This is a genomic window from Pseudomonas sp. 8(2025) (assembly GCF_052665325.1).
This window is the reverse complement of the sequence record NZ_JBQOIE010000004.1, coordinates 1-112714: the sequence shown is the minus strand read 5'-3', so window position 1 is coordinate 112714 and position 112714 is coordinate 1. Positions and strand designations below refer to the sequence as shown.

The window sequence follows — 112714 nt, the reverse complement described above, 5'->3', positions numbered from 1 at the left end:
CGGCTTGCCGTTTTCGTCCTGCAGGTCGCCGTCGATGAACACCCCGGGGCGCTGCAACTGATAGTCCTGGTGCTTGAGGGCCACCCGCAGGACCTGCTCCGCCTGTTCGCGGGTCAGGCCGCTGTCCTTGATCCGGGCCGGCTGCAGGCTATCGGTGGCGCAGGCCACCAGTGTGGTGCAGGCCAGGGACAGGCCAAGCACCCAGGAAGGGCTCTTGAGTTTCAGCACGCCATGCGCCCTCTGACCGCGATGATGATGTCCGCCAGATAGCGGGCGAAGCCATCCCGGCCGCCGGTCTTGGCGTTGCCGGTGTTGTAGCCGCTGCGTACCAGCGCCTGGGCGAATGCCATGGGGTCACGCTGGCCACGTACTGCCGTGCCAAAGCTCGAAGCAAAGGACTGGGCGGACTTCTGGAAGGAGTCGAACTTGGCCACCTTGATGCTGGCGTTGCCCAGGGGCGCCTCGGCGCCGATCTGCAGGGGGGCCGGTGCGTGCATGGAAAAGTAGTTGTTCAGTTCCCGGGCAATGCGCCCGGTGCCGTACTGGCTTTCCTGGGCGGCCAGGCCCAGCAGGTTTTCCACCGGCAGGTCCAGCTGGTCGGCAATCGGCTGGCACACCGCCTTGTACTTGCTGGCAAAGGTCACGGCACTGATGTTGTTGCAGAGTCTGGCGCTCACGTTTGTTCCCTCGGTTGACCGGTCAATTCCATTTACTGCGGTTTTCGCCGCGTGATTATAAAGCAACCCGGGGCCCACGCTGTCGAGTGCGTCACAGCCTCAAGGCAGACGCGTGACCGGCTACCGCGAGAACCTCCGGGCATCACGGGAATTCACCATAAATTTGACGATTTTTTCTTGTTTGCCGCTCTACATTGCGCGCAGTTTTCATTTGCAAATGATTCCTATTGTTTGAGCTGCCCGACGGCTCGATTCTTCCGGCTTGATGCATCCAAAAACCACCGCAGGAGCTGCCTTCTCCATGACCCCACGTATCCCCTCACGCTTGAAAACCGGCCTGCTGGTCGGTGCCTTGCTGACTGCCGGCCATGCCTATGCGGCCGATGCCGACGGCCTGCTGGTGTACAACGCCCAGCACGAAGGCCTGACCAAGGCCTGGGTCGAAGGCTTCACCCGGGACACCGGGATCAAGGTCACCCTGCGTAACGGTGATGACAGCGAAATGGGCAACCAGCTGGTGCAGGAAGGCCAGGCTTCGCCGGCGGACGTGTTCCTCACCGAGAACTCACCGGCCATGGCCCTGGTGGACAACGCCGGGCTGTTCGCCAAAGTGGCTCCGACCACCCTGGAGCAAGTGGCGGCTGCCTATCGTCCAACCCACGGCAACTGGGTGGGCATCGCCGCGCGCTCCACGGTGTTCGTCTACAACCCGGCCAAGCTGCAGCAGGCCGACCTGCCCAAGTCCCTGCTCGACCTGGCGAACCCAGCCTGGAAAGGCCGCTGGGCCGCATCCCCTGCCGGAGCCGACTTCCAGGCCATTGTCAGCGCGGTGCTGGAACTCAAGGGCGAAGCCGCCACCCTGGTATGGCTCAAGGGGATGAAGAGCAATGCCAGCCTCTACCGGGGCAACAGCGCGGTGCTCAAGGCGGTCAACGCCGGCCAGGTGGACAGTGGTGTGATCTATCACTACTACAGCTTCGTCGACCAGGCCAAGACGGGGGAAAACAGCAAGAACACCGCCCTGCACTACTTCAAGCACCAGGATCCAGGGGCGTTTGTCAGCCTTTCCGGCGGTGCGGTTCTGGCTTCCAGCAAGCACCAGGAGCAGGCCCAGGCTTTCCTCAAGTGGATCACCAGCGCCAAGGGCCAGGCAGTGCTCGGCAGCGGCAAGTCGTTCGAATACGCGGTGGGCCTGGGCGCGCAGTCCAATCCCAAGCTGGTGCCCCTGGCCGAGCTGGACGCGCCCAAGGTTGACGCCGCCAGGCTCAACAGCAAGAAAGCCGTGGACCTGATGACCCAGGCCGGCCTCCTGTAAACCCATGGCCGACGACCTCTCACGCTTGCCCGCCGGGGATACGACCCGGGTCGCTGCCGCGACCCACACTGGCTATCGCCGCCACGGGCCGGGACGGCGGGCCGCTCCCTGGCTGTTGGGCGCGGCGCTGCTGGTGTCGCTGGGGGCGCTGCTGCCCCTGGGATTTGTCGTCGGCATCTCGATCCAGACCGGTTGGGCGACCATCGCCGAGCTGGTGCTGCGCCCGCGAGTCGCGCAGCTGCTGGGCAATACCCTGTTGCTGCTGGTGCTGACCCTGCCGCTGTGCGTGCTGCTGGGGATTGCGCTGGCCTGGCTGACCGAACGCAGCGACCTGCCCGGGCGGCGCATCTGGTCGCTGCTGGCCGTGGCGCCCCTGGCCGTGCCGGCGTTCGTCCACAGCTATGCCTGGGTCAGCCTGGCGCCCGCGCTGCACGGCTTGCCAGCGGCGGTGCTGGTGTCGGTGATTGCTTACTTCCCCTTTGTCTACCTGCCGGCGGCGGCCACCCTGCGCCGGCTGGATCCGGCCCTGGAAGACGTGGCCGAGGCCCTGGGGCTCGAACCCTGGGCCCTGTTCCTGCGGGTGGTACTGCCACAGTTGCGCCTGGCCGTGGGCGGCGGCGCATTACTGGTAGGCCTGCATTTGCTGGCCGAGTACGGCCTGTACGCAATGATCCGCTTCGACACCTTCACCACCGCCATCTACGACCAGTTCCAATCCACCTACAACGGCCCGGCGGCGAACATGCTGGCGGGCATCCTGGTGCTGTGCTGCCTGGTGCTGCTGGGGGTGGAGTCCGCCAGCCGTGGCCAGGCGCGCTATGCCCGGGTCGGCTCGGGCAGCCCGCGGCCCCAGCGCATCCAGGCCTTGCGCGGCGTGGCCCGGGCCGCGGGGCTGTTGCTGGCGGCGCTGACCAGTGCTCTGGCCCTGGGCGTGCCCCTGCTGACCCTGGGCAACTGGCTGCTGGCCGGCGGCCTTGAGGTCTGGCAGGTGCCGGAGCTGCTGCCCAGCCTGCGCCAGACCCTGATGCTGGCCAGCCTGGGGGCGCTGTTGACCACCTGTGCAGCGATCCCCGTGGCCTGGCTGTCGATCCGTGCCCCGGGGCGCCTGCTGCGGCTACTGGAAAGCTGCAACTACCTCACCAGTTCCCTGCCCGGCATCGTGGTGGCCCTGGCCCTGGTGACGGTCACGGTGAAATTCGCCAGGCCGATCTACCAGACCAGCTTCACCGTGCTCCTGGCCTACCTGCTGATGTTCCTGCCCCGGGCCCTGGTCAGCCTGCGGGCGGGTATCGCCCAGGCACCGGTGGAGCTGGAAAACATCGCCCGCAGCCTGGGCCGCTCGCCGCTCCAGGCGCTGTGGCGGGTCACCCTGCGCCTGGCGGCACCGGGAGCGGCAGCCGGCGCGGCGCTGGTATTCCTGGCCATCAGCAATGAACTGACCGCGACCCTGCTGCTGGCGCCCAACGGCACCCGCACCCTGGCCACCGGCTTCTGGGCCAGGACCAGCGAGATCGACTACGCCGCCGCGGCACCCTATGCCCTGATCATGATCCTGCTGTCCCTGCCGTTGACCGGCCTCCTCTACCATCAATCCAGACGTACGGCGGGCCGATGAACGCTCTCGAACTCCACGCAGTGCACAAATCCTTCGGCGGCGTGCCGGCGGTGCAGGACATCAGCCTCGGCATGCCCGCCGGCAGCCGCACGGCTATCGTCGGCCCTTCGGGCTCGGGCAAGACCACCTTGCTGCGAATGATCGCCGGCTTCGAGTTTCCCGATCGCGGGCGCATCAGCCTCAATGGCCAGGTGCTGGCGGACGCTCAGGGCGCGGTGCCGGCCCATCAGCGCCTGATCGGCTATGTACCCCAGGATGGCGCGCTGTTTCCGCACCTCAACGTGGCGGCCAATATCGGCTTCGGCCTGACGGGCAAGAACCCGCACAGGCAGCAGCGCATTGCCGAGCTGCTGGACATGGTGGCTCTGGATAGCAGCCTGGCCGCCCGTTGGCCCCACGAGCTTTCCGGCGGCCAGCAGCAGCGGGTTGCCCTGGCCCGGGCCCTGGCGCAGCGCCCGCGGCTGATGCTCCTGGACGAACCCTTTTCCGCCCTCGATACCGGCCTGCGGGCCTCGATGCGCAAGGCCGTGGCACGGCTCCTGGCTGAGGCCGGGGTGACCACCATTCTGGTCACCCATGACCAGGCCGAGGCCTTGTCCTTTGCCGACCAGTTGGCGGTGATGCGCCAGGGCCGGCTGGTGCAGGCCGGTGCGCCGCTGGAGCTGTACCAGCACCCGCGGGATGCCCAGACTGCGCTGTTTCTCGGCGAGGCGGTGCTGCTGCCGGCGCAGCTGGACCAGGGGCTGGCCCAATGTGACCTGGGGCAGGTGCCGATCCGCGAGCGCTCGCTCAAGGGCCCGGCGCGGATCATGCTGCGCCCCGAGCAACTGCAGGTGCTGGCGGACGACGGCGATGGCGCCGGCAGTTGCCCGGGAGTGGTCAGGGACTGCGACTTTGCCGGCAACACCTGCACCCTGAGCATCGGCGTGGCCGGTGCCGGGGGCCATGAACAACTGGTGCCGGTCCGCAGTTCCGGCCTGCATGCGCTACCGGTCGGCAGCCGGGTGCGCATCCGCACCCTGGGGCATGCCCATGTGCTGGGGGCGGCCCCCGGTGCTTGAGTGAAGGATGCTGCCCTTGATCATGGTCACGCGCGGCAATCGCTCCGATACTTCAGCCATGCCGCTGTACAGCGTGGCTACCGGCTCCACCTTGAACAAGGAATGAACCATGACTGATTCTGCCAGCCAAGCAGAGGAATACCTGATGATGCAGGCCGCGCACTGGTGCATACGCCTGCGCGAGGCCGATTGCAGCCTGGCCGAGCGCCGGGCATTCGAGGACTGGCTGCAGAGCGACCCGAGCCATGCCTTCGAGTACGCGAAGATGCTGGAAGCCTGGGACCTCACCGGGCAGTTGTCGCCCACCCTGCCCTCGCTCTGACCCTGCCACGACCTACAGATCGAAGCGGTCGATGGCCCGGCGCCGTTCGTTGTCATCGCGCAGGTCATAGCTGGCCGTGGTCTGGATGTTGCTGTGGTGAGCCAGTTTCTGCGCCAGCGACAGGTCGTGTTCCTCGATCACCCGGGTGATGAACGAGCGCCGGAAATCATGGGGCATGATCCGCACGCCCACCTCCGCCCCGCGTTGCCGGGCAATGTAGTAGATGGCGTGCTTGGTGATGCGCTCGCGAGTGATGTGCCCGCCCCGGCGGATGCGGTTGAACAGGAACGGGTCGTCTACCAGGCCCGCGGGCAGATGCCGGCGGCGCAGGTCCAGCCAGGCCTGCAGCTTGTCGAAAGCCCAGGTGGGTGCGTACTTGATTAACTGACGATTGCCCTTGGCCAGCACCTGCAGGCTGCGCTCGCTGAAATCCACCTGGGCCAGGTCCAGGTTGACCGACTCGGACTTGCGCATGCCCGAGCCATAGAGCAGCGCAATCAGCGCTGCATCGCGCACGCCCTGGGGGCGCGGGTCGGAAGCGCACACAGCCATCAGTTCATGGATCAGGCCGCGCTTGAGGTTGCGCCCACGGGCCAGGCGCGTGCCGCTGATGGCCTTGACCGAACGCATCTTCAGCAGGTGGTCCTGGCTGATCAGGCTGGCCCGCCACGCCTCGTTCATCACCCCGCGCAGGGCGTTGACGTACAGCGATGAGGTATTGGGCGCATAGCCGTCTTCGCGCAAGGTGGCCACCAGGGCCGTGACATGCTCGGGTTGCAGCAGGTGCCAGGGGATTTCTTCCAGGTTCTGTTCGGCGTAGCCCAGGCGGTCGGCGGCGTCCTGCAGCACATAACGCAGGGTCGACTGGCTGGAGGGGGCCAGGCGCCTCAGGTACAGGTTCAAGGGGTTGGGCGCGTCAAGGCCGGCGGCGCGGTCATGGCCCGGCAGGTTCATGGATGCTCCGCTGGGCAAGGTTGTACCGGGTAGCACCTTGGCGAGGTGAAAAAAATACTCCCGGTGGCCCCTTCAATACCCATTGAAAACTGGTTACAAAAGCCGCCAGGCCTGCGCACTTCGATAACTTTGGAAACAAACTGAACACTAGCTGTCTGGCTCGCAGAAAAACGGACTTTTACCTTATTTTTCATATTCGTTTCACAATTTTCGGCTTAATCTCAGCCCCCGACAGACAACCGTCCGAGTGCAGTTTGTTCTCAGGTTGTAAAGATAACACCTTGATCCACCTTTACTTTTCACAAACCTAGTCTTTACTGATTCGCTGCATGGAATGCCCTGTTGGCTCAATAACTGGATGCGCCTTGATGACTGCAAGACCTCCCCGCTTTCCATGAACTGTCCGTTCACCCGCAGCAACCCGTATTCCAGTAATTCGCATTGTGTAAACCCGAGGTAACCATGAACCAGGCTTTCCTTCCTTTCTCGCGCCCGAGTATTGGCGAAGAAGAGATTGCTGCAGTGGAGCAGGTTCTGCGCTCCGGCTGGATCACCACCGGCCCGAAAAACCAGGAACTGGAACAGCAGTTCGCCGAACGCGTCGGCGCCCGCCACGCCGTGGCACTGTCCTCCGCCACCGGCGCCATGCACATCACCCTGCTGGCCCTGGGCATCGGCCCCGGGGATGAAGTGATCACCCCGTCGCAGACCTGGGTCTCCACCGCCAACATGATCTGCCTGCTGGGCGCCACCCCGGTGTTCGTCGATGTCGACCCCGACACCCTGATGAGCGACGCCGCCACCATCGAAGCCGCCATCACCCCGCGGACCAAGGCGATCATCCCGGTGCACTACGCCGGCGCAGCCTTCGACCTCGACCCGCTCTATGCCCTGGCCGACAAGCACGGCATCGCGGTGATCGAAGACGCCGCCCACGCCGCCGGTACCACCTACCGTGGCCGCGCCATCGGCGCCCGGGGCACGGCGATCTTTTCCTTCCACGCGATCAAGAACATGACGTGCGCCGAAGGCGCGATGTTCGTCAGCGATGACGAAGCCCTGGCCAACCGCGTGCGCATGCTCAAGTTCCACGGCCTGGGAGTGGACGCCTACGACCGCCTGACCCATGGCCGCAAGCCACAGGCCCAGGTCATCGAGCCCGGCTTCAAGTACAACCTGGCGGACATGAACGCGGCCATTGCCCTGGTGCAACTGCAACGCCTGGACGAGATCAACGCCAAGCGTGAAGTGCTGGCCAAGGCCTACCTGCAGCGCCTGGAAGGCTTGCCGGTACAGCCCCTGCTCCTGCCCCAGTACCCGCAGCAGCATGCCTGGCACCTGTTCATCCTGCGCATCGACGCCGAACGCTGCGGCCTGGACCGCGAAGCCTTCATGAAAGGCCTGCAGGAACAGAACATCGGCACCGGTATCCACTTCATTGCGACGCACCTGCATACCTATTACCGACAGCGCTTCCCTGAAGTGCAGCTGCCCCATACCGAATGGAATTCGGCGCGGCTATGCTCGATTCCACTGTTTCCGGACATGACCCTCGACGATGTCGAGCGGGTGACCGGTGCCATTGCAAACCTTTTGGACTGAAGCCTTTGAAACCTTATCCGATTCAGTTCGTGTCGATCGTGATCCCGGTCTACAACGAAGAACAGAGCCTCCCCGAGCTGTTGCGGCGTACCGAAGCGGCCTGCCGCCAGCTCAAGCACGAGTTTGAAATCGTCCTGGTGGACGACGGCAGCCGCGACGAGTCGGCGAACATCCTGCAAGCTGCCGCCGAGCGCGAAGGCAGCCCGGTAGTGGCGGTGATCCTCAACCGCAACTACGGCCAGCATGCGGCGATCATGGCCGGCTTCGAGCAGTGTCGGGGCGATGTGGTGATCACCCTCGACGCCGACCTGCAGAACCCGCCGGAGGAAATCCCGCGCCTGGTGGCTCAGGCCGAACTGGGCTACGACGTGGTCGGCACCGTGCGCAACAACCGGCAGGACTCGGCGTTCCGCCGCTGGCCCTCGAAGCTGATCAACCTGGCCGTGCAGCGTTCCACCGGTGTGGCCATGAGCGACTACGGCTGCATGCTGCGGGCCTATCGCCGCACCATCATCGACGCGATGCTGGCCTGCACCGAGCGCAGCACCTTTATCCCGATCCTGGCCAACAGCTTTGCCCGGCACACCACCGAGGTGCTGGTGGAGCACGCCGAGCGCGAGCACGGCGACTCCAAGTACAGCCCGATGCGCCTGATCAACCTGATGTTCGACTTGATCACCTGCATGACCACCACGCCCCTGCGGCTGTTGAGCATCATCGGTTTCGGCATGGCCGGCCTCGGCGCGCTGTTTGCCCTGATGCTGATCGTGCTGCGCCTGATCTTCGGCGCCACCTGGGCCGGCGACGGCACCTTCGTGCTGTTCGCGGTGCTGTTCGTGTTCACCGGTGGCCAGTTCATCGGCATGGGTCTTTTGGGTGAATACCTGGGACGCATGTACAGCGACGTGCGGGCCCGCCCGCGTTTCTTCATCGAAAAAGTCTTGCGCAGCCAGCCTGCGGCCCCGGCCCCTGCTGTGACTGTCGACGGTTTAACTTCCACTCATACTGATCAGGTTTCGCCATGAGCAATAAAGCTGTTGTCTTCGCCTACCACGATATTGGCTGTGCTGGCATCGAAGCCCTGCTCAACGCAGGTTACGAGATCGCCGCCGTGTTCACCCACGCCGATGACCCCAAGGAAAACACCTTCTACGGCTCGGTGGCCCAGCTCTGCGCCCGCAAGGGCATTGCCGTGCATGCCCCGGAAGATGCCAACCACCCGCTGTGGATCGAGCGCATCGCCAAGCTCAACCCCGACTACCTGTTCTCCTTCTATTACCGCAACCTGCTGAGCGAGCCGCTGCTGGCCACTGCCAGCAAAGGCGCGTTCAACCTGCACGGCTCGCTGCTGCCGCGCTACCGTGGCCGCGCACCGGCCAACTGGGTGCTGGTCAAGGGCGAAACCGAAACCGGCGTGACCCTGCACCGCATGGTCAAGCGTGCCGATGCCGGTGCCATCATTGCCCAGGAGCGTGTGGCCATCGAGCGCAGCGACACCGCGCTGAGCCTGCACCACAAACTGCGTGACGCCGCCGCCAGCCTGCTGCGCGACACCCTGCCGGCACTGGCCCAGGGCAAGATCACCGAAACCGCCCAGGACGAGTCCAAGGCCAGCTACTTCGGTCGTCGCACCGCGGCGGACGGCAAGATCGACTGGCAGCGTCCGGCCGAAGAGCTGTTCAACCTGGTGCGCGCCGTGACTCAACCCTACCCGGGCGCCTTCTGCGCCGTGGGCGAGCACAAGCTGATCGTCTGGAGCGCCGAAGTCGCCAAGGGCAACGAAGGCCAGGCCCCGGGCCGGGTCATCAGCGTCGACCCGCTGCGCATCGCCTGTGGCCAGGACTCCCTGGTGATCACCTCCGGCCAGCGCAACGCCAACGGCCTGTTCCTGGGTGGCCCGCAACTGGCCAACGAACTGGGCCTGGTGGACGGTTCCCTGCTGCGCGGCGCCGAATCGGGGCGCAAGCCACGTCGCACCCGCGTACTGATCCTGGGCGTCAACGGCTTTATCGGTAACCACCTGTCCGAGCGCCTGTTGCGTGACGACAAGTACGACGTCTATGGCCTGGACATCGGCTCCGACGCCATCGAGCGCCTGCGCAGCCATCCGAACTTCCACTTCGTCGAAGGCGATATCAGCATTCACTCCGAGTGGATCGAATATCACATCAAGAAGTGCGACGTGGTCCTGCCACTGGTGGCCATCGCCACCCCGATCGAGTACACCCGCAACCCGCTGCGCGTGTTCGAGCTGGACTTCGAAGAGAACCTCAAGCTGGTTCGCTACTGCGTCAAGTACAACAAGCGCGTGATCTTCCCGTCGACTTCGGAAGTCTATGGCATGTGCCAGGACAAGAACTTCGACGAAGACACCTCCAACCTGATCGTCGGCCCGATCAACAAGCAGCGCTGGATCTACTCGGTCTCCAAGCAACTGCTGGACCGGGTGATCTGGGCCTACGGCGCCAAGGGCCTGAACTTCACCCTGTTCCGTCCCTTCAACTGGATGGGCCCGCGCCTGGACCGCCTGGACTCGGCACGCATCGGCAGCTCCCGGGCCATCACCCAGTTGATCCTCAACCTGGTGGAAGGCACCCCGATCCGTCTGTTCGACGGTGGCGAGCAGAAGCGCTGCTTCACCGACATCGCCGACGGCATCGAAGCCCTGGCACGCATCGTCGACAACGAAAACGACTGCTGCAACGGCCAGATCATCAACATCGGCAACCCGGACAACGAAGCCAGCATCCGTCAGCTGGGCGAAGAGCTGCTGCGCCAGTTCGAAGCTCACCCGCTGCGCGGCAACTTCCCGCCGTTCGCCGGTTTCCGCGATGTGGAGAGCAAGGCGTTCTACGGTGCCGGCTACCAGGACGTGGAACACCGCAAGCCAAGCATCGACAACGCCAAGCGCCTGCTGAACTGGGAGCCGACCGTGGAAATGAGCGAAACCATCGGCAATACCCTGGACTTCTTCCTGCGTGAAGCGATGCTGGAAATCGCCGACCGCGCCAAGCAAGAAGCACGCTGATGCAGGCAGGTCTGCGCATTGATGTCGATACCTACCGCGGCACCCGGGAGGGGGTGCCACGGCTGCTCGAATCGCTGGATGAAGCCGGGATCAAGGCCACCTTCTTCTTCAGCGTCGGGCCGGACAACATGGGGCGCCACCTGTGGCGCCTGATCCGTCCGCAGTTCCTCTGGAAAATGCTGCGGTCCAATGCCGCGGGCCTGTACGGCTGGGACATTCTCCTGGCCGGCACTGCCTGGCCGGGTAAACCCATTGGCCGGGACCTGGGGCACTTGATGCGCCAGACCCTGGCCGCCGGCCACGAAGTCGGCCTGCACGCCTGGGATCACCACGGCTGGCAGGCCAATACCGGGCGCTGGAGCCAGGCACAGCTGGTCGAACAGATCCGCCGTGGCGTCGACAGCCTCAACGATATTCTCGGGCAAGCGGTGAGCTGCTCGGCGTCCGCCGGTTGGCGCGCCGACGAACGCGTCATCGAAGCCAAACAGCAATTCGGCTTTCGCTACAACAGCGACTGCCGCGGCCAGAGCCTGTTCCTGCCACGCCTGGCGGACGGCAGCCTGGGCGCACCACAGATTCCGGTGGACCTGCCGACCTTCGACGAAGTGGTCGGGCCGGTGGTGGCCGCCAAGGATTTCAACAGTTACATCCTCGACCGGTTCAGCCCGGACAAACTCAACGTCTATACCGTGCATGCAGAAGTAGAAGGGATTCTCATGGCCAATGATTTTCGCCAGCTGCTGGCCAGCGCCAGGCAGCGCGACATCCACTTCCAACCCCTGGGCGACATGCTCCCGGCGGATCTGGCCAGCCTGCCCGCGGGCAAGGTGGTGCGCGGTGCGCTGGAAGGCCGTGAAGGCTGGCTGGGAGTGCAAGGCGCATGACCAGACGTTGGGCTCTGCCGCTGCTGCTGATCGCGTTCGGCCTGTTCTACCTGCTGCCCCTGGCCACCCACGGTCTGTGGATTCCCGATGAAACCCGCTACGCGCAGATCAGCCAGGAAATGCTCCTGACCGGCAAATGGGCGTCGCCGCACTTCATGGGCATCCGCTATTTTGAGAAACCGGTGGCCGGCTACTGGATGATCGCCATCGGCCAGGCGCTGTTTGGCGACAACCTGTTCGGCGTGCGCGTGGCCTCGGCCTTGAGCACCGGCCTGAGCGTGGTCCTGGCCTACCTGCTGGCCCGGCGCCTGTGGAACGATCCGCGCAAGAGCCTGGCCAGCGCCCTGCTCTACATGAGCTTTACCGTGGTCGCGCTGCAGGCCGGCTACGCCAACCTCGATCCGCAATTCACCTTCTGGGTCAACCTGAGCCTGGTGGCGCTGTGGTTCACCTTCGACTGCCGGACAACCCGCGGCCAGGTGCTGGCCTGGGTGGCGCTGGGCCTGGCCTGCGGCATGGGCTTCATGACCAAGGGCTTTCTGGCCTGGCTGCTGCCGGTGCTGGTGGCCCTGCCCTACGCCATCTGGCAGAAGCGCCTGCGCTCGCTGCTGATTTACGGCGGCCTCGGCGTGCTGGTGGCGATTCTGGTCAGCCTGCCATGGGCCCTGGCGGTGCACTCCCAGGAACCGGACTACTGGCGTTTCTTCTTCTGGCACGAGCACATCCGCCGTTTTGCCGGTGATGATGCCCAGCACGCCTCGCCGTGGTGGTACTACCTGCCGTTGCTGGTGGGGTTCAGCGTGCCCTGGGTGCTGCTGCTGCCGGCCGGCCTGAAGCAGGCCTGGCAACAGCGGCGCCAGAACAGCAGCGGCTTCCTGCTGCTGTGGCTGGTGCTGCCCCTGGCCTTCTTCAGCCTGAGCAAGGGCAAGCTGCCGGCCTATATCCTGCCGTGCCTGTTGCCCCTGGCGCTGTTGATGGGCAACACCCTGGTGGACCGCCTGGCTGCCGGCAAGACCCGGCTGCTGGCATTCAACGGCGTGCTCAACCTGGTGGCCGGCCTGCTGGGGCTGCTGGCCCTGGTGTACTTCCAGATGAAAAAGCCGGTGTATGTGGACGAGCCGCAGCACCTGGTGCTGGTGTATGTGTTGCTGCTGGGCTGGATCCTCAGCAACCTGCTGCAAGCCATGCGCCCCCTGACCCTGTGGGCGGCGCCGGCCCTGGGCAGCTTCCTGCTGGTGGCCCTGGCCCCGGCAGCGCTGCCCAACTCGGTGGTCTACAACAAGATCCCCGACCAGTTCATCATCGATCACGTGGCCGAGCTGGGCCAGGCCAAGGCCCTGCTGAGCAACGACCTGGGAGCTGCCTCCGCCCTGGCCTGGCGCCTGCGTCGCCCCGACGTGACCCTGTACAACACCGAAGGCGAAGTGAAATACGGCCTGGGCTACGAAGACACTGCCGCGCGCAAGGTCGACCTCAATCAGGTCCAGCCGTGGATCGCCGAGGCCCGCAAGCAGGGCTCGATCGGCGTGGTGATGCGGGTCAAGAGCAGCGACGAGGAACATGAAGTCGAGCTGCTGCCCAAGGATGCCAAGCGCTACGAGCAAGGCAATATCGTGATCTTCATCATTCCCCAGGGCCAGCCATGAGCCTGCTGCTTTTGTTGCTGGCCTGCGGGCTGACCTGCCTGGGCCAGGTGGCGCAGAAGTTCGCCGTGGAAAGCTGGCGCGGCCAGCCTTCCAGCGCCCTGCAGAAACTGCGCTCGGGCTGGCTGTGGCTGGCTCTGTTCAGCCTCGGCCTGGGCCTGCTGGTGTGGCTCCTGGTGCTGCAACGCATGGAGGTGGGCGTGGCCTACCCGATGCTCAGCCTGAACTTCGTCTTCATCACCCTGATTGCCCACTTCGTATTCCGTGAGCACATCGACCGGCGCCACTGGTTCGGCGTGGCCCTGGTGATCGGCGGCGTGCTGCTGTTGAGTCGCCACGCATGAGCCGGGCCAAGGGGTTTGCCTTCGCCCTGGGCAGCGTGGCCCTGGTCAGCGGCGCCCAGCTGGGCATGCGCTGGAGCATGACCCGCCTGCCCGCTCCGGATCAGTGGTTGCCGGCGTTGAGTGCCGGCAGCGTCGACCTGGCCGCCCTGGCGGTGGTGGCCGCGGCCATCGCCGCCTATGCGCTGTCGATGCTCTGCTGGCTGCTGGCCTTGCGCGACCTGCCGCTGGGCCGGGCCTATTCGCTGCTCAGCATCAGCTACGCCCTGGTCTACCTGCTGGCCGCCAGCCTGCCGTTGTTCAACGAACCTTTCACGCTTTCCAAAACCCTCGGGGTGGCCCTGGTCATCCTCGGGGTCATCACCATTAACTCTCGATCTGCACCCGCGACAAGTCCCAGGAATACCCCATGAAAATCAGTGTATTTGGAAGTGGTTACGTCGGCCTCGTACAGGCTGCCGTGTTGGCTGAAGTCGGCCACGATGTCATCTGCATGGACATCGACGAGCAAAAGGTCAAACAGCTGCAACAGGGACACGTGAGCATCTTCGAGCCGGGGCTGGCCAGCCTGGTCAAGGAAAACCTCGAAGCCAAGCGCCTGCACTTCACCCACGATGAAAAACTCGCGGTGCAGCATGGCCAGGTGCTGTTCATCGCCGTGGGCACGCCCTCCAGCGAAGACGGTTCGGCGGACCTGCGCTACGTGCTGTCAGTGGGCGACGCGGTGGCCCGCCACCGTGAGCAGCCGGTAATCCTGGTGGAAAAATCCACCGTACCGGTGGGCACGGGCGACACCTTGAAGGCCCACATCGAGAAGGTCCTGGATGGCCGTGCGCTGCAATTCGATATCGTCTCCAACCCGGAATTCCTCAAGGAAGGCTCGGCGGTCACCGACTGCCGCCGGCCGGACCGGATCATCATCGGCTGCGAGCGCGAAGAAGTGCGCGATGTGATGCGCGACCTGTACGCACCGTTCAACCGCAACCATGACCGCATCATGTTCATGGACCTGCGCAGCGCCGAGCTGACCAAGTACGCCGCCAACTGCATGCTGGCGACCAAGATCAGCTTCATCAATCAGATCGCCGAACTGGCCGAGCACCTGGGGGCCGACATCGAAGCGGTGCGCCTGGGCATCGGCGCCGACACCCGCATTGGCTACCACTTCATCTACCCGGGCTGCGGCTACGGCGGTTCGTGCTTCCCCAAGGACATGCGTGCGCTGATCCACAGTGCCCAGCAAGCCCACTGCTCCAGCGACCTGTTGCAAGCCGTGGAAGCCATCAACGAGCGGCAGAAGCACAAGCTGTTCGAACGCATCAAGGCGTTCTACAAGGGCGACCTCAAAGGCAAGACCTTTGCCCTGTGGGGCCTGGCATTTAAGCCCAACACCGACGACATGCGCGACGCCCCGAGCCGGGTACTGCTCGATGCGCTGTTCGCCGCCGGTGCCCAGGTGCGGGCCTTCGACCCGGAAGCCATGCAGGAAACCCAGCGCCTGTACCCGGACGAGTCGCGCCTGATGCTCATGGGCACCCCGGAATCGGTACTGGTGGGCGCCGACGCCCTGGTCATCTGCACCGAGTGGCAGCAGTTCAAGGCACCGGATTTCGACCTGATCCAGCAGCGTCTCAAGGCGCCGGTGATCTTCGACGGGCGCAACCTGTACGACGCCGAGCGCCTGGCGCGCAACGGCTTCACCTACTTCCCGATTGGCCGCGGTGAATCGCGCAACCTGCCGATCCCCCACCAGCAGTGGTCTGCTGAGGCCTGAATGAACACCAGTCACTCCTCCCCTTCGAACACTCTTCTTTGGCAATCGTTGGGGCTGGGGTTGCTGGCCCTGCTGTTGTTCTGCGTCGGCGCCGACCACCAGTCGGCGATCGGCTTCGATTCGCGCTTCGTGCTGTTTGCCAAGGAAATGCTGCGCCACGGGCCGGGGTTCTTCCCCACCACCTACGGCCAGCCCTACGCCGACTACTCCAGCGCCTCGACCCTGCTGGTCTGGCTGTTCTCCCTGCCAGGGGGGCAAGTCACCAGCCTTACCGCCTGGTTGCCCACGGCCATCGCCTCGGCCTTGATCGTCAGCCTGATCTATCGCCTGTTGGCGCCCTATTCGCGCACCTGGGCCCTGCTCAGCGTTGCCCTGCTGTTGCTCAGCAACACCTTTATCAGTGAAACCCGCGCCGTGTCCCTGGACCAGATGCTGGCTGCGGTGTCCCTGGCCGTGTTCTACCTGGGCTACGCCCATGACCATTTCGGTACCCACCGGCGCCTGGGCTGGATCTTCCTCCTGCTGGTGCTGGGCTTTGCCATTCGCGGGCCCATCGGCCTGGTGATTCCCACCGGCATGCTGTGCAGCTACTACCTGCTCAATGGCCAGTGGCGGCGGCTGTTCAGCGTCGGTTTCAGCGCCCTGGCGCTGCTGGTGGCCTGCGTCGGCCTGCTGCTGTGGCTGGCCAAGCTCAGTGGCGGCCAGGCCTTCGTCGACGATGTGATCCGCATGCAGTTCATGGGGCGCATGGACGGCAGCGAAGGCTCCAGCGATGTCTTCTATTACTTCACCAGTTCCCTGGGCAACTACGCCCTGGCCTACCCCCTGGCGATCCTGGCGTGGCTGGCCGTGCTGCTGACCCGCGCCACGGAACAGGGCCCGGGCCTGAAACTGTTGCGCCTGTGCACCGCGGCCGGGTTGATCGTGATGATCGGCCTGTCGATTCCCCAGGCGAAAAAGGCTCGCTACCTGCTGCCGATGCTGCCCATGGCGGCGATCATTGCCGCCTATCCGTTCCAGGCCGGCCGCGGACGGCTGCTGGCCTGGCTGCGCGGGGCGATCCAGGGCCTGTGGCTGCTGCTGCCGGGGTTGCTGATCATCGGCTTGCTGGTGCTACGGCGCAAATTCCCCGAGCAGCTCGACTCGTTGATGCCGATGCTGCTGGTGCTCGGCCTGTTGCAGCTGTTGTCCCTGGGGCTGCTGTTCAAGCGCCAGTGGCGCGCCGTGGGCCTGGCCTACAGCGCAGTGCTGGCAGTCTGGGCCTGCTACATCGGAGTCTTCGAACCGGTGGAGCACCGTCTCTATGACACGCGCACCTTCAGCCACAGCGCCATGCAACTGATCGAGGCCGACCCGGCACCGGTGGTCCTGCACCGCATGGGCAAGGACGCCAAGGCCATCAAGTTCATGGTCAACCTGGACCGGGATCTGCAACCGCAGTTCACCGAAAGCCCAGACGCCCTGGCTCAGGTACCCGGCCCGGCCTGGGTCATCCTCGATCAGAGCGACCTGGCCAGCCTGCAGAATACGCCGCTGGCCGACCTGAAGCCGGTGTTGAGCGGGCGTTTCGACAAGAACGACTTCGTCCTCCTGCACCTGCCCGGGCCAACCGCCGCGCAACCCTGAAAGCGTTGCACGGCCCCTGCCCGCTGCCTACACTCGCGCCCATGACTATTGAGATCCGCCGGGCGCGGGTGACCGACGCCGACTTTCTTCCCGCCATTGAAACCTGCGCTGCCGAACTGTTTCGCTCCGATGCGCAACTGGCCTGGCTGGCAGACGCCGCAGTGGCCGACGCACCGAGCCACCGCGCCAATATCCAGCGCCACCCGGTCTGGGTGGCGGTGACGGCGGATGACACCCCTTGCGCCTTTCTCAACGCCGAAGCCTGCGACCGGGAACTGCATGTGTGGGAGATTTCCGTCGCCCGCGCTCACCAGGGCCAGGGCATCGGCAAGCGCCTGCTGCAGGCGGCGCGGCAATACGCTCTGGAGCAGCAGCTTGAAGCCCTGACCCTGAGCACCTTCCGCGAACTGCCCTGGAACGAACCCTTCTACCAGCGCCAGGGCTTTGTCACCCTCGAACAGGCGCAACTGGGCCCACGGCTATGCCAGGTGCTGGCCGATGAAGCCCGGTACGGCCTGCCCGCGGCGCGCCGCTGCGCCATGCGCCTTACGCTGTAGAAACCGGTGAGAAATTGGCTGTCTTCGCGGGCTTCCCAGCGAAGGCGTCCGCCAGGGCTACACCACACTCAAAGGCCTCTTCGCCGGCAAGCCGGCTCCTACAGGGGCTGTCGTATTTAAGTGCAAAATAAATGCACTGAAGCAGCATTATTATGAATTTGTCAGGCGCAAGATTCCTCGGCACACTGTGCCGGTTCCTCCCCCAAATGTTGGAACGTTCAAGGGCTTTCTGGTCATCCAGGCAAGCCCTTCTTTTTGCCTGTCGTTCTGGATTGGAAAGCGTTTACCGATGTTCGCCCGCTGGAAACCCGCCGCCATCAATACCCGCCCCCTGGAATGGAGCCGCGCCGCCATCGGCATGGCCCTGGGCACCCTGTTCAGTGTCTGGCTCTGTGCCCAGGTCTTCGGCATGCCGGTGGCCCTGCACCTGATCGGCCCTCTGGGCGCGTCGGCGGTGCTGCTGTTCGCGGTGTCTTCAGGCGCCCTGGCCCAGCCCTGGTCGATTCTTGGCGGCTACCTCTGTGCCGCCGTCATGGCCTTGGCGGTGGCCCATGTACTGGGCCGTACCTTGGGCAGTGCCTGCCTGGCGGCGGGCATGGCCCTGGTGCTGATGTGCTGGTTGCGTTGCCTGCACCCGCCGGCCGGCGCCCTGGCCCTGACCCTGGTACTGGCGGACCCGGCCAGCGTGGCCCTGGACTGGTACGAGCTGGGGCCGGTGATGCTGGCCGCCGCCAGCCTGTTGCTCAGCGCCCTGGCCTACAACAACCTGACGCGCACCCGTTACCCCAAGGGCCCCAGCGAAGCTCCGGCGCTCCTGCCAGCAACCGCTGCCAGCGACAGCCTGGCGATCACGGCCCAGGACCTGAAACTGGCCCTGGCGGAGATGGAGGAGTTCTTCGACGTCACCCCCGAAGACCTCGAACAGCTGATTCATGCCAGCGAAGCCCACGCCCGGCGCCGCAGCATCGGCCAGGTGCTCGCCTCACGCCGCTGACAGCCAGCGCCAGGAGCCGGCTTGCCCGCCAAGGCGCCCTCAAGGACAGCCCATCACTCAAGGGCCTCCTCGCCTGCCAGGTTGCCGGGTTTCAGACCATCGGCGACCAGCGCTGGGACCAGTCGGTGTCGCTTTCGATCACTTCCCGCAGTACCGCGAACGCCTGTTGCAGCTCTGGGGTATCGCGCTCGCGGGCGTACAGCAGGTAGGTGGGAAAGTTGAACTCCGGGGCTTTTTCCACCCGCTCCAGCACACCGCTGTCCAGGTAGCTCTGCACCACCCGTGTGCGGAAATAGCCGCTGCCACCGGCATCGAGGATGAACTGCAGGGCCAGCGGCCCGAGGTTGAAGCCCACTGCCGCCTTGGCCTGCGCAGGTAGCGCGGCGTCGTGCTGGCGGCGAAAGTCCTCGCCCCAATCGATGTACACATAGGGCTCGGGGCGCCCCGCCAAGCGCACCTGGATCAGTTTTTCCTCCAGTAACTGCTCCACCTGCAAGCCCGGCGAGTACAGCGGCTGGAACACCAGCGCGGCGTCCAGCACGCCCAGCTCCAGTTGCCGCTGCAAGCTGGCGCCTTCGCCGATCTGAGTGCGCACGGCGTGGTTGGGCAACGCCTGGCGCAGGCGCCGCACCCAGTTGAGCATCAGCGGGTTGCACAGGCTCAGCTCGCCGCCGATGTGCAGCACATTGCGGTAGCCGGCCAGCAGCGGCAGGTCGCGCTGGGCTGCCTCCCAGGTCTGCACCAGTTGGTTGGCGTAGCTGATGAAGGCCTCGCCGTCGGCGGTGGGCCGGGCGCCGGCGCGGTTGCGCACCAGCAGCTTGCAGTTGAGCTGGCCTTCCAGGTTCTGCACCCTGGCGCTGATGGCGGTCTGGGTCAGGTGCAGGCGCTCGGCAGCAGCGATCAGGCTGCCGCTGCGGACGATTTCCAGGAAGGTGCGGGCCAGATCGATGTCCATGGTGCCTCGCCGGCAGAAAATTCGAGCGCCATTGTAGCGGCGCTCGCGCCACGACGCTTCTAGGCTGCGGACATTTGCCGCGCCGGCACCGCCAGGCTCACCGCCCGCACCGAGGCCCCGGCCGGCAACCCCAGGGCCCGGGCGCTGTCACGGCTGACAATCAGGGTGCCGGCGGCGACCCGCGCCGCCGCCACGCTGATCCGGCAGTCGGCGAACTGGCGGTTGTGGACCAGGTAGGGCTGAGCCTGCTCCCCCGGGGTGCCGATGCTCAGTTGCAGCACCTGGCTGTCGCGCACTGCGCGGATGTCGCCGGTGGCGCATTCGATCAGGGGCCCGCCGTCGAAGATGTCGATGTAGTCCTTGAAGGCAAAACCTTCGGCCTTGAGCATGCCCAGGGCCGGTTCGGTATTGGGGTGCACCCGGCCGATCACTGCCCGTGCCGGCTCCGGCAGCAGGCAGGTGGGCAAGGGAAACTTGGGCATCAGCTCGGCGATGAAGGTCTTGTTGCCAAGGCCGGTGAGGTAGTCGGCGTCGGCGAAATCCATCTTGAAAAAGTGCCGGCCCAGGCCTTCCCAGAACGGCGACACACCCTGCTCGTCGGAATAGCCACGCATCTCGGCGATCACCTTGTCGCCGAAAAGCTCGCGGAACTCGGCCAGGAACAGGAAGCGCGCCTTGGACAGCAGGCGCCCGTTGAGCCCCTGGCGGTGGTCGGCATGCAGGAACAGCGAGCACAGTTCCGAATGGCCGGTCATGTCGTTGCCCAGGAACAGGGTCGGCAGTTGCTGGTTGATCCCCAGGTTTTTCGAGGCCGCGACAAACAGCCCGACCCGATAGTTGTACCAGGGCTCGCGCAAGCCCACGGCGCCGGCCAGGGCACAGATGCCGACCACCTCGCCCTGCGCGCTTTGCAGCACGAACAGGTAGTCGGCATCGGCCCGCGAGGCCTGGCCGGCGAAGGTTTGCTCGGCCCATTGCAGGCGTGACCGCAGGCGCCCGGCGTCGGCGGGCAAGGTGGTCAGGCCGGCACCGGCACTGTGGGCCAGGGCCAGCAGCGCCGGCAAATCGGCCAGGGTGGCGGGACGGACGATCATCGCGAGAGCTCCAGCTGAGGTTGACGTTCGGGCAGGTAGATTTCCGCCAGCATGCAGCGGGCGCTGCCGCCGCCGATGCGTTCAATGGTGTCGATGTTCACCGGCACCGGCTGCACATGGCGCTCGATCAGCCGGCGCTGCTCGGCATCCAGGGAGCGCCAGGCACTGCGGGACATCACCAGCAGCGGCTCGCCGGCACTGTTGTGGACTTCCAGCATATTGCCGGCGAAGGACTCCAGCTGGGCCCAGGTCAAGGGCAGCAGCTGTTTGCCGCTGCTTTCCAGGCGCTGGCGCAGGGCCGCCCGCTCCTGTGCATCGTCCAGGGCCAGCAGGCAGGCCACCGCCAGCTGGCTGCCGACGCTCATCATCACGTTGGTGTGATAGATCGGCTCACCCTGGCGGTCCCGGGCATGAAAGGCACATAGCTCATAACCCAGGTGCGCCACCAGCTGGTCCAGGGCCCGGGCGTGGGTGCGGGTCGAGTAGCCGGCGTAGCAGATGCGCTGCTGGCGATCCAGGACCATGCTGCCGGTGCCTTCGAGGAACAGTTCCTCCTGCTCCAGGGAGGTGAGATCCAGGGTGCGGTTCACCTGGTACTGCTCGTGCAGGTGCGCCAGTACCCCCTTGTAGCGCTCCAGGCGGCGGTTGCGGCCCTGCATCGGGTACAGCACCAGGGTGCCGTCGGGGTGGCTGCTCCAGCAGTTGTTGGGAAAGATCGAATCCGGGGTATGGGGTGCGGCGCCGTCTTCATGGACCAGCACCCGGACCCCATGCTCGCGCAGCGTCGCGACGTAGCCGTCGAACTCCTGCAGAGCCTTGGCCTGCACGTCTTCGGCGGCACCGGGCGGGCGCTGGAAATGGTTGTTGCCGGCAGTGTCCTGGTTGAACGAAAAACGCGTGGGGCGAATCATCAAAACGCTATGGGTAGTCTGCATGGGGCACGCAATCAATGAGGTTTCAGAGGGGCCCATTGTGTTTTTTTGTCGGGACAAAACCCGGCTGAACGGCGGGCCTGCACGGCAGGAAATGGCTGAAAGCACGGGTTGCCCCAGCCGATTTCGCACCTCCTGAAAACATCGACATGCGACCTGCAGGAGCAGGCTTGCCAGCGAAGGCGATCTTGCGAGCGGTGCAAGGCTTGCGGGCCTGTTCGCCGGCAAGCCGGCTCCTGCGGCGGGGGGCGTACAGGGGGTTATTCCATGCCGGTCTTGACCATCGCCAGCTCAGGGTGGCTGACCAGTTTGTCGATGTGCAGATCCGGGTCGTCGAACCAGACTTCGGTCAGCACCCGGTAGTGCTCCATGTCCCGGCAGCGCATGCGCAGGCTGTAGTCGAAGGCGCCGCTGATCAGCCGGCATTCCAGCACCTGGGGGCAGGCCCGGACCTTGGCCTCGAAGGCTTTCTGCGCCGCCCGCCCGCTCTGGTTGGACAAGGCCACCAGCACCAGCAGCGACAGCCCCGGGGTGAGTTTCTTTTCGTCGAGGATGGCCCCGTAGCCACGGATGACCCCGAGCTGCTCCAGCTTGCGCACCCGTTCCAGGCACGGCCTGGGGGTCAGGTGCACGCGCTCGGAGAGTTTCTGGTAGGTGATGCGCCCTTCGTGGCGCAGAACCTCGATGATCGCCTGGTCGATTCGATCAAGCACGATCGACAGGTCGCGGATGTCCGCCATGGATGTCTTCCCTCACTTCAAACGGCCGGATAGAAACTGCTGCAAACGTTCACTCTGCGGCTGGTCGAGAATCGCCGGGCTACCCTGCTCCTCGACCCGCCCTTGATGCAAGAACAACACCTGGCTCGACACTTGTCGGGCAAAGCTCATTTCATGGGTGACCATGAGCATGGTCCGCCCCTCTTCGGCCAGGGCCTGGATCACCTTCAGCACCTCCCCCACCAGTTCCGGGTCCAGCGCCGAGGTCGGCTCGTCGAACAGCAGGATCTGCGGCTCCACCGCCAGGGCCCGGGCGATCGCCACCCGCTGTTGCTGGCCACCGGACAGGAACGCCGGGTACTGCCCGGCCACCCGTTGCGCCAAGCCCACCTTGTCCAGGTAGGCCCGGGCACTGGCTTCGGCCTCCTTGCGGCCAATGCCCAGCACCCGGCACGGCGCCAGCATGATGTTCTCCAGCACGCTGAGGTGGCTCCACAGGTTGAAGTGCTGGAACACCATGGCCAGGCGCGTGCGCAGGCGCTGCAACTGAGCCGGGCTGGCCACCTGCATGCCGCCAGGGGCCTCGCGGGTGACAATCGCCTCGCCGTCCAGGGCAATGGCACCGGCATCGGCCCGCTCCAGGAAGTTGATGCAGCGCAGCATGGTGCTCTTGCCCGAGCCACTGGCGCCGATCATGCTCACCACGTCTCCCGCCCGGGCCTTCAACGAGACGCCCTTGAGCACCTCGTTGTCACCAAAACGCTTGTAGAGATTTTCAACGGTCAATTTGTACATCGCAGACTCCTGGAACCCCGCCGCTGGCAGCAAGGTTCTGGATAGGAAAAAGAGGAAAGGAGCGTCAGTGAGCCGGGCCGAGGAAGCTCAGCCAGCGCCGCTCCGCCAGGCGGAAGGCCGCCACCAGGCCGAAGGACAGCCCCAGGTACAACAGGCCGGCGATGCCGAAGGCCTGGAAGGTCATGAAGGTGGCGGCATTGGCGTCCCGGGCCACCTTGAGGATGTCCGGGATGGTGGCGGTGAAGGCCACCGAGGTGGCGTGCAGCATGAGGATCACCTCGTTGCTGTAGTACGGCAGCGCCCGGCGCAGGGCCGAAGGCAGGATCAGCCGCCAGTACAGGCGCCAGCCGCTCAGGCCATAGGCGTGGGCTGCCTCGATCTCGCCATAGGGAATGCTGCGGATGGCCCCGGCGAAGATCTCCACGGTGTAGGCGCAGGTGTTCAGGGTGAAGGCCAGCAAGGTGCAGTTCATGGCATCGCGGAAGAAGGCTTCGAGAAACGGCTGCTGGCGTATCGCGGCAATGCCGTACAGGCCGCTGTAGCAGATCAGCAGCTGGATGTACAAAGGCGTGCCGCGAAACACATAGGTGAACAGCTGCACCGGCCAGCGCAGCAGCGCCCAGTGCGAGGTGCGCAGAATGGCCAGGGGCAGCGACAGGACAAAACCCATGGCCAGGCTGGCCACCAGCAGCCACAGGGTCATGGCCAGCCCGGTAAGGCTCTCGCCGTCAGTGAACAGAAACGGCCGCCAGTATTCCTGGATCAGTTCGATCATCGAGACAGCCCTCGCACGCCCTGGTTGTAGTGCCGTTCCAGGCGCCGCAGCAGCTGGTTTGAAGCGCTGGTGATCAGCAGGTACAGGGCCGCCGCCAGGAGCAGGAAATCCAGCATATTGAAGGTGCTCTTGCCGGCTTCCTGGGCCACCTTGACCAGGTCGGTGAGGCCGATGATCGACACCAGCGCCGTAGCCTTGAGCAGCACCAGCCAGTTATTGCCCAGGCTCGGTAAGGCGAAGCGCATCATCTGCGGGAACACCACGTGGCGAAAGCGCTGCATGCGGCTCAGGCCGAAGGCCGCCGCGGCTTCCTGCTGGCCCCGGGGCACGCTGAGGATTGCCCCGCGAAAGGTCTCGGTGAAATAGGCGCCGTAGATGAAGCCCAGGGTCACGATCCCGGCCACGAAGGGGTCGATCTCCATATAGGGCCAGTCCAGCAGTTCGGTCAGGGCCGTGAGCCAGCCCTGCAGGCTGTAGAAGATCAGCAGCATCAGCACCAGGTCCGGTACGCCGCGGATCAAGGTGGTGTAGCAGGTCGCCGGGATCTGCAGCAGGCGCAGCGGCGAAAGCTTGGCCGCCGCCCCCAGCAACCCCAGGAGCATGCTCACCAGCAGCGCCAGGGCGGAGAGTTTCAGGGTCATCCAGGCGCCGTGCAGCAACAGCGGCCCATAGCCTTGCAGGACCTCGAGGTCCAGGCCCAACAGAGTCAGAAAGGTATTCACGCCAATCACCATGCTCGGGCCACGGCCGGGCCCGGGATACTGGGTAACAGTCCCGGGGCCCGCCGTGGGCGATCAGTTGTTGTAGAGGTCGAGGTCGCCGAAGTACTTGCGCTGGATCTGGGCGTAGATGCCCTTCTCATGCAGCGCCTGGATGGCGCCATTGAGCATGGCCTTGAGCTCGTCCTGGTCCTTGCGCAGGCCAATGGCGATCTCCGACGGCACCAGAGGGTCGCTGATGCCGACGCTGTTCTCGAAGTCGGCGCCCTGGGGGGATGCGAGGAAACTCATCTGCGCTTGCAGCTTGTCCTGGATCGAGGCGTCCAGCCGGCCGTAGACCAGGTCGGCATAGACCTGGTCCTGGTTCTGGTAGGCCCGCAGCTTGACCCCCGCCGGGCCCAGCTTGGCCCTGGCGTAGGTTTCCTGGACGGTGCCCTGCATGTAGCCCAGGGTCTTGCCCTTCAGCGATTCACCGGTGGGTTCGAGGCCCGAGCCCTTGCGCGTGACGATGGCCGTGGGGCCGGCGTACAGCCGGTCGCTGAAGTCGATCTGCTTGCGCCGCGCATCGGTAACGGTCATGGAGGACTCGATGGCGTCGAACTTGCCGGCCTTGAGTGCCGGGATCAGGCCGTCGAAGTCGTTGCTGACCCACACGCACTTGAGCTTGAGCTCGGCGCAGATGGCGTTGCCCAGGTCGACACCGAAGCCCTGCACGCCGCCGCCTGCCGTGGTGGATTCAAAGGGCGGATAGCTCGGGTTGACGCCAAAGCGCAGTTCTTTCCATTCCTTGGCGCTGGCGCCCATGGAAACGCACGCAATTGCCAGTAACGGCACAGCCAGCCAGTGTTTAGTCATCTTCAGAGTCCCGGATTATTTGGATTTATAGCGGCCCGGCAGCAATGCCAGGCCCCACTTGTGACAGGGGCAGAGAGTGGATGCGGGGTCGCCGCAGTCGGGTTCTTGTTGTTATTGGCCGGGTTTGGCGCGCAGAGCCGAACCCGTTCCTGGTTGCCGCGGTCTACGCTGCAACGGAGCGCCAGAATGCCAACTGCCGAAGTGGCCCAGGTGTCGTAAGGGGCGCCTGAAACAGCCGGGATCGGCTGATCACGGCTATTTCACAGCCGATTCTGTCGTCAAGGCTCTACACCTTGGTCCAGAGCGGTTGCGCAAGGCCAGGGCGTGTTTTTTTGTCATGCAAAAATGCACAGTCGACCTGCAGCTTTCCGGGTTGTAATTGGCAAATTTGCACTGCTACGATCCGCCGATGCTCGCGCGCGAGCCTCATATAAAAAACAATAAAAGCAGGGAGTTAGTGATGACTGCTCAGGTTTCATCCCAGGCGAGCCAGGCCCCCGACGCCACCCCGGACGAAGTGTTGGTCGAGGTGCGCAACCACATCGGCTACCTGACCCTAAACCGCCCCGCCGGCCTCAACGCCATCACCCTGTCGATGGTCCGCACCTTGCAGCAGCACCTGGACCACTGGGCCCAGGATCCGTTGATCCACGCCGTCGTCCTGCGTGGCGCGGGGGACAAGGCTTTCTGCGCCGGCGGCGATATCCGCTCGCTGTACGACAGCTACCACAGCGGCGACAGCCTGCACCAAGACTTCTTCGTCGAGGAATATGCCCTTGACCTGACCATCCACCACTACCGCAAGCCGGTGCTGGCGCTGATGGACGGTTTTGTCCTGGGTGGCGGCATGGGCCTGGTGCAAGGCGCCGACCTGCGGGTAGTCACCGAGCGCAGCCGCCTGGCGATGCCGGAGGTGGCCATCGGTTACTTCCCGGATGTTGGCGGCAGTTACTTCCTGTCGCGCATACCCGGTGAGCTGGGGATCTATCTCGGAGTCAGCGGCGTGCAGATCCGCGCCGCCGATGCCCTGTACTGCGGCCTGGCCGACTGGCACCTGGACAGCAGCAAGCTGGACCTGCTGAACCAGCGCCTGGACCGCCTGCACTGGAGCGACTCGCCCCTCAAGGACCTGCAAGGCCTGCTGGCCAGGCTCGCGGTGCAGGCCCTGCCCGATGCGCCCCTGCAAGCCTTGCGCCCGGTCATCGACCACTTCTTCGCCCAGGCGGACGTACCCAGCATCGTCGAGCAACTGCGTACCGTCACCATTGCCGACAGCCATGAATGGGCGCGCAGCACCGCCGACCTGCTGGAAACCCGCTCTCCCCTGGCCATGGCCGTGACCCTGGAAATGCTGCGCCACGGCCGCCAGTTGAGCCTGGAACAATGCTTCGCCCTGGAACTGCACCTGGACCGGCAGTGGTTCGAGCGTGGCGACCTGATGGAAGGCGTACGCGCCCTGATCATCGACAAAGACAAGACTCCGCACTGGAATCCGCCCACCCTGGCGGCCCTCGACGCCGATCGGGTGGCGAGCTTCTTCAGCGGTTTTGACGGCAGCGGGAGCTGAACTCATGCACGACATTGAACTGACCGAAGAGCAAGTGATGATCCGCGACATGGCCCGGGACTTCGCCCGAGGCGAGATCGCCCCCCATGCCCAGGCCTGGGAAAAGGCCGGCTGGATCGACGATGGCCTGGTGCGCAAGATGGGCGAACTGGGCCTGCTGGGCATGGTGGTTCCCGAGGAATGGGGCGGCAGCTACCTGGACTACGTGGCCTATGCCCTGGCAGTGGAAGAAATCGCCGCCGGCGACGGCGCCACCGGTGCCCTGATGAGCATCCACAACTCGGTGGGCTGCGGGCCGATCCTCAACTACGGCAGCCAGGAACAAAAGCAGCAATGGCTGCCGCGCCTGGCCGCTGGCGAAGCCATCGGCTGCTTCTGCCTGACCGAACCCCAGGCCGGCTCCGAAGCCCACAACCTGCGCACCCGCGCCGAACTGCGGGACGGCCAGTGGGTAATCAACGGCGCCAAGCAGTTCGTCAGCAACGGCAAGCGCGCCCAGCTAGCCATCGTTTTTGCAGTGACCGACCCGGAACTGGGCAAGAAAGGCCTGTCGGCGTTCCTGGTGCCCACCGACACCCCGGGCTTCATCGTCGACCGCACCGAACACAAGATGGGCATCCGCGCCTCCGACACCTGCGCCGTGACCCTCAACCAATGCACCATCCCCGAGGCCAACCTGCTGGGTGAACGGGGCAAGGGCCTGGCCATCGCCCTGTCCAACCTCGAAGGCGGGCGCATCGGCATCGCCGCCCAGGCCCTGGGCATCGCCCGCGCCGCCTTTGAAGCCGCCCTGGCCTACGCCCGGGAGCGGGTGCAGTTCGACAAGCCGATCATCGAACACCAGAGCATCGCCAACCTGCTGGCCGACATGCACACCCGCCTGAATGCCGCCCGTCTGCTGATCCTCCACGCCGCGCGCCTGCGCAGCGCGGGCCAGCCGTGCCTGTCGGAGGCTTCCCAGGCCAAGCTGTTCGCCTCGGAAATGGCCGAGAAGGTCTGCTCCTCGGCCATGCAGATCCATGGTGGTTATGGGTATCTGGAGGACTATCCGGTGGAGCGCTACTACCGTGACGCACGGATTACCCAGATCTACGAAGGCTCCAGCGAGATCCAGCGCCTGCTGATCGCTCGCGAGTTGAAGCATTACCAGCTGTAGGCATTGACGCCGAAAACAAAAAATCGCAGCCGGGGCTGCGATTTTTTTTGGCTGTTCCCTCGTAGGAGCCGGCTTGCCGGCGAGCAGGCCCCTGAGTCATGCGCTGCCCTCGGGGACGCCTTCGCTGGCAAGCCAGCTCCTACGTGGCTAGGACGCTGCGGTTACTGGTCCTTGAACTGCGGGTCACGCTTGGCGATGAAGGCGGCCATGCCTTCTTTCTGGTCCTGGGTGGCGAAGGCGGCGTGGAATACCCGGCGCTCGAAGCGCACGCCCTCGGACAGGCTGACTTCAAAGGCGCGGTTCACGCTTTCCTTGATCATCATGCTCACCGGGATCGATTTGCCGGCAATCACCGCTGCCACTTTCAGGGCTTCTTCCACCAGTTCATCGGCCGGCACGATGCGTGCGACGATGCCGCAACGCTCAGCTTCCACGGCGTCGATAAAACGCCCGGTCAGGCACATTTCCATGGCCTTGGCCTTGCCGACCGCGCGGGTCAGGCGCTGGGTGCCGCCCATGCCCGGCAGCACGCCGAGGTTGATTTCCGGTTGGCCGAACTTGGCGTTGTCGCCAGCCAGGATGAAGTCGCACATCAGCGCCAGTTCGCAACCGCCGCCCAGGGCGAAGCCGTTGACCGCGGCGATGATCGGCTTGCGCCGGTTGGCCACGCGGTCGCTGTCGCTGAACAGGTCGTCGAGGTAGATCTGCGGGTAGCTCAGCTCGGCCATTTCCTTGATGTCGGCACCGGCGGCGAAGGCTTTCTTGGAACCGGTGATGACGATGCAGCCGATCTGCGGGTCGGCTTCCAGGCGATCCAGGGCCTGGTTCACCTCGCCGACGATCTGTGCATTGAGGGCGTTCAGCGCCTGGGGGCGGTTGAGAGTGATCAGGCCGACCCGACCCTTGATGTCCAACAGAATGGTTTCGTAGCTCATGAATCAGCTCCTGCTAAAAGTCAGAGATTGCGCGAAATGACCATGCGCTGAATGTCGCTGGTGCCTTCGTAGATCTGGCAGATGCGCACATCGCGGTAGATCCGCTCCACCGGGAAGTCGCTCAAATAGCCATAGCCGCCCAGGGTTTGCAAGGCCGCGGAACAGACCTTCTCGGCCATTTCCGAGGCGAACAGCTTGGCCATCGAGGCCTCCACCAGCGCCGGCTTGCCGCTGTCGCGCAGGGCCGCGGCGTAGTGCACCATCTGCCGCGCCACGGCGATCTGGGTGGCCATGTCCGCCAGGCGGAAGGCCACGGCCTGGTGCTCGACGATCGGCTTGCCGAAGGTTTCGCGCTCGCGGGCGTAATCTCGTGCCGCTTCGAATGCGGCCCGGGCCATGCCCACCGATTGCGAGGCAATGCCCACGCGCCCGCCTTCAAGGTTGGCCAAGGCGATCTTGTAGCCCTCGCCCTCCTCGCCCAGGCGGTTGGCCAGCGGCACCTTCACATCCTCGAAGAGGATCTGGCAGGTGTCGGAGGCGTGCTGGCCGAGCTTGTCCTCGATGCGCGCGACCTTATAGCCCGGCGAGTCGGTGGGCACGATAAAGGCGCTGATGCCGCGCTTGCCGGCCGCCGGGTCGGTGACAGCGAACACGATCACCACCCCGGCGTTCTGCCCGGAGGTGATGAACTGCTTGCAGCCGTTGAGCACATAGTGGTCGCCGTCGCGGCGGGCCCGGGTTTTCAGGCTGCTGGCATCGGAGCCGGCCTGGGGTTCGGTCAGGGCGAAGGCGCCGAGCATGGCGCCACTGGCCAGGGGCTTGAGGAAGCGTTCCTTCTGGTCATCGTTGCCGAACTTGAGGATCGGCACGCAGCCCACCGAGTTGTGCACGCTCATGATGGTGGAACAGGCGCCATCACCGGCGGCGACTTCCTCCAGGGCCATGACATAGGCCAGGTAGCCGGTGTCGCACCCGCCCCACTGCTCGGGCACCAGCATGCCGAAGAAACCCAGCTCGGCCATCTCGGCAATGGCTTCCTTGGGAAAGCGGTGCTCGCGGTCCCAGTCGGCGGCGAAAGGCTTGAGGCGCTCCTGGGCGAATTGCCGGGCCGCGTCGCTGATCTGCAGTTGTTCGTCATTGGGCAACATCGGGATTCCTCGTTACAGGCATTCAACGGCCATGGCCGTGGCTTCACCACCGCCGATGCAGATCGCGGCCACGCCACGCTTGAGGCCTTTCTGGCGCAGGGCCGACAGCAGGGTCACCAGGATCCGCGCACCGGAAGCGCCGATCGGGTGGCCCAGGGCGCAAGCGCCGCCGTGCACGTTGACCTTGGCGTGGGGGATTTCCAGCTTGCTCATGGTGACCAGGCTGACCACGGCGAAGGCTTCGTTGATCTCGAACAGGTCGACCTCGTTCAACGACCAGCCGGTCTTCTTCATCAGCCGCTCGATGGCACCCACCGGGGCCACCGGGAACAGCCCGGGGGTATCGGCGAAGGCCGCGTGGCCGTGGATCACTGCCAGGGGCTTGAGGCCGCGCTTGTCAGCTTCGGAGCGGCGCATCAGCACCAGGGCCGCGGCGCCGTCGGAGATCGAGCTGGAGTTGGCCGCAGTCACGGTGCCACCGTCGCGGAACGCCGGTTTCAAGGTGGGGATCTTGTCCAGCTTGGCCTTGGGCGGCTGCTCGTCGTCGCTGATCAGCTTCGACTCCTTGCCGACCATCACCTGCAGGGGAACGATCTCGTCCTTGAACAGGCCGTCCTTGATCGCCTGCTGGGCACGGGTCAGGGAAGCCACGGCGAAATCGTCCTGGGCCTGGCGGGTAAAGCCGTTGGCCTCGGCGCAATCCTCGGCGAAGGTGCCCATCAGGCGGCCCTTGTCGTAGGCGTCTTCCAGGCCGTCGAGGAACATGTGGTCCAGCACCTTGCCGTGGCCCATGCGGTAGCCGCTGCGAGCGCGGTCCAGCAGGTACGGGGCGTTGGACATGCTTTCCATGCCACCGGCGATCACCACCTCGGCACTGCCGGCCAACAGCATGTCGTGGGCCAGGATGGTGGCCTCCATGCCGGAACCGCACATCTTGTTCAGGGTGGTGCAGCGGGTGCCCTTGTCCAGGCCGGCGCCCAGGGCGGCCTGACGGGCCGGGGCCTGGCCGAGGCCGGCGGACAGCACGCAGCCGAACAGCACTTCTTCGACCGCCTGCGGTGCAATGCCGGCGCGCTGGACTGCGGCGCGAATGGCTTCGCTCCCCAGTTGCGGCGCGCTGAGGCCTTTGAGGTCCCCCTGGAAACCGCCCATGGGGGTACGGACGGCGCTGACGATGACAATCGGATCTTGGGCAATGGACATGATGAATCCTCCTTACTTGGCGGCCATGCGCAAGGCGCCGTCGAGACGGATCACCTCGCCGTTGAGCATGCTGTTTTCAATGATGTGCCGCACCAGCGCGGCGTACTCGGCGGGCTTGCCCAGGCGTGGCGGGAATGGCACGCCGGCGGCCAGGCCGGCCCGCACTTCGTCGCTCATGCCGGCCATCATCGGGGTTTCGAAAATACCCGGGGCGATGGTCATCACCCGGATGCCGAAGCGTGCCAGCTCCCGGGCCACCGGCAGGGTCAGGCTGGCGATGGCGCCCTTGGAGGCAGCGTAGGCCGCCTGGCCGATCTGCCCGTCGAAGGCGGCGATGGACGCCGTGTTGATGATCACCCCGCGCTCGCCGTCGGCATTGGCCGGGCTTTCGGCAATGGCTGCTGCTGCCAGGCGCAGCAGGTTGAAGCTGCCGATCAGGTTGACGTTGATCACCTGGCTGAAGCTGGCCAGGGCGTGGGGACCGTTCTTGCCGAGGATTTTCTCGCCACGCACGATGCCGGCGCAGTTGACCAGGCCGTTGAGCCCGCCAAAGGCCTTGACCGTGGCCTGCACCGCCGCTTCGGCCGCGGCTTCCTGGCTGATGTCGGCCACCACGCTCTGGCAGCCCAGCTGCTGGGCCTTGGCCGCCACGGCCTCGGCATTGAGGTCCACCAGCATCACCCTGGCGCCGGCGGCGACCAGCATTTCGGCGCTGGCGGCTCCCAGGCCGGAAGCGCCGCCACTGACGAGAAACACCTGGTTTGCAATGTCCATCATTCAAATCCTGTTCATGCGGTAGCTGTTGACGCCGCGGCCTCTTGAGCCTTGGCGATTTCCTGGTTGCGCAAGATAAAGCGCTGCAATTTGCCGCTTGGGGTCTTCGGCAATTCGCTGACAAATTCGATTTCACGGGGGTAGGAATGAGCCGCCAGGCGCTTGCGCACGTGCTGGCGCAACTCCTCTGCCAGCTCATCGGTGGCGCGGTACTGCTCGCTGAGCACCACGAAGGCCTTGACCAGTTCGGTGCGCTCCGGATCGGGCTTGCCCACCACCGCCGCTTCCACCACGGCCGGGTGTTCGATCAGTGCGCTTTCCACGTCGAACGGGCCGACCCGGTAGCCGGAGGTGGTGATGACATCGTCGCTGCGGCCCACGAAGCTGATGCTGCCGTCCTGGTTCAGCTCCACGGTGTCGCCGCTTAAGTAGTAGTTGCCGACAAAGGCCTTGGTCGGCACCCCGGCGTAACCGGCGAACCAGCACATGGGTGACTGGCTGCGGTCGATGGCCAGAATCCCCGGCTGGCCGACGCCCAGTTCCTGGTAGTGCTCATCCAGCACCACGATGCGGTGGCCCGGCGAGGCGAAACCGGCGGCGCCGACATGCACCGGGTGCTCCAGGCCGTGGTGGTTGCACAGCACCATGCCCAGCTCGGTCTGGCCGTAGTGGTCGTGGATCACCACGCCCAGCTGTTCGGCGAACCAGCGGATGACTTCAGGGTTGAGCGGCTCGCCGGCGCTGCTGACGATACGCAGGCGGCCCTTGATCGAACGGGCGAACTGGTCGCCGCCAGCGATCAGCAGGCGGTAGGCAGTGGGCGAACCGGTGAGGTTGGTGATGCCGTACTTGTTGATCACCCGGCAGGTGCTTTCCAGGGTGAAGGGGCCATCGTAGAAGGTGATCGGGTGGCCCAGGCCCAAGGGCCCGGTGACGCCGAAGTAGATGCCGTAGGCCCAGCCCGGGTCGGCGACGTTCCAGAAGGCGTCTTCCGGGCGCAGGTCCACGGCGTCGCGGGTGTAGGCCTGGAACGCGACAATCGCTTTGAGCGGTACTTCCAGGGCTTTCGAGGGGCCGGTGGTGCCCGAGGTGAACATCAGCAGGAATGGGTCTTCGCCGGTCAGCAGCACGGGCTCGCACTGGGCCGGGTACTGTTCCAGCTCGGCCCAGAAGCTGAAATCGCCACGCACGATGCCCTGGCCCTTGGCGCCTGCGACCGTGACGATGGTCGGGCACTCGGCGACTTCCGCCAGCTTGGGCCGGTTCACCGCGTCGCTGACCACCAGCTTGGCCTTGGAGCTGTTGAGGCGGTGCTCGATGGCCTTGGGGCCGAAGGCGGTGAACAGCGGCTGGTACACCGCGCCAATGCGCCAGGTGGCCAGCACCGTGATCAAGAGTTCGACATTGCGTGGCAGCAGCCCGGCGACCTTGTCGCCCTTGCCGACCCCCTGGGCCAGGAAGAAGTTGGCCAGGCGCCCGGCCTTGTCCTGCAGTTCAGTGAAGGTGTAGCTGGCGCTGCTGCCGTCCCGGCCTTCCCAGAACAGCGCGATGCGCCCGGGCAAGGCATGCCGGTCGCAGCACTCGACACAGGCATTGAGGGCTGAGAGCGAGCCCGCCAGGGCCGACTCCATGGTGTGCTGATAATCGAATTCCTTGATAGCAGACAGGTAGTTGCGCATTGCCAGAATCCCTCACTGTTCTTATTAGGATGGGAACCTCATGAAAATCAGGGAAATACTGGCGCCAGAGCCCTCGCGGAACAATGGTCAAAGCTATCAAGTTGCGTGACCGGTTTGGCCAAGAGCACGCCCCGCCACGGTTGGCGGCGGCACCTGAAATTGCCGTAGAAGCTGGCTTGCCAGCGAAGGCATCGGCGCGAGCGGTGCAAGGCTTGCGGGCCCTTTCGCCGGCAAGCCGGCTCCTACGAGAGGTGCGGGTCGTTGAGGATCAGGCTGCGGTAATGCCCGGGGTTGGAACCGGACCATTTGCGAAAGGCCTTGTAGAACGAGCTGGTGTCGGCAAACCCCAGGCGCCCGGCAATCTCGGCAAAGCTGATCTGCGGCTCGGCCAGCCAGACAATCGCCAGTTCCTTGCGCACGCTGTCCTTGAGGGCCTGGTAGCTCTGGCCCTCTTCCGCCAGGCGCCGGCGCAGGGTCGAGGCGGACATGCACAGGCTCTGGGCCAGGCTTTCGCTCTCGGGCCACTGCTCCCCTGGCAGTTGCCGCAACTGCTGCTTGATGCGGCTGGCCAGGCTCTCGGGGTCGCGGTACTTGACCAGGATGTTGGCCGGGGCATGGGCCAGGAAACGCTTGAGCTCTTCCTCGCTGCGCTTGATCGGCAGGTCCAGGCAGTCGGCGGCGATGATCATCCGCGTGCGCGGCCGCTCGAAACGCAGGTTGTCGGAGAACATCACCCGGTAGTCGTCGCAGAAATCCGGCTGCGGGCCGCGCAGCTCGATGGCCAGGATCGGAATGCGCCGGCCCGCCAACCAGCAGGCCACGCCGTGGACAATCATCCAGTAGGTGAAGTAGGTAAAGGCCCGCCTAGGCTCGTGTTCATCCTCCAGCAGGACGATTTCCGCCAGGCTCTGCTGGTGCACCAGCTGCGCCGGCATGCGCTCGAACATCAGCGTCAGAAAGCCCAGCACCGAGTCCAGCCCGCTGGCCAGGGTCGGCTGGGCCATGGCCGAGCGGCAGAGAAAGGCCAGGCTGCCGGACTTCAGGCGGCGCGGGTCCATGCCGAAGAACTCATCGTCCAGGCGCCGCGCCAGCAGGCGCCAGAGCCGTGCATAGGCACTGGCCGGCACCCGCGCCGTGCCCTGCTGCAGGCCCGCCGGGTCGATGCCGACCTTGTGCAGCACTTCATCGGTGGCGGCGCCCGGGGCGCAGCTTTGCAGCAGTGCCTCGCGCACCAGTTGCATGGAAATGGTGTCTTTTTCCGACATCGCGGCCAACGGTTTACTCAATCCTGGGATGGCCATCTTAGGCAGTGACCGGGAAAAAGCCAGTGGGCTTTGGGCTAAGTGGCAACCCCTCCTGCCAGGCAAAACCAATACGCATCTGCAAGGCCGCGAACAGACCCAAGCGCCAGCGAGTCCCGCAGAACGTCTGCCCAAGCCAAGGGCCCTTTGGCGAGCCAGTGCAAAAAAGTATCAATTCAAGTGTCAGGGATGATTTGTCAGCACCGCGTTTGAGGGCTGTAATCAGCCCACCTTCTTCCTCGGCAGAGGAAGACATAACAACAATAACCGTCCTTCTGCAGCCCTCACCGGCGCAGGACAGGAGTGAACGATGAAACCCTGCAGCAAAGCCCTGCTCCTCACCACCTGCATGACCCTCAGCAGCGTCACCCTTGGCGCCCAGACCCTGACCATCGCCACCGTCAACAACAGCGACATGATCCGCATGCAACGCCTGTCCAAGACCTTCGAGGCCGAGCACCCGGACATCAAGCTGAACTGGGTGGTGCTGGAAGAGAACGTGCTGCGCCAGCGCCTGACCACCGACATCGCCACCCAGGGCGGGCAATTCGACGTGCTCACCATCGGCATGTACGAAGCCGCACTCTGGGGCGCCAAGGGCTGGCTGCAACCGATGCAGGACCTGCCGGCCAACTATGAGCTGGACGATGTCTTCCCTTCGGTGCGCGAGGGCCTGTCGGTCAAGGGCACTCTCTATGCCCTGCCGTTCTACGCCGAAAGCTCCATGACCTACTACCGCACCGACCTGTTCAAGGAGGCCGGCCTGAGCATGCCCGAGCGGCCGACCTGGGAGCAGATCGGCGAATTCGCCGCCAAGCTCAACAAGCCCGACCAGGAGCAATACGGTCTGTGCCTGCGGGGCAAGGCCGGCTGGGGCGAAAACATGGCGCTGATCACCACCCTGGCCAACAGCTACGGGGCGCGCTGGTTCGATGAGAAGTGGCAGCCGGAGTTCACCGGGCCGGAATGGAAGAACGCCCTGACCTTCTATGTCGACAACATGAAGAAGTCCGGCCCACCGGGGGCTTCGAGCAACGGTTTCAACGAAAACCTGGCGCTGTTCAACAGCGGCAAGTGCGCGATCTGGGTCGACGCCAGCGTGGCCGGCTCTTTCGTCACCGACAAGAGCCAGAGCAAGGTCGCCGACCATGTAGGCTTCACCTACGCGCCGCACCAGGTCACTGACAAGGGCAGCGCCTGGCTGTACTCATGGTCCCTGGCGATCCCCGCCAGTTCCAAGGCCAAGGACGCCGCCAAGACCTTCAGTGCCTGGGCCACATCCAAGCAGTACGCCGCGTTGGTGGCCGAGAAGGATGGCATCGCCAATGTGCCGCCGGGTACCCGCGCCTCCACCTACAGCGAGGCCTACATGCAGGCCGCGCCGTTCGCCAGGGTCACCCTGGAATCGCTGAAGGTCGCCGACCCGAGCAAGCCCACCCTAAAGCCCGTGCCCTACGTCGGCATCCAACTGGTGACCATCCCCGAGTTCCAGGCCATTGGCACCCAGGTCGGCAAGTTGTTTTCCGCCGCCCTGATCGGCCAGACCACGGTGGACCAGGCCCTGGCGGCCGCGCAGCAGAGCACCGAACGGGAAATGAAACGCGCCGGCTACCCGAAATAACCCGGCTCTCCCTGTAGGAGCCGGCTTGCCGGCGAAGAGGCCCTTGAGTCTTGCGCAGTGTTCAAGGGCGCCTTCGCTGGCAAGCCAGCACCTACGGGCAGCCCGGCCGTGCCAGCGCCGTGTCGCGCCCCCCTGTACCCAACTGGTTGTGACCCTTATGAATACCTCGACTGCCAAGCTGCATGTGCAACCGCAGGCGGCGCCTCGCAAAAGCCGCCTGGCCAACCCCGGCTGGTTCCTGGTCAGCCCCTCGGTGGCGCTGTTGCTGCTGTGGATGATCGTGCCCCTGGGCATGACCCTGTACTTTTCAGTGATCCGCTACAACCTGCTGTACCCCGGCGAGAACCAGTTCGTCGGCCTGGAGAACTTCAGCTACTTCCTCAGTGATTCGGGCTTTGTGCCCGGGGCCACCAACACCCTGTTGCTGGTGGGCAGCGTACTGCTGATCAGCGTGGTGTTCGGGGTACTGATCAGCGCCCTGCTGGAGGCCAGCGAGTTCCTCGGCCGGGGCATCGTCCGGGTGCTGCTGATCTCGCCGTTCTTCATCATGCCCACGGTGGGCGCGCTGATCTGGAAGAACCTGATCTTCCACCCGGTGTCGGGGATCCTCGCCGCGCTGTGGAAACTGTTCGGCGCCCAGCCGGTGGACTGGCTGGCGCACTACCCGCTGCTGTCGATCATCGTCATCGTTTCCTGGCAGTGGCTGCCGTTCGCCATCCTGATCCTGATGACCGCCATGCAGTCCCTGGACCAGGAACAAAAGGAAGCCGCGCGCCTCGATGGTGCCGGGCCCATCGCCATCTTCTGGCACCTGACCCTGCCGCACCTGGCCCGGCCGATTGCCGTGGTGGTGATGATCGAGACCATCTTCCTGCTGTCGGTGTTCGCCGAGATCTTCACCACCACCAACGGTGGCCCGGGCTATGCCTCCACCAACCTGGCGTACCTGATCTACAACCAGGCCCTGGTGCAGTTCGACGTCGGCATGGCTTCGGCCGGCGGGCTGATCGCCGTGGTCATCGCCAACATCGCCGCGATCATCCTGGTGCGGATGATCGGCAAAAACCTGACTGACCAGAGCTGAGGTGGCCGCCATGACCCTGCAACAATCCCGACGCCTGCAAAGCCTGCTACTGGGCACCCTGGCCTGGGCCATCGCGATCCTGATCTTCTTCCCGATCTTCTGGATGGTGCTGACCAGCTTCAAGAGCGAGATCGACGCCTTTGCCACGCCGCCGCAATTCATCTTCACGCCAACGCTCGAGAACTACCTGCACATCAACGAGCGCAGCAACTACCTGGCCTTCGCCTGGAACTCGGTGGTGATTTCCTTCAGCGCGACCGCCCTGTGCCTGCTGATCGCGGTGCCGGCGGCCTACTCCATGGCCTTCTTTGAAACCCGCAACACCAAGCGCACCCTGCTGTGGATGCTCTCCACCAAGATGCTGCCGCCGGTGGGCGTGCTGATGCCCATCTACCTGCTGGCCAAGAGTTTCGGCCTGCTGGATACGCGCGTCGCGCTGATCGTGATCTACACCCTGATCAACCTGCCGATCGTGGTGTGGATGGTTTACACCTACTTCAAGGACATCCCCCGGGACATCCTCGAAGCCGCCCGCCTGGACGGCGCCACACTGGCCCAGGAAATGCTGCGGGTGCTGATGCCCATCGCCAAGGGCGGCCTGGCCTCCACTGCACTGCTGTCGCTGATCCTGTGCTGGAACGAGGCCTTCTGGTCGCTGAACCTGACCTCTTCCAACGCCGCCCCGCTGACCGCGCTGATCGCCTCCTACTCCAGCCCCGAAGGGCTGTTCTGGGCCAAGCTCTCGGCGGTCTCGACCCTGGCCTGCGCGCCGATCCTGATCTTCGGCTGGATCAGCCAGAAGCAGCTCGTACGCGGCCTGTCCTTTGGCGCGGTGAAGTAACCCTAGAATTCTGGAGACATCCCATGGCTCACCTGAAAATCAGCAACCTGCAAAAAGGCTTCGAAGGCTTCGACATCATCAAGGGCATCGACCTTGAGGTGAACGACAAGGAGTTCGTGGTCTTCGTCGGCCCCTCGGGCTGCGGCAAGTCCACCCTGCTGCGGCTGATCGCCGGGCTGGAGGAAGTCAGCGGCGGCAGCATCGAGCTGGACGGTCGCGACATCACCGAAGTCAGCCCGGCCAAGCGCGACCTGGCCATGGTGTTCCAGACCTACGCCCTGTACCCGCACATGAGCGTGCGCAAGAACATGTCCTTCGCCCTGGACCTGGCGGGGGTCGACAAGGCCCTGGTGCAGCAGAAGGTCGACGAGGCGGCGCGCATCCTGGAACTGGGGCCGATGCTCGAACGCAAGCCCAAGCAGCTGTCCGGCGGCCAGCGCCAGCGCGTGGCCATTGGCCGGGCCATTGTGCGCAACCCGAAGATCTTCCTGTTCGACGAACCGCTGTCCAACCTCGATGCCGCCCTGCGGGTACAGATGCGCCTGGAACTGGCGCGCCTGCACAAGGAACTGCAGGCCACCATGATCTACGTGACCCACGACCAGGTGGAAGCCATGACCCTGGCAGACAAGGTGGTGGTGCTCAATGGTGGCCGGGTGGAACAGGTGGGCTCGCCCCTGGAGCTCTACCATCGCCCGGCCAACCTGTTTGTCGCAGGCTTTCTCGGCACGCCGAAGATGGGCTTTCTCAAGGGCCGCATCAGCCACGTCGACGGCCAGGGCTGCGAAGTCCAGCTGGATGCCGGGGCACGCCTGCGCCTGGAGCAGAGCGGTGCGCAACTGAGCCCGGGCAGCGAGGTGACCCTGGGCATCCGCCCCGAGCATCTGGAGCTGGGCGAGCCCGGCCCGGGCAGCCTGGCAGTTACCAGCGACGTGGCCGAGCGCCTGGGCAGCGACACCTTCTGCCATGTCCGCAGCAGTTGCGGTGAAGCCCTGACCCTGCGTATCCGCGGTGACCTGGCGAGCCGCTACGGCGAACAGCTGCACCTGCACCTGGCCCCCCAGCACTGCCATCTATTCGATGCCCAGGGGGTCGCCGTGTCCCGCCCCTTGCGCGCCGCCGCCTGACCCCAGAGAACCCTGCATGAAACTCAAACGCTTGAACCTCAGCCAACTGCCGCCCCAGGTGCGGGTACCCGCCTACACCGTCACCGCCACCCGCCAGGGCATCGCGCACATTGGCGTCGGCGGCTTTCACCGGGCCCACCAGGCCTATTACACCGATGCCCTGATGAACCTGGGCCAGGGCCTGGACTGGAGCATCTGCGGGGTCGGCCTGCGCTCCGAAGACCGCCGCGCGCGGGACGATCTGGCCGGCCAGGACTACCTCTACACCCTGTACGAGCTGGGCGATGGCGACGACCACGAGGTGCGGGTGATCGGCGCCATCAGCCAGATGCTGCTGGCCGAGGACGACGCCCAGGCGCTGATCGACAAGCTGGCCAGCCCGGAGATCCGCATCGTCTCCCTGACCATCACCGAGGGCGGCTACTGCATCGACGACAGCACGGGCGAGTTCATGCTGCACCTGCCGCAGATCCAGCACGACCTGGCCCATCCGCAACAGCCACGCACGGTATTCGGCTTTCTCTGCGCGGCCCTGGCCCTGCGCCGGGCCGCGGGGATCCCGGCCTTTACCCTGATGTCCTGTGACAACCTGCCCCACAACGGCGCGGTGACCCGCAAGGCGCTGCTGGCCTTCGCCGCCCGCCGCGACGCCGACCTGCATGACTGGATCGAGCGCCACGTGAGCTTTCCCAACGCCATGGTCGACCGCATCACCCCCATGACCAGCACCGCCCACCGCCTGCAACTGCACGATGAGCACGGCATCGACGATGCCTGGCCGGTCGTCTGCGAGCCCTTTGTGCAGTGGGTCCTGGAAGACAAGTTCTGCAATGGCCGGCCGGCCTGGGAACAGGTCGGCGTGCAGTTCACCGACGACGTCACGCCCTATGAAGAGATGAAGATCAAGCTGCTCAACGGCAGCCACCTGGCCCTGACCTACCTGGGCTTTCTCAAGGGCTACCGCTTCGTCCACGAAACCATGAACGACCCGCTGTTCGTCGCCTACATGCGCGCCTACATGGACCTGGACGTAACCCCGCAACTGGCGCCGGTACCGGGCATCGACCTGGCGGCCTACAAGGACACCCTGGTCCAGCGCTTCTCCAACCAGGCGATCGCCGACCAGCTGGAGCGGGTGTGCAGCGACGGTTCGTCGAAGTTTCCCAAGTTCACCGTACCTACCATCAACCGGCTGATCGCCGATGGTCGTGATACCGAGCGTGCGGCCCTGGTGGTGGCGGCCTGGGCCCTGTACCTCAAGGGCGTGGACGAGAATGGCCTGAGCTACCGGGTTCCCGACCCGCGGGCCGAGTTCTGCCAGGCCCTGGTGGCCGACGATACCTTGCTGACCCAGCGTTTGCTGGCGGTGGAAGAAATCTTCGGCTCGGCGATTCCCCATTCCAGCGCGTTTGTCGATGCTTTCGAGCGCTGCTTCAACAGCTTGCGCGAACATGGCGTGAGCAAGACGCTGGAGCGGTTGTTGGCCAGGCCCGTGTAGCCGCTGCCGCAGGCTGCGAACGGCCTGGGCGGCACTGCGTCGAAGGAGATGCGGCGATTACAAGGACGCTGCAGGTTCGGCTGCAGATCGCCAGGCAAGGACCTGCGGGCCTTAGCGCAGCCTCGCCGCAGGCTCGGCAGCGGCTACAGCTCGACAATAATCACCCACACCAGGAGCGACGATGACTCAACCCGCGCTTTTTCTCGGCCTCGACTGCGGCACCCAGGGCACCAAGGCGCTGATCCTCGACAGCCGGAGCGGCACCGTCCTGGGCCGGGGCGCCGCGCCCCACAGCCTGATCAGCGGCGCCAATGGCTGCCGCGAACAGGATCCCGCGCAGTGGCTGCAAGCCTGCACCAGCGCCACCCGGCAGGCCTTGCAGGCGGCCGGGGTGGATGGCCGGCAGGTGCTCGGTGTCGGGGTTTGCGGCCAGCAGCACGGTCTGGTGCTGCTGGATGACCAGGGCCAGGTGCTGCGCCCGGCCAAGCTGTGGTGCGATACCCAAAGCAGCGCCGAAAACCAGCGCCTGCTGGACTGGCTGGGGGGCACCCAGGGCTCCCTGGAGCGCCTGGGGCTGGCCATTGCCCCGGGCTACACGGTGTCGAAACTGCTCTGGACCCGGGAGCAGCACCCGGAGCTGTTCCAGCGCATTGCGCATATCCTGCTGCCCCACGACTACCTCAATTTCTGGCTGACCGGGCGCTGCTGCAGCGAGTACGGCGATGCCTCGGGCAGCGGCTATTTCGATGTGCGCAGGCGCGACTGGGACCGCGCCCTGCTGGCCCATATCGACCCCAGCGGGCGCCTGGAGCGGGCCTTGCCGCCGTTGCTCGAAGCGCACCAGCCTGTGGGCCGGATCCTTGCGCCGGTCGCCCGGCAACTGGGGATCAGCGCGGATGCCTGGGTGGCCAGCGGCGGAGGCGACAACATGCTGGGGGCCATCGGCACCGGCAATATCCAGCCCGGAATCATCACCATGAGCCTGGGCTCCTCCGGCACCGTGTATGCCTACGCCGAGCGCCCGTTGATCAGCCCCGAGCCTTCGGTGGCGACCTTCTGTTCGTCCAGCGGTGGCTGGCTGCCGCTGATCTGCACCATGAACCTGACCAACGCCACCACCCTGGTGCGCGAACTGCTGGGCCTGGACCTAGCCGCTTTCAACCAGCGGCTGGAGCAGGCCCCCATCGGGGCCGAGGGGCTGTGCCTGCTGCCGTTCTTCAACGGCGAGCGAGTGCCCGCCCTGCCCCAGGCCCAGGGCAGCCTGCACGGCATGACCCTGGACAACCTGACCCCGGCCAACCTGTGTCGCGCGGTGGTGGAAGGCACCACCTTCGGTTTGCGCTACGGCCTCGACCTGTTGCGCGCAGCGGGCCTGCACAGCCAGAGCATCCGGCTGATCGGCGGCGGTGCGAAAAGTCTGCTGTGGCGGCAGATGGTCGCCGATATCATGCATGCCCCGGTGATCTGCCCCCGCGAGGCCGAAGCCGCCGCATTGGGCGCGGCGATCCAGGCAGCCTGGTGCCATGGCCGGCAGGACGATCCGGACCTGGACCTGCAACAACTCTGCGAGCGCTGCGTGCGCCTCGACCCGGGCAGCGAAACCCAGCCCCGGGCCGAACACGTGGCGGCCTACGAACCGGTGTACCAGCGCTATCGACAGCAACTGGCAAGCCTTTGAAGAGCGAATGACTATGTATCTGGTGTGTGGCGAAGCGCTGTTCGACTTTTTCAGCGCGGATGAGGCCGGGGCCCCGGCCAGTAAAGTGGCGTTCCAGGCGATCGCCGGGGGCTCGCCGTTCAACGTGGCAGTGGGCCTGCGCCGCCTGGGCGTCGATGTCGCCCTGCTGGCCGGGCTGTCCCGGGACTACCTGGGCCAGCGCCTGCGGCGGGTGCTGGAAAACGAAGGCGTGGATACCCGCTACCTGCGGGAATTCGACGCCCCCACCACCCTGGCCATGGTGGCCGTGGGCGCCGATGGCTCGCCCCACTACAGCTTTCGCGGCGAGGGCTGTGCCGATCGCCAGTTGCAAGAAGAGCACCTGCCGCAGCTCGACGCACAGGTGCGCGGGCTGCATATCGGCTCGTTTGCCCTGGTGGTGCAGCCGATTGCCGATACCTTGCTGGCCCTGGTGCGCCGTGAGCGGGGGCAGCGGCTGATCAGCCTGGACCCCAACGTACGGCTCAACCCGCAGCCGGATATCCAGCTGTGGCGCCAGCGCATCGCCGAACTGGCCGGCCATGCCGACCTGATCAAGGTCAGCGACGAAGACCTGGCCCAGCTGTACCCCGGGCAGGCGCCCGAGACGCTGATCCGGGGTTGGCTGCAAGGCAACGCCCGGCTGGTGTTCCTGACCCGTGGCAGCCAGGGCGCGACGGTGTTCAGCCGTGGGCATGGCAGCTGGTCGGTGGACGCGCCCCGGGTGGAGGTTGCCGACACCGTGGGCGCCGGAGATACCTTCCAGGCCGCGCTGATCACCTGGCTGACCGAGCAGGGCCTGGATTCCCCCCAGGGCCTTGAACAGCTCGATCGCGAACAGACCGACGCCCTGCTGCGTTTCGCCGTCAACGCCGCGGCCCAGACCTGCACCCGCACCGGCCCGGACCTGCCGTACCGGCATCAACTCCCGTAGCCGCCGGCTTGCCGGCGAAGAGGCCCGCAAGCCTTGCGCAATTGCGGCTACCGCCTTCGCTGGCCAGCCAGCTTCTACCAGAGTCGTCGGTCAGAGCAGCGAGAAGTTGTAGCTGACGATCAGGCGGGTTTCGTCCATGTCGCGGGCGATCTTCTGGTAGTTGCTGCGGTAGGTGGCGTTGCGCAGGCGCAGGCTCACGTCCTTGAAGGTGCCGCTCTGCACCACGTACTTGAGCTCGCTGTCGCGCTCCCATTCGCGGCCTTCGCGCAGGCTGCCCGGGACCTTGATGTGGTCGCCGCTGACGTAGCGGGTCAGGAAGCTCAAGCCGTTGAGGCCAATGGCCTTGAAGTCATAGTCATAGCGCAGTTGCCAGGAACGCTCCTGGATCGCAGCGAAGTCGTTGACCTGCACGTAGTTCACCAGGTACGGGTTGCTGCCATCCAGGTAAGGCATGGAGTTGTCGCCGTACATGCGCTGCCAGCCGGCACTGAACACGTGCCCGGCCACGCCGTAGCCGAGCATGGTGCTCAGGGCGCGGTTGTCGATGCCGCCGGCGCGCTCGGCGCCGGTGTCGGCACTCTTGAGCAGGCGCAGGTCGCCTTTGAGCACGCCGGGCCCCAGGGGCTGGTTGGCCAGCAGGCCGACAAAATGCTGACGGTAGATGTCTTCCAACTCGGCGTAGTGGTACTGGCCGGTCAGGCGATCGTTGAACTTGTAGTCCACCCCATAGGTGTCGAAGTGATCCGCCGTGGTGTTGCAGGCGTAGCGCTTGTTCTTGCAGTGCACGCGGATGTCCTGGGCATCGCTGGAGTCCCGTGCGGTGTAGCGGTTCAAGCGGGCCGCGGTCAGGGTCAGGTCCTTGACCTCCCGGGAAGTCAGCACCGCGCCGTTGAACATGGTGGGCAGCAGGCGCCCGTCGTTGTACTTGAGCAGTGGCAGGTCCGGCAACTGGGCGCCGTACTTGAATACCGTCTGCGAGACCCGGACCTTGGCGGTCAACCCCAGCTTGGCGTACTGGTCCGCCGAGCCCCGCGGGTCGTGACCGCTGGAGGGCAGCAGGCCGCTGTTGCTGCGGTCGGGGCTGGAGTCGAGCTTGATCCCCAGCATGCCCAGGGCGTCCAGGCCGAAACCCACGGTGCCCTCGGTGTAGCCCGATTGCAGGTTGAGAATAAAGCCCTGGGCCGATTCTTCACGCTTGGATGCGCCCTGGTCGGTGCTGGTGTGGCCGTCGCGAAAGTCCCGGTTGAAGTAGATCGTGCGCGATTCCAGCTTGGCGCTGCTGTCTTCGAAAAAACCCGCCGCATTGGCCAGGGGGGCAAAACCCGCGCACAGCACGGCAGCGCCGAGGCCCAGCAATGGGCACGGATTGAGTAAGGGGAAAGGGGGACGCATGAACAGGCTCCAGCAGCAAATCAGTGACGCGAGGTAAAGAAAAAGACCCAGGTGAAATTCATCCAGCGAATCTGTGACCGCCAGCTGAATTGATTGAATCAATGAAGACCGGCAATGATGGCAGATAGCCCCTACCCTCCCAACCCGACTTTAGTCTGACGCCCGCCTGGTCATAACCGGCGCTACCCGTCCCGCCTTGCCAGCCATATCTTTGAAAAAACCGATCAATTTCAACAGTTTTCAAGCTGCAGAAAAGCGTCAAAAAAACTGTCCGACTGCTCAGCTTCACCTTCGGAACCCAGGATGCCGTAGCAGGTAATGTCAAAAAGGCATTAGCTTTTCGTCTCACCGCACTACCGTTCGTCGGTTTTTTCAGTCATTTATTAACAAAAACCAACTATTTGACGCTTTCCATGATGACCATCATGAAGACGCTTAACTAATTGTTTTTAAACATTATTTTATTCATCGAAAAATAAACAAAACACAGCTGTCATTTATGTAACACAGCAAAACGTCAATTAAACGTCTCGGCGTTATGGTAGTGTCAAAAAAAGAGCGTGATAGCGGCAATGTGCCATACGCCTTTTCAGAAGGTGAGAACCACCCTCACCCCAACACTCATCATGGACGAGGTCGTTCCCTTGGAAGTCAGCGTTTTTGGTACTGGCTATGTTGGCCTGGTGCAAGCAGTTGCCCTGGCCGATGTCGGGCATAACGTGGTCTGTGTCGATATCGACAGCCACAAGATCGCCCAGCTGCAACGTTCTATTCCGCCGATTCACGAGCCGGGCCTGGCGACCCTGATCGAAGAGAATCAAAAGGCCGGCCGATTGCACTTCACCACCCAGGCCAGCGATGCAGTGGGCCACGGCAAGGTGATTTTCATCGCGGTCGGCACTCCCTCCAACGAAGACGGCTCCGCCGACCTCGACCATGTCCTGGCGGTGGCGCGCAACATTGCCTGCCTGATGTTCAGCGACAAGACCCTGGTGATCAAATCCACGGTGCCGGTGGGCACCGCCGATCTGGTGATCGAGACCGTCGCCGAACAACTGGCAGACCTGGGCAAATCCGAACTGCGGGTGCACGTGGTCTCCAACCCGGAGTTCCTCAAGGAAGGCTCGGCCGTGGCCGACTGCATGCGCCCGGACCGGATCATCGTCGGTTGCGCCGACGACCTGCCCCGCCAGCAGTTGAGCGAGCTATACGCGCCCTTCAACCACAACCATGACCGCCTGATGTTCATGGACAACCGCAGCGCCGAGCTGGTCAAGTACGCGGCCAACGCGATGCTCGCCACCCGCATCAGCTTCATGAACGAGATGGCCAACCTGGCGGAACGCCTGGGGGTGGACATCAATGCCGTGCGCAAGGGCATCGGTGCCGACCCGCGCATCGGCTACCACTTCATCTACCCCGGCGCCGGCTTCGGCGGCTCGTGCTTTCCCAAGGACCTGCGGGCGCTGATCCACACCGCAGAAAGCCACGGGCTGGAACCGCACATGCTCAAGACCGTGCGCGACGTCAATGAGCAGCAGCGCCATGTGCTGTTTCGCAAGCTCAAGGCGCACCTGGGGGACAACCTGCAGGGCAAGGTCATCGCGCTCTGGGGCCTGGCCTTCAAGCCCAACACCGACGACATGCGCGAAGCCACCAGCCGCTACCTGATGCAGGCACTGTGGGAAGCCGGGGCCAAGGTCCAGGCCTACGACCCGGAAGCCATGACCGAATGCCGGCGCCTGTACGGCTACCGCGATGACCTGCAACTGTGCGCCACCCGTGACGACACCCTGCAAGGCGCCGACGCGCTGGTGATCTGCACCGAATGGAAGGCCTTTCGCGTGGTGGACTTCACGCTGCTGCGCGAGACCCTCAGGGATCGCCTGGTGGTCGACGGCCGCAACCTCTACAACCCGCAACAGGCAGCGGATGCCGGCCTGCATTACCTGAGCATCGGCCTGCCCTACCGTGTACCGGAGGCATTGCGCGCATGAATATCCTGATCACCGGGGCCGCCGGATTCATCGGCGCCCATACCGCACTGCGTTTGCTCAAGGATGGGCACCAGGTCACCGGGCTGGATAATTTCAACGACTACTACGACCCCCAGCTCAAGCGCGACCGGGTGCGCTGGGTGGAACGCCAGGTAGGGCACTTTCCCCTGCAGCGCCTGGACCTGGCCGACAGCGAGGGCCTGGAACGGCTGTTCGCCGAAGTACGGCCCCAGGTGGTGATCAACCTCGCTGCCCAGGCCGGGGTGCGCTATTCCCTGGAAAACCCCAAGGCCTACCTGGACAGCAACCTCAGCGGTTTCCTCAACCTGCTGGAGATGTGCCGGCGCTACCCGGTGCAGCACCTGATCTACGCCTCGTCCAGTTCGGTGTACGGGGCCAACCAGCAGACCCCGTACAAGGTCAGTGACAACGTCGACCACCCGCTGTCGCTGTATGCGGCCAGCAAGAAAGCCAACGAGCTGATGGCCCACAGCTACAGCCACCTGTTCGGCGTGCCCGCCACCGGCCTGCGCTTCTTCACGGTGTACGGCCCCTGGGGCCGGCCGGACATGTCGCCGATCCTGTTCGCCGACGCCATCAGCCAGGGCCGGCCGCTGAAACTGTTCAACTACGGCATGCACCAGCGCGACTTCACCTACATCGACGACATCGTCGAATCCCTGGTGCGCCTGCTGGGCAAGCCGCCAGTGCGCGATCCGCTGTGGGACCGGGAACAGCCGGACCCGTCCACCAGCATGGCGCCCTGGCGCCTGTTCAACATCGGCGGCCAGCGCCCGGTGGAGCTCAAGGACTACGTGGCGACCCTGGAAAAACTCCTCGGCCACAAGGCCCAGGTGGAATACCTGCCGCTGCAGCCCGGCGATGTGCTCAACACCTGCGCGGATGTCAGCGCCCTGGAAAACCTCACCGGTTTCGGCCCCCAGGTGCCCCTGGAGGAAGGCCTGCGCGAGTTCGTCCAGTGGTACCTGAGCTACTACCCGGGCGCGGCGTCCTGAGCCGCGAGACAGCCGAACGTTTTTACCCAACCCCTGCAATGGAAGTATTCCCGGTGGATATGGATAGACCTCTCTCATCGCCCGCAACCGAGGTGCCCGCCCCGCTGCACATCGACCGGCGCAACGACCCGTTCCGGCGCAAGGTCCAGGCCGCCATCGACCTGCAACAGCACGGCTGGATCACCGGCCGCGACGGCGGGCGGCCCTGGACCCTGTCGCGCAGCAAGCGCCTGACCTCGGCGCTTTTGGCCGCGGTGCTGCTGGTGCTGCTGTCGCCGGTGCTGCTGGTCGTGGCCTTGCTGATCAAGCTCACCAGCCCCGGCCCGGTGTTCTTCGTGCAGTTGCGCACCGGTTTTCGCGGCCGGCGCTTCGGCATGTACAAGTTCCGCACCATGGTGGTCAACGCCGAGGCCCTGAAGGATTCGGTGCGCCACCTGAACAAGCACGGCGCCGACTCGGTGGATTTCAAGATCGACCGCGACCCGCGGATCACTGGAATCGGCGGTTTCCTGCGCCGTACCAGCCTCGACGAGCTGCCCAACCTGATCAACGTGGTGCTCGGCCAGATGCGCATCGTCGGCCCGCGCCCCACCTCGTTCCATGCCCAGACCTACAAGGAACACCACCTCGGCCGCCTGAGCATCTACCCGGGGATCACCGGCCTGTGGCAGGTATCCGGGCGCAGCGACGTGGATTTCGACGGCCGCGTGACCCTCGACATGACCTACATCTTCCAGCAGAGCCCCTGGCTCGACCTGAAGATCCTGATCAAAACCCCTTTCAAGGTCCTCAATGGCCACGGAGCAAGTTGAAATGGCGGCAGCAACCTTTGCCAGTCTGAAGATCCAGAGCCCCAGCGAAAGCAACCTGGCGGTGACCGTACTCGACCAGGAACTGCGGGTCATCCTGCTGACCGCGGCCAACCGCAACAGCGGCGTCACCAGCAGCAGCCTGAGCATGGCCAACGAACTGGCGCGCACCAGCCGCGGCCGGGTGCTGGTGGTGGACACCAGCCTCTCGGACAGCAGCCTGACACGGCGCCTGGCCCTGGATGAGCGGCCCGGCTTCCTCGACCTGGCACTGGCCGAAACCCCGCCGCCCCTGGCCTCGTGCATCGAGAGCAGCGACGCGGTGAATTTCGACTTCCTGCCCCTGGGCCGCCGCCAGCAGTACAGCGAGCGCCTGACCCCGGAACTGCTGCGCGAACTGCTGCAGGCCCTGGCCGAGGAATACCGCTTCGTGATCATCGACGGCGACCCGGTCTACAGCAGCGGCGACATCCTCACCCTGGCCACCCAGGTCGACGGCGTGGTGCTGGTGGTGCGCAGCGAGGAAACCCGCTGGGAAGTGGCCCAGGCCGCCGCCCAGCGCCTGATCCAGGCCGAGGCCAAGTTGATCGGCAGCGTGTTCAACGCCCGCAAGTACTACATGCCCAAGTGGGTTTATGACCGTCTCTGACCGGCACAAGGACCGTGTAACCATGAACAAGCCAAGACTTTCCCTGCTGAGCCTGTCACTGCTGCTGGCCCTGGGCGGCTGCGTCAATCGCGAGCCGCAGCAGATGCCGGTGCAGATCCTCAGCGCCCCGGCCGACCAGGCACAGCTCACCGAGGTGGTGCCCATCGAGCAGGTGCTGCGGCCCCAGGACGTGCTGGACGTGATCTTCCATATCGGCACCACCAGCCAGCAGCGCTACCTCGTGCAGCCTGGCGACCAGGTGGATGTGACCTTCCTCACCGCTCCGGAACTGGGCGGCAGCAAACTGGTGCTGCCCGACGGCAGCATCGACATGCCCTACGTGGGCAATATCCAGGTCGCCGGGCTCTCCGCCGAACAGGCGCGCCAGGTCCTGGAAGCCCAATACGCCAAGGTGCTGAAGAAGCCGCAGATCAACTTTTCGATCTCCCACGCCATGGCCCAGCTGGACAACCTGCGCACCAGCCTGACCAACCCGGCCACCGGGCTTAGCCGCGAGATCGTCGTGGGCTCCGACGGCCGCGCCAGTTTCCCGCTGCTGGGCAGCCTGTCGTTGCAGGGCAAGAGCCTCAGCGAGCTGCAGACCCTGGTCAACCAGCGCTATGCCAAGGAGGTGGGTTCGGTGAGCGTCGATGTGCTGCTCAAGACCACCGCCTCCAACGAGGTGTTCGTCATGGGCGAAGTCGGCCAGCCCGGAGCCTACCCGATCCGCCGGCCGATCTCGGTGCTTGAGGCCCTGACCCTGGCCAAGGGGGCCGGCCCCACTGCACGCCTGGATTCGGTGGTGATCATGCGGCGCAAGGGCAACCAGGTCGAAGCCCGGGTCTACGACGCCGACGCGGCGCTGGACGGCAAGGCCCTGCAATTCGCCTACCTGCAGCCCGACGACATGCTCTATGTGCCCAAGACCCGCCTGGCCAAGGCCGGCGCCCTGAGCAAGCAGCTGGCGGACGTGATCATGTTCCAGGGTGTCGGGTTCAGCTTCGGCTACCGCGTCGACAACAAAGAAACGAACAACAACTGAGTTCCCTCTTGATGACCAAGATCGAAAACTACCTGCACGAGTTCCTGCTCGTGTTCTTTGTCAATCGGCGCCTGATCAAACGGGTGTTCCTGGGTTTCGCGGTGATCGCCCTGCTGCTGCCCCTGGTGCTCAAGCAGAGCTTCGAGATCACTGCCGAAGTCATCGTGCAGTCCAAGAAACTCTCGCAGACCGACGCCAACACCGTGCTCGCCCCGGACTCCGACAAGTTCATCCCGCCGTCGCTGGCGGACATGGAGACCGAGAGCAACATCCTGCGTTCACCCACGCTGATCCGCGACACCATCGACCAGTTGCGCCGCGAGGGCCAGTTCGGCGGCAGCGAGGGCCTGTTGACCCGGCTGATCGTCAAGCCGATCCGCAATGGCCTGATCGCCCCCCTGCGCAACCATGTGATCAACCCGGTGCGCGGTTTCTTCGGCCTGGCCGTGGACCCGGTGCGCGATACCAGCCTGGATGCCTTCACCGACCAGGCGGTCAAGGACCTGAAGATCGGCACCCTGCCCGGCTCCAACGTGATCTCCATCGTCTACGCCAGCCCCAATGCCGCCGAAGGCACGCGCTTTGTCGAGCGCCTGCTGGCCAACTACCTGAAGAACCGCCAGGACCTGCAATCCAACGAACTGCCCGAAGCCTTCTACGAACAGAAGAAGGCCCAGTACCAGTCGCGCCTGGATGACCTGGAAGGCAAGCGCCAGGCCCTGCTGGAAGCGGCCCACGCCTCCGACCCCAAGGAAGAGATCACCTTCCGCCTGAACGCCATCAACACCGAAGAGCAATCGCTCAACGGCTACCGCGACCAGGCCCTGGAGAACCAGCGCCGCCTGGATTACCTGCAGAAGAACCTGGCTGCCGCGCGCAAGGCCGGCCTCACCGACTACACCTTCCCCTTCGCCTTCGCCAACACCGTGGACAACGTTGCCTACGAAGACCGCGAGATCAAGCAACTGGGCGAACAGCTGACCAACCTGGTGAGCCAGTACGGCACCACCGCCGACACCTACCGCGCCGACAGCGTGCCCATGCAGCAGCAGCGCGAGCAGATCGTGCGGGCCCGGGCGCAGTTCCTCAAGGTGGTGGAAAACCGCGTGCGCGAGCGCAGCAGCGACTTGCAGATCACCCAGTCGGTGATCGCCCAGAAGACCGCGCGGATCAACGACTACAAGGCGCGGGTGCGCGACCTGCAAGAGGTCCTGAGCAAACTGCGCCAGCTGGACACTGAAATCGATGCCTTGCACAAAGCCTTCTTCACCTACACCCAGCGCTACGAAGAGAGCCGTGGCGAGCGCCTGATCAGTGGCGAGCTGTCCAACGCGCGGGTCCTGAGCCAGCCTTACGAACCCAGCGAAGCGGCGTTCCCCAAGCCGATGCTGATCATTCCCCTGGGCCTGCTCACCGGCCTGCTGCTGGCCATTGCCCTGGGCTATGTCTACGAGTTCTTCGACCATCGCTTCAAGCACCCGGCCCAGGTCAGTGATCACCTCGGCCTGCCGGTGCTGATGGTGCTCAACGCGGTCGAGCAGCCCCAGGTCAACCCGTACCCGCGCTGGACCTGGCGCTGGGCCTGGCATTGGGCCAAACAGTGAGCGACCTGAGCATGGCCGCGCAGCCTATCGTGCACCTGATCCACAGCGGCGGTTTCTACGGTGCCGAGCGAATGCTGCTGGATCATTGCCTGGGCACCCCGGGGCAGCATCGGGTGGTGTTCATCAATGCCCCCGATGCGCTGCTGCAGCGTTTCGCCGAGGCCGGCGTGGCGAGCCACAACTGCCACTGCCTGCAGGAACTGCTGGCGCACCTGCGGCAACAGCCGGGGCTGCTCAACGCGCACAACTTCAAGGCCCAGGTGTTTGCCTGGGTCTGCGCCCGGCGCCTGCGCCTGCCCCTGGTCATGACCCAGCACGGCTTCACCCCGCGTAGCCTGAAACAGAAGTTCTACACCTGGCTCAGCCTGCGCCTGTGCCGCAGCCGCCGGGTGCGCCGGGTCGCCTGCGTGGCCCAGAGCATTGCCCTGCTGCACCTGGAGGCGGGGGTCGCCGAGGGCAAGCTGCGGGTGATCCCCAACGGCCTGCCGGAGCCGGCCCTGGAACTGCCGGCGAGCCTGGACGGGCCGCCGCTGCGCGAGCCCGAAGTACGCCGCGACGAAATGGAACCCTTGGTGGGTTTCGTCGGGCGCCTGAGCGCGGAAAAAGGCCCGGACCTGTTTCTCGATGCGCTGATCGGCCTGTGCCAGCAGCGCCCTGCGCTCAAGGCCGTGCTGCTGGGCGATGGTGAACAGAACCAGGCCCTGCGCGAGCGCATCAACGAAGCCGGGCTGGCCACGCGCATCCTGCTGCCGGGCTATCAGAACGACATGCAGCCCTGGCTCAAGCGCCTGAATGTGCTGGTACTGAGTTCACGCACCGAAGGCACACCGATGATCCTGCTCGAAGCCATGCAGGCCGGCACCCCGGTGGTGGCCTTTGCCGTGGGCGGGATTCCCGATGTGCTGCAGCACCGGCACAACGGCCTGCTGGCCAAGCCCCTGGACAGTGCCGGGCTGGGGCGCTGCATCGGCCAGTTGCTGGACGACCCGATACTGGCCGGGGAGCTGGCCAAGGCCGCCCAGGTCACCCAGCGCAAGCACTATCACTTGCCCACCCTGGCTCGCCGCTGGGATGAGCTGTACCGCGTCGCCAGAGAGAGCTCCCGAGTATGATCGCCGCTCCGTTCCTGGGTTTGCTGCTGGGCCTGGCCGCACTGTTGCTGCTGGCCAGCCCCTGGCCGTTTCTTGCGCCGCTGGTGGTGGTCGGGCTGTTCGGCCTGGCGCTGCTGTACCGGCGCCCGGGCTGGGGCCTGCTGGGGATCTGCGCCCTGGTGCCCTTCGAAGGCCTGTTCAAGGACAGCGCGTTCTCCGGGGCCAAGCTGCTGGGCGCCTCGCTGATCCTGATCATGCTGTTCAAGCTGTTGCTGCGGCAGATCCCCGACACCCGCCTGCGCAGCAACCTGTGGCGGGCCCTGGGGCCATTTCTGCTGTGCCTGCTGCTGAGCATGCTGTACAGCGAGAACCTGCTGGTGTCGCTGGACAGCCTGCGGGAGCTGGCAGTGGGCCTGGTGCTGTTCTTCGTCACCCTGCTGATTGCCCGGGAAGTCAACCTGCTGATGCTCTGCCGCCTGCTGGCGGTGAGCGTGGCCATCACCTGTGTGATCGCCCTGGTATCGGCCAAGTACCAGGTGGGCGGCCGGGCCATCGGCCTGTTGCAGGATGCCAACTACTTCGCCCTGCTGATCGCCATGGCGGTGCCGCCGGCGATCTTCCTCGCCCTGCGTTCGCCCCATTGGCCGGTGCGGCTGTTCTGGGTCGGCATCAGCCTGACCCTGATGGCCGGGATGACCAAGACCGACTCGCGCTCGGGCCTGCTGGTGGTGCTGTTCACCATTGCCATCGGCGTCTGGCACTACCGCGAGCGGCTCAAGGGCCTGCGGCCCAAGCACCTGGGCTTCGCCATGTTCGCCGTTGCCATCGTCATTCCCCTGGGCATTGCCGTGCTGCCGGCGGAGTACGTGGCGCGGATCCAGTCCCTGAGCATGCTCAAGTCCGGCGCGCACTCGGCGGACACCTCCCTGGGCCGGCGCACCTCCTACCTGGTGGTGGGCGGCCAGATGATCCGCCAGAACCCGCTGCTGGGCTCGGGCCTGGGGACCTTCCCGATCCACTACGCGCAGACCGGCTTTGCCAGCAGCTTCTCGGAAAACATGAACGAGCCGGACCTGTTCCGCCGGGCCCACAACACCTACCTGGAGCTGTTCAGCGAGCTGGGCATTCCCGGCGGCCTGAGCTTCGTGGCGCTGATGCTGATGGGCCTGCGCAACTTCGAACGGGCGCGCCAGGGCTTTCTTGCCCGGGGCCAGCGCGAACAGGCCGATATCGCCACCCACCTGGGCCTGAGCCTGTTGGCCATGGCGGTGTTCCTGCTGTTTCTCAGCGCGCCGAACCACAAGTACCTGTGGATCTTCCTGGCCCTGTCCAGCGTCCTGCGCCTGCAGGCAGAAGACGCTCCCGTGCCGCGCCCGGCCCCGGCCTGACAACGCCGCGTGTAGCCACTGCCCCAGGCTGCGACAAGGCCCGAAGGGCCTTCTGGCCCCCAGGAGCAGCACCGACAGAACAGCAACACCGCGCCCTCACCCGGCGCCCACGACAACAACGCAATCTGGCCAAGGGAGGCAAAGATGCAAAGGATCAGCGTGATCGTGCCCATGTACAACGAGGCGCGTCACATCACCCGCACCCTGGACAGCGTGCTGCGCGCCGCCCGGGCGGCGACCCTGGACTGCGAACTGATAGTGGTGGACAACGGCTCCACCGATCAGGGGCCGCAACGGGCACGGGAGCTGGGCGCGCGGGTGCTGCTGTGCCCGGGCATCGGCATCGGCGCCCTGCGTAACCGCGGTGCGGCGGTGGCCACCGGCGATAGCCTGGCGTTCCTCGACGCCGACATCGAAGTGCCCGGCAATTGGCTGCAGCTCTGGCAGCAGGCCCAGGCCGAGCGGCGTGCCGAGGTCTTCGCCCTGGACTGCGCGGCACCCGCCAGCGCCCCCTGGTTCGCCCGGGCCTGGCAGCGCCGCAGCCTGGCCGGCGACCCGCAACCCCGGCTACTGCCGTGGATGCCCACCCCCAACCTGTGCCTGCAGCGGGCCTGGTTCGAACGGGTCGGCGGCTTCAACGAACAGCTGCGCACCGGCGAGGACAAGGATTTCGGCCTGCGCCTGCACGCTGCCGGCGCCCGCCAGTTGAGCCTGCCCCAGCCCCAGGTGCTGCATTGGGGCTACGAGGCCAGCTGGGCCGAATGGGCCGGCAAGGAACGCTGGCGCCAGGGCAGCCACGTGCAACTGCTCAAGGGCAGCGGCCTCAGCCTGCGCCTGTTGCGCTTCCCCCTGTTGTGCCTGGCCTGCGCCCTGCTCAGCCTCGTGGCGCTGCTGTGCCTGCTCGCGGGCCTGCCCGGCGCCGCGGGCCTGTGCCTGCTGCTGGGGGCGCTGGCGCCCCTGGCCCTGGCCGTGCGCCAGGGCCTGCGCCAACGCGACCCGCTGTTCGTCCTGCAACTCTGGCTGCTGCACTGGGTGCGCCTGCACCTGGGCGCCCTGGCCCTGGTGCAGGCCCTGTTCAACCGTTCTGCCGAGAGACCTGACCGTGGCTAAAACACTTTTCTGGCTGTGCCTGCTACTGCCTTTCTATGCCTGGGTCGGCTACCCCCTGCTGCTGGCCCTGCTCAGCCTGTTCGTCAGGCCGCGGCCGGTGCAGGAAGGCGCGCCGCTGTCGGTCAGCGTGATCATCGCCGCGCACAACGAAGGCCCGCACATCGAGCACAAGCTGCGCACCCTGTTGCAGCAGGACTACCCGGCCACCGACTTGCAGATCATCCTCGCCAGCGACGGTTCCAGCGACGACACCGTGGCCACGGCCCTGGGCGTGCGCGACTCACGGATCGTGGTCCTGGACCTGCCCCGGGTGGGCAAGGCCGGGGCGCTGAACGCCGCGGTGGAACTGGCGCGCAACGACATCCTGGTGTTCACCGACGCCGACAACCAGTGGTCCCACGACACCCTGGGCAAGCTGCTGGCGCCCTTGGCCGACCCGCAGGTAGGGGCCTGTGGCGGGCACATGATCATCCCCGACCCCGGGCACAACCTGAGCCTGGGAGACAGCCTGTACCGGCACTACGAGGCCTGGTTGCGCCAGGCGGAAAACCGCACCGGCTGCATGGTCTCCGCCGACGGCGCGCTGCTGGCCCTGCGCCGCGAACTGTTCCAGCGGATTCCGGCCGAGGTCAACGATGACTTCTTCATCAGCACCTGCGCCCCGGTGGCCGGCAAGCGGATCGTCTATGTCGAGGAGGCCCAGGTGCTGGACCAGGGCGTGGACGAAGCCGGCAAGCAGTACCGGCGGCGCCTGCGGGTCACCGTCGGCGGCCTGCAGAGCCTGGCCCAGCGCCGCGAGCTGATGAACCCACTGCGCCACGGCGCCTACGCCATCGCCCTGATCAGCCACAAGCTGATCCGCCGCCTGGCCCCGGTGCTGTTGCTGCCACTGCTGGTCAGCAGCCTGCTGCTGTGGAATGCCGGCGCCTTCTACAGCCTGGCCCTGCTGGCCCAGGTGCTGGGTTACGGCGCCGGGATCATGGGCCTGCTGGACCGCCGCGGGCGCCTGCCCAAGGTGTTTCGCCTGGCCGGTTTCGTGCTGGTGACAATGGCCGGCATGAGCATGGGCCTCTGGCAATTTCTCCGCGGGCAGCGCTATGCCCTGTGGAACCCACAACAGAACCGCTGACATGAACCTCAAACTCAACCTCAAGCGCCTGCTGGGCAGCGCCTACTTGCACAGCGTCGGCCGCGCCCGCCTCAGCGAAGCCGGGGTGGTGCTGATGCTGCACCGGGTGCTGGCCGACGAGCAGGCCGCCCGCCGGCCGCACCGGGCGCCACTGTGCGTCGGCCAGCGCCAGTTCGAGCACCTGCTGCGCTGGCTGCGGCGGCATTTCGACTGTGTGCCGCTCAATCACCTGCTGCAATACCCCGGCGGTGACCGGCCGCGCCTGGCCCTGACCTTCGATGACGGATGGCGCGACAACGCCGAGGTGGCCTACCCGCTGTTGGAGCGCTACGAGGTGCCGGCGAGCATCTTCCTCTCCACCGACTTCATCGGCAGCGCCCAGGGCTTCTGGTGGGAGTCCATCGGCGAAACGCTCTGGCTGCGGCCCGCAAGCGCCGCGGCCCGGCCGCTGCTGGAACAGTTGCAGGTGCTGCAACTGGCACCTGCGGCCGAACTGTTGCAGCCGGGTGACAGCGACGCCCGCAGCCGGCTCCTGGGGCGCTACCTGCAACGCTTGAAGACCCTGCCCGGGCCCACCCTCCAGGCCCTGGCCGACAGTTGCCCCAACGAGCACGGCCCCCACAGCCTGGACTGGGCCCAGGTGCAGCGCCTGGAGCGTTCGGCACTGGTGCGCTTCGGGCCCCACGGCGCCAGCCATGCCATTCTCACCGGCCTTGACGAGGCCGCGCTGAAAGCGGATCTGCAACGCTCCCATCAGGCGTTGCAGAACCATTGCCAGGCGCCGCTGGAGTTCTATTGCTACCCCAATGGCGACCACAATGCCCAGGTGCGCGCCGCCGTCGCCGGGCTGGGTTATCGCTACGCCCTGGGCACCCGCCCCGGGCTGATCGAGGCCAGTGGCAACCCGCTCCTGGCCTTGCCACGCATCGACGTCAGCCACGCCAGCGCCGCCCGCCCCGGCTTGCTGGCCTGGCGCCTGCTGCAGGGAGCCCGGGCATGAAGCGCGGCGGCTACCTCTGGCACCTGGCCCTGAGCATGGGCACGCGCCTGGCGATGATCGGCCTGCGGCTGCTGCGCAACGTGCTGCTGGCTCGCTTGCTGGGCCCGGCGGATCGCGGCCTGTTCGCCCTGCTCAGCACCCTGCCGGACCTGATTGCCGCCCTGACCAGCGGCGGGCTGAACACCGCGGTCGGCTATGAAGCCGCGCGCCAGCGGCCCATGGGCCTGCTACTGACCCAGGTGCTGGTGTACGGCTGCCTGCTGGCCAGCCTGCTGACCCTGGCCGGGCTGGCATTGATGAACACCCTGGGCAGCCAGTGGGAACTGAGCCTGCAACTGGGGGACCTGGCCTGGCTGTTGTTGCTGGCGGTGCCCATCACCGTGCTCAAGAGCGGCCTGCTGACCCTGCACAACGCCGATGGCCGGGTCGAAGCCTTCAATGCCCTGCGCCTGCTGGAATCCCTGGTGCCGCTGCTGCTGTTCGTCGGCCTGTGGTGGATCTGGCGCGACCAGCCGCTGTCGGCGGCCCTGGTCAGCTGGCTGGGGGGCACCTTGCTGGTGGTGGTGGTTGGCTGGTGCTGGTTGCGACGCTTCCACGACCTGGGCCTGCGCTGGCAGGCCGGGGAACAGGGCAAGCTGCTGCGCTACAGCGCCCAGAGCCACCCCGGGGTGCTGTCACAACAATTGATGCTGCGTTCGGACTACCTGTTCATCGGGGCCCTGCTCGACCCCGCGGCCCTGGGCTGGTACGCCATGGCCAGCGCCGCCGCCGAGCTGCTGCTGATCATTCCCGAGGCGGTGACCACGCCACTGATGAAGCGCCTGCTGCAACAGGGGGCGGGCATCGAGCAACTGACCGCCCTGGCCCTGCGCCTGACCGCCACGGTGATGCTCGGCGCCTGCCTGTGCATGGCGCTGATCGGCCAGTGGCTGATTGTCACCCTGTTCGGCGCCGACTACGCCCCGGCCTACGATGCCCTGCTGGCCTTGCTGCCCGGGCTGTTCGGCCTGTGCTACGCGAGCATCCTGCGCCTGGACCTCTTGGGCAAGCAGCGCCCCGGCACGCTGTCGCTGCTGCTGGCCGGTGGCGCCCTGCTGAACCTGGCGCTCAATGCGCTGCTGATCCCGTCGCTGGGCATCGTCGGCGCCGGCCTGGCCTCGTCCATTGCCTACCTCGCGGTGAGCCTGGCCATGCTCGGCCTGTATTGCCACCTCAGCGGTGTGGCCTGGTACCGCACCCTGATCCTGTTACCTGGAGACATCGTCTACGTGCGCCAGTTATTGCGCCCTAAGGAAAGGCTTCAATGAAACCCTGTTCCCTGCTCGCCCTGATGCTGATCTCGGCGGCCACTGCCCTGCACGCCGCGCCCCTGCAATGGGGCGATATCCGCGACGGCAGCCTGTACCTGCAAGCCGAGGCCGGCGACACCCTGCACCTGCGCTGGAGCCCGGCCTGGCAGAGCGACGCCAACCAGGAGCAGCTGTACCTGCTGCGCCCGGACGGCCAGTTGCTGCAACAGCTGGAGATTCGCGCCGACCAACCCTACGGCCAGCGGGAAGTCCAACTGCCCGCGGCCCAGGGCGACTACCGGCTGCAGGTACCGGGCTACAGCTTTCGCAACTTCAAGGTCAGCCACGACAGCGCCACCCTGGCCCAGTTCGAACCGGCCAAGGTGCATTTCAGCGCCGACGTGCCCAGTGGCGTGGAGCTGTATTTTCGCGTGGCCGCCGGAGAGCAGGCGGTACTGGCGGGCAAGTATTACGGTGGGGTCAGCGTGCTCCAGGCCACGCGCCTGAGTGACCACCAGTTGCTGCGCCTGAAGCTGGTGGAGCACCCGCAGTACGGTCAGTTCGACCAGATCCCGCTGCCGGTGGCCCAGCAGGACGAGGTCTGGCGCCTGTCCCTGGGCGGCTCGGGCAAGGTGGCGTTCTGGCTCGACGGCACCGCCAACCTGTTCGCCCAGGACCTGCGCCAGTTGCACCCGCTGCAATGGACACCGGGCCGGGTCGAGCTGAGCCTCAAGCCGCAGATGCGCGGCCCCAGCCCGCACCTGGGGATCGCCCTGCCCTATGCCCAGCCGCCGCAGTCGACCTTTGAACTGCTGCGGGCCCTGGGGCCGCGGGCGGCCAACTTCTACAGCTTCGTCGATGTGATCCAGCAGGAACCCCAGCGCGAGCTGGGCTTTCGCCGGCTGTACCGCGAAACGTTCAAGATCGACCGCGACATCACCCTGCTGGCGGGCACCGGGCGCCGGGCGGTGCTGGCAGCCGACAGCCAGAGCTTCGCCGGCCTCGACGCCTGGCTGGCGGACAGCGTGCGCCTGGGCAACCAGGGCCTGCACTACCTGGCGTTCGCCGACGAACCCAACCTCAACTACCCCAGCTACGCCGTGTTCGCCAGCTACTTCGGGCGCATGCTGGAGCACGTCAAGGCCAACCCCGAGGCCCGGGCCGCAGGTGTGCGCATTGCCATGCCGGTCAGTTCGCGGCTGCTGGACGGGCCGTTTCGCATCGGTGCCGGGCAGCGCCGCGGCATCGACTGGGCGCGCCAGTTGCTGGAGGCCCACGGCGCCGATATCGACGCCATGGCCTGGCACGAGTGGATGGTCCGCGACCTGCTGGCCACCCGCCGCTACCGCGCCAGCGTGCGCGCCGCCGCCGACCTGGTGGGCCTGGATGACCTGGGCCGGCCGCGCAAGGCGCTGTTGCTGAGCCAGACCAATATCTCCAGCGGCCCGGACCTGAGCCCCTATCAGCAGGACACTCACTACGCCGCCCTGTGGTGGATGTCGGTGGTGGCCAATGCCTCCCAGGACGGCCTGCTGGACATGCTCAACTGGTTCCAGGCCGCCGATGAGCCCGAGTACCCCAAGGGCATGCTGGCCCAGCACGACGCCCAGCGCTTCAGCCTGAAGCCGGTGGCCGTGGCCCAGCAATTCATCCAGCGGCACTGGCTGGGGCAGGTCCAGGCGCTGGACAACCCGGCCTTCGAGGTGGATGCCCTGGCACTGCGCGATGGCCCGCGCCACAGCCTGCTGGGCGTGACCAAGACCCCGCGCGCACAAACCATCGACCTGGACGGCGCCGAGCAGATCTGCCAGGCCGGCCCGAGCCTGGAGCTGCTCGGCGCCGACGGGCACAGCCGCTCCGCCGCCGTGCAGTGCAGCAATGGCCGGGCCCAGTTGCAGGTGCCCGGTGAAACCCTGTTTGCCTTGACCTGGAAAACCCTATGAGTCGCTTGACCGGCCTGTTGGCCAGAATCCGCCGCAAGGGCCTGCGTGGCAGCCTGCGGGTGCTGCGTGAACGCTTCTTCTATTACCACTGGGAATTGCTGACCCTGGAACGCTCCCTGGCCTTGCCGGTGCCCTGCCCCATCAACCCCGGCCGCTGGCCCCAGGTGCCCATCACCCGCGAGCTGCTGCCGGCCTTCGACAAGTACTTCAAGGCGCAACTGCCGGCCATTCGCGGCCTGCTGGACAAAGGCAGCCGCGGCAGCGCACACCTGGATGAAGACGGCAACGTGATGATGATGGTGTGGATCAGTGAGCGCGATTACTACGACGATCAGTTGTACCGCTGCTGGATGCGCATCCCGCCGGGCTGCCTGTATCAGTTCGCCGGAGAGTGCGCGGTGCCATATCGCGGCTCGGGGGTGGTGATCCTGGCGCAGAAGCTGCTTTGGGACGAATACCGCGAGCGCGGCTTCAAGGCCACCCGGGCCCTGGTCAACGTGCGCAACGAGCCGGCGCTGAAGATGCACATGCGCCTGGGGTTCCAGGAAGTGGGTGAATCCCTGCATGTCTACTGCCTGTTGCGCTGCCTGCACTTCCACCGCCGCCGGCCCTACCACCAGACACGCCTGCACCACCTGCGCCGCGGGCGCCTGGCACAGCAGCCCAGCGGTTCCAGCCCTATCGACAAGGAACGTTCGTGAGCCTGCGTTGGCAATGGTGCGCCAGCCTCTGCACCCAGGACTTTCCCGTGGCGGCCTATGAGCAACTGCGCCAGCAAGTGCCACAGGCCACGCCGTTCAATCGCTTGAGCTGGCTGCAGGGGGCGGAACGGGCCCTGGAACACCGGCACTTGCAGATACTCCTGGGCTGGCACGGCCAGCGCCTGGTGCTCTGCCTGCCGCTGACCCTGGGCCGCGAAACCCGGGCCGGCCTGCGCCTGCAGGTGGTACGCCACTTGGGGCATCCGCTGAGCGATCGCCTGGCGCTGCTGGTCGCGGACCCGGCGCAAGGCGCCATGCCCGAGGTGCTGGAGCAGATCCGCCGGCAACTGCCCCATGACCTGCTGCAACTTCATGAACTGGTGGACGCCGAGCGCCTGCTGGCGCCCTGGCGCCGGGCCAGCTGGTACAGCGAACAAGCCCTGAGCTGCCGGGCGCCGGAACACCTGATTGTCGACAGCGACCGCGAGGAAGCCACCGGCACCTTGCGCTACGAGCTGCGCCGGGCGAAGAAACGCTGCGCGGAAATCGACGCTCGGGTGATCCGCATGGCGCCCCAGGCCGACGGCATGGACGGGGTGCTGGAAATGCTCCGCGAGGTGGAACAGGCCAGTTGGAAAGGCGTAGACGGGTTGGGGATCTTCTCCGGGGAGCTGCGCTGGCAATGGATGGCCAGCGCCCTGCGCGGCCTGGCCGCCGAAGGTTGTGTGCGGGTGGTGATGCTGGAACACCAGGGCCGTTGCATCAGCTATCGCCTCGGCCTGCTGGAGCGCGGCCGCCTGTACGACTACAACATCGCCTTCCTGGCGCAATACAAGAACCTGGGTAGCGGCCGGCTGCTGCTGGATGAGTGGATCCGCTGGGGGCTGGACGAAGGCTGGCAGTGGGTCGATGCCTCGCGGGTCAGCCTCAGCCGCTCCAGCCATCAGTTGCATGAACGCATGAGCGGCCTGGTGGAACACCAGCGCTGGAGCTTCTATTCCTGGCGCCCGCGAGCGCTGCTGGCCGGTACCGCCGAACGCATCTGGCAGTGGCTCAAGCCGCGCCTCAAGGCCTGGCGCGAACGGCGCCAGGCCAACACCGTACAAGGATCCCGCCCATGAACCGCCCCCTGACTGCCGCCCGGGCCCACCAGGTCATCGTCAATGCCGACGACTTCGGTCTCGACCTGGACTACAACCAGCTGACCCTGCGCGCCTTCAAGCGAGGGGTGATCAGCTCGGCGACCCTGATGGCCAACATGCCGGCGTTCAACGACGCCTGTGAACTGACCCAGCAGCACGGTTTGCTGGGACGCATCGGCCTGCATTTCAACCTCACCTACGGCGCGCCACTGAGCCCGGCGATGCGCCACCAGCCGTTGTTCTGTGACCCTCAGGGGCAGTTCGACCTGAACCTGCGGCGCTCGGCCCTGCGCCTGCCGGCCGCGGCGGCCGAGGCGGTGCGCGAGGAGTTGCAGGCCCAGTGGCAGCGCTGTGTCGATCAGGGTGTGCGGCCCAGCCATATCGACTCCCACCAGCACGTGCACAACCTGTGGCCGGTGGCAGCCATCGTCGCTCGCTTCGCCGCGCAGCAAGGGGTGCCGGTGCGCCTGGCGCGCAATGTGGGGGGCAACATCGGGCCCCTCAAGCGGTTGTTCAAGAGCGCGCTCAACCTGCGTATCCGCTGGTTGTGCGGGGCCGGGGCCCAGAGCGTGTGCACGCCCAGAGACCTGCTGGAAGGTTTTCGCCCGCCCGGCGTGATTGAAGTGGTGGCCCACCCGACCCAGCTGGCCGAGGGTGATTTCGGTGACGATTACCTGCCGGCGCAGCAGTCTCTGGAACAACTGCTGCAACAGGCATTGCCCGGGTATCAACGCATTGCCTACAGCGAGCTGTAAAAACATTAGCTCCCTATGCAATTTAATCGGCAATTAATCCGTCAGGCTAAAAGTGTCATTGACCGCGCTAGTTCAGAACAATCTGAAGCGCTGCGCGGCAAGTTCTAACGCCTGATTGGCGCGGAACTGACGTAGCCTGCATCGGAGAATTGCCATGAACCTGCGTATCGGTTTGACTGCCACCGCCCTGCTGTTGAGTGCCCTCAGTGGCCTGGCCCAGGCAGACAGCACCACCGCCGTGCCCTACCACTATGGAATGCCGCTGCATGTGGGCAAAGTGATCTCGATGACCGAACCTGCGACCCAGGAGTGCAAAGTGATCACCGCCGACATGAAGTTCATCGACAACCAGGGCAAGCCCGAGGAAATCACCTACAGAAAGATGTCGGATGCGTGCACCACCGATAATTGAGGCTGTGCAACACGCTCACACGGGGCCGCGCTGCGGCCCCTCATCACGCCCGGTGCCGATCGGCAAGCCGGGGTTCGCGGCGGCCTGGCGGCCCCGCTGTTGAATTCCCTACTCCCGAAGGCGCCTAGAATGCACGCCGCAGAGGGGCAACCTGGCGAGGGTTGTGCGCCAGGTCGTAGCGCAATTCGGCAATCAGCTCGTTGATTTCCCTACAGCCGTTGAGCTGCGAGGCGTCGATGCCGGTAACCACCAGGTCGACCCGGTCGGTTTGATGGTCGCCGAAGACCTTCACGGTCATCGACAGGTCGGGGCTTAGGGTGCATTGGCAGCGTTTGGGCAGAAAGCTGCTTTCAATGATATTTCGCAGTTCAAGGGCAGATAAAAACATGGCGACTCTCTCCTTTGTTCGAGACGGCCAATCAATAGGCAAACAACCTGACAACAATGACGTCCGTGTTCGGTAGTGATCCGGGCCCGGTCTTGATCCTTGCAGACGGAGCCAAGCTACAGACTAAGCCGCTTTCCCGAGGCTGCTAAATTCGATTTCGCTCTGAGCACCGGGGTTTTTCGCTGGGTTGGCTGCCAGCCCATACCGGCCGCCGGCCTATCCCTCCATTTGCGTGCAACTGGTCTTGTTTCAAGGTTTTGCTCAATCGCGGGCCTGATTGATAAAGCAGCAGGAAACGTGCCTGGCCGGCAGCGCCACAGGGCCCTGCGAAATCGGCACGCGGCGTAAGAGCAGCCGTGCAAAGTGCAAGAAAGCAGGCAGTTGGCCTTGCAAAATACCCTGCTACCCAGGACGTTTGCATTGCGCCTCGGGCGCCGGTCAGAATGCCCGGGCCGGACTTTCCCCAAGGCGCCCACTCAAACGGGTGTATCGCGCTTTCAATCAGCCAGGAGGCTTCATGCGTCTGCTCCCCCTTGCCAGCGTCACCCTGCTTTCGGCTCTCTGCGCCCAGGCCTTTGCCGCCAAGCTCGAAGACACCGCACCCTACCCCAAGGCCGAAGACGGCTTCACCCGCCAGGTCATCCACCTGCCCAAGCAACAGCACGAAGACCGCTACAAGGTCGAGATCCTCGCCGGCAAGACCCTCACCGTGGACTGCAACCTGCAGCGCCTGGGCGGCAAGCTGCTAGAGAAGAACCTCGAAGGCTGGGGTTATCCCTACTACCGCCTGGACCAGGTCAGCGGCCCGATAAGTACGCGGATGGCCTGCCCCGACGGCAAGACCCGCGAGGATTTCGTCCCGGTGACCGGTGACGGCTTCGTCTTGCGCTACAACAGCAAGCTGCCGATCGTGATCTACGCGCCCAAGGACGTGGAAGTGCGCTACCGCCTGTGGAGCGCCGCGGACAAGACAGAAAACGCCCGCCAGGAATAAGCCATCCCCCAGCCGGAGTGCCGCCCTTGATTACCTGCCATGTCAAATACGTGATCGACCCCTACCAACTGGCCGAGTTCGAAGCCTACTCCAAGGCCTGGATCGCGGTGGTGAGGCGGCTGGGCGGCACCCACCACGGCTATTTCCTGCCCTCCGAAGGTGCCAGCAACATCGCCTACTGCCTGTTCAGCTTTCCTTCCCTGGCGGACTACGAAGCCTACCGCCAGAGCGCCCTCAGTGACCCGGAAAGCGTGGCCCTGGTAGCGGCGGTGGTGCAAAAGCGCTTCATCCTCAGCTACGAACGCAGCTTCATGCGCCCTCTGCTGTCGTAGGAGCCGGCTTGCCGGTGAAGCTTGCATCGCTGCGCAGGGCGCCTTCGCTGGCAAGCCAGCTCCTACAACAGGCAGGTACACCGTGCACGCCCCCGTAGGAGCCGGCTTGCCGACGAAGAGGCCCGAAAGGTTTGCATCGCCGCACAGGCCGCCTTCGCTGGCAAGCCAGCTCCTACAGCAGGCAGGTACACCGTGCACGCCCTCGTAGGAGCCGGCTTGCCGGCGAAGAGGCCCGAAAGGTTTGCATCGCCGCGCAGGGCGCCTTCGCTGGCAAGCCAGCGTCTACAAGGCGGCGTTGCTCAGGGCGGCGCGTTCGGCGACGTGGCGCAGGCTGTCAAAGTTGATGTTGGCGCCCGAGTCGATCGCCACCAGGGTCTGGCCGCGGACGCCGCTTTGCGCCACGTATTCCTTGATGCCCGCCACCGCCAGGGCGCCCGAGGGTTCGGTGATGGAGCGGGTATCGTCGTAGATGTCCTTGATCGCCGCACACAACTGGTCATTGCTGACGCTGATCACTTGATCCACGTGATGCCGGCAGATCTGGAAACCATGCTCACCGATCTGTGCCACCGCAACACCGTCGGCAAAGGTTCCCACTTCAGGCAGCACCACCCGCTGCCCTGCCGCCAGGGCCTGTTGCAGACAGTTGGAATGTTCGGACTCGACACCAACGATGCGGATCTGTGGCCGTAGGTATTTGACATAGGCGGCGATCCCGGCGATCAGCCCGCCACCGCCGACCGGAACGAAGATCGCGTCCAGTTCGCCCTGCTGCTGGCGCAGGATCTCCATGGCCACGGTGCCTTGCCCGGCAATCACATGGGGATCATCAAAGGGTGAAACAAAGGTACTGCCGGTGCGTTGGGCCAGATCCAGGGCATGCTCCAGGGCGAAGGGAAAGCTCTGGCCATGCAGGATCGCCTCGGCGCCGCGGCTGCGCACCCCCAGCACCTTGAGTTCCGGGGTGCTGGCGGGCATCACGATGCTTGCCTTGATCCCCAGTTCCCGCGCCGCCAGCGCCACGCCCTGGGCATGATTGCCGGCGGACGCGGTGACCACTCCGCGCAGCTTCTGCTCCGGGGTGAGGTGCGCCAGGCGGTTGTAGGCGCCACGGATCTTGAAGGAAAAGGTCGGTTGCAGGTCTTCGCGCTTGAGCAGGATCTGATTGCCCAGCCGCTCGGACAGCGCCGGCGCCGCCTGCAACGGCGTACGGATCGCCAGGTCGTAGACCGGCGCCGCAAGAATCATCTTCACGTAGCGCTCCAGCAACGCCATGTCGGCACTGGGCTGGGGGGTAGCAGAACGGCTGGGGCGACTCATGGTGGATCTCCTGGCTGTGTACGAAGCCCGGGAGACAGAGAGAAAAAACCCGCCTCCAGGGCGGGTTGGGTGCAGTCGTCAGCAAGCCCGCCAATAAGGAATGGCGGTAATAATGCTTGGCTGGAAACGATATGCAGGGAAAGTCATGGGCTGGAAATTACTCGCGCCAGCAGGCTCCGGTCAACGCTTTTTTCCCGCCCCTCCTTGAACGGCGACGTCTGCCATCGGGCACCGTGGCTTGAAGCCCAATATACGAAACATATATGATTCGTATATTTCCTCAAGGGAGGCCCCCATGGGCATCGTCAAGATCTCCGATGAACTGCACGAGCAGATCCGCGTGGCCAGCGCCGCCATGGACCGCTCGATCAATGCCCAGGCCGAGTTCTGGATGAAGATCGGCCTGCTGGCCGAACTCAACCCTCACCTGGCCTACAACGACCTGATCAACAAGCTGTTGCTGAACAAACCCGACCTGCTCAGGGGGCGCGCATGACCCAGGCCCTGATCAAGACCCCGGAACAACTGGCGCTGATGCGCGAAGCCGGGCGGCTGCTGGCCCAGGTGTTCACCTATCTCGACGGTTTTGTCGCCCCCGGCCTGTCCACCCTGGAGCTGGACGCCGCGGTGGAACACCTGATCCGCCATGAACTCAAGGCGCGCCCGGCCAGCAAGGGCCAGTACAACTACCCCTACTGCATCAACACCTCGATCAACGAGGTGGTGTGCCACGGCATGCCCCACCCCAAGGCCGTGCTCAAGGACGGTGACATCATCAATATCGACATCACCCTGGAGAAGAACGGCTACATCGCCGACTCCAGCAAGATGTACCTGATCGGCACTGTCGGGCCCAAGGCCCGGCGCCTGGTGGACACCACCTTCGAGGCCATGTGGGCGGCGATCAAGGTGGTGCGCCCCGGCGCCCGGCTGGGCGATATCGGCCATGCCATCCAGGCCCATGCCGAAGCCAAGGGCTACAGCGTGGTCCGTGAATACTGCGGCCATGGCATCGGCCGGCAGATGCACGAAGAGCCGCAAATCCTCCACTTCGGTCGCCCCGGTACCGGCCTGGAGCTGCGCGAGGGCATGGTCTTCACCATCGAGCCGATGCTCAACCAGGGCAGCGCCCGGGTCCGCGGGCTCAAGGATGGCTGGACCGTGGTCACCCGCGACAACGGCCTCTCGGCCCAGTGGGAACACACGGTGGCGGTGACCCGGGACGGCTTCGAGGTGCTGACCCTGCAACCGCAATGAAGGCCCCTACCAGGCCTGGCCGCGCCGCTTGAGCTCCAGGCGGCGGACAAACTCCTCCAGCACCAGGGCATAGAGATCGTCCTGCAGGTAGGCATCCTCGATGCCGGCGTCGAGGTTGGGGTTGTCGTTGACCTCGATCACCACCACCTTGTCGCCGGACTGCTTGAGATCGACGCCGTACAGGCCGTCGCCGATCAGGTTGGCGGTCTTCACCGCCAGATCCACCACCGCCCGGGGCGCTTCGTGGATCGCCAGGGTGCGGCACTCGCCGTTGATGTCCTGGCCCTTGGCCTTGTGGTTGTAGATCTGCCAATGGCCCTTGGACATGAAGTACTGGCAGGCAAAGATCGGCTTGCGGTTGAGCACGCCGATGCGCCAGTCGTACTCGGTGTAGAAGAACTCCTGGGCCAGCAGCAGTACCGAGTGCTCGAACAGCTCGGCGGTGGCTTCCATCAAGGCCTGCTGGCTCTCGACCTTGATCACTCCGCGGGAAAAACAGCCGTCGGGGATCTTCAGCACCAGGGGAAAACCCAGGCGCTCGCCGACCCGTTCGAAATCCTGCGGTCGCTCCTTGTAGAGAATCTCGGTGGCGGGCATGCCCAGTTGATGGCCCTTGAGCAGGTCGCTGAGGTAGACCTTGTTGGTGCAGCGCAGGATCGACGCCGGGTCGTCCATCACCACCAGCCCTTCGCTCTCGGCCTTCTTGGCAAAACGGTAGGTGTGGTTGTCGACGCTGGTGGTCTCGCGGATCAGCAGCGCGTCATATTCGGCCAGCCGCGAATAGTCCTTCTTCTCGATCAGTTCCACATCGATGCCCAGGCCCTTGCCCACGCGAATGAAACTCTCCAGCGCCCGAGGGTTGGAAGGCGGCAGCAGTTCCTGGGGATCATGGAGAATGGCCAAGTCATAACGGGCCACTTGCCGGGAGCGCGGAACCCGCCAGACCTTACGGCTGAAACTGTCCAGGGAGTTGGCGAACTGATCTTCCTGATCTTCGCGCAACTTATGCAGCGCCCCCGACTTGACGCCTTCGATGTGCCAACTGTTAGTTCGCTTGAAATCAACTAACAGGATCGGACAAGGGAAGAGTTCAAACAATTGCCGAGCCAATTCCTGCAAGGGCTCTATATGAGTTCGACCGAAGTAAAGGGTCAGCGTAAAGCCTTCGGTATCGCGGTAAAGATGATTGCTCAGGGCCTTTTCCAGGCTCTTGTCGAGATCATCCAGGGCCAACCCATAAAGCGCCTTGCGGGTCAGTTCGCTGATGGTGCGCACCGAGGGAATCACCCGGTGGCCGCGGGCTTCAGCCAATAGCGAGCAATAGTAGCCATGCCCCAGGTACTTGTAGCTGCGGCACAGGTTGATCACCTGGACGCGCTTGCCGGGCGCGCTTTCGCGGCTGTGTTCGAGGTACTCCTGGGCCGTGAGGATGTCGTCGCTGGGAAAGTACGAGGCCCAGTCTTCCTTGCGTTCGACAATAATGATTACCTGGCTTGAGGTTTTGTCCAGCCGGGCAATATTAGTTGAGGAAGTGATTGTCGCCGGCAAACTTTGCCCGGATACTTCTCGCCAATGACCTTGTACCGCTGACATAAAGTTCGCTCTCGCTGAAGAACCTGACCCTTTCTATTAAGCACGAACTTTTTTTGAAGTCTCGTTTCATTACGCAACTTTTACGGCGGTCATATGGATCTTGTCTTTCGCACTGCAACCCTCGAGGACTTGCCGGCGCTGGTGGCGCTGGAAGAACAATGTTTCACCAGCGACCGGCTGACCCCGCGCAGCTTCCAGTGGATGATCAGCCGCGCCCATGGGCAGCTGCTGGTGGCCGAACAGCAGGCGCAGGTGCTGGGGTATGCCCTGGTGCTGTTTCATCGCGGCACCTCCCTGGCGCGCCTGTATTCCCTGGCTATCGTCGAAAGCGCCCGGGGCCTGGGGCTGGGCAAGCGCCTGCTGCAACGCATGGAGGCCTGTGCCCTGGCCCATGATTGCGCCTACCTGCGCCTGGAGGTACGCACCGACAACCCTGCGGCCATCGCCTTGTACGAGCGCAACGGCTACCGGCGCTTCGCCCTGGTCCCCGACTATTACCAGGACCACGCCGACGCCCTGCGCCTGGAAAAGCGCATCCTCCAGCACCGCGAGACCCGTAGCATCCGCGTGCCCTATTACCAGCAGACCACCGACTTCACCTGCGGCCCCGCCTGCCTGCTGATGGCCATGGGCGCCCTGCAACCTTCACGGCCCCTGGAGCGTCGGGAGGAACTGCAGATCTGGCGTGAAGCCACCACCGTCTTCATGACCTCGGGCCATGGTGGCTGCAGCCCCCAGGGCCTGGCCCTGGCGGCCTGGCGCCGCGGTTTTGCCGTGCGCTTGCAGGTCAACAGCAGCGGGCCGCTGTTTCTCAACGGCGTGCGCGACGAACATAAAAAGGACGTCATGCGCCTGGTCCACGATGAGTTCTGCAAGGAACTGGATGCCAGCGAAGTGCAGCAGGTGCTCGGCGGGCCGCTGGACCTGCCCGGCCTGTTGCGTGAAGGCGGCCAGCCCCTGGTGCTGATCAGCAGCTATCGCCTGACCCGCTCCAAGGCGCCGCACTGGGTGATAGTCACCGACTGCGACCAGGACTTCGTCTACCTCCACGACCCGGATGTCGACCACAGCCAGCACCGCCAGCCCCTGGACTGCCAGCACCTGCCGGTGAGTCACGGCGAGTTCGCCAAGATGTGCAGTTTCGGCAGCAGCAAACTGCGCGCCGCGGTGATCCTCTTCCCCCCGCGAGCCCACCCGTAGGAGCCGGCTTGCCGGTGAAGAGGCGCAGCCTTGCGCGGCCCCTGCCAGCGCCTTCGCTGGCAAGCCAGCTCCTACAGCAGCCAGATACGCCTCGCAGCCGCCCCCCGTAGGAGCCGGCTTGCCGGCGAAGAGGCCCGCAGCCTTGCGCGGCCCCTGTGGGCGCCTGCAAGGGAGCCCGGGGCTATTGCAGCCCGACTTTGTACAGCGTGCCCTGGTCCTCGTCGGTGAGGATGTAGAGGTAGCCGTCCGGGCCCTGGCGCACATCACGAATACGCGCCTTGAGCCCGCCCAGCAGGCGTTCCTCGTGCTCGACCCGATCACCGTTGAACTGCAGCCGGATCAACTCCTGGCTGGCCAGGGCGCCAATGAACACGTTGTGCTGCCAGGGCTTGAAGCGGTCGCTGTCATAGAAGGCCATGCCGCTGATGCCGGGGGACTTCTCCCACACATGGTGCGGCGCCACGGTGCCGGGCGCTGTCTGGCCCACGGCCTCGGGGATCGGCTGGCCGGAATAGTTGATGCCGTGGGTCGCCAGAGGCCAGCCGTAGTTCTTGCCGCGCTCGATGATATTAATCTCGTCGCCACCCTTGGGCCCGTGTTCGTTCTCCCAGAGGGTGCCGCTCCAGGGGTTGAGCGCCGCCCCCTGGGGGTTGCGGTGGCCGTAGCTCCAGATCTCCGGGCGCACCCCGGCCTGGCCGACGAAAGGGTTGTCATCCGGCACCCGACCATCCGGGTACAGGCGCACGATCTTGCCCTGGAGCTTGTCCAGGTCCTGGGCGGTGGGCCGGTCGTTGTTTTCACCCAGGGTCACGAACAGGTAGCCGTCGCGGTCGAACACCAGCCGCGAACCGAAGTGATTGCCCGTGGACAGCTTGGGTTCCTGCCGGAAGATCACCTGGAAATCCTTGAGCCCGCTCAGGTCATCGCTCAAACGGCCACGGCCCACGGCGGTGCCGGCAGTCCCGCCCGCGCCGCCACCTTCGGCATAGGACAGATACACCATGCGGTCCTGCTTGAAGTCCGGCGACAGCGCCACATCCAGCAAGCCGCCCTGGCCCTTGGCCCAGACCTTGGGCACCCCGCTCAGGGGCGCCGAAAGCTTGCCGTCCGCGCCGACCAGCCGCAGGTTGCCCGGGCGCTCGGTCACCAGAATGCCCTGGCGGTCCGGCAGGAATGCCAGGGCCCAGGGATGGTCAAGGCCGGCAGCCACCGGAGTCAGGTTCAGCGTGCCCTGTTCACTGGGAAAAGCCTGGGGTGTGGCGGCCATGGCGGGCACGGCACTGCCCAGCAAGACGCTGGAGCACAAGGTGGCGATAAGGGTTTTACGCAACATGCTCGCTTCCTTTTGTCGATCGAGAAAATCCTCGGTAGCAGGTTTCGCACCTGCCGCCAGGGTGGCAGGACAGTGCTTCAGCGCCGGTTGCCGGGATCGCTGTCGCGGGGGCTTTGCACCCGGGGATCAGGGTTGGGTCGCTGCACCCCGCCACGCGGGTAGCCATTGCCGATGCCACCGTTCTCAAGGGTTGGCGGGCGACCGGTCGGAGCGGTGCTGGGGCCGCGCACGGGCGGGCTGCTGGGTTGGGTGCCCTGCATGCTGTTGGGGTTGGCGCGACGGATGGGGTTGCTGTAGGGGTCGTTGTTGCCGCTGCTGGGCAGGTTCTGCGCCAATTGCAGGGGGTGTTGATGGGGGGGAGGTGCTTCAGGGGCGCCAGCCCAGGCGGCGCCGCTGGTCCAGACCAGCGCGATGAGTGCGGCAAACCCGCGAGCCAGACCGTTCATGAAAAGCCTCCTGAGGAGCGACAAGGTATCGAATTCGATTCCACGCTACGCCCAGGGTTCGGCTTTGTTAACTAAATAATCCTTCAGAACATGTAACACCCGGTATCCACGGTGCCTTCATCTGCAAGCGCTGGCTGGCCTGCGAACGGGCCCTTTGGCCATGCCTCTGGCTCAAGGATGCGTTCGCCGGCAAGCCCGCTCCTACACCGCGGGGGAGCAACGTCAGATGTAGATGAACAGCAACAGCAGTGCAGCGAAGATCGCCCACTTTTCCAGGTAGTAGCGCGCGCGGTTGCGCTTTTTCAGTTCTTTGCCCCGCAGGCGGATCTTGTACAGCTTGTTGAAGGCACGGTTCAGGCCACCAGTCTTGTCACCGGCATCGTTAGGCGCGCCGGCGGCGGACATCACGGTACGGCTGAACCAGCCATTGAACGCAGCGGCCCAGCGGTACTTCATCGGCCGCTCGACATCGCAGAACAGAATGATGCGGTTCTGCTCGGTGGTGTTTTCCGCGTAGTGAATGTAGGTCTCGTCGAACATCACCGCTTCGCCGTCGCGCCAGTGATAACGCTCACCGTCGACCTCGATGAAGCAGCCTTCGTTGTTCGGCGTGGAAAGACCCAGGTGGTAGCGATAGGAACCGGCATAAGGGTCGCGGTGACGAACCAGGCGCGAACCAGGCGGCAGCTCGGCGAACATCGCAGCCTTGATCGAACCGATACTCTGCACCAGCTCGGTGGTGCGTGGGCACAGCTTCATCGCCGAAGGGTGACTGTCGCCGTACCACTTCAGGTAGAAGCGTTTCCAGCCGGTCTTGAAGAAGGAGTTGAAACCCACATCGTTGTACTGGTCCGAGCGCTTGATCTCGCCGGCCTGCAGCAGGCTCTGGCCTTCGGCACGGATCTCTTCCCAGTGTTCCTGCAGCTTGTTCATCTCCGGGAAGTCGGCCGGGTCCAGGTACGGCCGGTTGGGGTACTTGGAGAACAGATAGAGGAAGCAGTTGATGGGCGCCAGGAAGGTCGAGTGATCACTGAGCTGGCGGCCCAGTTTATGGCGCACGCGCCCCCGCAGGTGTACGTACGCAATGGATAAAACGTATACAGCGGCAATGATGAGTTTCACGGAAATCGTCACACGTCAGAAGAGAACATGCTGCGCCTCTGAAAGCCCGGAAGGCCAAAGGAAAATTGCAGCGTCTGAGTTGAAAAAAGCGTAACCGGCGACACTCTTCGTCGCAGGTTCGACCCTCGGCATCTGGCCGTCGGCTGGCATTTTAGCCACAGTTTGTAACCAATGGTTAACTCATATTTGTTAAAAGCTGCGCTCCTTTCGTTGAAAGATGCGGGTATTGCGCCGGCTGTTGATTCAGCTCAACAAAAGCCGCTCGGTGCCGGTAGCGACCCGCAAGGGACTGTGTTGCCGGGCCTTGCCGAGGTATCCTGCGCGCCGCTGCCCTCTCCTCTTCGGCAAGGATTCCCGACTTGATCGACCCCAATCTCCCGCCAACCCTGGTGCTGCTGCCGGGCATGGATGGCACCGGCACCCTGTTCGAGCCGCTGCTCCAGGCCTTGGGCCAGCATTGGCCGGTACAGGTCTTGCATTATCCCGGCGATCAGCCCCTGGGCTACCCGGCCCTGGTGGAGCGGGTGATGGCGCAACTGCCGACGAACCGGCGATTCATCCTGCTGGGCGAGTCCTTTTCCGGCCCGGTGGCGGTGAGCGTGGCCGCCCGCAATCCCGAAGGGCTGATGGGCCTGGTGCTGTGCAGCAGCTTTGTACGCAATCCGCGCCCGCGCCTTGCGCCTTTGCAGCCCCTGCTCAAGGTACTGCCGGTGCAGCGCCTGCCGTTCTGGCCCATGGATGCCCTGCTGCTGGGCGGCTTTTCCACCCCGGCACTGCGTCAGGCACTGGCGGCGGCGATCGCCCAGGTGGCGCCGCAGGTACTGCAGGCCCGGTTGCAGGCGGTGATCGCCGTGGATGTACGCCAGGCCCTGGCTGCCAGCCGGGTGCCGCTGCTGTACCTGCGGGCCCGCCAGGATCGCTTGGTGCCCCCATCGGCTTCGGCCCTGGTCCGGCAGCTGCGCAGCGACGCCCGGCTGGTGGAGATCGAGGCGCCCCACTGCCTGCTCCAGGCCGCGCCGGCCGCGGCAGCGGCGCAATTGCAGCACTTCCTGAACGACCTGCTGGAAGCGGCTGCCATGCCCGTCAGGGGTTGAGCATCATCTGCCCGCGCTAAAATCCCTGCCCCTGTGTCATACAACTGCTCGTTTACATATGCGACAATGCGCGCAAATTTCAACATGCACCCCGCACTCTTCGCTCAGCAACCTGGCCTCTTGGCCGGAATGTTGCGCTCGACGTACGCCCGCTGGCTCAGTTCCACACCCATACCGGTCCGACCTGGAAGGCTCCAGATCGCGCCCTGTGGATTTAAGGTCGGCGCTAAAACATTGGTAGGTAAGTAATTGATCTCCACAGCTAACATCACCATGCAGTTCGGCGCCAAGCCGCTGTTCGAGAACGTTTCGGTCAAGTTCAACGGCGGCAACCGCTACGGCCTGATCGGCGCCAACGGTTGCGGCAAGTCGACCTTCATGAAAATCCTCGGTGGCGACCTCGAGCCGTCCGGCGGCCAGGTCATGCTGGAACCGAACGTGCGCCTGGGCAAGCTGCGCCAGGACCAGTTCGCCTACGAAGAATTCACCGTGATCGACACCGTGATCATGGGCCACGAGGAGCTGTGGAAGGTCAAGGCCGAGCGCGATCGCATCTACTCGCTGCCGGAAATGACCGAAGAAGACGGCATGGCCGTGGCCGAGCTGGAAACCGAATTCGCCGAGATGGACGGCTACACCGCCGAGTCCCGCGCCGGTGAGCTGCTGCTGGGCCTGGGCATTCCCCTGGAACAGCATTTCGGCCCGATGACCGAAGTCGCGCCAGGCTGGAAACTGCGAGTTCTGCTGGCCCAGGCGCTGTTCTCCGATCCGGAAGTGCTGCTGCTGGACGAACCGACCAACCACCTGGACATCAACACCATCCGCTGGCTGGAAAACATTCTCACGGCGCGTAACAGCACCATGATCATCATTTCCCACGACCGGCACTTCCTGAACAGCGTCTGCACCCACATGGCCGACCTGGACTACGGCGAGCTGCGCCTGTTCCCGGGCAACTACGACGAGTACATGATCGCCGCGACCCAGTCCCGCGAGCAGTTGCTGTCGGACAACGCCAAGAAGAAAGCGCAGATCGCCGAGCTGCAGACCTTCGTCAGCCGCTTCTCGGCCAACGCCTCGAAAGCCAAGCAGGCCACGTCTCGGGCCAAGCAGATCGACAAGATCCAGCTGGCCGAAGTCAAGCCGTCGAGCCGCGTCAGCCCGTTCATCCGCTTCGAACAGACCAAGAAACTGCACCGCCAGGCGGTGACCCTGGAGCGCATGTCCAAGGGTTTCGACGGCAAGACCCTGTTCCAGAACTTCAGCTTCACCGTCGAGGCCGGCGAGCGCGTAGCGATCATCGGCCCCAACGGCATCGGCAAGACCACTCTGCTGCGCACCCTGGTGGGCGAGCTGACCCCGGACGCCGGCACAGTGAAATGGACCGAAAGCGCGGAGCTGGGCTACTACGCCCAGGACCACGCCCATGACTTCGAAGACGACGTCAGCCTGTTCGACTGGATGGGCCAGTGGACCCAGGGCGAACAGATGATCCGCGGCACCCTGGGCCGGATGCTGTTCTCCAACGACGAGATCCTCAAGTCGGTGAAGGTGATTTCCGGTGGTGAGCAAGGCCGCATGCTGTTCGGCAAGCTGATCCTGCAAAAGCCCAACGTGCTGGTGATGGACGAACCGACCAACCACCTGGACATGGAATCCATCGAGGCGCTGAACCTGGCCCTGGAAAACTACCCGGGCACCCTGATCTTCGTCAGCCACGACCGTGAGTTCGTATCGTCCCTGGCCACCCGCATCATCGAGTTGAGCCCAAGCGGCGTGACCGACTTCAGCGGCACCTACGACGACTACCTGCGCAGCCAGGGCGTGATGTTCTAAAGACAGCGGCAAGCGGTAAGCGACAACAAAAAAGCCCCGTCCAGTGTGACGGGGCTTTTTTGTATGCCCCCTCGCTCGCAGGTGCCGGCTTGCCGACGAAAAGGCCCGCCAGCCTTGCATCACCCGGCGGGCGCCTTCGCTGGCAAGCCAGTTCCGGCACGAACCCACAGGCCTCTGTAGGAGCCGGCTTGCCGGCGAACGGGCCCGCAAGACTTGCACCGCTCCTGCCAGCACCTACCGGGTGCGGGGAATAGATAGTTAGCCTGCTTTCTTTTATGTTCACGGCACGCGATGATGCAGGCCTCTAACCGCCGCCCGCGAACGAGCCTTCATGCCCGAGCCACAAACGCCCGCTCAAAGCTCCATGGCGATCACCCTGCAGATCGTCTCCATCGTCTTCTATACCTTTATCGCCTTCCTTTGCATCGGCCTGCCGATCGCGGTGTTGCCAGGTTATGTCCACGAACAACTGGGCTTCAGCGCGGTGGTCGCCGGGCTGACCATTGGCGCGCAATACCTGGCCACCCTGCTCAGCCGGCCCATGGCCGGGCGCATGTCGGACACCGTGGGCACCAAGCGTTCAATCATCTACGGCTTGCTGGGGATTCTGCTCAGCGGGGTGCTGACCCTGGTTTCGGTGCTGCTCGTCCAGTGGCCGCTGCTGAGCCTTGCCGTGCTGCTGGGCGGGCGCCTGCTGCTGGGGGTGGCCCAGGGCCTGATCGGGGTCGGCACCATCAGTTGGTGCATGGGCCAGGTCGGCGCGGAGCACACCGCGCGGTCTATCTCCTGGAATGGCATTGCCTCCTACGGCGCTATCGCCATTGGTGCACCGTTGGGGGTGCTGATGGTCCAGCAATACGGTTTCGCCAGCCTGGGGGTCGCCCTGTCCTGCCTGGCGGCCCTGGCATTGCTGCTGATCCGCAACAAACCCTCGGTGCCGGTGGTTCGCGGCGAGCGCCTGCCGTTCTGGGCCGTGTTCGGGCGCATTGCACCCTTTGGCGCCAGCCTGAGCCTGGCCTCCATCGGCTACGGCACCCTGACCACCTTCATCACCTTGTTCTACCTCAGCCGCGGCTGGACCGGCGCGGCCTATTGCCTGACGGTGTTCGGCGTGTGCTTTATCTTTTCGCGGCTGCTGTTCATCACCTGCATCAGCCGTTTCGGCGGCTTTCGTTCGGCCATCGCCTGCATGTGCGTCGAAACCCTGGGCCTGGCCCTGCTGTGGCTGGCGCCCTCCACCGGCTGGGCCCTGGTGGGGGCCGGGTTGACCGGCTTCGGCCTGTCGCTGGTGTACCCGGCCCTGGGAGTGGAGGCCATCAAGCAAGTGCCCAACAGCAGCCGTGGCGCAGGCTTGAGCGCCTATGCGGTGTTTTTCGACCTGGCACTGGCCATCGCCGGGCCGTTGATGGGCGCGGTGGCGTTGAACCTGGGGTATTCGTGGATTTTCTTCTGCGCCGCCCTGCTCTCGCTGACCGGCCTGGGCCTGACCCTGATGCTCAAGCGCCGGGCCGGCGCCTGAGTCATTGATCGGCGGTCTGCATCCCGGCCCGGCTTGGCCGGCCCAGGGTATGGGCGAAGAAGTTGCCGGCTTCGAGAATCAGGTTGCGGTGGATGTCTTCACGGTCGACGCCGTCGGCATCGGTGCACAGCGCCGGCATCGCGGCCATCTGCTGTGCGGAACAAGGCGCCATGAACACGAAATGCCCGGCGCCGGCCAGCAGCTTGAAGTCCGGGGCCACCGGCAGTTTGCGCGCCAGGGCCGCGGCGTTCTTGTCCAGCGCCACCAACTGGTCGCCATCACCACTGTAGAGCAGCACCGGCACATGCACCCCGGCCAGGGTCTGGCGGCCGAACTTGAGGCTCAGGGGGGCCAGCAGCATCAAGGCATGCACCCGGGGGTCGGCCACCGGTTGCAGGTCGTCGCGGTCGACGATCAGTTCGCCCTGGGTGTTGCAGGCATCCCGGTCATTGGGGCGCTCCTGGCAGTAGCGCCGCAAGCGGTCCAGGTCCGGCGTGGCGCCGGAGAGAATCAACGCAGTCTCGCCACCGGCGGAATAGCCGATCACCCCCACCTGGTCGGCATTGACGAAGGGCGACAGCATCGGGTCGCCGAGGGTTGCGGTGATGGCTTCGGAAATCTGGATCGGCCGTCCGTACAGATTGCTCAGGGTACCCAGACGGCTGTGGTCCTTGGAGTTGTCGCCGGGGTGAATCACCGCCACCACGACAAAGCCCTTGCGTGCCAGAGAGGTGGCCAGGTCATGCAGGGCCAGAGGGGTGCCAGTGTTACCGTGGGACAGCATCAGCATCGGGAAGCGGCCGATGGCGATCTTGGCATCCCGCGAAGCCGCGATCTGATAGCCCTCAAGCTGGCTGCCGTGCTCGATACCGGTGGATGGGTAGAAGGCAATGGCGCGCATCGGTTGCCGGTCCAGGGGGTCGAGAAAACTCATCTCGTGAAAGCCCACGCTCCAGTGCGGATGCGGCCCAGGGGCGGCCTGCACCGAAAGCAGGCTGCTGAGCAGGCAGATCAGTAACATTGCACAAAGACGTTTCATCGCACGCCCACCTTTGCCGCCGGATCGAGAAAGCCGTTCTCCCCTGCCATCCCTTGCCGCCAAGGCCTTGCAGCTGTACCACGCCGTAGCCAGGGATGCACAAGCCGGGAGCCTTGCTCCGTGTGTTGCATAACCCGGGCCAGAAACCCTTAACACCACAATAAAAAAACTCCGCACCCTGCCCACTTCATGCGGTGAGCAGAATACAGAGTTTAGTGGCCCTTGCCGTGCAGCAAAGGCTCTTTACACAAGCCTTACGCGGCAGCGAAGAGTTGCTGGCTGATCTGCGCCTGGGCGTCGCTCATGGCTTTGCTGCGTACTTCCTCGCCGTAGGCCAGGCCATGGGCGCGAACGAATTCGACATCGGTGATGCCGAAGAAGCCGAACAGCACTTTCAGGTAGTCCTCGTGAGCCACCCCAGTGGCCTGGCCCACGTGCAGGCCGCCGGAAGTGGACACCACAATCACTTTCTTGCCGCCGCACAGGCCTTGCGGGCCGGCTTCGGTGTAGCGAAAGGTCTCGCCAGCCACGGCGATGCGGTCGATCCAGGCCTTGAGTTGGGTGGGAATGGTGAAGTTGTACATCGGCGCGGCGACTACCACGGTATCGGCAGCCTTGAATTCGGCCAGGGCCTGAGCGCTGAGCTGGGCCTCATGCTTCTGCGCGGCGTCACGCAGCTCCGCGGCGGTACCGGCAGCCACCAGGGTGGCGGCGGAGAAGTGGCTGATGGCGTCATTGGCCAGGTCGCGGTAGGTCACCACGGTGGCCGGATGAGCGGCTTTCCAGGCCTCGACCACGCTGTGGCTGAGCTGACGGGAGGCCGAGTTGTCACCAAGAATGCTGGAATCGATATGCAAGAGTTTCATCTGGGATCTCCAAGTGAGGACCGCCACTGGGCGATCGGATGTGGGCAATCCTACAGATGAAACCAATAGCTGATTAGCCGGTATAAATGCGATAGTTCGTCCCATCAGCAGGACAATCGAGCGATAAATCATCATGCAAGACCTCAACGACCTCTATTACTTCGCCAAGGTGGTGGAAGCCGGTGGCTTCGCCGCCGCCGGACGGCTGCTGGGCATTCCCAAATCGCGGCTGTCACGGCGTATCGCCGAGCTTGAAGAACGCCTCAACGCCCGGCTGCTGCAACGCACCACCCGGCAACTGAGCCTGACTGCCGTGGGCGAGCGTTACCTGCGTCACTGCCAGGCCATGCTGCTGGAAGCGGAGATGGCCGACGAAGCCGTGGCCAGCATGGCCAGCGAACCCCGCGGGCGCCTGCGGGTGTCAAGCCCGGTGGGCCTGGCCCACGAACTGCTGACACCGCTGGTCAGCAGCTTTCTGGAGAAGTACCCCCAGGTGCAGCTGGAAATGCTCCTGCTCAACCGCCGTGTCGACCTGATCAACGAGGGTGTGGACGTCGCCCTGCGGGTGCGCGAGCTGGGCGACGAAGACCCGCTGCTGGTGACCCGGCGACTGCGCCGGGCCCAGACGGCGATCGTGGCGACCCCAGACTTCCTCCGGCAATACCCGGTGGAGCATCCGGAAGACCTGCGGCGCGTGCCGATTCTCGGCGCCTTGGAGGCCGACCGCCTGGTGCACCTGCGCCTGCTGGACCAGCAAGGCCAGGCCTGCGACCTGGCCCTGGAGGCACGCCTGGGCATCGACGACTTCATCGTGCGCCGTGCCTGTGCCCTCGCTGGCCAGGGCTGCACTGTGCTGCCCATGCTGTATTGCGAGGAGGAACTGGCCAGCGGCCAGTTGGTGCAGATGCTGCCGCAATGGTCATTGCCCGGCGGCTGGCTGCAGGCCGTGTATCCTCACCGCCGGGGTGTGATGCCGGCCGTGCGCGCCTGGATCGAGCACCTGAGTGAATCCTTCGAACGCTGCGGAGAACGACTGCTGTGAAAGCCCGAACCTTGAATGAAGAGCAAGTGGCGCAATTCTGCCTGGGCCTGCCGGGTGCGCGGGAAGACTACAAGTGGGGCGGTGTGCGGGTGTTCTCGATTGCCGGCAACAAGATGTTCGCCGTGCAGCACCTGCGGGGCGACTCGCTGGCCTTCAAGGTCGATCAGGAGCTGTTTCTCGGCCATGTCGACCGCCCGGGCATTGCGCCGGCGCCCTACCTGGCCCGGGCGCACTGGATCATCATGAACACCCCCTACCCCCTGGGCGCCTCGGAGCTCGAGGCGCTGCTGCAGCGCTCTCACCAGTTGGTGGTGAGCAAGCTGCCCAAGCGGGTTCAGGTGGGTTTGCTGCTCTAGAACAGGCTCAGCAGGCTGCTTTCCAGGAACAGCCGGTCGATCCAGAACACCTGGTGCAAGGCCACGATCAGCCAGAACACCAACTGGTAGGAGACCTTGCGGGTCTTGTGGCGCAACAGCTGCTGGGCCAGCAAGGCCCCGGGCCAGCCACCGGCCAGTTCCAGGGCATGCAGGACGTTCTCCGGGGTGCGCCGGCCCTCGGCCTGGGCCCGGCGCTTGTCGTGCCAGTAGACCAGGAAGGCCAGCAGGCTGACCGCGCCATAGGCGATCAGGGGAATGAGCGAAATCCCCTTCCACCACAGCGACAGCGAACCGAACAGCGGCAACCCGCACAGCAGTACGAACGCCAGCAGCTTGGCCCGGGGATGCTGGAGCCGCGCAGCACTGGCCGAGGGCGCCGGGCGCCGGGCCGTACTCATGGCTTGGCCGCCGTCCAGTCGACCCAGCCGAACTGCCAGGTCGCCAGGATCAACAGGCCGAAGGCAATGCGATACCAGGCGAAGGCCGCATAGCTGTGGCTGGCGATGAACTTCAGCAGGCCCTTGACCGCGATCATGGCGAAGACAAAGGCGGTGACGAAGCCGATGGCGAACACCGGGAAGTCATCGGGCTGGAACAGATGGCGGTACTTGTAGCCTGAATACACCGCGGCGCCGACCATGGTGGGCATGGCCAGGAAGAACGAAAACTCGGTGGCGGTCTTGCGCGACAGGCCGAACAGCAGGCCGCCGATGATGGTGGAGCCCGAGCGCGAGGTGCCCGGGATCATCGCCAGGCACTGGGCGCAGCCGACCTTGAGCGCGTCCTTCCAGGTGATGTCGTCCACTGTCTCGGCATGCACCTGGTGCTGCCGGCGCTCGGCCCACAGCATGATGAGGCCGCCGACCACCAGGGCCGTGGCCACGGTAATGGGGTTGAACAGGTAGGCATGGATCAGGTCGGCGAAGATCACCCCCAGCACCACCGCCGGCAGGAAGGCGATCAACAGGTTGATCGTGAAGCGCTGGGCCTTGGGCTGGGTCGGCAGGCCGATCACCACATCGAGGATCTTGCGGCGAAATTCCCAGACAACCGCAAGGATCGCCCCCAACTGGATAATGATGTTGAAGGCCATCGCCCGCTCGCCGCCAAAGTCGAGCAAGTCGGCCACAATGATCTGGTGCCCGGTGCTGCTGATGGGTAAAAACTCGGTCAGGCCTTCGACAATCCCGAGTATCAATGCCTGTGCGGCGGTCCAAAGATCCATCAATTCCCCCATGAGGCGATGCTCGTGGCATGCCTCTTTTTAATTGGTCAAAGCATTTGCTGCGTCGAGCGTAGCCGAGAAATCGGCGCTCGTAAGATCAACACAAGCCCATGAAAATTATGTGAAAAGTTCAGAAAGGTTCAGGTTTTCGGCAAAGGCGCCGAAATCCTAGCAGACAGGCGCAAAACACGCCGCGATGTTATTGGACTTCCGTAGGGTTGGCGCTGGAAGGCCAGCGTGCTTGGATGCTCCGGGCCTTTTATGACAAGAACAAGAATCTGGAGTGACCGGATGATGAATAGCTTACGCAAGATGTCCATCAGTCAGCGCCTGTGGCTGATCCTGATCGTGGCGGTGCTGACCCTGGTGACCCTGGGCGTGATGATGCTCAAGCAGATTCATGGGGACCTGTACCTGGCCAAGGCGCAGAAGACCCAGCACGTGGTGCAGACCGCCGCCGGCGTACTGAATTACTACCAGGGCCTGGAAGCCGCCGGCAGCCTGACCCGCGAGCAGGCGCAGAAGCAGGCGCTGCAGGTGATTCGCGGGCTGCGCTACAACCAGAATGACTACTTCTGGATCAACGACCTGACGCCGGTGATGATCATGCACCCGGCCAACCCCAAGCTCGACGGGCAGAACCTGGCCGCGGTCAAGGACCCGGACGGTTTCGAGGTGTTCAACGAGATGGTGACCCTGGCCAAGGCCAAGGGCGGCGGCATGGTGGACTACCGCTGGCCCAAGCCCGGCGCCGAGCAACCGGTCCAGAAGACCTCCTACATCCAGCTGTTCCAGCCCTGGGGCTGGATCATCGGCTCCGGAGTCTATATCGACGACCTGCAGGACGAGTTCTACGCCCAGGTACTGCGCGCCTCCTCCATCGGCCTGGTGATTGCCCTGCTGATGGCCGCCCTGGTGGTGCTGATCGTGCGCAGCATTGTCAGCCCGCTGCGCGAAACGGTGCACGCCATGGCCAACATCGCCAGCGGCGAAAGCGACCTGACCCGCAGCCTCGACACCCACGGCCAGGACGAGGTCACCGAACTGGCCCGGCACTTCAACGGCTTTACCGCCAAGTTGCGCGGTGTGGTGATGCAGCTGCAATCCAGCGCCGCAGCCCTGGAACAGTCCTCCAGCGAACTGGGTAGCAACGCCAACGACGCCCAGGAGCGCAGCCAGCAGCAATCCCAACAGATGGAACAGGTGGCGGCCGCTATCAGCCAGGTCACCAGCGCAGTCCAGGATGTGGCGCGCAACGCCGAGCACGCCGCCACCGAGGTGCGCGAGGCCGAGGCCCAGGCCCAGCAGGGCCAGGTCAACATCGACGGCAGCTTGCAGCAGATCGACCAGCTTTCGGTGACCATCGACCAGGCGGTGGAAGTGATCCGCACCCTGGCGGCGGAAAGCACCCAGATCGGCACGGTGCTGGAGGTGATCCGCTCGATTGCCGAACAGACCAACCTGCTGGCCCTGAACGCTGCCATCGAGGCGGCCCGGGCTGGTGAGCAAGGGCGCGGCTTTGCCGTGGTGGCCGACGAAGTGCGCCTGCTGGCCCAGCGTACCCAGCAGTCCACTGCGGAAATCCAGGGCATGATCGAGCGCCTGCAAAACCACTCCGAAGCGGCGGTCAAGGTCATCGGCGATAGCAGCCGAGCCTCGCAACTGACCATCGAGCAGGCCGGGCTGGCCGGCGCCAGCCTCAACGCCATCGGCCAGGCGCTGCGCAACCTCAACGGCCTGAACGCGACGATTGCCAGCGCCACCCTGGAACAGGCCCATGTGGTGGAAGACATCAACCACAACGTCGGCCAGGCAGCCGGCCTGTCCCAGGGCACGGCCCTGGCGGCCCAGCACTCCAGCGCCGCCAGCCGCCACCTCAAGGAGCTGTCGGAGCAGCTCAACGGCCTGTTGCGCCAGTTCCGCGTCTGACCCCTCGCTGAACCCAAGGCCCCGGACTGACGCCCGGGGCCGACTCTGGGTACAATCGCCCCCCTCCTCCATTTCCCCAAGGAACCGCCATGTCCGGGCTTGAACTGTTTGCCGCCGCCCTCGGCGTGATCGCCGTCTGGCTGACGGTCAAACAGAACCCCTGGTGCTGGCCCATCGGCCTGGTCATGGTGCTGCTGTACAGCTGGATCTTCTACGAGGTCAAGCTCTATTCCGACATGCTCCTGCAGGTGGTCTACGCGGTGCTGCAGCTCTATGGCTGGTGGCAGTGGACCCGGGGCGGCGAACAGCACCAGGGGCGGCCGGTCAGCCAGTTGCAGCCCAGCGGACTGCTACAGGGGCTGGCCCTGGGCGCAATGGGCAGCCTGCTGCTGGGGGCTGCCATGGCCCACTGGACCGACGCCGCGCAGCCCTGGCTGGACGCCGCCTTGACCGCCTTCAGCCTGGTGGCGCAGTGGTGGATGGCGCAGAAGCGCGTGCAATGCTGGCCACTGTGGATTGCCGTGGACGTGATTTTCGTCGGGCTGTTCGTCTACAAGGAGCTCTACCTGACGGCGGCGCTGTATGCCCTGTTCACCCTGCTGGCCGTCCAGGGCTGGCGAGCCTGGCGCGCCGACCCGGCCCTGCAGTCGTGAAGGTCCTGGTACTGACCGGCCCCGAGTCCAGCGGCAAGAGCTGGCTGGCGAGCGAGCTGCAAGCCCACTTCGGTGGCATCCAGGTGGGCGAATACGTGCGCCACTTCATCGAGCAGCAGGGCCGCGACACCTGCCTGGCGGACATTCCCGAGATCGCCCGGGGCCAGCTCGCCTGGGAAGATCAGGCCCGCGCCCAGCAACCTGGACTGCTGATTCTCGATACCCACCTGTTAAGCAACCAACTCTGGAGCCAGACCCTGTTCGGCGACTGCCCGCCGTGGCTGGAACCCCAACTGCTGGCCCGCCACTACGACCTGCACCTGCTGCTGTCGCCGGAAGATGTGGCCTGGAGCGACGACGGCCAGCGCTGCCAGCCACAACTGGCAGAACGCTTGGCCTTCTTCGAGGCTACCCGCCATTGGCTGGAGCAACACCGCCAGCCGTACCGCATCATTGGCGGCGACTGGCAAGCCCGCCGGCAACAGGCCTTCGAGCAGGTCCGGCAACTGCTGCAAGCGTGATAGGTACAGTGCCGCAGGGCCACAAGTGTCCATCCCTGAAACACCTGCCTGGCCATCAGGCCGCCATTTTCCGCGGTGGCGCCCACGGCCGGGCAAACTGTTAAGCCCCTGATACACCCCCGCAGCAACCCCTGTTCCAGAGCGTTGCCCCGGTTATGGCCAATGGCCGTCGGGGGTACTTGTCTCATCCCTGAAACAGTCCCGAAAGCCGATGCCCCGCAGCGTTCACAAGCCGTTGAATCTTAAAAACAAACAAAAAGCGGCACGGCTTCTGCTCTCTTCCTCGCAACGCCGGCTAGGGCCAGCACTGAGAAGAAGGAATACCGCCGTGGGGACGCTGAATAAAAGTTTCACCCGCCTACTGCTGATCGGCTGCGCCGTCAGCGCGGTGTACAGCCTTCCGGTGATGGCTGCGGGGAATGGCGAAATCATCATCCAGCGCACCGTCCAGGCGCAGCCCATCGGCCGCGCACCTTTGCAAAAAGATCCCAACCCCGTCGAGGTCAACACCAACCCGTCGGTCCTGGTCAATCAGATGACCAGTAATGAAATGAGCGATGGCGACTTTGCCGGAATCAAGACCGGAGCGCTGGTCCGCGGCACGGTGCTGTCCGGCAGCGCCGGTGTACCCGGCATGAATGTGCTGACCAACAACAACGGCCTGCCCGGCATGTCCGCCGGCCATGGCGGCGGTGCGGGCGCCAGCATCTCCAACTCGATCAACCGCAGCATCAGCTCCGGCATGGCTCCCTTGAGCAACATTGGAGGGCAATAACATGAGTCGCTCCCTGCTGTTCCTCGCCTTGCTGACCTGCACCGGGGCCATGGCCGACTCGGCCAGCCCAGTCACCGCTACCTCGAACATCCAGAACTCCGGCGCAGGCTATACCGGCAACTTCAACGTCAACCAGGCCGCCGGCGACCAGCAGCAACAGACCAACGTACGGGCCATTGCCATCGGCACCAACGCCACGGCAACCACCAGCGTGACCCAGAAGATCACCACCGCCGCCAGCCGCGCGGTCAACGCCAGCAGCACCATCGGCGGCAACTCTTTCAGCAACGGCAACGGCGCACTGGGCGTGAACCAGTCGGCCGGGGCCAACAACCAGATGGCCAATGCCCTGCGGATCAGCATCAGTGCCAATCCGCAAAGCATTGACGACAGCGCCCTGTCGCAACAGAACGTGGCGCTGTTACCAGACTCAGGAGCAACTGGCACTCAACAAGGCAGCCGCCAGGTCGTTACCAGCGACCAGGCCTTCACCGGCAGCCGTGGAGTGATTCAGGTGAACCAGAGTGCCGGGGTGGGGAACCGAATGGCTAACACCCTGAGCATCCGGGTCGCAGATTGACCCCTCGTAGTGCAATTAGAAAGTACCAACACTTAACCAACTAATAAGCACCGGAGAAACACCATGAAACCTACAATGGCTCTCAAACCACTGGTTTTCGCACTGGCCGCCGTCATGGCAATGGCTGCTCAGGCAGGTGGTAACGATCATGGTAACAACGGCGGTCATGGCAACGGCCATGGCGATCACGATCAAGGTCCGGACCTCAGCACTCTGCTGCAAATCACCGCTGGAGCCGGTGCCGCAGTCATCGATGTGCAGAACAGCAACACCAACGTAGTGAAAAACCAGGGCACCAACAACAACGCCAAGGCCGACAACTCCCTGAACAACTCCAACGGCAACATGGGTGCCAACGTCGCCGCCGGCGACGGCAACCAACAAGACAATGCCGCTGCCCTGGCAACCGCTGACGAAAGCTTCATCTTCGGCAGTGCCGTGGCCGCTTCCAGCGCCACCCAGGTCAACAACAACAACTACGTGAAAAACTCCTCGACTCAGAACAACGCCGTGCTCAACAACTCCGGCAACAACGGTTCCGGCAACATCGGCATCAACGTGACCGCCGGCGACTTCAACCAACAGAAAAACAACCTGGCCATTGCCGTTTCCGGTGGCCGCGTAGCCACTGCCGCTGCTTCGGCCAACCAGCAATCGACCAACCTGGTCGTAGACAACAAAGGTGTCCAGGCCTACAAAAAAGACACCCTCACTGGCGGCTTCGTAGCCTCTGGCACCTACAAAGGCACCGGCAGCGGCAAAATCGAAGGTGGCGACGATCATGGCAGCGGCCATGGCTATGGCGACAACAAAGGCCACGGCAACGACGATCAGAAACTCACCTTCAAAGAACAAGGCACTATCGAACTGGCTGGCTACTGGACCCAGCAAGTGCTGACCAAAGACGGCTGGAAAAACCCAGTGGTCAACAACGCCAGCATGACCAACTCGATGAACGGCTTCTCCGGCAACGGCGGCGCCAACGTCTCGGCCGGTGTGGGCAACCAACAAAGCAACTCGCTGTCCATCGCCGCTGGCTGCAAAGCCTGCATGTAATCGCGATCGTAACGAAAGCCCCGGAAACGGGGCTTTTCCACAGTCCGACCAAGGCGTAACGATCATGCGTACTGCGATCCTCTCTCTCCTGCTGTGCCTCTGCGCCCCCGTCCAGGCCGCACAGATGGCGGTGGCCGGCCTGCCCGGTGGCAACCTGATCTTCAAACAGGTGCAGAGCGTGCGCGAGCGCAAGTTCAGCGACATCGTCGAGCAGAAAACCGACTTCAGCTGCGGCGCTGCCGCGCTGGCGACCATTCTGCGCCAGGCCTACTGGCTCGATGTCGATGAAGAGCACGTCATCAAGGGCATGCTGGTGAACTCGGACCAGAACCTGGTGCGTACCCAGGGGTTCTCCATGCTCGACATGAAGCGCTACGTGGAAAGCATCGGCATGCGCGCCCGGGGCTACCGGATTCCGCCAGACAAGCTCGAGGCAGTGACCATCCCGGTGGTGGTACTGATGGAGATTCGCGGCTACAAGCACTTCGTGGTGATGCAGCGGGCGCAGAAAGGCTGGGTCTATATCGGTGATCCGGTGCTGGGCCACAAGCGCTACACCCATGATGACTTCGTCAAAGGCTGGAACGGTATCGTGTTCGCCATCATCGGCCCTGGCTACGACAAGGCCAACGCCTTGCTCGACCCGCCAGCCCCACTGACCGCGAAGAACAAGCTCGATAACTTCTACCCGGTCAGGGACGCGGACTTGATGGACTTCGGTTTCATCCAGAGCGACTTCTTCTAGAAGCGCAAACACTATAAAGGGGCAGGACGCTCCGGGAGCAGCAAGCAGATGAAGACTTCATACTGGCTGGCAGCCGCCTGCCTGGCAGCAGCTCTTCCAGCCCATGCTGGTTTCAAGCCCGAACTCATCCAGGATCAGGAGTTATCGCAGTTACGGGGCCGTTACGTGATGCCGGGGCGGATTATCAGCTTCGGCATTGTCATGAGCAGTACCTGGCGCAACGCCAGCGGTGACCTGATCGGTGCGACCACCTCGCTGCAGATCCAGCAAGCCACCATCAAACCGGAATTCTACGTCTCCACCATCACCCAGACCGGCAACGGCACTACGCCCCCGCCCGGGACCGGCAACGTGATCGGCGGCGCAGGGCTGGCCAGCGGCCAGGGCGTAACCCAGAGCGTAAGGGCCGCCGGCGACGGCAACTCGGCCTACAACAACATCAATATCAATGTCACAGAAGCCAATCAGGCGCCGGCACTGGCGGCCGGCGTGGGGCAGGCATTGATCAGCGGCCAGACCATCACCGGCAGCAACGCCGCCGGCAGTGTGGCGGTGTCGGCCCTCAACGGTGGCATCCAGATGGCCATTCAGGCCAGTGGCAACCAGGGCAGTGCCTTGCAGCAAGTGGCCCAGGGCAATTTGCTGCAGAACACCCAGTTGATGGGTAACAGCAACCTGGTGAACAACATGACACAGCTCAATGTGGTGCTCAGGAACAACGGTCCCAGCACCGGTGCTTTGGACTGTAATTTGAGTACGCTCAACGCTCTACGCAAATTCTGATCTTGAACTACGCTGATTCTCGACCATTGGGGTTCACAAGGGACGGTTTATTTCATGTATCGATCGGTTTCACTGCGCGCAATAGTCTGTTTAAGCACTCTATTCCCGGCGGCGCTGGTACAAGCGGCGCCGGACGCCGATGTAGAGACCCTGAAACGAGAGCTTCTGGAACTCAAGCAACGTTACGAAGTGCAGCAGAAGGCCCTCGCGGTGCTGGAACAACGGGTTCGCCAAGTGGAGGATCAACCGGCGGCTCCGCCTCCCAAGCGCCTGGCCAAATCACCTGCTGACCTGAAGGGCAATCAACAGGTCGCCGGTACTGGAGCCGGTGCCGCTTCCGGAGGCGCTGCAGGAGGCGCTTCCTATGGCCAGTCCCTCAAGGATGATTCGGAACCGGCACAAAGCGTCAGCAACCTCTACGACGAGGCCAGTGGTTTCTTTGGCGGCGGCAAGTTCAGCGTCGAGACCGGCTTGACCTATGCCCGCTACGATGCCCGCCAACTGACAGTCAACGGCTTCCTGGCGCTGGATTCGATCTTTCTCGGCAACATCAACCTGGACCGGATCAAGTCCGATACCTGGACCCTCGACCTGACCGCGCGCTACAACCTCAACAACCGCTGGCAATTCGATATCAACGCACCCGTGGTCTATCGCGAATCCACCTTCCAATCCGGCGGTGGCGGCGGCTCAGGCACCCAGACCACCGAAGAGTCGGTCACCCGCGACCCGACATTGGGGGACGTGAACTTCGGCGTGGCCTACAAGTTCCTCGACGAGTCCGAGTTCTGGCCCGACGCGGTGGCAACCTTGCGCGTCAAAGCCCCTACCGGCAAGGACCCATTCGGCATCAAGCTGGTGCAGTCCTCTGCCAACAACAACCTCTACGTGCCTGAAAGCCTGCCCACCGGTAACGGCGTCTGGTCGGTCACCCCCGGGATCTCCCTGGTCAAGACCTTCGATCCGGCCGTGCTGTTCGGGACTCTGGCCTATACCCACAACCTGGAAGAGTCCTTCGATGACATCAGCTCGACAGTGGGCAGCAAGACCCCCGGCAAGGTGCGCCTGGGCGACAGCTTCCAGATCGGCGCCGGTGTCGCCTTTGCGCTCAACGAGAAGATGAGTATGTCCTTCTCGGTTTCCGACCTGGTGCAGCGTAAAAGCAAGCTCAAGCAGGACGGTGGCGACTGGCAGTCGGTGGTCTCCAGCGATGCCAACGCCGGCTACTTCAACGTCGGCATGACGATTGCCGCCTCCGACAACCTGACCATCGTACCCAACCTGTCCATCGGCATGACCGAGGATGCTCCGGCCTTCACCTTCAGCCTGAAATTCCCCTACTACTTCTGACCCACCGGCAAAGACGCCAAGGCCCGCTGCGATTCCCCAATCGCAGCGGGCCTTGGCGTTTCTCCCCGCCCTAGCGGATCTGGTGCTTGTGCAGCAAACGGTAGAAGGTCGGGCGCGAGATCCCCAGGACCCGCGCCGCCACGCTGAGGTTGTCGCTGTGCCGGTTCAACACGTCGCACAGTGCCTGGCGCTCGGCGCGGTGCTTGTAGTCTTCGAGGGTGCCCATGGGCAGGTCCTGGGCCTGCAGGCTGAGCAGGCCCAGGTCGCTGGCCTGGATCTGCCGCCCCTCGGCCAGCACCAGGCCGCGCCGCACCCGGTTGGCCAGTTCGCGGACATTGCCCGGCCAATCATGCTTGCCCATGGCCACCAGGGCATCCTCGCTGAAACTGCGGGGCCGGCGCCCGGTTTCCTGGCTATAGAAGTGGGCAAAATGGCTGGCCAGCATGCCCAGGTCGCCATGGCGCTCGCGCAACGGCGCGGTGATCACTTGCAGCACATTCAGGCGGTAGTAGAGGTCCTCACGGAAGCGCCCGCTGGTAATGGCCGCTTCCAGGTCGACGTGGGTGGCCGCCAGAACCCGAACATCCACCGGAATCGGCTGGCTGCCCCCTACCCGTTCGATGTGCTTTTCCTGCAGGAAGCGCAGCAGATTGGCCTGCAGCTCCAGCGGCAGGTCGCCGATCTCGTCAAGAAACAAGGTGCCGCCATGGGCCGCCTCGATGCGCCCGACCTTGCGTTGATGGGCGCCGGTAAAGGCGCCCTTCTCGTGCCCGAACAGTTCGGACTGGATCAGGTGTTCGGGAATCGCCCCGCAATTGATGGCGACAAAGGGCTTGTCGTGGCGCTGGGACTGACGATGCAGGGTACGCGCCACCAGCTCCTTGCCGGTGCCGCTTTCGCCTCGGATCAGCACGGGCGACTCGGTGGGCGCCAGCTTGCCCAGCAGCTTGCGCAAGTCGCGGATCGGCCGGCTATCGCCCAGCAACTCATGCTCGGGCTGGTCCACATGGATCGAGCCCTGGCCCCGCAGGCGCGCCATGCCGAACGCCCGGCCGAGGGTCACCTGGACCCGCGACACGTCGAACGGCAGGGTGTGGAAGTCGAAAAACCACTCGCAGACGAAATCCCCGACCTTCTGCAGGCGCAGCACTTCCTGGCTCAATACTGCGATCCACTCGGTGCCGCTGCGGCTGATCAGGTCCTTGACCGCCTCCGGGCGCTCCAGGTGAAAAGGCTGCAGGCGCAGCAGGCCGACATCGCAGGAGCGTTCGCGAGCGGACTCCAGGTCACAGCTGTCGACATCCCAGCCAATGGTGCGCAAACCGGGTAACAGGCGATGGCAATCGTCACAGGGATCGACCACCAGCAAACGGCGCTGCACAGGGGCTTCGAGCATGACTGTTCCTTGGCGCCAGGGTATGGAAAAGTTATTAGAAACAGTGATTTGGAAAACCTGGCTGTAACATTAGCAAGAACTTGACGGTGGAATGTATCAATTGCTTATAGCGCTGATTACCAAAGGAACTAACGTGGGACTCCAAGCTGTTCACGAGCGACTGATTGTCGCAGTTGTTTTATCCAGCCCCCGCAACTAAGGGCCCGGCCACAAGGCCTATGCACGAAAGTTGTAAAAACTTGTTTTTCAGTGTGACCCGAGTGCTACCTCGGTGCATCAGTACAAATGACCAGCCGAACGGTAAGCCCAACCGACGGCACATCATTTGATTGGGCACACAGAGAGAAGACCCCATGAACGCCCCGCTCCGTATCAACGAAGCACTTTTGATCGCCGACCGCGCATTCCAGCCTTTTCAATGCGTGGCCTGGGCTCCACAGGACGGTAATGGCGAGCTCAGCCTGACCGTCATCGACCGCACCAGCACCCGTATTGGCCACACCCAGATTCCCAGCAGTGCCTACTCCGATCCAGCCCAGCTGGAAGACCTGCTCAAACAGGCCCGCGCCGAACTGAGCCAGGACGGTTATACCTTGCAGTCCTGGGCCATGCCCAAGTAAGCGATGCTGTTAACGGATCACCCGAAGGGGTGATCCGTTATTTAAAGCAAACAACTAAGCACCCTATCTATCCTGCCCTCCTCTACAACTTCTACCTTCCGGGTATTAGTTGCTCTTGTCGTTATCCAGCCCGGCTTCCGGTTTCACTTCGAAAGCGCCCCCGTTTTTGCCAAGGTCTTCATGCCCGGCCCATCAAGGGGTCGCTGATGCTGTGTGCTCCGGTTTCCAGGCGCCCGGCGATCCGGCGCAGCCAGCCGCCGTCGCTGCGCAGCGTCAGGTCGTACCAGCCGCCACTACCCTCGCAGGCAAACACCTGGCGCACCTCGCCCCGGGCCGGTACCGCCAAGGTCCATGGGCCCTGCTGGGTGTAGGGGCAGCGATCGATACTGATGACCACCCCGTGTTCCCCCGGATTGCTCAGGGTCAGTTGCAACTGGCTGTTGCTGGTGGTCACCAGCAGTTCGGGCTGCAGGGTTTTCAGGTCGCCGTGGAAACTGCGGTGAAACCCGTTGGGGCCCAGGACCCAGAGCTGATAGCGCTCCACCACCGGCCAGCTGTCCTGCAGGGCCTTGCCGGCTTCCACGGTATAGCGGCGGGGAATCTCGCTCAGGTGCAGGCCATCGTAGACATGCAATACCGCCCCTTGCTCCCCAGTGTTCTGCAGGCTCAGCGACAAGGTGCGAGCCTTGGGATCGGCCTGGCTGTCCACATGCAGCCGATAGGGCAAGGCCCGGGAAGGCCGGGCCAGGCGCTGCTGCTGCGGCGCCAGTTGCTGGCCGGCCGAGGGCAGCGGTACCGGCAGCAGTTTTTCCTGGCGCTGGCGCAGGCTGTCGGCGGCCTGGCGGGTAGTGGTCTGCAGCGCGGGAAGGGTTTCATGGTTGGGGTCGGCAAAGTTGAACGCCGAGGTCAGGTCGCCGCAGACTGCCCGCCGCCAGGCGCTGATGTTCGGCTCTCGCACGCCAAAGCGTTTCTCGAGAAATTGCAGCACCGAGGTATGGTCGAACACTTGCGAGTTGACCCAGCCACCACGGCTCCAGGGCGACAGCACCAGCATTGGCACCCGCGGCCCCGGCCCGTATACGCCGCCATCGGGCAAGGGTTGCTGGGTCGAGCCGGCCGGGGCCGGGTGGGTGAACAGTTCGTTGTCGAAACCCAGGGTGGACTTGCCGGCAAAGCTGCCGTCCTTGCGCCGCGAAGGCGCCGAGGGCGACGGCATATGGTCGAAGAAGCCGTCGTTTTCATCGTAGGTCACCAGCAGTACCGTCTTGCTCCAGACCTCGGGGTTGCTGGTCAAGGCCAGGAGAATTTCCTGGGTGAACCAGCCGCCCTGCACCGGGCTCGAAGGCCCGGGATGCTCGGAATAGGCTGCTGGCGCGACAATCCAGCTGACCTGGGGCAGCTTGCCGGCCTGCACGTCGTTGCGAAACCCGCCAATGATGGTCTCCAGGTTGCTGCCGCTGCTGGCCGGCAGGGTATTGCCATTGCCCTTGTACAGCGGCGCCACGGCGTTGAGCCCGTCGCTGTAGGGCACGAAGGCATTGAAATCCTTCGGCGGCTGGGCCGGGTTGCCGACCTGCACGCTGGCGGCCCGGTACTGCCGGAACCCCGCCAGCGGGTTGTCGCCGAAGTTGTCCGGCAGGTGCTGGTACACCTTCCAGCTCACGCCCTGCTCTTCCAGGCGCTCGGGGTAGGTCTTCCAGCTGTAGCCGACATTCACCGGCCCCGGGCCGTCCCATTCGTTGACCACCGCCGCCACCTTGGCTGCGCTCGCGCCATTGCTGCCAGTCCAGAGGAACAGCCGGTTGGGGTTGGTGCCGGCGTGCACCGAGCAGTGGTAGGCGTCACACAGGGTGAAGGTGTTGGCCAGGGCGAACTGGAAAGGCAGTTCCTGCTCGCGGTAGTAGCCCATGGAGGTATTGGTCTTGTAGGTCGGCCAGGCGCTGATACGCCCCTCGCCCCAGGCCGAGTGGGCGTCCGCCCAGGAATGCGGGGTGCCGCTGACGCGCTGGGCGTTGCCCTTGCTGCTGTCCAGGTGATAAGGCATCACCAGCCGGCCCTTGCCCTGTTGCTCCCACACTTCCCGTTGACCGGTCTGGGGGATGGTGAAGCGGTCACTGAAACCGCGTACCCCGGGAAAGGTGCCGAAGTAGTGGTCGAACGAACGGTTTTCCTGCATCAGGATCACCACGTGCTCGACGTCTTTGATGGTCCCGGTCCGATTGTTCGCCGGTATCGCCAGGGCCTGGCGGATGGATGCCGGCAATGAGGAAAAGAAAGTACCGATGGCGGCCGCTTGCAAGAGCTTCCTGCGTGTAAGACTGGGCATGGGTTATTGAGTCCTTATGGTTGCAGCGCGATATATAACGCTGCCCCCAAGGTATTGGTCGCAAATAACAATGCAGTGACATTGCCATTGCAGTTGGTTCATGAAACGTACAACTACCCGCCACTGCCCTACCTTGCCAGTTCGGCAATAACTCATTGCCAGGTAACGCAGGAAGAATATTTCATGAATAAAACACCCGAGTTCAAGAAACGCCCGGTACATTTCGCCGGCGCCTTAACTTTGCGCTGGCGAAATGCACTATTGAATGGGCCAGAAAACAGGCTTCGCACACTCCCTGGGCTGTATCCGTTTTACCGGAGAAAGCACAATGCTATTGAAGGCTATCGGCTACTTCATTGCGCTGGACCCGCAGCGGGTTGAATAGCAGGCGAATGAACTGCGGATCTTGGGCCAGTTTGTAATCTTCACCGACAAAGTATTCTTTGGCGGCCGGGTCATTCTTGCCGATATATAAGATCCAGGCCGTGGTAATACCGGCAAACTCATCTTCCCTGACGCTTCTGACCGGGCTGAAATGGGTGGCGTTATGGGCGGTTGCGCTCCAGCCCGGCACGGCTTTGATCAGCCCGCCCTGCCACAGCCTTGGCCAGGCCCAGGCCGGGACCACTACGTCCGCTGCGCCGGTGAGCACCAGGGTCGGTGTCTTTACCGTGGAGCCAAGGCCGATCGGCCCGGGTTCGATCGGCAGCGAGCCGATATAGCGCAACTGCGGGTCGATGCCCTTCAAGGTCTCTGGCAAGAGGCTTGCCGATAGAATCGATGCGCCTCCTCCCGCCGAATGCCCCGCCACAATGGTGCGCGACAGGTCGACCTTGCCGAACAGTGGCGAGGTCGGGTCCTGGTTGAGCTTGCTCAGTTCCAGGGCGCCGAGCACATGCATGGTGGGGGCGGTGTTGATGAAGTCCGAGGAGATGATCACGATGAAGCCGTAGCTCGCCCACAGCCGCAGCAGATCTGTGTACTGCCCCTGGTTGGAAAGAATACCGCCGACGAAGTTGACCACTGGCAACTTGTCCAATTGCTTGATATTGGACGGGTAATAGACACTGGTGGAGATCGGATTGGAGAATCCGTAAGGAAAGGACTGATTGCATTGCAGGCTGTTATCCAACAGCATGATCCGCGCCAATACCCCCAACAACCCACGGCAATCACTTAGAACAGCATTGGTGCTGACTGCATAGGGCCCCGGAGACTTGGCATATTGATCATTGGCCAGCCCAAATGCCGGAACCAGTTGCGAAGCAATAGCCAACTTGCCCCAAATAACCAACATCATGGCCAGGCCGAACTTTGTAGCCAGGTTGCGAATCCACTTCATCGATAATTCCTTTATCTGTCTGCTTTCCCTGCAGGACCGAATACCTGTACCTGGCCATGCTCCCTATATTGCAAATATCTTCAAACTTGCAGTGCACGTCACTCAACTGCAATAGAGCTGAAACATTCTCTGCTTAGTTGCATTGAATGCGTTCGCGACCCTAGATCAGGACAAATTCGCAGGTCAATGACTATTTAACATCCGGGCCGTGATAAACCCGGGCTGCAACGCCCGGGGCCTCTCCTCGGGCATCACAGCTGGCACCCCGTGGATGGGCGGGCTAGACCAGCCCGCCAAAACGCCGGTAGTAGCTTTCGCCGACATCCGGCAACGGGCCATCGGCGTTCTCCAGGGCAGTGGCCAGCCATTCTTCGGCCCGGGCCTGGATCAGGCGATAGATGTTGCGACACAACTGGCGCGCCGCGCGGCCTTCCCAATCCCCGGGCAGCAGTTCGTCGGGCAGTTGCGGATCGCGCAGCAGCAGCTTGCGGTACTCATGAATCAGCAGCAGCCGGGCTAGGAAGCAATCCTGGGGCTGCAACTGCTCCTGCTCGCGCAGGGCCTGCCAGAGCGGGCGGAACAGCTGGATGAACTCGCTGTAGTGGGCTGCCAGTTCATCGATGTTCCAGCTTTCCCGCACTTGCAGGCGCAGGGCCCTGGAACCCAGGACATCCTGGGGCGTGGTCTCGAAGACGATGGTGTCTTCCTGGGCACCAAGCTCCGCCAGGGTGGCGTTGATATCGGCCCGATCACTGCGCGGGCAGGCCAGCAGTACCGGCGACATGGCGCCGAACCCCTGCCATTCCAGCTCTTCGCGCACCTGCTTGCGCAACTCGACAGACAGTTGCGAGAGCATCACCAGGCACCAGGCGCCGTCCCAGGCCGGCACTCCGGCGCTGTACACGCGCTTGAAGGCTTTGTCGAAGCGCCGGCGCCCGGTCAGGGTCAGGCTGTAGTAACTGCGCCGGCCGACCTTTTCAGCGCTCAGCCAGCCCTCTTTGCTCAGGCGGAAGATCGAGGTGCGGATCAAGCGCTCGTTGATCCCCATGGGCTCCAGCAACTGAATCAGGCTGCCCAGCCACACCGTGCCGCCGTGGGGCTCGATGGCATCGCCGTACAGGGTGATGATCAGCGAACTGGCGCGGATCGGAGTCTGCTCCTGGAAACGTTTGATCAGGTGGTTCAGTGGCGCTAGGGACGACATGGATGTACCGGTAAAAAAGGAAGGAATATAGCGGGTTTCAGGCAGCTATAGCGCCCGGGCAGGTTCATGGGCGAGCCTTGGGGCGCAGCGCACTGTTGCCGATTCGCGGGCGTCCGGGCTCTGCCTCCCGCAGCGGCTCGCAAGGCCGCATCTGCTCCAGGCAACGCCTGGCCAGCTGTTGGTATTCGCGGGTCCCCGCCTGCTTCCAGGCCAGCTCCGCATCACTGAGCGGGCGGCTGACCCGGGCCGGCGTGCCCATGATCAGCGACTGTGGCGCACACTCGAAGCCGGCCTTGACGAAGGCTGCCGCGGAAACGATGCAACGGGGCGCGATATGCGCGTTGTCCATCACCACCGCATTCATGCCCACCAGGGCGTCGGCGCCAATTCGACAGCCATGCAGGACAGCGCCATGACCTATATGACCGTTGCGCTCGACCACCGTATCGCTGTCGGGAAAACCATGCATCACACACGTATCCTGCAGGTTTGCCCCCTCCTCCAGAACGATCCGCCCAAAATCGCCCCGCAAGCTGGCCAACGGGCCGACGTAACAATGGGCGCCGACAATCACATCACCAATCAGCACCGCTGAAGGGTGCACATAAGCGCTGGGGTCGACCACCGGGGTCAATCCATCGAGGCTGTAACAGGTCATGGAGAGGTTCCTTGAAGAACACGTCATCTGAAAGCAGGAAATACGATGAACTGCGGATGGCAGTTTGTATCAGATTATTGGCCACGCACAAGACCGGCGCCGCCGCAATCAACCAGCCTGGCTGCTCCACAAAGACTTGTCAGTCCCGTATTTATCAACGCCTTAGGCAGCCTGGAGGCTTTTGTCGTGAGCCTGGGGCTACAAAAAAAGCTGGACCGACACTCAAAATCAAGACACATTAAATTCAAGTCACTATTGTTTTTATGTATCGCATTGGCGATATACTCGACGAAAACCGGCCAACCAGCCGACCCGACAATCGAGCCGACCACCGGCCACCCCGAGGACATTCACCATGCCTCAACGCCTTGCCTCCACGCCTGTCGGTGGTGTTCGCCTGATCGCCCAGCACAGAGCGCCCCGCCCATGAACTTCACCACCATCCTGTTCTCCATCAGCGAGGGCGTGGCCCTTCTCAGCCTCAACCGCCCCGAACAGCTCAACAGCTTCAACCCGACGATGCACCGCGAGGTTCAGGCAGCCCTGGACCTGGTGCGCAATGACCCGCAGGTGCGGGTCCTGCTGCTGACCGGGGAAGGCCGGGGCTTCTGTGCCGGGCAGGACCTGGGCGAGCGCACCGTGGCACCCGGCGGCGCCGCGCCGGACCTGGGGGCCTCCATCGAAACCTTCTACAACCCCCTGGTGCGGGCCCTGCGGGACCTGCCGCTGCCGGTGATCTGCGCGGTCAACGGGGTGGCCGCCGGGGCCGGGGCCAACCTGCCCCTGGCCTGCGATCTGGTACTGGCCGCACGCTCGGCAAGCTTTATCCAGGCCTTCTGCAAGCTCGGGCTGGTTCCCGATTCCGGCGGTACCTGGCTGCTGCCGCGCCTGGTGGGCATGGCCCGGGCCAAGGCCCTGGCCCTGCTCGGCAACCGCCTGAGTGCCGAACAGGCCGAGCAGTGGGGCCTGATCTACCAGTGCGTGGATGATGCCCAACTGCGGGACCAGGCCCTGAGCCTGGCCCGGCACCTGGCCACCCAACCCACCTACGGCCTGGGCCTGATCAAGCGCAGCCTCAATGCCAGCCTGCACAACAGCTTCGATGAGCAACTGGACCTGGAGCGCGACCTGCAACGCCTGGCCGGTTGCAGCGAGGACTACCGCGAAGGCGTCAGCGCCTTCATGGATAAACGCAGCCCCGTGTTCAAGGGCTGCTGACCACGGCGACTCCAAGGAGGCCCCTGCATGACTGAACATGACGCCATGGAACTGGCCCGGCGCTGCGCCCGGACCCTGTTCGAACGTGACCCGGCAAGCAACGCCCTGGGCATGCGCCTGTTGTCGGTGGCGCCCGGTGCGGCGCGCCTGAGCATGAGCGTGCGGGCCGACATGCTGCAGGGCCACGGCACCTGCCACGGCGGCCTGATCTTCACCCTCGCCGACTCGGCCTTCGCCATTGCCTGCAACAGCCATGACCGGGCCACGGTGGCTCTGGGTTGCAGCATCGAGTACATCGCCCCGGCGCAGTTGGGCGACACCCTGACCGCCGACTGCCATGAACAGAACCGCGGCGGCCGCACCGGCCACTACGCGGTGCGCGTGGAAAACCAGCAGGGCCGGCTCATCGCCCTGCTCCAAGGCAAATCCTACCAAGTGCACGGCCCGGTGCTGACACAGGAGACCTCCCATGAATGACCCACTGCCCATCGATGCCGTCCGTATCCTCATTGGCAGCGCCGGGGCCGCTACGCGCTGTGCACCATGTGCATCGGTGTCGACCCGGGCATCGCGCTGATCAGCGAGCGGCTGCAAGCACAGTAAAAAGACTCCCCCGGGGCTCGCCTGCGCCCCGGGGCATGCACTCAGAGCCCGCCCGCCGGCGGGCTACAAGACAACAACAATTCGAGTGACACCATGAACATGCCGATTGCCGGAACCGTGCCCGACGCGCTGCTGGACCCGATGGAAACCGCCAGCATCGACCACCTGCGCCAGCACCAGCTGGAACGCCTGCGCTGGAGCCTGAACCACGCCTACGACAGGGTCCCGCTGTACCGCCAGCGCTTCGACCAGCTCGGGGTGCACCCCCAGGACATCAAGCGCCTGGAAGACCTGGCGCACCTGCCCTTCACGACCAAGGCCGATCTGCGCGACCACTACCCCTATGGCATGTTCGCCGTGCCCATGGACCAGGTGGTACGCCTGCACGCCTCCAGCGGCACCACCGGCAAGCCCACGGTGGTCGGCTACACCCGCAACGACATCGACACCTGGGCGCAGGTGGTGGCGCGCTCGATCCGCGCCGCCGGCGGCCGGCCCGGGGACAAGGTGCATATTTCCTACGGCTACGGCCTGTTCACCGGCGGCCTGGGGGCGCACTACGGCGCCGAACGCCTGGGCTGCACGGTGATTCCCATGTCCGGCGGCCAGACCGAGAAGCAGGTGCAACTGATCAAGGATTTCCAGCCGGACATCATCATGGTCACCCCCTCCTACATGCTCAACATCGCCGACGAGATCGAGCGCCAGGGCCTGGACCCGCACCAGCTGGCGCTGCGCCTGGGAATCTTCGGTGCCGAACCCTGGACCGACGAACTGCGCAGTGCCATCGAACAGCGCCTGGGCATCACTGCCCTGGACATCTACGGGCTGTCGGAAATCATCGGCCCCGGGGTGGCCATGGAATGCGCGCAGACCCGCGACGGCCCTACCCTCTGGGAGGATCACTTCTACCCGGAAATCATCGACCCGATCACCGGCCAGGTACTGGCCGATGGCGAACTGGGCGAGCTGGTGCTCACCTCCCTGACCAAGGAAGCGCTGCCGATGATCCGCTATCGCACCCGCGACCTGACCCGGCTGTTGCCGGGCACGGCGCGGCCCATGCGGCGCATCGACAAGATCACCGGGCGCAGCGATGACATGCTGATCATCCGCGGGGTCAACGTGTTCCCCACCCAGGTCGAAGAGCAGGTGCTGAAGGTCGGGCAACTGGCCCCCTGCTACGAGATCCACCTGTACCGCCACGGCAACCTCGACAGCGTTGACATCCACGTCGAGCTCAAGCCTGAGCACCAGCAACTGGGGGACGAGCAGCAGCGGGCCCTCTGCGGCGATCTCAGCCGCCACATAAAGACCCATATCGGTATCAGCTCGCGTATCGTTTTGCAGCCGGCATTCAGCATCAAGCGCTCCGAAGGCAAGGCCTGCCGGGTAATCGACAAACGCAACCGCTAATCCATCCTTCCTGGAAGCCCCGCTGATGCGGGGCTTTTTTTTGCCTTGGCAAAGGCCCAGGAGGGCAATGCGATACCAAAATCAAACATGACACGTTATTTTATGTTTGATATTAATTTGCGTATCACATATAAACACTCCCATGCCCAGCCACACCTTCACACCGGGAGACGCCACATGTACGCACAGCTGGTAGAAACGGGGGTCAAGCGCGTCACGCCACTGGCCGAGATGTCCGAACAGGAACGCAGCTTCCAGCAAAGGATCGACGACGAGATCAAGATCGAAGCCAAGAACTGGATGCCCGAGGCCTACCGCCAGACCCTGATCCGGCAGATCTCACAGCACGCCCATTCGGAAATCGTCGGCATGCTGCCCGAAGGCAACTGGGTCACCCGCGCCCCGACCTTCAAGCGCAAGCTGCAACTGATGGCCAAGATCCAGGACGAAGCCGGCCACGGCCTGTACCTGTACAGCGCCATGGAAACCCTGGGGGCCGACCGCGACGAAGAAGTGGCCCGGCTGCACAGCGGCAAGGCCAAGTATTCGAGCATCTTCAACTACCCGACCCTGAACTGGGCCGACATGGGCGCCGTGGGCTGGCTGGTGGATGGCGCGGCCATCGTCAACCAGGTGGTGCTGCAACGCACCTCCTACGGCCCCTACTCCCGGGCCATGGTGCGCATCTGCAAGGAAGAGAGCTTCCACCAGCGCCAGGGCTACGAAGTCCTCCTGACCATGATGCGCGAGGGCAACCAGGCACAGCGGGACATGGTCCAGGACGCCATCAACCGTCTCTGGTGGCCGGCCCTGATGATGTTCGGCCCCAGCGACGAACACTCCCCCAACAGTGCCCAGTCCATGGCCTGGAAGATCAAGCGCCAGAGCAACGACGAACTGCGCCAGCGCTTCATCGACCAGACCATCCCGCAACTGGAGTTGCTGGGCTGCACCTGCCCCGACCCGGAGCTTGCGTGGAACGCCGAGCGCGGCCATTACGACTTTGGCGAAATCCAGTGGGAAGAATTCTACGAAGTGCTCAAGGGCAACGGCCCGTGCAACCAGGAACGCCTGGACACCCGCCGCCAGGCCATCGAGGACGGCGCCTGGGTGCGGGCTGCCGCCGTGGCCCACGCCGCCCGGAAGGCAGCTCGCGACGCCGCCTGAGAGCCCGTTCACCCCCGGCCACTGCCCCCAGGGGCAATGGCCCTCCAGCCCTGATGTGGAGTCACTGCAATGTCTGAATGGACCCTCTACGAGGTTTTCGTGCGCAGCAAGCACGGCCTCAACCACAAGCATGTCGGCAGCGTGCACGCCGCCGATGCCCCGATGGCCATGGCCAACGCCCGGGACCTCTACACCCGGCGCAGCGAAGGCGTGAGCCTGTGGGTGGTGCCGTCGGCGCAGATCGTCGCCTCCTCGCCGGACGAAAAGGAGCCGCTGTTCGACCCGGCGGACGACAAGGTCTACCGCCACGCCAGCTTCTACCAGTTGCCCCCCGAAGTCGGACACATGTGAGGCCGGCCATGAACCCTGCAAACGATCTGCTCAACCACCTGCTGCGCCTGGGCGACAGTGCCCTGGTCCAGGGCCAGCGCCTGTGCGAATGGTGCGGCCGGGCCCCGGCCCTGGAAGAAGAACTGGCACTGATGAACGTCGGTCTCGACCTGGTGGGCCAGGCCCGCAACTGGCTGGACTATGCCGCCGAACTGCTGGCGGACGGGCGGGATGCCGACCATCTGGCCTTTCGCCGCGACGAACGCGCCTACCGCAACCTGCTGCTGGTGGAACAACCCAATGGCGACTTCGCGGTGACCATGCTCAAGCAGTTCTTCTACGACGCCTGGCACCTGGAAACCCTTCGTGGCCTGTGTCTGTCCAGCGATCCACGCATCGCCGGGGTCGCCGCCAAGGCGTTCAAGGAAGTCACCTACCACCTGCGTCGCTCCAGCGAATGGGTCGAGCGCCTGGGGGATGGCACCGAAGAAAGCCACCGGCGCATGCTCCAGGCCCTGCCGCGGCTGTGGCGCTTTACCGGGGAACTGATCGCCACCGATCCTGCGGAGAACGCGTTGCACCAGGCCGGGCTGCTGGCAGACCCGGCTCAGGTCGCCACCGCCTGGCAGGACAGGGTCGCCGCGGTGTTCGCCCGGGCCACCCTGCCTGTGCCCGAAGCGCCCAGCCACTTCTACCTGGATGCGCGCAAAGGCCTGCATACCGAACACCTGGGCCTGCTGCTGGCCCAGATGCAATCACTGCCGCGAGCCTATCCCGATGCGGTCTGGTGAGCTGATCGGCAGCGACCTTGGGGCACGCGACCCGTTGCCCGGGGACCTAGACACCGCCTGGGCCACCCTCGACCGGGTCATGGACCCGGAAGTGCCAGTGGTCAGCGTGCTCGACCTGGGCATCGTGCGCCACCTCGACTGGCACCAGGGGCACCTGCAGGTGGCGGTCACCCCGACCTACTCCGGGTGCCCGGCCACCGAGGTGATCGAAAGCGACATCCGCCAGGCCCTGGAGCGCGCCGGCTTCAAGGCACCCAGGCTGCTGCGCCAGCTGACCCCGGCCTGGACCACCGACTGGATCACCGAGCGCGGGCGCCAGCGTCTGCAGGCCTACGGCATTGCACCGCCCTCGGGCAGCAGCAAGCGCAGCCTGCTGGGAGAAACGCCCCAGGTGCTCTGCCCGCAATGCGGCAGCGCCCACAGCGAGCGCCTCAGCGAGTTCGGCTCCACCGCCTGCAAGGCCCTGTATCGCTGCCGTGATTGCCTGGAACCCTTCGACTACTTCAAGTGCATTTGAGCGGCCCGGCGCCGCAGTGGAGAACCACCATGAGCCAGTTCCACCGCCTGACCATCAAGGACCTGCGCAATGAAACCCGCGACGCGGTGTCCATCGCCTTCGAGGTTCCCCCGCACCTGCAGCAGCAGTTCCACTTCACCCAGGGCCAGCACCTGGTGCTGCGCACCGAGCTTGAAGGCGAGGAAGTGCGCCGCTCCTATTCGATCTGCACCGGGGTCAACGACGGTGAACTGCGCATAGCGGTCAAGCGCGTGGCCGGCGGGCGTTTCTCGGCCTTCGCCAATGAACGATTGCAGCCCGGCCACAGCCTGGACGTGATGCCCCCGGCCGGGCGTTTCCATGTGGAGCTGGACCCGGCGCGGCGCGGCCATTACCTGGCGGTGGCGGCCGGCAGCGGCATCACGCCGATCCTGTCAATCATCAAGAGCACCCTGCAAACCGAGCCCCACAGCCGGGTCACCCTGCTCTACGGCAACCGCTCCAGCAACTCGGCGCTGTTTCGCGAACAGCTTGAGGACCTGAAGAACCGCTACCTGCAGCGGCTGAACCTGATGTTCGTGTTCAGCCGCGAACGGCAGGACATCGACCTGTACAACGGGCGCATCGACCAGGACAAGTGCCAGCAGCTGTTTTCCCGCTGGCTCGACGTCCAGCAACTGGAGGCCGCGTTCATCTGCGGCCCCCAGGCCATGACCGAAACCGTGCGCGACAGCCTCAAGGCTGCCGGCATGCCGGCCGAGCGCATCCACTTCGAGCTGTTCCACGCCGGCAGCGACGGGCACAAGCGCCAGGCCCGGGAAACCGCCCATGCCCTGGATGCCCGGCACAGCCGGGTCACCGTCATCAGCGACGGCCGCGCCCTGGCCTTCGACCTGCCGCGCAACAGCCAGAGCATTCTCGACGCCGGCAACGCCCAGGGCGCCGAACTGCCCTACTCGTGCAAGGCCGGAGTCTGCTCCACCTGCAAATGCAAGGTCATCGAAGGCGAAGTGGAAATGGACAGCAACCACGCCCTGGAAGACTACGAAGTCGCGGCCGGCTACGTCCTCTCCTGCCAATCGTTCCCGCTCAGCGACAAGGTGGTACTGGACTTCGACCAGCTCTGACTCCGGCGCTCCCCGCAGCCGCCCGTAGCCGCTGCCGAGCCCCAGCGAAGCTGCGAAAGGCCGCGCAGCGCCTTCACGTGCCAGCAACCACAAAAACAAGAGAACGCGCCATGACCCCACAACAGATCGCCCGCATCACCCGCCATCCGGACTTCATCCAACTGGTGCGGCGCAAGCAGCGCCTCTACTGGTCGCTGACCCTGATCATGCTCCTGGCCTACTACGGCTTCGTACTGCTGGTGGCTTTCCACCCCGGGCTGCTGGGGCGCTCGTTGGCCGGCGGAGCCACCAGCGTCGGCATGCCGGTGGGCGTGGCTATGATCGGCCTGGCCTTTGCCCTCACCGGCTTCTACGTCTACCGCAGCAACCGCCTGCTGGACCCGCTGAACGACAAGCTCAAGCGCGAGTGCCAGCCATGAAGCGCCTGCTCGCTCTATTCCTGCTGCCCTGCCTGCTGGCCACCGACCTGGCCCTGGCGGCCGACACGCCGGCGCGGCCATTGAACTGGAACGCCATCGGCATGTTCCTGGTGTTTGTCCTGATGACCCTCGGCATCACCCGCTGGGCCGCCCGGCGCACCCGCTCCGCCAGCGACTTCTATACCGCCGGTGGCGGCATGAGCGGCTTGCAGAATGGCCTGGCGATCGCCGGCGACATGATTTCCGCGGCGTCCTTCCTCGGCATCTCGGCAATGATGTTCCTCAATGGCTACGACGGTCTGTTGTACGCCCTGGGGGTGCTGGCCGGCTGGCCGATCATCCTGTTCTTGATCGCCGAACGCCTGCGCAACCTGGGCAAGTACACCTTCGCCGACGTGGTTTCCTATCGCCTGGCCCAGACGCCGGTGCGCCTGACCTCGGCCTTCGGTACCCTGAGCGTGGCGCTGATGTACCTGGTGGCGCAGATGGTCGGCGCCGGCAAGCTGATCGAGCTGCTGTTCGGCATCAGCTACCTCTATGCGGTGATGCTGGTGGGCCTGCTGATGGTCTGCTACGTGACCTTCGGCGGCATGCTGGCCACCACCTGGGTACAGATCATCAAGGCGCTGATGCTGCTCTCGGGCACCAGCTTCATGGCCTTCATGGTGCTCAAGCACTTCGGCTTCAGCAGCGAGGCGCTGTTCGCCCAGGCCAGCGCGGTGCACGCCAAGGGCAGCGCGATCATGGCCCCGGGTGGGTTGCTGTCGAACCCCATCGATGCCATTTCCCTGGGGCTGGGCATGATGTTCGGCACCGCCGGCCTGCCGCACATCCTCATGCGCTTCTTCACCGTCAGCGATGCCCGGGAAGCGCGCAAGAGCGTGTTCTACGCCACCGGTTTCATCGGCTACTTCTACCTGCTGCTGATCATTGTCGGCTTCGGCGCCATCGTCATGGTCGGTACCGAGCCCCAGTACCGCGATGCCGGCGGCGCGATCATCGGCGGCGCCAACATGGTTGCCGTGCACCTGGCCCAGGCGGTGGGCGGCAACCTGTTCCTGGGCTTCATCTCGGCCGTGGCCTTCGCCACCATCCTGGCGGTGGTGGCCGGGCTGGCGCTGTCCGGCGCCTCGGCGGTCTCCCACGACCTGTACGCCTGCGTGCTGCGCAAGGGCCAGGCCAGCACCCGGCAGGAAATGCGCGTCTCGCGGATCGCCACCCTGTGCATCGGGGTGCTGGCGGTGCTGCTGGGGCTGTTGTTCGAATCGCAGAACATTGCCTTTCTCTCGGGACTGGTGCTGGCCATCGCCGCTTCGGTGAATTTCCCGGTGCTGTTTCTTTCCATGTTCTGGAAAGGCCTCACCACTCGCGGCGCGGTGGGCGGCAGCCTGGCTGGCCTGGTCTCGGCGATTGTGCTGCTGATGCTCAGCCCGGCGGTCTGGGTCAATGTGCTGCATCACCCCCAGGCGCTGTTTCCCTATGCCAACCCGGCGCTGTTTTCCATGAGCCTGGCGTTCTTCTGTGCCTGGGCCTTCTCCGTCAGCGACCGCTCGCCCCGGGCCGAACTGGAGCGCGGGCGCTACCTGGCGCAGTTCATCCGTTCCATGACCGGCATTGGCGCATCCGGCGCCACTCATCACTGACCCCATCCATGAGCGCGGGCTGCCGCGCTCGAACCCGGTTCACCCTCTGGAGGAATCCCCATGCCACAGGCTCCTACCCTGCAAAGCTTCATCGCCGGCCGCTGGTTCGGCCAGCATCCGGCCCAGTCACTGCGCAGCGCCATCGATGGGCATGAAGTGGCGCACACCCACGAGGAGGCCCCGGACTTCGCCGAGGCCCTGGCCTTTGGTCGCCATCAGGGCGGCAAGGCCTTGCTGGCCCTGGATTTCCAGCAGCGGGCCCAGCGCCTCAAGGCCCTGGCGCTGTATCTGAGCGAGCGCAAGGAGCAGCTCTATGCCCTGTCCCATCACAGCGGCGCGACGCGGGCCGACAGCTGGATCGATATCGAGGGCGGCAACAGCACCCTGTTCAGCTACGCCGGCCTCGGCGGCCGGGAACTGCCGTCGGGCAACCTGTTGCACGAAGGCCCGGCGCAATCCCTGAGCAAGCTCGGCAGCTTTGCCGGCAGCCACATCCTGGTGCCCCGGGGTGGCGTGGCGGTGCACATCAATGCCTTCAACTTTCCGATCTGGGGCATGCTGGAAAAATTCGCCCCGTGCTTCCTCGCCGGCATGCCCTGCATCGTCAAGCCGGCCAGCGCCACCAGTTACCTGACCGAGGCCGCGGTGCGGCTGATGCATGAATCGGGGCTGCTGCCCGAAGGCAGCCTGCAATTGGTGATAGGCGCTACCGGCGACCTGCTGGACCGCCTGCAGGGCCAGGACCTGGTGACCTTCACCGGCTCCGCCAGCACCGCCGGACGACTGCGGGCCAACCCGAACCTGATCCGTCATTCGGTACCCTTCAATGCCGAGGCCGACTCGCTGAACTGCGCGATCCTGGCCCCGGACGTAAGCCCGGACGACGAGGAGTTCGAGCTGTTCATCAAGGAAGTGGCACGGGAAATGACGGTCAAGGCCGGGCAGAAGTGCACCGCCATCCGCCGCGCCATCATCCCCGCCAAACAACTGGATGCGGTGGCCACCAGGTTGCGCGAACGCCTGTCGAAGGTGGTGGTGGGCGACCCGGCGGTGGAAGGCGTGCGCATGGGCGCCCTGGCCTCCCATGAACAGCAGCGCGATGTGGCCGAGCGCCTGCAAAGCCTGCTGCACAGCAGCGACCTGCTGTTCGGTGCCCGGGACGGCTTCGAGCCCCGAGGCACAAACGTCAGCCAGGGCGCGTTCTTCGCCCCGACCCTGTTGCTGGCGCGCGACCCCATGGCCGAGGGCGGCGCCCACGACATCGAAGCCTTTGGCCCGGTCAGCACCCTGATGGCCTATGACGACCTGGACCAGGCACTGGAGCTGGCCTCTCGCGGCAAGGGCAGCCTGGTGGCCAGCCTGGTCACCAAGAGCCCGGCCATTGCCGCCCAGGTCATTCCCCGGGCGGCGGCCTGGCACGGTCGCTTGCTGGTGCTGGACCGCCACTGTGCTGGCGAATCCACCGGCCACGGCTCGCCCCTGCCACAGCTCAAGCATGGCGGCCCGGGCCGCGCCGGGGGTGGCGAAGAGCTGGGCGGCCTGCGGGCGGTCAAGCATTACCTGCAACGGGCGGCGATCCAGGGCTCGCCAAGCATGCTGGCGGCGGTAACCGGCGAGTACGTGCGCGGTGCCCAGGTGATCGAAACCGAGGTCCACCCCTTCCGCCGGCACTTCCAGGACCTGCGGATCGGCGAATCCCTGCTGACCCACCGGCGCACCGTGACCGAGGCCGACCTGGTGAACTTCGGTTGCCTGTCGGGGGACCATTTCTATATGCACTTCGACGAGATTGCCGCCAGGGAGTCGCAGTTCGGCAAGCGCATCGCCCATGGCTACTTCGTGCTCTCGGCGGCGGCCGGGCTGTTCGTTTCCCCGGGCCCCGGCCCGGTGCTGGCCAACTACGGCCTGGACACCCTGCGCTTCATCACCCCGGTGGGCATTGGCGACACCCTGCAGGCGCGCCTGACCTGCAAGCGCAAGATCGACCAGGGCAAGCTCAGCCCCCAGGGCACGCCGCAAGGAGTGGTGGCCTGGGATGTGGAAGTCAGCAACCAGCTGGGCGAGGTGGTGGCCAGCTACGACATCCTGACCCTGGTGGCCAAGCGTACTGAGTGAAACCGTTGAAGACCGCGCAAGACTCGAGGCCCTCTTCGCCGGCAAGCCGGCTCCTACAACAGTTTTGCGCCGCCAGCCCCCCGTAGGAGCTGGCTTGCCAGCGAAGGCGTGCTTGAGGACTACGCAAGGCTCGAGGCCCTCTTCGCCGGCAAGCCGGTTCCTACAACAGTTTTGCGCCGCCAGCCCCCCGTAGGAGCTGGCTTGCCAGCGAAGGCGTGCTTGAGGACTGCGCAAGGCTCAAGGCCCTCTTCGCCGGCAAGCCGGTTCCTACAACAGTTTTGCGCCGCCAGCCCCCCCGTAGGAGCTGGCTTGCCAGCGAAGGCGTGCTTGAGGACTGCGCAAGACTCGAGGCCCTCTTCGCCGGCAAGCCGGCTCCTACGGAAGGTCGTGCACTGGCGGCCGCTGGGGCGCTGGCGAAGTTTGTCGCAAAAGATTTCATCAATTCTTGATTCTCAATCCGCCATGGGGCAAGTTGCGCGCTTCTCACTACAAGGAGCCGCCAATGTCCGGTTCAATGGCCCAGGCGTTCGCCCACAATTTTCTCGGCCAATCACCCCGCTGGTACAAGGCAAGCATTGTCGCGTTCCTGTTGCTCAACCCTCTGCTGTTCTTCGCTGTCAGCCCGGCCGCCGCCGGCTGGTGCCTGGTGATCGAATTCATCTTCACCCTGGCCATGGCCCTCAAGTGCTACCCCTTGATGCCCGGCGGCCTGCTGCTGGTGCAGGCACTGGTGCTGGGCATGACCACGCCCCAGGCGCTGTATGACGAGCTGGTGCACAACTTCCCGGTGATCCTGCTGCTGATGTTCATGGTGGCCGGCATCTACTTCATGAAGGAGTTGCTGCTCTACCTGTTCTCCCGGCTGCTGCTGGGGGTGCGCTCCAAGGCGCTGCTGGGCCTGCTGTTCTGCTTTCTCTCGGCCTTCCTCTCGGCCTTTCTCGACGCCCTGACCGTCACCGCGGTGATCATCAGCGCCGCGGTAGGCTTCTATTCGGTGTATCACCGGGTGGCGTCCGGCAATGACCCGCGCCAGGACAGCGCCTTCGCCGACGACCAACAGTTGCCAGCCCTGCATCATGACGACCTGGAGCAGTTCCGCGCCTTCCTGCGCAGCCTGCTGATGCATGGCGCCGTGGGCACCGCCCTGGGCGGCGTGTGCACCCTGGTGGGGGAACCGCAGAACCTGCTGATCGGCCATGAAATGGGCTGGCACTTCGCCGATTTCTTCAGCAAGGTGGCACCGGTTTCGATGCCGGTCCTGGCGGCTGGCCTGGTGACCTGCGTACTGCTGGAGAAGCTGCGCTGGTTCGGCTACGGCACCCTGCTGCCGGACAACGTGCGCCAGGTGCTGGCCAACTACGCCGCCGAGGACGATGCCCAGCGCACCTCGCGCCAGCGCGCGGCCCTGCTGGTGCAGGGGCTGGCGGCACTGATCCTGATCGTCGCCCTGGCCCTGCATGTGGCCGAGGTCGGGCTGATCGGCCTGCTGGTGATCGTACTGATCACCGCCTTTACCGGGATCACCGACGAGCACCGCCTGGGCAACGCGTTCAAGGACGCCATGCCCTTCACCGCCCTGCTGGTGGTGTTCTTTGCCGTGGTGGCAGTGATTCACCAGCAACAGCTGTTCACCCCGCTGATCCAGTGGGTGCTGGCGCTGCCGGCGGACCAGCAGCCGGGCATGCTGTTCATTGCCAATGGCCTGCTCTCGGCCATCAGCGACAATGTGTTCGTAGCCACCATCTACATCACCGAAGTGAAACAGGCCTTCATCTCCGGGCAGATGAGCCGCGAGCACTTCGAAACCCTGGCGATCGCCATCAATACCGGTACCAACCTGCCGAGCGTGGCCACGCCCAACGGCCAGGCGGCCTTCCTGTTCCTGCTGACCTCGGCGATTGCGCCGCTGGTACGCCTGTCCTACGGACGGATGGTGTGGATGGCCCTGCCCTACACCGTGGTGATGGGGCTGCTGGGCTGGTACGCGGTGAGCTACTGGTTGTAACCGCCGCTTGGGGCGCCCCGGGACTGCAGGTGGGGCGCAATGGGTGCAGGACTGGGGGCCGTGGGCCCGCGCGCAGGCCGGGCCCCGCCCACAACCCGTGTTGCTAAATCGCCCCATGGGGTCGGCGGCGCCCGCGTACCCGGGTGTGCCCGGGGAAACAAAACCCGGGGGCTTTGACCGTTTGTCCCCCGGG

Annotated in this window: 106 protein-coding genes and 1 pseudogene (1 of these 107 cut by a window edge); 74 read left to right on the top strand and 33 right to left on the bottom strand. The window is 64.7% G+C overall.

The window, feature by feature from the left end; translation table 11 throughout:
- Window positions 1–228: the 5' portion of a hypothetical protein gene (locus tag ACUXVH_RS10260; protein WP_011061324.1), read on the bottom strand. It extends 243 nt beyond the left edge of the window; 228 of the gene's 471 nt are visible here — the first part of the coding sequence; its start codon is at window positions 226–228; its stop codon lies beyond the left edge, outside the window.
- Entirely contained in the window at window positions 222–677 is a 456-nt protein-coding gene (locus tag ACUXVH_RS10255) for a glucosaminidase domain-containing protein (RefSeq protein WP_445494700.1), read from the bottom strand. The genes ACUXVH_RS10260 and ACUXVH_RS10255 overlap by 7 nt, the downstream gene beginning before the upstream one ends.
- 301 nt (window positions 678–978) lie before the next feature.
- On the opposite strand from ACUXVH_RS10255, the gene ACUXVH_RS10250 reads away from it, so the two are divergent.
- The 4 genes from ACUXVH_RS10250 (at window position 979) to ACUXVH_RS10235 (ending at window position 4990) form a co-directional block, all read left to right on the top strand.
- A complete protein-coding gene (locus ACUXVH_RS10250; RefSeq protein WP_065364074.1) occupies window positions 979–1992 on the top strand; it encodes an iron ABC transporter substrate-binding protein in 1014 nt (337 codons plus the stop codon).
- A 4-nt stretch (window positions 1993–1996) separates the two neighbouring features.
- On the top strand, window positions 1997–3607 hold the full coding sequence (locus ACUXVH_RS10245; RefSeq protein ID WP_065364075.1) for an ABC transporter permease: 1611 nt from the start codon (window positions 1997–1999) through the stop codon (window positions 3605–3607).
- Complete coding sequence (locus tag ACUXVH_RS10240; protein ID WP_065364076.1) at window positions 3604–4668, top strand: ABC transporter ATP-binding protein; 1065 nt, start codon at window positions 3604–3606, stop codon at window positions 4666–4668. Before ACUXVH_RS10245 ends, ACUXVH_RS10240 begins: the two co-directional genes overlap by 4 nt.
- 109 nt (window positions 4669–4777) lie before the next feature.
- Window positions 4778–4990: a FecR/PupR family sigma factor regulator gene (locus ACUXVH_RS10235; RefSeq protein WP_065364077.1), complete on the top strand. Its 213-nt coding sequence runs from the start codon at window positions 4778–4780 to the stop codon at window positions 4988–4990.
- A 12-nt stretch (window positions 4991–5002) separates the two neighbouring features.
- Here the strand turns inward: ACUXVH_RS10235 and ACUXVH_RS10230 are convergent, their stop codons facing one another.
- Window positions 5003–5944: a site-specific integrase gene (locus tag ACUXVH_RS10230; RefSeq protein ID WP_065364078.1), complete on the bottom strand. Its 942-nt coding sequence runs from the start codon at window positions 5942–5944 to the stop codon at window positions 5003–5005.
- Window positions 5945–6406: 462 nt separating this feature from the next.
- On the opposite strand from ACUXVH_RS10230, the gene arnB reads away from it, so the two are divergent.
- From arnB to ACUXVH_RS10175, 11 genes are all read left to right on the top strand, one after another.
- Window positions 6407–7546, top strand: a complete 1140-nt coding sequence (gene arnB / locus ACUXVH_RS10225) for a UDP-4-amino-4-deoxy-L-arabinose aminotransferase (RefSeq protein WP_011061331.1) — start codon at window positions 6407–6409, stop codon at window positions 7544–7546.
- A 5-nt stretch (window positions 7547–7551) separates the two neighbouring features.
- Window positions 7552–8571 (top strand): undecaprenyl-phosphate 4-deoxy-4-formamido-L-arabinose transferase, encoded by a 1020-nt coding sequence (gene arnC / locus ACUXVH_RS10220; protein WP_053158563.1) that lies wholly within the window; start codon window positions 7552–7554, stop codon window positions 8569–8571.
- Window positions 8568–10574, top strand: a complete 2007-nt coding sequence (gene arnA / locus ACUXVH_RS10215) for a bifunctional UDP-4-amino-4-deoxy-L-arabinose formyltransferase/UDP-glucuronic acid oxidase ArnA (protein WP_011061333.1) — start codon at window positions 8568–8570, stop codon at window positions 10572–10574. The genes arnC and arnA overlap by 4 nt, the downstream gene beginning before the upstream one ends.
- Window positions 10574–11458: a 4-deoxy-4-formamido-L-arabinose-phosphoundecaprenol deformylase gene (arnD, locus tag ACUXVH_RS10210; protein ID WP_065364080.1), complete on the top strand. Its 885-nt coding sequence runs from the start codon at window positions 10574–10576 to the stop codon at window positions 11456–11458. The genes arnA and arnD overlap by 1 nt, the downstream gene beginning before the upstream one ends.
- Complete coding sequence (gene arnT / locus ACUXVH_RS10205) at window positions 11455–13104, top strand: lipid IV(A) 4-amino-4-deoxy-L-arabinosyltransferase (protein ID WP_065364081.1); 1650 nt, start codon at window positions 11455–11457, stop codon at window positions 13102–13104. The genes arnD and arnT overlap by 4 nt, the downstream gene beginning before the upstream one ends.
- Window positions 13101–13445 (top strand): 4-amino-4-deoxy-L-arabinose-phosphoundecaprenol flippase subunit ArnE, encoded by a 345-nt coding sequence (gene arnE, locus ACUXVH_RS10200; RefSeq protein WP_011061336.1) that lies wholly within the window; start codon window positions 13101–13103, stop codon window positions 13443–13445. Before arnT ends, arnE begins: the two co-directional genes overlap by 4 nt.
- Entirely contained in the window at window positions 13442–13855 is a 414-nt protein-coding gene (arnF, locus tag ACUXVH_RS10195) for a 4-amino-4-deoxy-L-arabinose-phosphoundecaprenol flippase subunit ArnF (RefSeq protein ID WP_015635644.1), read from the top strand. The genes arnE and arnF overlap by 4 nt, the downstream gene beginning before the upstream one ends.
- Complete coding sequence (locus ACUXVH_RS10190; RefSeq protein WP_011061338.1) at window positions 13852–15216, top strand: UDP-glucose dehydrogenase family protein; 1365 nt, start codon at window positions 13852–13854, stop codon at window positions 15214–15216. Before arnF ends, ACUXVH_RS10190 begins: the two co-directional genes overlap by 4 nt.
- Window positions 15217–16842, top strand: coding sequence for an ArnT family glycosyltransferase (locus ACUXVH_RS10185; protein WP_065364082.1), 1626 nt, complete (start codon window positions 15217–15219; stop codon window positions 16840–16842).
- A 41-nt stretch (window positions 16843–16883) separates the two neighbouring features.
- On the top strand, window positions 16884–17399 hold the full coding sequence (locus ACUXVH_RS10180; RefSeq protein WP_065364083.1) for a GNAT family N-acetyltransferase: 516 nt from the start codon (window positions 16884–16886) through the stop codon (window positions 17397–17399).
- 289 nt (window positions 17400–17688) lie between these two features.
- Window positions 17689–18393, top strand: coding sequence for an HPP family protein (locus ACUXVH_RS10175; RefSeq protein ID WP_015635647.1), 705 nt, complete (start codon window positions 17689–17691; stop codon window positions 18391–18393).
- A 91-nt stretch (window positions 18394–18484) separates the two neighbouring features.
- Here ACUXVH_RS10175 and ACUXVH_RS10170 read toward each other — a convergent pair whose 3' ends face one another.
- From ACUXVH_RS10170 to ACUXVH_RS10135, 8 genes are all read right to left on the bottom strand, one after another.
- On the bottom strand, window positions 18485–19348 hold the full coding sequence (locus ACUXVH_RS10170) for a LysR family transcriptional regulator (RefSeq protein WP_015635648.1): 864 nt from the start codon (window positions 19346–19348) through the stop codon (window positions 18485–18487).
- 59 nt (window positions 19349–19407) lie between these two features.
- The gene (gene astA, locus ACUXVH_RS10165; protein ID WP_015635649.1) at window positions 19408–20442 is read right to left on the bottom strand and encodes an arginine N-succinyltransferase; all 1035 of its coding nucleotides are present in this window, start codon (window positions 20440–20442) and stop codon (window positions 19408–19410) included.
- Window positions 20439–21377 (bottom strand): citrulline utilization hydrolase CtlX, encoded by a 939-nt coding sequence (gene ctlX, locus ACUXVH_RS10160; RefSeq protein ID WP_011061343.1) that lies wholly within the window; start codon window positions 21375–21377, stop codon window positions 20439–20441. Before ctlX ends, astA begins: the two co-directional genes overlap by 4 nt.
- 257 nt (window positions 21378–21634) lie before the next feature.
- On the bottom strand, window positions 21635–22114 hold the full coding sequence (locus tag ACUXVH_RS10155) for an Lrp/AsnC family transcriptional regulator (RefSeq protein ID WP_011061344.1): 480 nt from the start codon (window positions 22112–22114) through the stop codon (window positions 21635–21637).
- 12 nt (window positions 22115–22126) lie between these two features.
- Window positions 22127–22888: an ABC transporter ATP-binding protein gene (locus ACUXVH_RS10150; protein ID WP_065364084.1), complete on the bottom strand. Its 762-nt coding sequence runs from the start codon at window positions 22886–22888 to the stop codon at window positions 22127–22129.
- Window positions 22889–22952: 64 nt separating this feature from the next.
- Window positions 22953–23663, bottom strand: coding sequence for an ABC transporter permease (locus tag ACUXVH_RS10145; RefSeq protein ID WP_065364085.1), 711 nt, complete (start codon window positions 23661–23663; stop codon window positions 22953–22955).
- Window positions 23660–24397: an ABC transporter permease gene (locus ACUXVH_RS10140; protein WP_065364086.1), complete on the bottom strand. Its 738-nt coding sequence runs from the start codon at window positions 24395–24397 to the stop codon at window positions 23660–23662. Before ACUXVH_RS10140 ends, ACUXVH_RS10145 begins: the two co-directional genes overlap by 4 nt.
- Window positions 24398–24457: 60 nt before the next feature.
- A complete protein-coding gene (locus ACUXVH_RS10135) occupies window positions 24458–25237 on the bottom strand; it encodes a transporter substrate-binding domain-containing protein (protein WP_011061348.1) in 780 nt (259 codons plus the stop codon).
- Between the two features lie 460 nt (window positions 25238–25697).
- Between ACUXVH_RS10135 and ACUXVH_RS10130 the strand changes: the two genes are divergently transcribed.
- Together ACUXVH_RS10130 and ACUXVH_RS10125 are read left to right on the top strand one after the other, a co-directional pair.
- Entirely contained in the window at window positions 25698–26804 is a 1107-nt protein-coding gene (locus ACUXVH_RS10130; RefSeq protein WP_065364087.1) for an enoyl-CoA hydratase/isomerase family protein, read from the top strand.
- 4 nt (window positions 26805–26808) lie between these two features.
- On the top strand, window positions 26809–27960 hold the full coding sequence (locus ACUXVH_RS10125) for an acyl-CoA dehydrogenase family protein (protein ID WP_011061350.1): 1152 nt from the start codon (window positions 26809–26811) through the stop codon (window positions 27958–27960).
- A gap of 161 nt (window positions 27961–28121) precedes the next feature.
- Here ACUXVH_RS10125 and ACUXVH_RS10120 read toward each other — a convergent pair whose 3' ends face one another.
- The 6 genes from ACUXVH_RS10120 to ACUXVH_RS10095 all read right to left on the bottom strand — a co-directional run bounded on the left by ACUXVH_RS10120 (window position 28122) and on the right by ACUXVH_RS10095 (window position 34964).
- Window positions 28122–28895, bottom strand: coding sequence for an enoyl-CoA hydratase (locus ACUXVH_RS10120; RefSeq protein WP_011061351.1), 774 nt, complete (start codon window positions 28893–28895; stop codon window positions 28122–28124).
- Window positions 28896–28915: 20 nt separating this feature from the next.
- Window positions 28916–30043, bottom strand: a complete 1128-nt coding sequence (locus tag ACUXVH_RS10115) for an acyl-CoA dehydrogenase (protein ID WP_065364088.1) — start codon at window positions 30041–30043, stop codon at window positions 28916–28918.
- Window positions 30044–30055: 12 nt separating this feature from the next.
- Window positions 30056–31246 (bottom strand): acetyl-CoA C-acyltransferase, encoded by a 1191-nt coding sequence (locus ACUXVH_RS10110; protein ID WP_011061353.1) that lies wholly within the window; start codon window positions 31244–31246, stop codon window positions 30056–30058.
- Between the two features lie 12 nt (window positions 31247–31258).
- A complete protein-coding gene (locus tag ACUXVH_RS10105; protein WP_011061354.1) occupies window positions 31259–32020 on the bottom strand; it encodes an SDR family NAD(P)-dependent oxidoreductase in 762 nt (253 codons plus the stop codon).
- Window positions 32021–32034: 14 nt separating this feature from the next.
- Window positions 32035–33699 carry an AMP-binding protein gene (locus ACUXVH_RS10100; protein ID WP_011061355.1) on the bottom strand — a complete coding sequence of 555 codons (1665 nt, stop codon included), beginning with the start codon at window positions 33697–33699 and terminating at the stop codon, window positions 32035–32037.
- A gap of 242 nt (window positions 33700–33941) precedes the next feature.
- Window positions 33942–34964 carry an AraC family transcriptional regulator gene (locus tag ACUXVH_RS10095; protein WP_041120647.1) on the bottom strand — a complete coding sequence of 341 codons (1023 nt, stop codon included), beginning with the start codon at window positions 34962–34964 and terminating at the stop codon, window positions 33942–33944.
- A 385-nt stretch (window positions 34965–35349) separates the two neighbouring features.
- Here ACUXVH_RS10095 and ACUXVH_RS10090 point away from each other — a divergent pair, with 385 nt between their 5' ends.
- The 7 genes from ACUXVH_RS10090 to ACUXVH_RS10060 all read left to right on the top strand — a co-directional run bounded on the left by ACUXVH_RS10090 (window position 35350) and on the right by ACUXVH_RS10060 (window position 43801).
- The gene (locus tag ACUXVH_RS10090) at window positions 35350–36621 is read left to right on the top strand and encodes an ABC transporter substrate-binding protein (protein ID WP_255313437.1); all 1272 of its coding nucleotides are present in this window, start codon (window positions 35350–35352) and stop codon (window positions 36619–36621) included.
- 157 nt (window positions 36622–36778) lie between these two features.
- Window positions 36779–37705 (top strand): carbohydrate ABC transporter permease, encoded by a 927-nt coding sequence (locus ACUXVH_RS10085; protein WP_011061358.1) that lies wholly within the window; start codon window positions 36779–36781, stop codon window positions 37703–37705.
- Window positions 37706–37715: 10 nt separating this feature from the next.
- Window positions 37716–38546 (top strand): carbohydrate ABC transporter permease, encoded by an 831-nt coding sequence (locus ACUXVH_RS10080; protein WP_065364721.1) that lies wholly within the window; start codon window positions 37716–37718, stop codon window positions 38544–38546.
- A gap of 23 nt (window positions 38547–38569) precedes the next feature.
- Window positions 38570–39673, top strand: coding sequence for an ABC transporter ATP-binding protein (locus ACUXVH_RS10075; RefSeq protein ID WP_065364090.1), 1104 nt, complete (start codon window positions 38570–38572; stop codon window positions 39671–39673).
- A gap of 16 nt (window positions 39674–39689) precedes the next feature.
- A complete protein-coding gene (locus tag ACUXVH_RS10070) occupies window positions 39690–41171 on the top strand; it encodes a mannitol dehydrogenase family protein (RefSeq protein WP_019093973.1) in 1482 nt (493 codons plus the stop codon).
- Between the two features lie 181 nt (window positions 41172–41352).
- Window positions 41353–42849, top strand: coding sequence for a xylulokinase (xylB, locus tag ACUXVH_RS10065; RefSeq protein WP_065364091.1), 1497 nt, complete (start codon window positions 41353–41355; stop codon window positions 42847–42849).
- Between the two features lie 13 nt (window positions 42850–42862).
- Window positions 42863–43801 carry a carbohydrate kinase family protein gene (locus ACUXVH_RS10060; protein ID WP_065364092.1) on the top strand — a complete coding sequence of 313 codons (939 nt, stop codon included), beginning with the start codon at window positions 42863–42865 and terminating at the stop codon, window positions 43799–43801.
- A 90-nt stretch (window positions 43802–43891) separates the two neighbouring features.
- On the opposite strand, the gene ACUXVH_RS10055 is transcribed toward ACUXVH_RS10060, so the two are convergent.
- Window positions 43892–45193, bottom strand: a complete 1302-nt coding sequence (locus ACUXVH_RS10055) for an OprD family porin (protein ID WP_445494682.1) — start codon at window positions 45191–45193, stop codon at window positions 43892–43894.
- Window positions 45194–45837: 644 nt separating this feature from the next.
- Here ACUXVH_RS10055 and ACUXVH_RS10050 point away from each other — a divergent pair.
- The 17 genes from ACUXVH_RS10050 (at window position 45838) to ACUXVH_RS09970 (ending at window position 64270) form a co-directional block, all read left to right on the top strand.
- Window positions 45838–47190, top strand: coding sequence for a UDP-glucose dehydrogenase family protein (locus ACUXVH_RS10050; protein ID WP_011061365.1), 1353 nt, complete (start codon window positions 45838–45840; stop codon window positions 47188–47190).
- On the top strand, window positions 47187–48206 hold the full coding sequence (locus ACUXVH_RS10045; RefSeq protein ID WP_011061366.1) for an NAD-dependent epimerase: 1020 nt from the start codon (window positions 47187–47189) through the stop codon (window positions 48204–48206). The genes ACUXVH_RS10050 and ACUXVH_RS10045 overlap by 4 nt, the downstream gene beginning before the upstream one ends.
- Before the next feature lie 59 nt (window positions 48207–48265).
- Entirely contained in the window at window positions 48266–49018 is a 753-nt protein-coding gene (locus tag ACUXVH_RS10040; protein WP_019093969.1) for a sugar transferase, read from the top strand.
- A 1-nt stretch (window position 49019) separates the two neighbouring features.
- A complete protein-coding gene (locus ACUXVH_RS10035) occupies window positions 49020–49664 on the top strand; it encodes a CpsD/CapB family tyrosine-protein kinase (protein ID WP_011061368.1) in 645 nt (214 codons plus the stop codon).
- A gap of 22 nt (window positions 49665–49686) precedes the next feature.
- The gene (locus ACUXVH_RS10030; protein ID WP_065364093.1) at window positions 49687–50706 is read left to right on the top strand and encodes a polysaccharide biosynthesis/export family protein; all 1020 of its coding nucleotides are present in this window, start codon (window positions 49687–49689) and stop codon (window positions 50704–50706) included.
- Window positions 50707–50717: 11 nt separating this feature from the next.
- Window positions 50718–52310, top strand: coding sequence for a GumC family protein (locus ACUXVH_RS10025; RefSeq protein WP_065364094.1), 1593 nt, complete (start codon window positions 50718–50720; stop codon window positions 52308–52310).
- Window positions 52311–52321: 11 nt separating this feature from the next.
- Window positions 52322–53422 (top strand): glycosyltransferase family 4 protein, encoded by a 1101-nt coding sequence (locus tag ACUXVH_RS10020; RefSeq protein ID WP_051003307.1) that lies wholly within the window; start codon window positions 52322–52324, stop codon window positions 53420–53422.
- Window positions 53419–54789 (top strand): O-antigen ligase family protein, encoded by a 1371-nt coding sequence (locus ACUXVH_RS10015; protein ID WP_065364095.1) that lies wholly within the window; start codon window positions 53419–53421, stop codon window positions 54787–54789. The genes ACUXVH_RS10020 and ACUXVH_RS10015 overlap by 4 nt, the downstream gene beginning before the upstream one ends.
- Before the next feature lie 144 nt (window positions 54790–54933).
- Window positions 54934–55899 (top strand): glycosyltransferase, encoded by a 966-nt coding sequence (locus ACUXVH_RS10010; protein WP_065364096.1) that lies wholly within the window; start codon window positions 54934–54936, stop codon window positions 55897–55899.
- Window positions 55892–57028, top strand: a complete 1137-nt coding sequence (locus ACUXVH_RS10005) for a glycosyltransferase (protein ID WP_065364097.1) — start codon at window positions 55892–55894, stop codon at window positions 57026–57028. Before ACUXVH_RS10010 ends, ACUXVH_RS10005 begins: the two co-directional genes overlap by 8 nt.
- A 1-nt stretch (window position 57029) precedes the next feature.
- On the top strand, window positions 57030–58028 hold the full coding sequence (locus ACUXVH_RS10000) for a polysaccharide deacetylase family protein (protein ID WP_065364098.1): 999 nt from the start codon (window positions 57030–57032) through the stop codon (window positions 58026–58028).
- Window positions 58025–59335, top strand: a complete 1311-nt coding sequence (locus ACUXVH_RS09995) for a lipopolysaccharide biosynthesis protein (protein WP_019093964.1) — start codon at window positions 58025–58027, stop codon at window positions 59333–59335. Before ACUXVH_RS10000 ends, ACUXVH_RS09995 begins: the two co-directional genes overlap by 4 nt.
- The gene (locus tag ACUXVH_RS09990; RefSeq protein WP_019093963.1) at window positions 59332–61260 is read left to right on the top strand and encodes a hypothetical protein; all 1929 of its coding nucleotides are present in this window, start codon (window positions 59332–59334) and stop codon (window positions 61258–61260) included. The genes ACUXVH_RS09995 and ACUXVH_RS09990 overlap by 4 nt, the downstream gene beginning before the upstream one ends.
- Complete coding sequence (locus ACUXVH_RS09985) at window positions 61257–61961, top strand: GNAT family N-acetyltransferase (protein WP_011061378.1); 705 nt, start codon at window positions 61257–61259, stop codon at window positions 61959–61961. Before ACUXVH_RS09990 ends, ACUXVH_RS09985 begins: the two co-directional genes overlap by 4 nt.
- Window positions 61958–63082, top strand: a complete 1125-nt coding sequence (locus ACUXVH_RS09980) for a GNAT family N-acetyltransferase (protein WP_065364099.1) — start codon at window positions 61958–61960, stop codon at window positions 63080–63082. The genes ACUXVH_RS09985 and ACUXVH_RS09980 overlap by 4 nt, the downstream gene beginning before the upstream one ends.
- Window positions 63079–63858 (top strand): carbohydrate deacetylase, encoded by a 780-nt coding sequence (locus ACUXVH_RS09975; RefSeq protein WP_065364100.1) that lies wholly within the window; start codon window positions 63079–63081, stop codon window positions 63856–63858. The genes ACUXVH_RS09980 and ACUXVH_RS09975 overlap by 4 nt, the downstream gene beginning before the upstream one ends.
- 154 nt (window positions 63859–64012) lie before the next feature.
- Entirely contained in the window at window positions 64013–64270 is a 258-nt protein-coding gene (locus ACUXVH_RS09970) for a DUF2790 domain-containing protein (protein WP_011061381.1), read from the top strand.
- 124 nt (window positions 64271–64394) lie between these two features.
- Here the strand turns inward: ACUXVH_RS09970 and ACUXVH_RS09965 are convergent, their stop codons facing one another.
- The gene (locus ACUXVH_RS09965) at window positions 64395–64658 is read right to left on the bottom strand and encodes a DUF1652 domain-containing protein (protein WP_011061382.1); all 264 of its coding nucleotides are present in this window, start codon (window positions 64656–64658) and stop codon (window positions 64395–64397) included.
- A 517-nt stretch (window positions 64659–65175) separates the two neighbouring features.
- Between ACUXVH_RS09965 and eco the strand changes: the two genes are divergently transcribed.
- Together eco and ACUXVH_RS09955 are read left to right on the top strand one after the other, a co-directional pair.
- Window positions 65176–65652 carry a serine protease inhibitor ecotin gene (eco, locus tag ACUXVH_RS09960; protein ID WP_015635680.1) on the top strand — a complete coding sequence of 159 codons (477 nt, stop codon included), beginning with the start codon at window positions 65176–65178 and terminating at the stop codon, window positions 65650–65652.
- 26 nt (window positions 65653–65678) lie between these two features.
- The gene (locus tag ACUXVH_RS09955) at window positions 65679–65984 is read left to right on the top strand and encodes an NIPSNAP family protein (RefSeq protein ID WP_011061384.1); all 306 of its coding nucleotides are present in this window, start codon (window positions 65679–65681) and stop codon (window positions 65982–65984) included.
- A gap of 282 nt (window positions 65985–66266) precedes the next feature.
- Here ACUXVH_RS09955 and ilvA read toward each other — a convergent pair whose 3' ends face one another.
- The gene (gene ilvA / locus ACUXVH_RS09950) at window positions 66267–67304 is read right to left on the bottom strand and encodes a threonine ammonia-lyase, biosynthetic (RefSeq protein WP_015635681.1); all 1038 of its coding nucleotides are present in this window, start codon (window positions 67302–67304) and stop codon (window positions 66267–66269) included.
- A gap of 295 nt (window positions 67305–67599) precedes the next feature.
- On the opposite strand from ilvA, the gene ACUXVH_RS09945 reads away from it, so the two are divergent.
- Window positions 67600–67800: a ParD-like family protein gene (locus ACUXVH_RS09945; protein ID WP_011061386.1), complete on the top strand. Its 201-nt coding sequence runs from the start codon at window positions 67600–67602 to the stop codon at window positions 67798–67800.
- Window positions 67797–68561, top strand: a complete 765-nt coding sequence (gene map, locus ACUXVH_RS09940; RefSeq protein WP_011061387.1) for a type I methionyl aminopeptidase — start codon at window positions 67797–67799, stop codon at window positions 68559–68561. The genes ACUXVH_RS09945 and map overlap by 4 nt, the downstream gene beginning before the upstream one ends.
- A gap of 6 nt (window positions 68562–68567) precedes the next feature.
- Here map and ACUXVH_RS09935 read toward each other — a convergent pair whose 3' ends face one another.
- Window positions 68568–70154, bottom strand: coding sequence for a RimK family alpha-L-glutamate ligase (locus ACUXVH_RS09935; RefSeq protein WP_015635682.1), 1587 nt, complete (start codon window positions 70152–70154; stop codon window positions 68568–68570).
- A gap of 93 nt (window positions 70155–70247) precedes the next feature.
- Between ACUXVH_RS09935 and ACUXVH_RS09930 the strand changes: the two genes are divergently transcribed.
- Window positions 70248–71354 carry a GNAT family N-acetyltransferase/peptidase C39 family protein gene (locus tag ACUXVH_RS09930; RefSeq protein ID WP_065364101.1) on the top strand — a complete coding sequence of 369 codons (1107 nt, stop codon included), beginning with the start codon at window positions 70248–70250 and terminating at the stop codon, window positions 71352–71354.
- A gap of 181 nt (window positions 71355–71535) precedes the next feature.
- Here the strand turns inward: ACUXVH_RS09930 and ACUXVH_RS09925 are convergent, their stop codons facing one another.
- The 3 genes from ACUXVH_RS09925 to lpxO all read right to left on the bottom strand — a co-directional run bounded on the left by ACUXVH_RS09925 (window position 71536) and on the right by lpxO (window position 74255).
- Entirely contained in the window at window positions 71536–72687 is a 1152-nt protein-coding gene (locus ACUXVH_RS09925; protein ID WP_065364102.1) for a PQQ-dependent sugar dehydrogenase, read from the bottom strand.
- Between the two features lie 77 nt (window positions 72688–72764).
- A complete protein-coding gene (locus ACUXVH_RS09920; RefSeq protein WP_065364103.1) occupies window positions 72765–73133 on the bottom strand; it encodes a hypothetical protein in 369 nt (122 codons plus the stop codon).
- A gap of 222 nt (window positions 73134–73355) precedes the next feature.
- A complete protein-coding gene (lpxO, locus tag ACUXVH_RS09915) occupies window positions 73356–74255 on the bottom strand; it encodes a lipid A hydroxylase LpxO (protein ID WP_077934160.1) in 900 nt (299 codons plus the stop codon).
- Window positions 74256–74614: 359 nt separating this feature from the next.
- Between lpxO and ACUXVH_RS09910 the strand changes: the two genes are divergently transcribed.
- The 3 genes from ACUXVH_RS09910 (at window position 74615) to ACUXVH_RS09900 (ending at window position 78704) form a co-directional block, all read left to right on the top strand.
- Window positions 74615–75349 carry an alpha/beta fold hydrolase gene (locus ACUXVH_RS09910; protein WP_053158645.1) on the top strand — a complete coding sequence of 245 codons (735 nt, stop codon included), beginning with the start codon at window positions 74615–74617 and terminating at the stop codon, window positions 75347–75349.
- Window positions 75350–75598: 249 nt separating this feature from the next.
- Window positions 75599–77185 carry an ABC-F family ATPase gene (locus tag ACUXVH_RS09905; protein WP_011061394.1) on the top strand — a complete coding sequence of 529 codons (1587 nt, stop codon included), beginning with the start codon at window positions 75599–75601 and terminating at the stop codon, window positions 77183–77185.
- Between the two features lie 331 nt (window positions 77186–77516).
- Window positions 77517–78704 (top strand): MFS transporter, encoded by a 1188-nt coding sequence (locus ACUXVH_RS09900; protein ID WP_019093956.1) that lies wholly within the window; start codon window positions 77517–77519, stop codon window positions 78702–78704.
- Window position 78705: 1 nt separating this feature from the next.
- On the opposite strand, the gene ACUXVH_RS09895 is transcribed toward ACUXVH_RS09900, so the two are convergent.
- Together ACUXVH_RS09895 and ACUXVH_RS09890 are read right to left on the bottom strand one after the other, a co-directional pair.
- Window positions 78706–79743, bottom strand: coding sequence for an alpha/beta hydrolase family protein (locus ACUXVH_RS09895; protein WP_011061396.1), 1038 nt, complete (start codon window positions 79741–79743; stop codon window positions 78706–78708).
- A gap of 254 nt (window positions 79744–79997) precedes the next feature.
- Window positions 79998–80609, bottom strand: coding sequence for an FMN-dependent NADH-azoreductase (locus tag ACUXVH_RS09890; protein ID WP_011061397.1), 612 nt, complete (start codon window positions 80607–80609; stop codon window positions 79998–80000).
- A 133-nt stretch (window positions 80610–80742) separates the two neighbouring features.
- Here ACUXVH_RS09890 and ACUXVH_RS09885 point away from each other — a divergent pair, with 133 nt between their 5' ends.
- Both ACUXVH_RS09885 and ACUXVH_RS09880 read left to right on the top strand, forming a co-directional pair.
- Complete coding sequence (locus ACUXVH_RS09885) at window positions 80743–81651, top strand: LysR substrate-binding domain-containing protein (protein ID WP_011061398.1); 909 nt, start codon at window positions 80743–80745, stop codon at window positions 81649–81651.
- Between the two features lie 11 nt (window positions 81652–81662).
- Complete coding sequence (locus ACUXVH_RS09880) at window positions 81663–82007, top strand: MmcQ/YjbR family DNA-binding protein (protein ID WP_169891849.1); 345 nt, start codon at window positions 81663–81665, stop codon at window positions 82005–82007.
- Here ACUXVH_RS09880 and ACUXVH_RS09875 read toward each other — a convergent pair.
- The gene (locus tag ACUXVH_RS09875; protein WP_065364105.1) at window positions 82004–82426 is read right to left on the bottom strand and encodes a DUF1294 domain-containing protein; all 423 of its coding nucleotides are present in this window, start codon (window positions 82424–82426) and stop codon (window positions 82004–82006) included. The genes ACUXVH_RS09880 and ACUXVH_RS09875 overlap by 4 nt on opposite strands.
- On the bottom strand, window positions 82423–83253 hold the full coding sequence (locus tag ACUXVH_RS09870; protein ID WP_011061401.1) for an undecaprenyl-diphosphate phosphatase: 831 nt from the start codon (window positions 83251–83253) through the stop codon (window positions 82423–82425). Before ACUXVH_RS09870 ends, ACUXVH_RS09875 begins: the two co-directional genes overlap by 4 nt.
- A 261-nt stretch (window positions 83254–83514) precedes the next feature.
- On the opposite strand from ACUXVH_RS09870, the pseudogene ACUXVH_RS09865 reads away from it, so the two are divergent.
- The 10 genes and pseudogenes from ACUXVH_RS09865 to ACUXVH_RS09820 form a co-directional block, all read left to right on the top strand.
- Window positions 83515–84324: pseudogene (locus ACUXVH_RS09865) on the top strand (cache domain-containing protein); the annotation flags it as partial.
- Between the two features lie 21 nt (window positions 84325–84345).
- Complete coding sequence (locus ACUXVH_RS09860; protein WP_370508234.1) at window positions 84346–85182, top strand: methyl-accepting chemotaxis protein; 837 nt, start codon at window positions 84346–84348, stop codon at window positions 85180–85182.
- Between the two features lie 89 nt (window positions 85183–85271).
- Window positions 85272–85835: a nicotinamide riboside transporter PnuC gene (pnuC, locus tag ACUXVH_RS09855; protein ID WP_065364106.1), complete on the top strand. Its 564-nt coding sequence runs from the start codon at window positions 85272–85274 to the stop codon at window positions 85833–85835.
- Window positions 85832–86356, top strand: a complete 525-nt coding sequence (locus ACUXVH_RS09850) for an AAA family ATPase (RefSeq protein WP_041752268.1) — start codon at window positions 85832–85834, stop codon at window positions 86354–86356. Before pnuC ends, ACUXVH_RS09850 begins: the two co-directional genes overlap by 4 nt.
- 328 nt (window positions 86357–86684) lie before the next feature.
- On the top strand, window positions 86685–87131 hold the full coding sequence (locus tag ACUXVH_RS09845) for a hypothetical protein (protein WP_011061405.1): 447 nt from the start codon (window positions 86685–86687) through the stop codon (window positions 87129–87131).
- Between the two features lies 1 nt (window position 87132).
- A complete protein-coding gene (locus ACUXVH_RS09840; RefSeq protein WP_053151751.1) occupies window positions 87133–87711 on the top strand; it encodes a hypothetical protein in 579 nt (192 codons plus the stop codon).
- Window positions 87712–87774: 63 nt separating this feature from the next.
- Window positions 87775–88767: a hypothetical protein gene (locus ACUXVH_RS09835; RefSeq protein ID WP_041118295.1), complete on the top strand. Its 993-nt coding sequence runs from the start codon at window positions 87775–87777 to the stop codon at window positions 88765–88767.
- A 64-nt stretch (window positions 88768–88831) separates the two neighbouring features.
- Window positions 88832–89512: a C39 family peptidase gene (locus tag ACUXVH_RS09830; RefSeq protein ID WP_041118296.1), complete on the top strand. Its 681-nt coding sequence runs from the start codon at window positions 88832–88834 to the stop codon at window positions 89510–89512.
- A 48-nt stretch (window positions 89513–89560) separates the two neighbouring features.
- Window positions 89561–90295: a hypothetical protein gene (locus ACUXVH_RS09825; protein WP_072450274.1), complete on the top strand. Its 735-nt coding sequence runs from the start codon at window positions 89561–89563 to the stop codon at window positions 90293–90295.
- 54 nt (window positions 90296–90349) lie between these two features.
- Window positions 90350–91645: a hypothetical protein gene (locus tag ACUXVH_RS09820; RefSeq protein WP_011061410.1), complete on the top strand. Its 1296-nt coding sequence runs from the start codon at window positions 90350–90352 to the stop codon at window positions 91643–91645.
- 70 nt (window positions 91646–91715) lie between these two features.
- On the opposite strand, the gene ACUXVH_RS09815 is transcribed toward ACUXVH_RS09820, so the two are convergent.
- Complete coding sequence (locus ACUXVH_RS09815; RefSeq protein WP_053151755.1) at window positions 91716–93041, bottom strand: sigma-54 dependent transcriptional regulator; 1326 nt, start codon at window positions 93039–93041, stop codon at window positions 91716–91718.
- 353 nt (window positions 93042–93394) lie between these two features.
- On the opposite strand from ACUXVH_RS09815, the gene ACUXVH_RS09810 reads away from it, so the two are divergent.
- Window positions 93395–93661 (top strand): hypothetical protein, encoded by a 267-nt coding sequence (locus tag ACUXVH_RS09810; RefSeq protein ID WP_015635695.1) that lies wholly within the window; start codon window positions 93395–93397, stop codon window positions 93659–93661.
- A 178-nt stretch (window positions 93662–93839) separates the two neighbouring features.
- Here ACUXVH_RS09810 and ACUXVH_RS09805 read toward each other — a convergent pair whose 3' ends face one another.
- The 4 genes from ACUXVH_RS09805 to paaY all read right to left on the bottom strand — a co-directional run bounded on the left by ACUXVH_RS09805 (window position 93840) and on the right by paaY (window position 99191).
- Entirely contained in the window at window positions 93840–95987 is a 2148-nt protein-coding gene (locus ACUXVH_RS09805; RefSeq protein ID WP_262214351.1) for a phosphocholine-specific phospholipase C, read from the bottom strand.
- Between the two features lie 331 nt (window positions 95988–96318).
- The gene (locus ACUXVH_RS09800; RefSeq protein ID WP_445494663.1) at window positions 96319–97329 is read right to left on the bottom strand and encodes a poly(ethylene terephthalate) hydrolase family protein; all 1011 of its coding nucleotides are present in this window, start codon (window positions 97327–97329) and stop codon (window positions 96319–96321) included.
- 280 nt (window positions 97330–97609) lie between these two features.
- On the bottom strand, window positions 97610–98533 hold the full coding sequence (paaX, locus tag ACUXVH_RS09795) for a phenylacetic acid degradation operon negative regulatory protein PaaX (RefSeq protein WP_011061415.1): 924 nt from the start codon (window positions 98531–98533) through the stop codon (window positions 97610–97612).
- Window positions 98534–98597: 64 nt separating this feature from the next.
- A complete protein-coding gene (gene paaY / locus ACUXVH_RS09790) occupies window positions 98598–99191 on the bottom strand; it encodes a phenylacetic acid degradation protein PaaY (protein ID WP_011061416.1) in 594 nt (197 codons plus the stop codon).
- Between the two features lie 426 nt (window positions 99192–99617).
- On the opposite strand from paaY, the gene paaG reads away from it, so the two are divergent.
- The 12 genes from paaG (at window position 99618) to nhaB (ending at window position 112521) form a co-directional block, all read left to right on the top strand.
- The gene (paaG, locus tag ACUXVH_RS09785) at window positions 99618–100409 is read left to right on the top strand and encodes a 2-(1,2-epoxy-1,2-dihydrophenyl)acetyl-CoA isomerase PaaG (RefSeq protein ID WP_123473423.1); all 792 of its coding nucleotides are present in this window, start codon (window positions 99618–99620) and stop codon (window positions 100407–100409) included.
- A 27-nt stretch (window positions 100410–100436) separates the two neighbouring features.
- Window positions 100437–100886, top strand: coding sequence for a hydroxyphenylacetyl-CoA thioesterase PaaI (gene paaI / locus ACUXVH_RS09780; protein WP_445494660.1), 450 nt, complete (start codon window positions 100437–100439; stop codon window positions 100884–100886).
- A 219-nt stretch (window positions 100887–101105) separates the two neighbouring features.
- Complete coding sequence (paaK, locus tag ACUXVH_RS09775) at window positions 101106–102428, top strand: phenylacetate--CoA ligase PaaK (RefSeq protein WP_011061419.1); 1323 nt, start codon at window positions 101106–101108, stop codon at window positions 102426–102428.
- Window positions 102429–102605: 177 nt separating this feature from the next.
- Window positions 102606–103595 carry a 1,2-phenylacetyl-CoA epoxidase subunit PaaA gene (paaA, locus tag ACUXVH_RS09770; protein WP_445494658.1) on the top strand — a complete coding sequence of 330 codons (990 nt, stop codon included), beginning with the start codon at window positions 102606–102608 and terminating at the stop codon, window positions 103593–103595.
- Between the two features lie 69 nt (window positions 103596–103664).
- Window positions 103665–103946 (top strand): 1,2-phenylacetyl-CoA epoxidase subunit PaaB, encoded by a 282-nt coding sequence (gene paaB, locus ACUXVH_RS09765; RefSeq protein ID WP_011061421.1) that lies wholly within the window; start codon window positions 103665–103667, stop codon window positions 103944–103946.
- 8 nt (window positions 103947–103954) lie between these two features.
- Window positions 103955–104716 (top strand): 1,2-phenylacetyl-CoA epoxidase subunit PaaC, encoded by a 762-nt coding sequence (paaC, locus tag ACUXVH_RS09760; protein ID WP_011061422.1) that lies wholly within the window; start codon window positions 103955–103957, stop codon window positions 104714–104716.
- Window positions 104703–105233, top strand: a complete 531-nt coding sequence (paaD, locus tag ACUXVH_RS09755; protein WP_011061423.1) for a 1,2-phenylacetyl-CoA epoxidase subunit PaaD — start codon at window positions 104703–104705, stop codon at window positions 105231–105233. The genes paaC and paaD overlap by 14 nt, the downstream gene beginning before the upstream one ends.
- A gap of 29 nt (window positions 105234–105262) precedes the next feature.
- Window positions 105263–106339 carry a 1,2-phenylacetyl-CoA epoxidase subunit PaaE gene (gene paaE, locus ACUXVH_RS09750; protein WP_053158666.1) on the top strand — a complete coding sequence of 359 codons (1077 nt, stop codon included), beginning with the start codon at window positions 105263–105265 and terminating at the stop codon, window positions 106337–106339.
- A 110-nt stretch (window positions 106340–106449) separates the two neighbouring features.
- Window positions 106450–106758 (top strand): DUF485 domain-containing protein, encoded by a 309-nt coding sequence (locus ACUXVH_RS09745; RefSeq protein ID WP_011061425.1) that lies wholly within the window; start codon window positions 106450–106452, stop codon window positions 106756–106758.
- Window positions 106755–108401, top strand: a complete 1647-nt coding sequence (locus ACUXVH_RS09740; RefSeq protein ID WP_072441761.1) for a cation acetate symporter — start codon at window positions 106755–106757, stop codon at window positions 108399–108401. Before ACUXVH_RS09745 ends, ACUXVH_RS09740 begins: the two co-directional genes overlap by 4 nt.
- Window positions 108402–108461: 60 nt before the next feature.
- Window positions 108462–110516 carry a phenylacetic acid degradation bifunctional protein PaaZ gene (gene paaZ, locus ACUXVH_RS09735; RefSeq protein ID WP_445494653.1) on the top strand — a complete coding sequence of 685 codons (2055 nt, stop codon included), beginning with the start codon at window positions 108462–108464 and terminating at the stop codon, window positions 110514–110516.
- A 502-nt stretch (window positions 110517–111018) separates the two neighbouring features.
- A complete protein-coding gene (nhaB, locus tag ACUXVH_RS09730; RefSeq protein WP_019093618.1) occupies window positions 111019–112521 on the top strand; it encodes a sodium/proton antiporter NhaB in 1503 nt (500 codons plus the stop codon).
- Window positions 112522–112714: the final 193 nt, after the last annotated feature.

Bases quoted from the DNA above. Each gene is read 5' to 3' on its own strand.
- ACUXVH_RS10250 (WP_065364074.1), top strand. From the start codon at position 979: ATGACCCCACGTATCCCCTCACGCTTGAAAACCGGCCTGCTGGTCGGT.
- ACUXVH_RS10245 (WP_065364075.1), top strand. From the start codon at position 1,997: ATGGCCGACGACCTCTCACGCTTGCCCGCCGGGGATACGACCCGGGTC.
- ACUXVH_RS10240 (WP_065364076.1), top strand. From the start codon at position 3,604: ATGAACGCTCTCGAACTCCACGCAGTGCACAAATCCTTCGGCGGCGTG.
- ACUXVH_RS10235 (WP_065364077.1), top strand. From the start codon at position 4,778: ATGACTGATTCTGCCAGCCAAGCAGAGGAATACCTGATGATGCAGGCC.
- ACUXVH_RS10230 (WP_065364078.1), bottom strand. From the start codon at position 5,944: ATGAACCTGCCGGGCCATGACCGCGCCGCCGGCCTTGACGCGCCCAAC.
- arnB (WP_011061331.1), top strand. From the start codon at position 6,407: ATGAACCAGGCTTTCCTTCCTTTCTCGCGCCCGAGTATTGGCGAAGAA.
- arnA (WP_011061333.1), top strand. From the start codon at position 8,568: ATGAGCAATAAAGCTGTTGTCTTCGCCTACCACGATATTGGCTGTGCT.
- arnD (WP_065364080.1), top strand. From the start codon at position 10,574: ATGCAGGCAGGTCTGCGCATTGATGTCGATACCTACCGCGGCACCCGG.
- arnT (WP_065364081.1), top strand. From the start codon at position 11,455: ATGACCAGACGTTGGGCTCTGCCGCTGCTGCTGATCGCGTTCGGCCTG.
- arnE (WP_011061336.1), top strand. From the start codon at position 13,101: ATGAGCCTGCTGCTTTTGTTGCTGGCCTGCGGGCTGACCTGCCTGGGC.
- arnF (WP_015635644.1), top strand. From the start codon at position 13,442: ATGAGCCGGGCCAAGGGGTTTGCCTTCGCCCTGGGCAGCGTGGCCCTG.
- ACUXVH_RS10190 (WP_011061338.1), top strand. From the start codon at position 13,852: ATGAAAATCAGTGTATTTGGAAGTGGTTACGTCGGCCTCGTACAGGCT.
- ACUXVH_RS10185 (WP_065364082.1), top strand. From the start codon at position 15,217: ATGAACACCAGTCACTCCTCCCCTTCGAACACTCTTCTTTGGCAATCG.
- ACUXVH_RS10180 (WP_065364083.1), top strand. From the start codon at position 16,884: ATGACTATTGAGATCCGCCGGGCGCGGGTGACCGACGCCGACTTTCTT.
- ACUXVH_RS10175 (WP_015635647.1), top strand. From the start codon at position 17,689: ATGTTCGCCCGCTGGAAACCCGCCGCCATCAATACCCGCCCCCTGGAA.
- ACUXVH_RS10170 (WP_015635648.1), bottom strand. From the start codon at position 19,348: ATGGACATCGATCTGGCCCGCACCTTCCTGGAAATCGTCCGCAGCGGC.
- astA (WP_015635649.1), bottom strand. From the start codon at position 20,442: ATGATCGTCCGTCCCGCCACCCTGGCCGATTTGCCGGCGCTGCTGGCC.
- ctlX (WP_011061343.1), bottom strand. From the start codon at position 21,377: ATGCAGACTACCCATAGCGTTTTGATGATTCGCCCCACGCGTTTTTCG.
- ACUXVH_RS10155 (WP_011061344.1), bottom strand. From the start codon at position 22,114: ATGGCGGACATCCGCGACCTGTCGATCGTGCTTGATCGAATCGACCAG.
- ACUXVH_RS10150 (WP_065364084.1), bottom strand. From the start codon at position 22,888: ATGTACAAATTGACCGTTGAAAATCTCTACAAGCGTTTTGGTGACAAC.
- ACUXVH_RS10145 (WP_065364085.1), bottom strand. From the start codon at position 23,663: ATGATCGAACTGATCCAGGAATACTGGCGGCCGTTTCTGTTCACTGAC.
- ACUXVH_RS10140 (WP_065364086.1), bottom strand. From the start codon at position 24,397: ATGGTGATTGGCGTGAATACCTTTCTGACTCTGTTGGGCCTGGACCTC.
- ACUXVH_RS10135 (WP_011061348.1), bottom strand. From the start codon at position 25,237: ATGACTAAACACTGGCTGGCTGTGCCGTTACTGGCAATTGCGTGCGTT.
- ACUXVH_RS10130 (WP_065364087.1), top strand. From the start codon at position 25,698: ATGACTGCTCAGGTTTCATCCCAGGCGAGCCAGGCCCCCGACGCCACC.
- ACUXVH_RS10125 (WP_011061350.1), top strand. From the start codon at position 26,809: ATGCACGACATTGAACTGACCGAAGAGCAAGTGATGATCCGCGACATG.
- ACUXVH_RS10120 (WP_011061351.1), bottom strand. From the start codon at position 28,895: ATGAGCTACGAAACCATTCTGTTGGACATCAAGGGTCGGGTCGGCCTG.
- ACUXVH_RS10115 (WP_065364088.1), bottom strand. From the start codon at position 30,043: ATGTTGCCCAATGACGAACAACTGCAGATCAGCGACGCGGCCCGGCAA.
- ACUXVH_RS10110 (WP_011061353.1), bottom strand. From the start codon at position 31,246: ATGTCCATTGCCCAAGATCCGATTGTCATCGTCAGCGCCGTCCGTACC.
- ACUXVH_RS10105 (WP_011061354.1), bottom strand. From the start codon at position 32,020: ATGGACATTGCAAACCAGGTGTTTCTCGTCAGTGGCGGCGCTTCCGGC.
- ACUXVH_RS10100 (WP_011061355.1), bottom strand. From the start codon at position 33,699: ATGCGCAACTACCTGTCTGCTATCAAGGAATTCGATTATCAGCACACC.
- ACUXVH_RS10095 (WP_041120647.1), bottom strand. From the start codon at position 34,964: ATGTCGGAAAAAGACACCATTTCCATGCAACTGGTGCGCGAGGCACTG.
- ACUXVH_RS10090 (WP_255313437.1), top strand. From the start codon at position 35,350: ATGACCCTCAGCAGCGTCACCCTTGGCGCCCAGACCCTGACCATCGCC.
- ACUXVH_RS10085 (WP_011061358.1), top strand. From the start codon at position 36,779: ATGAATACCTCGACTGCCAAGCTGCATGTGCAACCGCAGGCGGCGCCT.
- ACUXVH_RS10080 (WP_065364721.1), top strand. From the start codon at position 37,716: ATGACCCTGCAACAATCCCGACGCCTGCAAAGCCTGCTACTGGGCACC.
- ACUXVH_RS10075 (WP_065364090.1), top strand. From the start codon at position 38,570: ATGGCTCACCTGAAAATCAGCAACCTGCAAAAAGGCTTCGAAGGCTTC.
- ACUXVH_RS10070 (WP_019093973.1), top strand. From the start codon at position 39,690: ATGAAACTCAAACGCTTGAACCTCAGCCAACTGCCGCCCCAGGTGCGG.
- xylB (WP_065364091.1), top strand. From the start codon at position 41,353: ATGACTCAACCCGCGCTTTTTCTCGGCCTCGACTGCGGCACCCAGGGC.
- ACUXVH_RS10060 (WP_065364092.1), top strand. From the start codon at position 42,863: ATGTATCTGGTGTGTGGCGAAGCGCTGTTCGACTTTTTCAGCGCGGAT.
- ACUXVH_RS10055 (WP_445494682.1), bottom strand. From the start codon at position 45,193: ATGCGTCCCCCTTTCCCCTTACTCAATCCGTGCCCATTGCTGGGCCTC.
- ACUXVH_RS10045 (WP_011061366.1), top strand. From the start codon at position 47,187: ATGAATATCCTGATCACCGGGGCCGCCGGATTCATCGGCGCCCATACC.
- ACUXVH_RS10040 (WP_019093969.1), top strand. From the start codon at position 48,266: ATGGATAGACCTCTCTCATCGCCCGCAACCGAGGTGCCCGCCCCGCTG.
- ACUXVH_RS10035 (WP_011061368.1), top strand. From the start codon at position 49,020: ATGGCGGCAGCAACCTTTGCCAGTCTGAAGATCCAGAGCCCCAGCGAA.
- ACUXVH_RS10030 (WP_065364093.1), top strand. From the start codon at position 49,687: ATGAACAAGCCAAGACTTTCCCTGCTGAGCCTGTCACTGCTGCTGGCC.
- ACUXVH_RS10025 (WP_065364094.1), top strand. From the start codon at position 50,718: ATGACCAAGATCGAAAACTACCTGCACGAGTTCCTGCTCGTGTTCTTT.
- ACUXVH_RS10020 (WP_051003307.1), top strand. From the start codon at position 52,322: ATGGCCGCGCAGCCTATCGTGCACCTGATCCACAGCGGCGGTTTCTAC.
- ACUXVH_RS10015 (WP_065364095.1), top strand. From the start codon at position 53,419: ATGATCGCCGCTCCGTTCCTGGGTTTGCTGCTGGGCCTGGCCGCACTG.
- ACUXVH_RS10010 (WP_065364096.1), top strand. From the start codon at position 54,934: ATGCAAAGGATCAGCGTGATCGTGCCCATGTACAACGAGGCGCGTCAC.
- ACUXVH_RS10000 (WP_065364098.1), top strand. From the start codon at position 57,030: ATGAACCTCAAACTCAACCTCAAGCGCCTGCTGGGCAGCGCCTACTTG.
- ACUXVH_RS09995 (WP_019093964.1), top strand. From the start codon at position 58,025: ATGAAGCGCGGCGGCTACCTCTGGCACCTGGCCCTGAGCATGGGCACG.
- ACUXVH_RS09990 (WP_019093963.1), top strand. From the start codon at position 59,332: ATGAAACCCTGTTCCCTGCTCGCCCTGATGCTGATCTCGGCGGCCACT.
- ACUXVH_RS09985 (WP_011061378.1), top strand. From the start codon at position 61,257: ATGAGTCGCTTGACCGGCCTGTTGGCCAGAATCCGCCGCAAGGGCCTG.
- ACUXVH_RS09975 (WP_065364100.1), top strand. From the start codon at position 63,079: ATGAACCGCCCCCTGACTGCCGCCCGGGCCCACCAGGTCATCGTCAAT.
- ACUXVH_RS09970 (WP_011061381.1), top strand. From the start codon at position 64,013: ATGAACCTGCGTATCGGTTTGACTGCCACCGCCCTGCTGTTGAGTGCC.
- ACUXVH_RS09965 (WP_011061382.1), bottom strand. From the start codon at position 64,658: ATGTTTTTATCTGCCCTTGAACTGCGAAATATCATTGAAAGCAGCTTT.
- eco (WP_015635680.1), top strand. From the start codon at position 65,176: ATGCGTCTGCTCCCCCTTGCCAGCGTCACCCTGCTTTCGGCTCTCTGC.
- ilvA (WP_015635681.1), bottom strand. From the start codon at position 67,304: ATGAGTCGCCCCAGCCGTTCTGCTACCCCCCAGCCCAGTGCCGACATG.
- ACUXVH_RS09945 (WP_011061386.1), top strand. From the start codon at position 67,600: ATGGGCATCGTCAAGATCTCCGATGAACTGCACGAGCAGATCCGCGTG.
- map (WP_011061387.1), top strand. From the start codon at position 67,797: ATGACCCAGGCCCTGATCAAGACCCCGGAACAACTGGCGCTGATGCGC.
- ACUXVH_RS09935 (WP_015635682.1), bottom strand. From the start codon at position 70,154: ATGTCAGCGGTACAAGGTCATTGGCGAGAAGTATCCGGGCAAAGTTTG.
- ACUXVH_RS09930 (WP_065364101.1), top strand. From the start codon at position 70,248: ATGGATCTTGTCTTTCGCACTGCAACCCTCGAGGACTTGCCGGCGCTG.
- ACUXVH_RS09925 (WP_065364102.1), bottom strand. From the start codon at position 72,687: ATGTTGCGTAAAACCCTTATCGCCACCTTGTGCTCCAGCGTCTTGCTG.
- ACUXVH_RS09920 (WP_065364103.1), bottom strand. From the start codon at position 73,133: ATGAACGGTCTGGCTCGCGGGTTTGCCGCACTCATCGCGCTGGTCTGG.
- ACUXVH_RS09900 (WP_019093956.1), top strand. From the start codon at position 77,517: ATGCCCGAGCCACAAACGCCCGCTCAAAGCTCCATGGCGATCACCCTG.
- ACUXVH_RS09895 (WP_011061396.1), bottom strand. From the start codon at position 79,743: ATGAAACGTCTTTGTGCAATGTTACTGATCTGCCTGCTCAGCAGCCTG.
- ACUXVH_RS09890 (WP_011061397.1), bottom strand. From the start codon at position 80,609: ATGAAACTCTTGCATATCGATTCCAGCATTCTTGGTGACAACTCGGCC.
- ACUXVH_RS09885 (WP_011061398.1), top strand. From the start codon at position 80,743: ATGCAAGACCTCAACGACCTCTATTACTTCGCCAAGGTGGTGGAAGCC.
- ACUXVH_RS09875 (WP_065364105.1), bottom strand. From the start codon at position 82,426: ATGAGTACGGCCCGGCGCCCGGCGCCCTCGGCCAGTGCTGCGCGGCTC.
- ACUXVH_RS09870 (WP_011061401.1), bottom strand. From the start codon at position 83,253: ATGGATCTTTGGACCGCCGCACAGGCATTGATACTCGGGATTGTCGAA.
- ACUXVH_RS09860 (WP_370508234.1), top strand. From the start codon at position 84,346: ATGCAGCTGCAATCCAGCGCCGCAGCCCTGGAACAGTCCTCCAGCGAA.
- pnuC (WP_065364106.1), top strand. From the start codon at position 85,272: ATGTCCGGGCTTGAACTGTTTGCCGCCGCCCTCGGCGTGATCGCCGTC.
- ACUXVH_RS09840 (WP_053151751.1), top strand. From the start codon at position 87,133: ATGAGTCGCTCCCTGCTGTTCCTCGCCTTGCTGACCTGCACCGGGGCC.
- ACUXVH_RS09835 (WP_041118295.1), top strand. From the start codon at position 87,775: ATGAAACCTACAATGGCTCTCAAACCACTGGTTTTCGCACTGGCCGCC.
- ACUXVH_RS09830 (WP_041118296.1), top strand. From the start codon at position 88,832: ATGCGTACTGCGATCCTCTCTCTCCTGCTGTGCCTCTGCGCCCCCGTC.
- ACUXVH_RS09825 (WP_072450274.1), top strand. From the start codon at position 89,561: ATGAAGACTTCATACTGGCTGGCAGCCGCCTGCCTGGCAGCAGCTCTT.
- ACUXVH_RS09820 (WP_011061410.1), top strand. From the start codon at position 90,350: ATGTATCGATCGGTTTCACTGCGCGCAATAGTCTGTTTAAGCACTCTA.
- ACUXVH_RS09815 (WP_053151755.1), bottom strand. From the start codon at position 93,041: ATGCTCGAAGCCCCTGTGCAGCGCCGTTTGCTGGTGGTCGATCCCTGT.
- ACUXVH_RS09810 (WP_015635695.1), top strand. From the start codon at position 93,395: ATGAACGCCCCGCTCCGTATCAACGAAGCACTTTTGATCGCCGACCGC.
- ACUXVH_RS09805 (WP_262214351.1), bottom strand. From the start codon at position 95,987: ATGCCCAGTCTTACACGCAGGAAGCTCTTGCAAGCGGCCGCCATCGGT.
- ACUXVH_RS09800 (WP_445494663.1), bottom strand. From the start codon at position 97,329: ATGAAGTGGATTCGCAACCTGGCTACAAAGTTCGGCCTGGCCATGATG.
- paaX (WP_011061415.1), bottom strand. From the start codon at position 98,533: ATGTCGTCCCTAGCGCCACTGAACCACCTGATCAAACGTTTCCAGGAG.
- paaY (WP_011061416.1), bottom strand. From the start codon at position 99,191: ATGACCTGTTACAGCCTCGATGGATTGACCCCGGTGGTCGACCCCAGC.
- paaG (WP_123473423.1), top strand. From the start codon at position 99,618: ATGAACTTCACCACCATCCTGTTCTCCATCAGCGAGGGCGTGGCCCTT.
- paaI (WP_445494660.1), top strand. From the start codon at position 100,437: ATGACTGAACATGACGCCATGGAACTGGCCCGGCGCTGCGCCCGGACC.
- paaK (WP_011061419.1), top strand. From the start codon at position 101,106: ATGAACATGCCGATTGCCGGAACCGTGCCCGACGCGCTGCTGGACCCG.
- paaA (WP_445494658.1), top strand. From the start codon at position 102,606: ATGTACGCACAGCTGGTAGAAACGGGGGTCAAGCGCGTCACGCCACTG.
- paaB (WP_011061421.1), top strand. From the start codon at position 103,665: ATGTCTGAATGGACCCTCTACGAGGTTTTCGTGCGCAGCAAGCACGGC.
- paaC (WP_011061422.1), top strand. From the start codon at position 103,955: ATGAACCCTGCAAACGATCTGCTCAACCACCTGCTGCGCCTGGGCGAC.
- paaD (WP_011061423.1), top strand. From the start codon at position 104,703: ATGCGGTCTGGTGAGCTGATCGGCAGCGACCTTGGGGCACGCGACCCG.
- paaE (WP_053158666.1), top strand. From the start codon at position 105,263: ATGAGCCAGTTCCACCGCCTGACCATCAAGGACCTGCGCAATGAAACC.
- ACUXVH_RS09745 (WP_011061425.1), top strand. From the start codon at position 106,450: ATGACCCCACAACAGATCGCCCGCATCACCCGCCATCCGGACTTCATC.
- ACUXVH_RS09740 (WP_072441761.1), top strand. From the start codon at position 106,755: ATGAAGCGCCTGCTCGCTCTATTCCTGCTGCCCTGCCTGCTGGCCACC.
- paaZ (WP_445494653.1), top strand. From the start codon at position 108,462: ATGCCACAGGCTCCTACCCTGCAAAGCTTCATCGCCGGCCGCTGGTTC.
- nhaB (WP_019093618.1), top strand. From the start codon at position 111,019: ATGTCCGGTTCAATGGCCCAGGCGTTCGCCCACAATTTTCTCGGCCAA.